This window comes from Pseudomonas sp. S34 (genome assembly GCF_009866745.1).
Taxonomy (GTDB): Bacteria; Pseudomonadota; Gammaproteobacteria; order Pseudomonadales; family Pseudomonadaceae; genus Aquipseudomonas; species Aquipseudomonas jessenii.
The window spans coordinates 343,961-459,303 of record NZ_CP019398.1 but is presented as its reverse complement, the minus strand read 5'-3'; the positions used below and the strand labels follow the sequence as shown (position 1 = coordinate 459,303).

Below are 115,343 nucleotides of genomic sequence, written 5' to 3'. Positions count from 1 at the left end.
GGCGGTGAGCAACTTCGGACTGTCGGTGAGCCTGGGCCTGATCTTCAGCTTCCTGCTCGCACCGTGGGCCGGTCGCCAGGTGCATGAGCCCACGGCCGTGGAGCGGGCAACATGATGGTCGTTCTGTTCTGGGCGATGGCACTGGTGTTGTTCGCCTTGGCGACCCGTGTCGGCCGGCATTTCGGCCTGATTCCCATAGTCAGCCAGTTGTTGCTGGCGACCCTCGGCTTGCCGCTGTTGATGTATTTCTGGATCGAGCCCCAATGGCAATTGAGCGGTGCGCAGCTGGTGTCGCCGGGCTGGCTGAAGAACCTCTACAGCCTTAGCTTTGCCCTGTTGCTGGGCTACATCCTCAGCGATGTGATCGACCTGCAACTGGATCGCCAAAGCCTGAAAATCGCCCTGCCCAGCTTTAGCATTCCGTTCGCCTGCGGCCTGGCCACGGCCGTCTGGTTGTTGCCGCCGCAACCGTGGATCAGTTCGCTGGCCGTCGGCCTGTTGTTCGCCATCACCGCGATTCCGGTGTTGTACCTGTATCTGCGGCACATCGATTACCCGCCCGCCGCCACCCGGCGACTGGTGCAAACCGCGATCCTCATCGACCTCGCCTGCTGGACCCTGTTCGGTATCGCCCAGGGCAGCCTGCACCTGAGCAGCCTGTTGCTGCCCCTGGCCGGCGCGTGCCTCCCGGTGCTGCTGCGGCTGCTGGGCCTGCGCCAGACGTGGCTTTACAGCCTGAGCTTTTTCGCCCTGCTGGTCGTCGCCGAACACTTCAAGCTCAATGCGCTGATTTTCGGCATCGGCTATGTGTTGATCATGGCCGCGCTGAAAGCCCCACTGGTCCTGCCGTTGCCGGCCATCTGGATGAGCCGCTTGCAGACGTACATCGCCATCCCGCTGATCCTCACGTTCGGCATCGTGCAGATCAACGTGCACAGCGCGATGGACAGCCTCGGCTGGATGCAACTGGTCGCCCTGCTGCTGTTGCCGATGCTGAGCAAACTGCTGGGCAACTGGCTCGGCCTCGGCTGGGCCGGGGCCTCGTTCCAGGGTGCCAGCCGCTGGCGGGAAAGTGTGCTGCTGAACATCCGTGGCTTGAGCGAGATCGTTTTTCTCAACCTGCTGCTGCAACAGCAACTCATCAGCCCGCCGCTGTACTTTGCCCTGATGCTGATGGGCCTGATCGCTACACTGCTGCCAGCCCTGACCGGCATGCATCGTATCCCCCTGAAAGCCGCTGTCCCCGCAAGGAGCCCCCATGCCAACCGTTGAGATGGAATGCCGCCAGGTCGTGATCATCGGCGCCGGACCTTCCGGCGCCATCGCCGCCGCGTTGCTCAAGCGCAAGGGACACGATGTGCTGGTGATCGAGCGGCAGCATTTTCCACGGTTTTCCATCGGTGAAAGCCTGTTGGCCCATTGCCTGGATTTCGTCGAAGAAGCGGGCATGCTCGACGCCGTCAACGCCGCCGGCTTCCAGCTGAAAACCGGTGCCGCGTTTGCCTGGGGCGAGCGCTACAGCGCCTTCGATTTCGGCGAAACGTTCAGCCACGGCAAATCGACGACGTTTCAGGTCCAGCGCGCCGATTTCGATAAGTTGCTGGCCGATCAGGCCGCGCTGCAAGGCGTGGAGATCCGCTATGGCGAAACCATCGTCAGTGTCGACATTGCCCCGGGAAAACCGCAGCTCGGCGTGCGCCGCGAAGACGGTAGCGAGTACCGCGTGGAGGCAGATTTCCTGCTCGATGCCAGTGGATACGGCCGCGTGCTGCCGCGCTTGCTCGACCTCGAGGCGCCGTCGAACTTCCCGGTGCGTCAGGCCGTGTTCACTCACGTCGAAGACCGTATCGACCTCCCGGCCTTCGACCGCGGCAAGATCCTGGTGACCACTCATCCGACCCAGCGCGACGTGTGGTTCTGGACCATCCCGTTCAGCAACGGGCGCTGTTCGGTCGGCGTGGTCGCCGCAGAGGAGCGTTTCGCCGGCCGCAGCGACAATCTGGACGAGTGCCTGCGCGGCTTTATCGCCGAGACGCCAAGCCTGGCCCGCGTGTTGCAAAATGCGCAGTGGGACACCGAGGCGCGAACCATCGGCGGTTACTCGGCCAACGTCAAAACCCTGCACGGCCCGGGCTTCGCGCTGCTGGGCAATGCCGCGGAATTCCTCGACCCGGTGTTTTCCTCCGGCGTGACCATCGCCATGCGTTCGGCGAGCATGGCCGCTGGGGTATTGCACCGTCAGCTGCAAGGCGAGGCCGTCGACTGGCAAACCGAGTTCGCCGAACCGCTCAAGCGCGGCGTCGACACGTTCCGCTGCTATGTCGAAGGCTGGTACGCGGGGACATTCCAGGACGTGATTTTCCATGAGAGCAGCTCACCGGAAATCCGCGGGATGATCAGCTCCATTCTTGCCGGATATGCCTGGGACCGACGCAATCCGTTCGTCAGCGAAGCCAGGCGCCGGTTGAAGGCGATTTCGGAGTTCTGTGCAAGGGATGCGTCATGAACTACTTGAGCGACAACTACGTCGAAGAAACCCGTTTCGGTTTGTGGTTCCTGCGCAGCCAGATCTGGCAACACTATGTGCTGCGGTTGGCGATCAACGACTTGCACAACCTGTTCAGCGAAGCGCTGCCTGTCAACCCGGTGCTGCTGGATGCCGGTTGCGGCCAGGGCAAGTCATTCCCGCTGCTGCGCCAGGCCTTTGCGCCCGGTCGTCTGATTGGCGTCGATGCTGATCCACAAAGCCTGATCCAGAGCCGCGAAGAAGCGGCCCGCCAGGGCATGGAAGTGGAGTTGATCGGCGGCGACTGCGCCAGCCTGAACCTGCCGGACGCCAGTATCGACCTGCTGTTCTGTCACCAGACCTTCCATCACCTGGTGGAGCAGGAACAGGCACTGGCCGAGTTCTACCGCGTACTCAAACCCGGCGGTTATCTGCTGTTCGCCGAATCCACCGAGGCTTACATTGATACCTGGGTGATCCGCTGGTTGTTTCGCCACCCCATGCACGTGCAGAAAAGCGCTGCGCAGTACCTGCAAATGATTCGCCGGCAAGGTTTCGAATTTACCGCGCAAAACGTGTCTTATCCGTATCTGTGGTGGAGTCGCGCCAAGGATTTCGGCCTGCTCGAATACTTGGGTGTGTGCAAGCCAAAACCTTTTGGCCAACGGGAAGAAACCCTGGTCAATGTGGTGGCGCGCAAACCTTTTGAAGGAACTGTGTGATGTTCATTGCCAACCGCTCGAAGCACAAAACCTGTGGGAGCGGGCTTGCTCGCGAAAGCGGTGGGTCAGCCGACATCAGTGTTGAAAGTACTGCCGTCTTCGCGAGCAAGTCGAATCGTCGCACCGCCGCTCCCACATGGATCGCAGGCATCTTACTGCTCACTGCAGCCCTGCTGTTGAGCGCCTGCGCCGGCCGCGCGCCGCTGCCCGAGCACAATCCGGATCTGCCGTTGCCGCTGCAACTGCACATCCAGCTCTTGCAGCCCGACGACCGCCAGGACTGGGTGCTGGTGATCCAGCGTGAAGAGACGGGTATTCGCTGGTCGATGATGGACCTGTTGGGCATTCCCCAGGCCCGCCAGAAATTGATCGATAAAACCTGGGAGTCCGATGGTTTCCTGCCGCCCAATCCGCAAGCCCGGGAACTGTTCGCGGCGCTGCTGTTTGCGCTGACGCCGCAAGAGGAACTGGCGGCCAACTATCCCGGCGCCTGGCAGTACGGCAGACAACGGTCCCTGCCCGAACGCTGGGACATTCGCTACGCACAACCGCAGAATTTTGAATTGAAGCTACCGCATGGTCCGAGCTATCAAGTCACGCCCCTGAGCGGTGAAACGCCATGACGGCTTACCTCAATGCCCTCGGACTGGTCTGCGCACTGGGCCGCGACAAACAGGAAGTCGCCCGCAACCTGTTTGCCGGCGACTGCGGCGGCATACGCGAACAAACCGGGTGGGTGCCGCAACGCACACTGCCGGTCGGTGCGGTCCTGGGCAAACTGGCAAGCATTCCGGCCGACATGACGCGCCATCACAGTCGCAACAATCAGTTGTTGCTGGAGGCCACGCTGCAAATCCGCGCGGACATCGACAGCGCGATCCAGACCTACGGCCGCGACCGCATCGGTGTCGTGCTGGGCACCAGCACCTCGGGCATCGACGAGGCCAGCCAGGGCCTGGCGCATTACCTGCGTGAAAAGCAGTTCCCTGCCGAGTACGACTATCAGCAACAGGAACTCGGGGCGCCGGCGAACTTCCTCGCCGAGTGGCTGCAATTGAGCGGGCCGACCTATGTCATTTCCACCGCCTGCACCTCCAGCGCCCGGGCCTTGATGAGCGCCCAGCGCCTGTTGGACCTGGGCATGTGCGACGCGGTGCTGTGTGGCGGTGTCGACACCTTGTGCAAGCTGACACTCAACGGTTTCTCGGCGCTCGAAGCGGTCTCGGAACAACGCTGCAATCCGTTTTCGGTGAACCGCAATGGCATCAACATTGGCGAAGCGGCGGTGCTGTTCCTGATGACCAGACGTGCAGCCGACAGCCAGGCGATTGCCTTGCTCGGCAGCGGCGCCAGTTCCGATGCGCATCACATCTCCGCCCCAGAGCCGACTGGTCGTGGCGCCCTGCAAGCGATGCGCAAAGCCCTGGGCCGCGCCAACCTGCAACCGGAACAGATCGCTTATCTGAACCTGCACGGCACCGCCACCCAGCACAACGACGCCATGGAAAGCCAGGCCGTGGCGACCCTGTTCCCGGCTGGCGTACCCTGTTCATCGAGCAAACCCATGACCGGTCACACCCTCGGTGCCGCCGGGGCGCTGGAAGCGGCGTTCTGCTGGTTGAGCCTGAGCCCGGACAATCACGAGCATGCCCTGCCGCCTCTCGTCTGGGACGGACAGCCCGATCCCGAATTGCCGCCGCTGCAATGGGTGACCCCGGCCACTCGCCTGACGTCCATTGCACCCCGCTATCTGATGAGCAACTCCTTTGCCTTCGGTGGCAACAACGTCAGCCTGATTATCGGAGACGCCCCATGATTGACTGGCCGATCGCCGAACTGCTACCCCACGCGGGTGACATGATTCTTATCGATCAGATCCTGGCGTTCGATGAAGAGCAGATTCACACGCGCCTGACCGTCAAACCCGATGGCCAGTTCAATCTCCCCGACGGCAGCCTGCCGGCCTGGGTCGGCATCGAACTGATGGCCCAGAGCGTGGCCGCCTTCGCCGGTTGCCATGCGCGCCAGCGCGGTGATGAGGTGGAATTGGGCTTCCTGCTCGGCAGCCGAAAATTCGAATGCAACGTCGAAAGTTTTCCGGCCGGCACCGAGTTGACCATCCACGGCATTCGCTCCCTGGAAGACGATAACGGCATGGGCGTGTTCGAATGCCACATCAACGCCCCCGGCATTCACGTTACCGCCCGTCTGAATGTGTTCCGCCCACCCCAGGCCGCTCAATATCTCCATGAACCCGAAGGAGTCCAGTGATGACTGAATCCGTACTGGTCACCGGTTCCAGCCGTGGTATCGGCCGCGCCATCGCCTTGCGCCTGGCCCGGGCCGGGCACGACATCGTGTTGCATTGCCGCAGCGGCCTGGCCGACGCCGAAGCCGTCAAGGCCGAAGTCGAGGCCTTGGGCCGTCGTGCGCGCATCCTGCAGTTCGACGTGGCCGACCGCGCCCGCTGCAAGGAAATTCTCGAAGCCGACGTGGAAACCCATGGCGCCTATTACGGTGTGGTACTCAATGCCGGCCTGACCCGCGACGGTGCCTTTCCCGCCCTTAGCGAGGAGGATTGGGATGTGGTGATGCGCACCAACCTCGACGGTTTCTACAACGTGCTGCACCCGGTGATGATGCCGATGATTCGTCGTCGCACCGCCGGGCGGATTGTCTGCATCACCTCGGTGTCGGGTTTGATCGGCAACCGTGGCCAGGTCAACTACAGCGCCTCCAAGGCCGGCTTGATCGGCGCGGCCAAGGCATTGGCGATCGAGCTGGGCAAGCGCAAAATCACCGTTAACTGTGTCGCACCCGGCCTGATCGACACAGCCATGCTCGACGAGAATGTGCCGGTGGAAGAACTGATGAAAATGATCCCCGCACAACGCATGGGCACCCCTGAAGAGGTGGCCGGCGCGGTGAATTTCCTGATGTCGGCGGAAGCCTCGTACATCACCCGGCAGGTTCTGGCCGTCAACGGAGGCCTGTGCTGATGAAGCGCGTCGTCGTCACCGGCATGGCCGGCATCACCTCACTGGGCAGCGACTGGGACACCATCGCCGGCAACTTCGCGGCCAACCGCAGCGGCATCCGCCGGATGGACGAGTGGGATCGTTTTACCGAGCTCAACACGCGTCTGGCTGGCCCCATCGATGACTTCAAGGTGCCGAGCCACTGGACCCGCAAGCAACTGCGCAGCATGGGCCGGGTCTCGCGGCTTGCCGTGGGTGCGGCGGAGATGGCGCTGGCCGACGCCGGCCTGCTGGGCGACGAATCGATCAAGGACGGGCGCATGGGCGTCGCCTGTGGCTCCTCCACCGGCAGCACCGACGAGATCAAGGCGTTCGGCAACATGCTGCTCAACTCAGTGGCCGAAGGCCTGAACGCCAACTCCTACGTGCGGATGATGCCGCACACCACCGCGGCCAACATCAGCATCTTCTTCGGCCTCACCGGTCGCCTGATTCCCACCTCCAGCGCCTGCACCAGCGGCAGCCAGGGCATCGGCTATGCCTACGAGGCGATCAAGTTCGGGCGCCTGCCGCTGATGCTCGCCGGCGGCGCCGAAGAACTGTGCCCGACCGAAGCCATGGTCTTCGACGCGCTCTACGCCACCAGCCTGAAGAACGACACCCCGCAACGCAGCCCGCGCCCCTACGACACTGCACGCGACGGCCTGGTGATCGGCGAAGGCGGCGGCATGCTGGTGCTCGAAGAACTGGAACACGCCCTGGCCCGTGGCGCTCGCATCCATGCCGAGATCGTCGGTTTCGGCAGCAACGCCGACGGCCAGCACACCACCCGTCCAGAACAAATCACCATGCGCCGGGCCATGGAATTGGCCCTGGAGGACGCCGGGCTGGAACCTTCGGACATCGGCTACGTCAACGGCCACGGCACCGCCACCGAACAGGGCGACATCGCCGAAACCCTGGCCACCAGCAGCCTGTTCGGCGAACACATGCCGATCAGCTCGCAGAAAAGCTTCCTCGGCCACACCCTCGGCGCCTGCGGTGCGCTGGAATCGTGGTTCAGCATCGAAATGATGAACCGCGACCTATACGCCCACACCTTCAACCTCGACGAAGTCGACCCGCACTGCGGCAAGCTCGATTACCTGCGCGGCGAGTTTCGGCAGATGAGCAACCAGTACGTGATGAACAACAATTTTGCGTTTGGCGGGGTGAATACGTCGCTGATCTTCAAGCGCTGGCCGTAACCTGAAATATTTCCCTTGTAGGAGCGAGCCTGCTCGCGAAAAACGTCCGGGCAACGCGTTCATTCAGGCTGCCCGCGTTATCGTTGACGTCCATCGCGAGCAGGCTCGCTCCTACAGAGGTTTACGGTGGGTCGAGGTTATCCAGCACCCGATTCACCGCCAGCTCCCCCAGCATGATCGACTGCTGAATTCCCAACAGTGTGTGCCCCTCCGGCCCCTTCAGGTTTCTGGCGAAGTCTCTGGCCATGACATTGGCTGATGCCAGCGACACGCAGGCGTATTCCAGCAGGGTGTGGTTGTCGATGTCGGGGGCAATGAGGAAGATCGTGCCGGGTTGGCGTGGCGCGTCTGGATCGGTATCCGGTGGCTTTGGCGTATGGGTCATGATTCAGCGTCCTGAAAAAGAAGGGTGGCAGCTGTACGCAGGTTAGTAGACCGGTCCACATCAATCCGGCGCACCCGAAGGCGCCCTGCGCACAGCTACCGTCAAGGGCAGGTATAGAGATACCTGCCTATCAGGAGCGCCAATGCGCTAGATATGGAAAGCGGGCTACTAAACCCGACCACTGACAATCAGTGACGCGAATCAAGTTAGCGATGCCCCTCAAAGCGCACAAGCCGGCGGATTCTGGAGTAGTTGTAGGTAACGCCGCAAGGCGCTGTAGCCTGTCGGAAGCACTTCAGAAAAGTCCCACAAACAGTGGTGAAGCTTCTGATCTTCTGTAGGAGCGAGCTCGCTCGCGATGGTCGTTAACGATGACACGTGTTTCCTGGATGCACGCGGCGCTCTTTAGTCCATCGCGAGCAGGCTCGCTCCTACAGTGACTCACCTTCCTCGGATTCAACGTTTTCAGAAACACCAGAAACGACAAAGGGCGCCTTTCGGCGCCCCTTCACAAACAGGTCGGCTTGTCATCGCCCTGTACCTGCCTGGCTCTGCGATGGCTGGTTGCCCAGGATCCTCAGAGTCTCACAAGCCCCTTTCGGGAACATTGGCAGTATTTCAGGTGCTGGCGTGTAATTTCAAGCCCAATGCCTTAACGACTTTCAGGATGGTGCCGAACTCCGGATTCCCCTCACCTGACAATGCACGATAAAGACTTTCCCGAGAAAGCCCCGCATCCCGTGCGACCTGAGTCATGCCGCGAGCACGTGCAATAGTCCCTAGTGCTTTGGCGATGAACGCAGGGTCATCTCCCGCCTCTTCCATGCAAGCATCCAGGTAATTAGCCATGTCCTCTTCGGTCTTGAGGTACTCGGCAGAGTCCCAGCGAGTGAATTGTTCGGTCATGGGTTTTGCTCCTGCCAGGATTTCGCAATGAGCCTGGCTTGTTTGATGTCACGGGGTTGGCTGCTTTTGTCTCCGCCACAAAGGAGGATGACCAACTGGCTGCCTTGCTGCATGAAATAGATCCGATAACCGGGACCATAGTCGATACGTGCTTCACTCAACCCTTCTCCGATGGCTTTGACATCACCGAAATTCCCATCGGCCATGCGGTCAATTCGCACCTGAATACGCATCCTGGCGCGACTATCGGCCAGCTTTAACAGCCAGCCAGAGAATGTTGAACTTCGAAGGATCTCCGTCATGCACCGAGTGTAGCCGTTGAGCTACACCCGCTCAACCACTCTTTCTGATGTGTCGACGCCCGGCAGACAAATCAATTCACTGCAAAGCAGTCACACTTCCAACGGCTCAACTTTCCGCGTCAACAACTCCACAAACGCCTTGGCCATCGGCGACTTCTGATCCTTGCGCTGCACCAGCCACACCGCCGACACCGCCGCCGGATCGAGCAAGGGCCGATAGACCACGCCATCAATGCGCATCCGCTGATAAGACGCCGGCAGCACCGACACACCAAGCCCCGCCGCCACCAGCCCGATGATGGTCATCGCCTCGCCGGCCTCCTGGGCGAAGTGCGGGCTGAAGCCGGAGTCCCGGGCCAGGCTGAGCAGTTGCGCATACAGGCCACTGCCGTAGCTGCGCGGAAAAAACACAAAGGGCTCAAGCGCCAGGGCTGACAGGAACAAGCCCTCCTCACTGCCCTCTACCAAGGGGTGCTTGGAACTGAGCACCGCGACCAGTGGCTCGCGCATCAGTTCGACCACGCTGAGGCAATCCGGCAGCCCGAGCGGGCGCATGATCCCGACTTCAATCGACTCGTCCACCAGCGCATCGGCCACCTGGGTGCTGCTCATTTCCCGCAGGTTCAGGAGCACCGCCGGGAAGCGCTGGCGGAAAGAGAAAATCGCCTGGGGAATGGTCGAGTTGAAGGGTGCCGACGAGGTGAAGCCGATTTTCAGCTCACCCAACTCGCCCAGTTGCGCCCGTCGCGCGACATCCGCCGCTTTGTCGACCTGCGCCAGCACCCGCCGCGCCTCTTCCAGAAACAGCCGACCGGCCTCGCTCAGCTCGACCCGACGATTGGTACGCTCGAACAACCGGGCGCCGACTTCCTGTTCCAGCGCCTGAATTTGCTGGCTCAGCGGTGGCTGGGAGATACCCAGCACTTGTGCGGCGCGGCCGAAATGCAGTTCTTCGGCGACGGCGATGAAGTAGCGCAGATGACGCAATTCCATGGAAACCCCATTAGGTCGTAAAAGCTATCAAACAGGTCGAACAATATATTGGATTGAATCATTAGCCAGCTATATGCTTTTTTCACTGCCTGACCGGCTGCGCCCTCCGAGGTCCCACGTGAAAACTGCTGTCGCCCCACTCGCCCATGAAGTTTCACCTTCAGCGCCGGACGCTATCGCCGCTGAGCTGGCGGAGATCTACATCGAAAAAGGCACCCCGGCGTTCATGCGCACGGTGCTGGCGTTGTTCTGCGGCGGCTTCGCGACTTTCGCCCTGCTCTACTGCGTGCAGCCGATGATGCCGCTGCTGTCCGACGAGTACTCCATCAACGCGGCGCAAAGCAGCCTGATCCTGTCTATCGCCACCGGCATGCTTGCCATCGGCCTGCTGATCACTGGCCCGATTTCCGACCGTATCGGACGTAAACCGGTGATGGTGGCAGCACTGTTCGCCGCTGCGCTGTGCACCATGGCCAGTGCGATGATGCCGAGCTGGCACGGTGTGCTGCTGATGCGTGCGCTGATCGGATTGTCGTTGAGCGGTCTGGCGGCTGTCGCCATGACCTACCTGAGCGAAGAGATCCACCCACAGCACATCGGCCTTGCCATGGGTTTGTACATCGGTGGCAACGCGATTGGCGGGATGAGCGGACGCTTGATCACCGGGGTATTGATCGACTTCGTCAGCTGGCACACGGCGATGCTGGTGATCGGTGGCCTGGCGCTGATTGCCGCGGCGGTGTTCTGGAAAATCCTCCCCGAATCGCGCAACTTCCGCGCCCGCTCGCTGCACCCGCGCAGCCTGCTCGACGGTTTCACCATGCACTTTCGCGACGCCGGTCTGCCGCTACTGTTTCTAGAAGCCTTTGTGCTGATGGGCGCGTTCGTCACGCTGTTCAACTACATCGGCTACCGCCTGCTGGCCGCGCCGTACCACATGGAACAGGCCTTCGTCGGGTTGCTGTCGGTGGTGTACCTGTCGGGCATCTACAGCTCGGCGAAAATCGGCTCGCTGGCCGACAGACTCGGCCGCCGCAAAGTGCTCTGGAGCACCATCGCGCTGATGATCGGTGGTCTCGCCCTGACGATGTTTACGCCATTGCCGCTGGTGATCATCGGCATGCTGATCTTTACCTTCGGCTTCTTCGGCGCCCACTCGGTGGCCAGCAGCTGGATCGGTCGCCGCGCCACCTGGGCCAAGGGGCAAGCATCGTCCTTGTACCTGTTCAGCTACTACGCCGGGGGAAGCATCGCCGGTACGGTGGGTGGCGTGTTCTGGCACCTGGGCGGCTGGAACGGGATCGGGTTGTTCATCGGCACGCTGCTGGTGATTGCGCTGCTGATCGCGTTGAAGCTGGCGAAGTTACCGTTGTTGCCGCAGAACACCTCGGCTACTTGAGCACCACCCGCGCCTCCAGGGCATCGTCACGCTTCTCCAGCGTCAGGGTTTGTAGCGCGACGCCATCGCGCTCGATCCCATCGAGCCACTGCATCAAGGGTTGCGCGTTGCCATTGAGGGTCACGCGAAGCAGATCGATTTCACTCTCCATCTGACGGATTTCCAACCCCGCCGCCGTAGCGCTTTCGCTGATGCGCAGCGATAGCGGTTTTTCGCTGTCGACGGGGACATGGCTGCGCGGTAACGCCCGCTGCAGTTGCGCGGCCAGCCCTGCCTGCTGTTGATACTGTCGCTCGACTGTTTCCAGCCGCTGCCGGGTCGGTTGCCAGATCAGGCTGAAAGCCACAACCGCCAACAAAAAAGCCCCCGATACCTGCAGCAGCCGCTGTTCGCGCACGGAAATGCGCCGCCATGCCTGCTTCATGCCTCGTCCTCCACGGTGAGGGTGGCGTGCACCCGGTCAGCGGCTTTGTTCGCGCTGTCGAGCCGGACGGGCGTGCCTTGTTGTCGCCCGCGTTCCCGCAACTGCTCCAGCTCGGTAAAGCCGCTGGAGGTCAGCTGGATTTTCCAGCCTTCGCCTGCTCGAAACTCGATGCGCTGGACCTCGACCGGGCTAGCGCCAATCACCTGCTCAATCAACCGGACCAGCCCGGCAATGCGGGTGTTTTGCGATTCGACAGGCTGGCTTTGCAGGGCCTTGAGTTGCGCGGCCATGTCGACGATGCGGCTCTGTTCAGGGTAGAGCGCCTTGAATCGCAGTTCATTCTGGATTGCGAGGCGGCTGGCTTCGCTGTCAAGTAAGCGGATCCGCGTTTCGCTGGCACCCCAGGTCAACAGCGCCAGCATCAACAACGCCCACCCGCCGGCACGCCAGGGCAGACGCTTGCCCTGTGGGGCGAATGCGCCTTGCAGCAGGTTGATGGCCCGGGTCGGGCGCTGAGTCAGGCATTGGTCGATGACGGCGGGGGACTCACGCTCATCCAGCCATTGCATGTCGTTGGGCAATGACGGAGTGAGCAGCGTCAGGTCGTCTTGCGACATCGCCAGGCGCGCCGACAGGCCTGCACCCAACAACCAGCGCCCGAACCACCAGGCGCCGCACGGCTGATCGCCGGACAACAGATCGGCATCGACGAACACCCCGCGCACCTCAATACCCGCTTCGCGCAGCAAGTCGAGCACGGTGGCCAACCGCTCGCGGCCAATGACCATGACCGGGTAGCAGCCTTCACGATCACGAGCGCCAACGCTCAGATGCACAACTTCCAGCGCTTCACTCAGTTGATCTTCCACGGCGTAGGCCATGGCCTGGGTTTCGGGCCTGCGTCGCGAAGGCCATGGCTCGCTGCGAACCCAACTGCACAGTTCCATGGGCAGCAGCACATCAACCGCCTGCCCCTGCAATGCCGAGGCCGCCTGATTCAGTGGCATCGGCTGACGTTGACAGGTTGGCGACCACAGGACGCAGGGCCAGAGGCCGGATGGCGCGTCCTGCCCCTCGGCGGTCAGGTAAAGCCAAGTGTTCATCGCGGTCTCTCGTGGCTACTCATGGGAAGAAAACGTCGTTGCAGCACCGTCAGCTGTCGAGCCTTGGGGTCGTGCCCGACATCCGTGGCCAGGCGCAGTTCGCGCCCGTCCCGGGTCACCTGCACCCTTATCCGATACCAGCGGCTTTGGGTACCAAGTCCGTGATTGCTCAGGCCCTGCCCGGAGAGCAACGGGTCCTGGGTAAACGCCTGGACGCTCGCCCAGGGCGTGGTTGCCGCCTGATGCGCCAGCGCATCGGCGGTCGCGGCGTCCACCTCGCCAAGTGTTCTCAACAGCAGCGCCGGCGCAGTGTTGATGTTCAAGGCGGTTTCGGTGGGCAGCAGTGCCACCCAGGGCTCCAGCCGCTGCAGCAGGCGAGCGTCAATGCCAGGCAGCAAGCGCAGCTGGCTCAGTTCCTCCAGCGGTCCCACCTGGCTCAGTTGCAGAGGAGGCAGTTCGAGCAGTTCGAGCAGGCGCGCCCAACGGTTGAGGGTGACCTGATCCACCTGCCCCTGGCGTAACAACGCATTGAGATTGAAGCGCCCGGCGAGGTCATCGATATCGATTCGGATCTGCGCATCTTCAACGTCGAAACCTGGCGCCATGGCCGTCCAGCCTTGAAACCGCTCGACGGGTTTTTCCGCGTCCTGTAACGCGTCGCGCAACAGCAACAACGCCCAGGTTTCCCCGTCCGATGCGAGCTGCCGCAGCTGCATCTGCAGCAACTGTTGCCCACTGCTTTGCAGCGAAAGGTGATGGCTGCGCAACAAGCCGCCGGTGATCAGCAGCGCCAGGCTCATGACCAGCAATACACTGATCAACGCAATGCCGCGTTGGCGCCCGTTCATGGCAATGCACCCGGCATCGGCAACACCCGACGAATCGATTTGAAGCGCCCGGCCGAGATTTGCACCTCCAGCGCCATGAGCGCCTTCGTATCCTGCCCGGCCGACCAATGAGCGACCCAGCCGGACTGGCTGTCGAACAAACGCCAGCGCAACTCACGAACGCCTTCGAGCAGTCTTTGCCGTTGCACGAACTCCGTACCTTCGCCCTGGCTTTCGCGCCACAGCACGCTGCCTTCGAGTCGATAGGTCAGTATCTGGCGCTCACTGCGCGGTTGGTCCAGAGGATTGCGCCAGTGACTGCGCTGGAACTGAAAAAGCGGCGGTGCAAGCACCATCGGCTGCGCAGCGACGTGCAGCAGATCCCGCTCGATCACCGCCATCGCTCGTTGCAGGTTCCTCAGCTCTCGCTCGTGGGCCGCCGTGCCCTGTTGCACTCGCAGCACGCTATCGAACAAGCCCCAACTGGCTAGCCCCAGCACGGCGAAGATGGCCATGGCGATGACCAGCTCCAGCAAGGTGAACCCACGCTGCCTACTCATGGCTCGCGGGTATCCAGCCGCTGGCACGATACAACGCGTGCGCACTGTTCGCCGGGCTGACCTGAATGTCGACCTCGAGTAAACGCAGATCGCGGGTGGCGCTGATGTGCTGTTGCAGCACCCAGTCGCGCTGATCCATGGACACGACCTGTTGTTGCTGGCCGGCCGTCAGGCCGGATTGCAGGCGTAGCTCGTTCAACCGGTTATCCGCCAGCCACGCCGCGAACAGCCGTGTCTCGACGGCGTTGCGCTGTTTCACCGCATATTGACTGGCCGACAGCACGGCTGCCGCCAGTGTCGCGAAGACCGCCAGGGCCACCATGATTTCCAGCAGCGTGAAGCCGCCCATGGACGACAAGGATGACCGGCTAGCCATCGATCGCCACCTCGCCGATGCCATCGCCGGACAGGCTCAACCAGGTCCTGTTGCCGGACTCGAATGTCAGCGTGAAGGCACTGGTTTCATCGTTGCTGAGCATCAGCAACTGCGGCGGGCCTTCTTCAGCGTCCAGCCCTACCGCATAGCCGTCCTGCTGCAAACGTACTCGCACGCTCAGGGGCCAGTCAGTCAGTTCCTTCACCGGCTCCCACCCACGAACTCCCAGATGCATCGACGTTCATCGGACGGTTCGAGGTCATGCTGAACTCGACCTTGGCCCGGCCTTTATCCAGAACGTATTCGGCTTGCTGCGAGGCCACCGACATGCGCGCAGCGGCGTCGTCCTTCATGTCCAGCTGCACTTCGTAGCGGACTACCCCGCTTTCTTTTTGTGCGTAAAGGCTGTTGGCGCCTTTGACCGGCTCGACATTACCGCTCTCGTCACGGATACCGGCGCGAACGAGGGTGTGGGTCTGGTTGATTTTTTCTGCCAGCTTGAACGACCAGTTTTGCGGCGACCCTTCTTCAGCGTTGTCGATGCTGATTTCGACGCTATAGTCCGGGCTCTCGCCATTGGCGGAGAACGCGCGGGCCTTGACCTTGTCGCCCACCAGCAACGCGGCTGATGGTGCAATGCTGCCCACTGAGGACCAGCCACCCGGCAGATCCGGTTCGGCCAGGATGTTCACGTCTGCCGCGTTGTAAAACGCTGCATCGGTGTCACCGACAGTCCAGATGGCCAGGACGACGTGATGGCCGGACTTGTCTGCCGGTAGGGTGCAGTTGTGCTTGTCACTGGACTCGGGACGCTGATTGCCGCCGTCGACGGTGCAGAACGGCGTGCTTTCAAAGGTGGCGCGCTTGAGCGACTCATTCGGGTTCCAGCCGTTGCGGGTAATGAAATACTCGTGCTTGGTGGCTGGGTGAACCGCGGTGTAACGCCATTGGAAATCGATGTTGCGGTCCTTGATTTCCGTCAGGTGCCAACGGGTGGCGGACTGCGCATCCATGGCAGAGAACAGCGAGTGACCACCGCTGGCGATCTTGCCATCGACCGGTCCCTGCAAGGGAGCACCGCCGACGCCGGCCGGAAAGCCTTTGAAGGTTTCACCAACACTCTGCGGCTCGTACTGGGCGCCACCGCAGTTGGTGTTCAAGCCTTTCTGGCAAGCCAGCGCGCGCGAAGGCGGCACTTCCAGATAGCCATGGGCGGAAACGGTTTGAGAGGCCAGCATTGCCGATAACAGGATCATCGATGAAGTGCAGGCGGTTAATGCACTTCTCTTTTCAAACTTGATTTTCATGATGTATTCCAGACTGCTTATCGAAAACAGGGCGCCTTGTGGGCGCCCCTGTTCACTTCGTGATTGTTCGGCGATACGCCGGACAAGGGCCTGGAACCTTACGGGGGTGGAAGAAAATTCTATGTAGGAGTAATCGCCGAACGAGGCAGGAACAGTCTCTCCATTCCTCGATCCGACAAAGAAAGAAAACATTCTTACAACAAGTGATGCTTTATCGATTGAGCTTTTGAACGGCACAAAAAAACCTGTCCGGCACGAGGCGGGACAGGCTTTGTCGAAACGGGCAATCGCTATTCGTGATACTGCGCCGACAACTCATGCACCGCGCGCAGGAAGGCGCCAGCGTGTTCCGGATCGACTTCCGGCGTGATGCCATGGCCGAGGTTGAACACATGGCCGCTGCCCTTGCCGTAGCTGGCCAGAATACGCCCGACTTCCGCGCGGATGGCTTCCGGCTTGGCGTAGAGCACGGTCGGGTCCATGTTGCCTTGCAGTGCGACCTTGTCGCCGACACGGGCGCGGGCGCTGCCGATGTCGCAGGTCCAGTCCAGGCCCAGTGCATCAGCCCCGGCGTCGGCGATGCTTTCCAGCCACAGACCGCCGCTCTTGGTGAACAGGATCACCGGCACCTTGCGGCCTTCGTGCTCGCGGATCAGGCCGCTGACGATTTTCTTCATGTAGGCCAGGGAGAACTCCTGGTACGCCGCCGCCGAGAGGGCGCCGCCCCAGCTGTCGAAGATCTGCACCGCTTGCGCACCGGCCATGATCTGGCCGTTGAGGTAGCTGGTGACCGTCTGCGCGAGCTTGTCCAGCAGCAGGTGCAGGGCTTGCGGATTGTCGTAGAGCATGGTTTTAGTCTTGCGGTAGTCTTTCGACGAACCGCCTTCGACCATGTAGGTGGCCAGTGTCCATGGGCTGCCGGAGAAGCCGATCAGCGGCACACGGCCGTTCAGTTCGCGGCGGATGGTGCTGACCGCGTCCATCACATAGCCCAGGTCTTTGTGCGGATCAGGAATCGGCAGGGCCTCGATGTCGGCCAGGGTGCTGACGACTTTCTTGAAGCGCGGACCTTCACCGGTTTCGAAGTACAGGCCTTGGCCCATGGCATCGGGGATGGTCAGGATGTCGGAGAAGAGAATCGCCGCGTCCAGTTGTGGATAGCGGTCGAGCGGCTGCATCGTGACTTCGCAAGCGAACGCCGGGTTCATGCACAGGCTCATGAAATCACCGGCCTTGGCACGGCTGGCGCGGTATTCAGGCAGGTAGCGACCGGCCTGACGCATCATCCACACGGGGGTGACGTCTACGGGTTGCTTGAGCAGGGCGCGCAGGAAACGGTCGTTCTTCAGGGCAGTCATGTCGGCATCCGGAAAAAAAGTGAGGGCATTTTCTCAGAGCGCGACGCAAAAGGCACGGTTGCAGGTCAGCCTTTTGTCTATCAGGTCAATTTGTCGCAATGTAAACGCGGTTTTCGCAATACCACGAAACAACTGTGGGAGCGGGCTTGCTCGCGAATGCGGTGTGTCAGGCAACAAAACTGTCGACTGACACTCCCTCTTCGCGAGCAAGCCCGCTCCCACATTTGGACTGCATTCCATTTCTGGAAAGTGGTTACACGCCCAGGTAATCCAGGATCCCTTCAGCCGCATTGCGGCCTTCGAAGATCGCCGTCACCACCAGGTCAGAACCGCGAACCATATCGCCACCGGCAAAGATCTTCGGATTGCTGGTCTGGTGCTTGTACTGACCTTGCTCAGGCGCCACCACGCGGCCCTGGCTGTCGGTCTGGATTTCGAACTGTTCGAACCACGGTGCCGGGCTCGGACGGAAACCGAAGGCGATGACCACGGCGTCGGCCGGGATGATCTCTTCGGAGCCCGGGATCGGCTCGGGGCTGCGACGGCCACGGGCATCCGGCTCGCCGAGACGGGTCTCGACCACCTTCACGCCTTCGACCTTGTCTTCACCGACAATGGCGATCGGCTGGCGGTTGTAGAGGAACTTCACGCCTTCTTCCTTGGCGTTCTTCACCTCTTTGCGCGAGCCCGGCATGTTCGCTTCGTCACGACGATAGGCGCAGGTCACCGACTTGGCGCCCTGGCGGATCGAAGTACGGTTGCAGTCCATCGCCGTGTCGCCGCCGCCGAGTACCACAACCTTCTTGCCTTTCATGTCGACGAAATCTTCCGGCGACTTTTCAAAGCCAAGGTTGCGGTTGACGTTGGCGATCAGGAAGTCCAGTGCGTCGTACACGCCCGGCAGGTCTTCACCGGCAAAACCGCCCTTCATGTAGGTGTAGGTGCCCATGCCCATGAATACGGCATCGTATTCTTCGAGCAGTTGCTCCATGGTCACGTCCTTGCCCACCTCGGTGTTGAGGCGGAACTCGATGCCCATGCCGCTGAAAACTTCGCGACGATTGCTCAGCACGGTCTTTTCCAGCTTGAACTCGGGGATACCGAAGGTCAGCAGACCGCCGATTTCCGGGTTCTTGTCGAACACCACCGGCGTCACGCCACCGCGCACCAGCACGTCGGCACAGCCCAGGCCCGCCGGGCCCGCACCGATGATCGCGACACGCTTGCCGGTCGGCTTGACCTTGGACATGTCCGGGCGCCAGCCCATGGCGAATGCGGTGTCGGTGATGTACTTCTCCACCGAACCGATGGTCACCGCGCCGAAGCCGTCGTTGAGGGTGCAGGCACCTTCGCACAGACGGTCCTGCGGGCACACCCGGCCGCAGACTTCCGGCAGGGTGTTGGTCTGGTGCGACAGCTCGGCGGCCTGGAGGATGTTGCCCTCGGCCACCAGTTTCAGCCAGTTGGGAATGAAGTTGTGCACCGGGCACTTCCATTCGCAATACGGGTTACCGCAACCCAGGCAGCGGTGGGCCTGGTCGGCCGACTGCTGGGGTTTGAAGGGTTCGTAGATTTCCACGAACTCTTTCTTGCGTTGACGCAACAGTTTCTTCTTCGGATCCTTGCGCCCGACCTCGATGAACTGGAAGTCATTATTCAGACGTTCAGCCATTTTAAAACCTCATCAAACTCTTCAGGCGCATATCACTGCGGGTTGGCACGGGTGCTGGAAAGCAACGTTTTCAAGCTGGCAGCCTTGGGCTTGACCAACCAGAAACGGCGCAGGTAGTCATCGAGGTTCTCGGCGAGTTCACGACCCCACTCGCTGTCGGTTTCCTCGACGTACTCGTTCAGCACGCGCTGCAGGTGGCTACGGTAGGCTTCCATCGCCTCGCCGCTGATCCGCTGGATTTCCACCAGTTCGTGGTTGACCCGGTCAACGAAGGTGTTGTCCTGGTCGAGCACGTAGGCGAAACCGCCGGTCATGCCAGAGCCGAAGTTGTAACCGGTCTTGCCCAATACGCAGACGAAACCACCGGTCATGTACTCGCAGCAGTGATCGCCAGTGCCTTCCACGACGGTGTGGGCACCGGAGTTACGCACGGCGAAACGCTCGCCCGCGGTGCCGGCGGCAAACAGCTTGCCGCCAGTGGCGCCGTACAGGCAGGTGTTGCCAATGATGGCACTGTCCTGAGTGCGGTAGACACTGCCCTTCGGCGGAACGATCACCAGCTTGCCGCCGGTCATGCCCTTGCCGACGTAGTCGTTGGCATCGCCTTCGAGGTACATGTGCAGGCCGCCGGCGTTCCACACGCCGAAGCTCTGCCCGGCCGTGCCTTTGAAGCGGAACGTGACCGGCGCGTTGGCCATGCCCTGGTTGCCGTGCTTGCGCGCGATTTCGCCGGAGATCCGTGCGCCGATGGAACGGTCGCAGTTGCAGATATCCAGGTCGAATTCAGCGCCGCTCAAGTCGTTGATCGCCGAGGTGGCCATGTCGACCATTTTCTCGGCCAGCAGGCCCTTGTCGAACGGCGGGTTGCGTTCAACGCCACAGAACTGCGGCTTGTCCGCCGGCACGTGGTCGCTGCCCAGCAATGGAGTCAGGTCCAGGTGATGCTGCTTGGCGGTCTGGCCTTCGAGGACTTCCAGCAGATCGGTACGGCCGATCAGTTCTTCGAGGGAACGCACGCCCAGCTTGGCCAGCCACTCACGGGTTTCTTCGGCGACGTAGGTGAAGAAATTCACCACCATGTCGACGGTACCGATGTAGTGATCCTTGCGCAGCTTCTCGTTCTGGGTCGCGACGCCGGTGGCGCAGTTGTTCAGGTGGCAGATGCGCAGGTATTTGCAGCCCAGGGCGATCATTGGCGCAGTGCCGAAGCCGAAGCTTTCAGCGCCGAGGATTGCCGCCTTGATCACGTCGAGGCCGGTTTTCAGGCCGCCGTCGGTTTGTACCCGGACTTTGCCGCGCAGGTCGTTGCCACGCAGGGTCTGGTGGGTTTCGGCCAGGCCGAGCTCCCACGGAGCGCCCGCGTATTTGATCGAGGTCAGCGGCGATGCACCGGTACCGCCATCGTAACCGGAGATGGTGATCAAGTCCGCGTAGGCCTTGGCCACGCCGGCGGCGATGGTGCCGACGCCCGCTTCCGCTACCAGCTTCACCGAGACCAGCGCCTGCGGGTTGACTTGTTTCAGGTCGAAAATCAGCTGCGACAAGTCTTCGATCGAGTAGATGTCGTGGTGCGGCGGCGGCGAAATCAGGGTCACGCCCGGCACTGCATAACGCAGCTTGGCGATCAGGCCGTTGACCTTGCCGCCTGGCAGTTGACCGCCCTCGCCTGGCTTGGCGCCTTGGGCAACCTTGATCTGCAGTACTTCAGCGTTGACCAGGTATTCCGGGGTTACACCGAAACGGCCGGTTGCAACCTGCTTGATTTTCGAGCTCTTGATGGTGCCGTAGCGCGCCGGGTCTTCGCCGCCTTCGCCGGAGTTGGAACGCGCACCGAGGCGGTTCATGGCTTCGGCCAGGGCTTCGTGAGCTTCCGGCGACAGGGCGCCCAGGGAGATACCGGCGGAGTCGAAGCGCTTGAGCACCGATTCCAGCGGTTCGATCTCGCTCATATCCAATGGAGTGTCGAGGGTTTTGACTTTCAGCAGGTCGCGGATCATCGACACCGGACGGTTGTCCACCAGCGACGTGTATTCCTTGAACTTGCTGTAGTCGCCCTGCTGCACAGCGGCTTGCAGGGTGTTGACCACGTCCGGGTTGTAGGCGTGGTACTCGCCACCGTGGACGAACTTCAGCAAACCACCCTGCTGGATCGGCTTGCGCGGGCTCCAGGCTTCGGTGGCCAGCGCTTTCTGCTCGGCTTCGATGTCGACGAAACGCGCACCCTTGATGCGGCTCGGCACACCACGGAAGCTCAGGTTGCAGACTTCCTCGGACAGGCCGATCGCTTCGAACAGTTGTGCTCCGCGATAGGAGGTGATGGTCGAGATGCCCATCTTCGACAGGATCTTGAGCAGGCCCTTGGTGATGCCTTTACGGTAGTTCTTGAACACCTCGTAGAGGTCGCCCAGCACTTCACCGGTACGGATCAGGTCGCCCAGCACTTCGTAGGCCAGGAACGGATAAACGGCAGAGGCGCCGAAACCGATCAACACGGCGAAGTGGTGTGGATCGCGAGCGGTCGCAGTTTCCACCAGGATGTTGGAATCGCAACGCAGGCCTTTTTCGGTCAGACGGTGGTGCACCGCACCGGTGGCCAGGGAAGCGTGGATCGGCAACTTGCCCGGGGCGATGTGACGGTCACTCAGCACGACCTGGGTACGACCGGCGCGCACGGCTTCTTCAGCCTGATCGGCCACGTTGCGGATCGCCGCTTCCAGACCGACGCTTTCGTCGTAGTTGAGGTCGATGATCGCACGCTCGAAGCCCGGACGATCGAGGTTCATCAGCGAGCGCCACTTGGCCGGAGAAATGACCGGCGAGCTGAGGATCACGCGCGAAGCGTGTTCCGGCGACTCCTGGAAGATGTTGCGCTCGGCACCGAGGCAGATTTCCAGCGACATGACGATGGCTTCGCGCAGCGGGTCGATCGGCGGGTTGGTGACCTGGGCGAACTGCTGGCGGAAATAGTCGTACGGCGTGCGCACGCGCTGGGACAGCACGGCCATCGGCGTATCGTCACCCATCGAGCCCACGGCTTCGTAGCCTTGCTCGCCGAGCGGACGCAGCACCTGGTCGCGCTCTTCGAACGTGACCTGGTACATCTTCATGTATTGCTTGAGCTGATCGACGTCGTAGAACGCCGAACCGTGGTCGTTGTCTTCCATGGTCGCCTGGATGCGCAGGGCATTCTTGCGCAGCCATTGCTTGTACGGGTGACGGGACTTCAGACGGTTGTCGATCGCATCGGTGTCGAGGATCTGACCGGTTTCGGTGTCCACGGCAAAGATCTGGCCCGGGCCAACGCGGCCCTTGGCGATCACGTCTTCAGGCTGGTAGTTCCAGACGCCGATTTCCGAAGCCAGGGTGATGAAACCGTTCTTGGTGGTGACCCAACGCGCCGGACGCAGACCGTTACGGTCGAGCAGGCACACCGCGTAGCGACCGTCGGTCATTACCACGCCGGCCGGGCCGTCCCACGGTTCCATGTGCATCGAGTTGTATTCGTAGAACGCACGCAGATCCGGGTCCATGGTCTCGACGTTCTGCCACGCAGGCGGAATGATCATCCGCACGCCACGGAACAGGTCGATGCCACCGGTGACCATCAGCTCCAGCATGTTGTCCATGCTCGAGGAGTCGGAACCGACGCGGTTGACCAGCGGGCCGAGTTCTTCCAGGTCCATCAAGTCGTTGGTGAACTTGGTGCGACGGGCCACGGCCCAGTTGCGGTTGCCGGTGATGGTATTGATCTCGCCGTTGTGCGCCAGGAAGCGGAACGGTTGAGCCAGTGGCCATTTCGGCAAGGTGTTGGTGGAGAAGCGCTGGTGGAACACGCAAATCGAGGTTTGCAGGCGCTCATCGCTCAGGTCCGGATAGAAGGCGGTCAAGTCCGCCGGCATCATCAGGCCTTTGTAAATGATGGTCTTGTGGGAAAAGCTGCACACGTAGTGGTCGGTGTCGGCGGCATTGGCCACGGACGAGCGACGACGGGAGGTGAACAGCTTGACGGCCATGTCCTGATCGCTCAGGCCTTCACCACCGATGAACACTTGCTCGATCTGCGGCAGGCGCTCAAGGGCGAGGCGACCGAGGACGCTGGTGTCGATCGGCACTTTGCGCCAGCCGACCAGTTGCAGACCGGCGGCCAGGATCTCGCGGTTCATGTTCTCGCGAGCGGCTTCGGCCTTGACCGGGTCCTGATTGAAGAAAACCATGCCCACAGCGTATTGCTTGGGCATTTCGACGCCGAAGGTTTCCTGGGCGATGGCTCGCAGGAACACGTCCGGCTTTTGAATCAGCAGACCGCAACCGTCACCGGTCTTGCCGTCGGCATTAATCCCACCGCGGTGGGTCATGCAGGTCAGGGCCTCGATGGCCGTTTGCAAAAGGGTATGACTGGGCTCGCCCTGCATATGGGCAATCAGGCCGAAACCGCAGTTATCCTTGAATTCATCTGGTTGGTACAGACCTGCTTTCATAGACACTTTCTCACCAGGCTGCTTCTCGCGAAGCAAATTTCTTTTCAATTCAACCACTTACCAACCGCGCCGAACGTACGCCGGCTTTGCGGGGGCAAAAGGGAGGTCATTGTACACACCGACACAGAGGCTCACAAATTTGACGACGAAATGTCGCAAATCTATGTCGCATTTGTGAAAGGTTTAAAGCGATCTGCTGTGCTAGTCAAAACTTTTTTTAATTCTGACCGCAACGACTCAAAGACTACTGTGACGCAGACACCACAAGGCACGCAGCCCGGAAGGTTGCGCGCACTTGTAGAAATTTTGAGGTGCTTGGAGAGGCGGCCTGGGTAAGGCCGCCGAATCTTCAGCGAGTTGTTGCCAGTTCCTGTTGGACGCTGGCGACAGTGCGAGGCCAAGGTTTACCAGCCTGAACCTTCGCTGGCAAGGCCTTGATGGCGGAAACGGCTGCATCACGATTGGCGAAGTTGCCGTAGGTGATCACGTAGAGCGGCTTGCCATTGAGGACTTTCTTGAAATAACGGTACTCGCCGCCCTGCTCCTTGACGAAGCTTTGTGCGGCAGTTTCGGAGCTGGTGCCGAGGATTTGCACTACATAGTTACCCGGTGCCTGTCCGGCGTACCAGGTGCCGCCAGCGGCCTTGGCCGCCGGAGCCGGTTTCTCGGCAGGCTTGGCCGCCGCAGCAACGGCTGGCTTGGCTGGCGCTGGTGCAGGCTTGGCCACTGGAGCAGGCGCTGGTACAGGCGCAGGCTTGGCGGTGGCGACCTGAGTCGGCGCAGGCGTCGGCTTGGCCGCTGGTGTCGGCGCAGGGCCGGCAGGAACGCCCACAGGCGGCGCAGTGGTGGTCACGGTCGGCGGAGTGGCGCTGGAGCCTTCAACCGGCACGCCGTCGTCACCTTCGGTAATGCCACCTGCCGCTTCAGCCAGCGGACCGCGCATAACCGGTTGCGAGTTACCGACCAACGGCAATGGCATCGGCTGCGTGTTGCCAGCGAATTCTACGGCCGGAGCGCCGCCATTCGCTGTTGGCTGACCCTGGCCAAGCGGCAGTTGCGCCTGTTCATTGGCCGGCGCACCGGTGGTCGGTGCCTTGTTGCGACCTGGAATCAACCAGGCGGCAGCTACCGCGACCACGACCACGGCGGAAATCGCCAACACGTGTTTCTTCGGCATATTGAACCCCATTTTTGGACGCTTGACCGCTGAGCGGCTGGCGATCATGGCTTCGATCATTGCATCGCGGGCGACCTGATTGATGCTGCCAGGCCAACCTTCGGAGCTTTCGTGAATATCAGAGATCTGATCCGCGGTGAAAAGTTCGATACCGCGACCAGCACCTTCAAGCCGCTGCTCCAGATATTCGCGGGTTTCCTCTTCGGTGTAGGGCTGCAGCTCGATGACGTGGAAACGCTCTTCCTCGAGATGCAAAGCCTCAAGCTGAGCAATCAGCGAGGTCTCACCGAACAGGAACACATGCGGGCGGCCTTCAGGCGCACCGGCAGCCAGGACCATCAGAGCCTCAAGGGCGGACTCGTCGAGTTGTTCGGCGTCATCGACCAGCAGATAGACTTCTTGCCCGGTCAGTGCAAGCTGCACCACCTGGGCCAGAATAGCGTCGGCACCAGCCTGGCCGACGTTCAACGCCTGGGCCACCTGACGCAATACCCCGGCCGCATCGCCGGCGCCGCGGGCAGAAACCACCACGCTTTGTACCGATTGCTTGTTGGTGCTGGCGACCAGAGCCTGACGCAACAGGGTCTTGCCACTGCCTTCTGGGCCAGTGACCACCAGCAGCAACTGACTGTAACGGGCCAGGTGATGCAGTTGTCCCAGCACGGGTTTGCGCTGGGCCGGGAAAAATTTGAAGCCAGGCACCCGTGGAGCAAAAGGGTCATGACTCAACTGGTAATGGCCGAGGAAGGCCTCGTCGGCATGCAAACTAGTCATTGTGTTCTTATTAACCTTTAAGCTGAGCCAGGGCGCGGTAGTCTGCCCCCAGCGTGGCCTGTAGAACCTCTTTCGGATAATCGTCGGTCACCACCGCTTCACCCATGTGGCGCAGCAGCACCAGGCGTAAACGACCGTCGATCACTTTTTTGTCAATGGACATATGTTCGAGGAAATCGGCTTCTGTCATTTCTTCCGGCGGAACGACCGGCAGCCCCGCACGCTGGAACAGACGAATGCCGCGATCGCGCTCCTGCTCGCTGATCCAGCCGAGGCGCGCGGACATTTCCAGCGCCATTACGGTGCCAGCAGCCACAGCCTCACCATGAAGCCACACACCATAGCCCATGTGGGTTTCAATGGCGTGGCCAAAAGTGTGGCCCAGGTTCAGGGTGGCACGTACGCCTGTCTCTTTCTCATCGGCACCGACCACTGCCGCCTTGGCCGCACAGGAACGCTCGATGGCATAGGTCAGGGCTTGCTGGTCCAGATTACGCAGGCGATCGACGTTGTCTTCGAGCCAGGTCAGGAACGGCTCATCACAGATCAGCCCGTACTTGATGACTTCGGCCAGCCCGGCGGACAGCTCGCGCGCCGGCAGGGTATTGAGGCTGGCGGTATCGATCAGCACCACGTTCGGCTGATAGAAGGCGCCGACCATGTTCTTGCCCAGCGGATGGTTGATCCCGGTCTTGCCGCCCACCGAGGAGTCGACCTGCGACAGCAACGTGGTCGGAACCTGGATGAAATCGACGCCGCGCTGGTAGCAGGCGGCGGCAAAGCCGGCCATGTCACCGATCACACCGCCGCCAAGGGCGATCACCGTGGTGCGGCGGTCATGCCGGGCGGTCAGCAGACCGTCGAAAATCAGTTGCAGGGTTTCCCAGGTCTTGAAGGCTTCGCCGTCGGGCAGTACCACGGATATCACCGAGAACTGGGCCAGGCTGCGGGTCAGACGCTCGAGATAGAGCGGCGCAACAGTCTCGTTGGAGATGATCGCTACTTGCCGTCCGCGAATGTGCGGGGCCAGCAGCTCGGGCTGATCCAACAAACCTTCGCCAATATGAATCGGGTAGCTGCGCTCGCCTAGATCGACCTTGAGTGTCTGCATGTGTCCCCACAGTGAAGATGGAATCAGGCGTACTGCCTTGAGTTAACGAATATCCACGGCCTCTGCTGGTGTGACGCCGTTCGGTAGCCATCCGCCACAACCTCGAACGGTCATGGCGGGACGCCGAGGATAGCGCATTTCGCACGGCGCTTTAACGGGGTGGCAACTGCTGCAGACGCTCTAGAATGTCGAGTACGACCATTCGTGGCGGCCGCTCATCGGTTTCGACCACCAGGTCGGCAATTTCCCGATAAAGCGGATCGCGGATCGCCAGCAGATCCCGCAGGGTCTTGGCCGGGTCGGCGGTGCGCAGCAATGGCCGATTGCGGTCGCGAGACGTGCGGCCGACCTGCTGCTCGACTGACGCATGCAGATAAACCACCCGCCCACCGGCATGCAGTGCCCGACGATTGGCTTCGCGCATGACCGCGCCCCCGCCTGTCGCCAGCACCACACCGTCGCAATCGCACAGCTCGGCAATCATTGCCTGCTCGCGATCACGAAAACCCGGTTCGCCTTCCTTATCGAAGATCCAAGGGATATTGGCGCCCGTGCGCAATTCAATTTCCTTATCGGAATCTTTGAATGGCAGGCGCAGCTCTTTGGCCAGCAACCGGCCGATGGTGCTTTTTCCAGCCCCCATCGGTCCAACAAGAATCAAATTTCGCACAGAATCAATGACTCACAGCAATCGCCCGATTATTCATGATACGCGGAGTGAGGAATACCAACAGCTCGGATTTTTTCTCCGAAACCACATCACGCCGGAAAAGGCGGCCAAGATACGGCACATCGCCAAGAAATGGCACCTTATCTACAACCTTGCTCTGAGTATTTGAGAAAACACCACCAATGACGATGGTCTCGCCATCGTTGACCAGGACCTTGGCGTTGACTTCGTTTTTCTTGATGGGGGGTACATCCTGAACCTTGTTCAGGTAGTCCGGTTCGTCCTTGGTCACCTTGACTTCCATGATGATCCGGTTGTCGGGCGTGATCTGCGGCGTCACCTCCAGCGACAGCGACGCCTCCTTGAACGACACCGAAGTCGCGCCACTGGAGCTGGCTTCCTGATAGGGAATTTCCGTGCCCTTGAGGATTTTGGCGGTTTCCTTGTCGGACGTGACCACCTTGGGCTGCGAGACGATTTCCCCGTTGCCGGTTTTCTCCATGGCCGTCAGCTCCAGGTCCAGCAAGACGTTATCGGTGATGAAGGCGATGCCGATTCCCGAGGTGTTGTTGGCTACGCCCATGTCGACGAACGGTGAGTTGGTGCTGGTACTGCCGGGCGTGCCAATGGTCGATGACCCATTGAGTCCATTGCTGACGCCGGAGGTGTTCCAGTTGCCCTTGTTCTGTATCGAACCACCCCAGCGCACCCCGAGGCTTTTGTCATAGTCGACGTTGGCTTCGACAATGCGCGCCTCGATCATCACCTGACGCACAGGGATATCCAGCTGCGTGACGATCCTGCGCAGCTCATCCAGCCGGTCCTGGGTCTGGTAGGCAATGATGTTGTTGGTGCGTTCATCGACGGTGATTGATCCCCGTTCGTCGGGTTTCGCTTCGGCACTGGTCACCGACTGGAAGAGCTTGGCGATATCCGCCGCCTTGGCGTAATTGACCTGCAACAGCTCCCGACGCAACGGCGCCAGATCGGCAATCTGCTTCTGCGATTCGAGCTCCTGACGCTCACGGGCAGCAATTTCATCGGCCGGCGCAACCAGCAGGACATTGCCGACCTTGCGCTTGTCCAGCCCCTTGGTTTTCAGCACCAGATCCAGCGCCTGATCCCACGGCACGTTCTGCAAGCGCAGGGTAATTCCCCCCTGGACCGTGTCGCTGGCCACCAGATTGAGGTTGGTGAAATCGGCGATCAGTTGCAGCACCGAGCGCACATCGATGTCCTGGAAGTTCAGCGATAGCTTCTCGCCACTGTAGGCCTGTTGCCCGGCATTGCGTTTTTGCAGTTCGTCGACCGTCGCCGGGCGAACGCTGACCGTGAGCTTATTGTCAGTCTGATAGGTCGAGTAATCGAACGTGCCGCCGGGCTCAATGCTGATGGTGGCTCGATCGCCGCTCGCGCTGGCATTGACGAACTGCACGGGCGTGGCGAAATCCTTCACGTCCAGGCGCACGCGCAATCGCTCGGGCAATAAGGTCTTGGCAAATCCGACGATGATCCTGCCTTCGCGCTCTTGTATGTCGGGCGCAATCGATGGATCCGACAAGTCGATCACCACGTTGCCTTCGCCCTGGGTCCCCCGCTGGAAATCCACACCCCGAATGGCCTTGCCCGCCGTCGCAACGGCTCGTGCCGGAACCGGCGTTGCTACCGCCGCCGGCCTGGATATCGACGGTTTGACTCCCTGCCCGACAACAACCAGCAGATTGTTACCTTCTATTCGCGAGTCGTACGGGGCCGGCTGGGTCAGGTTGATGATCAATCGCGTACGGTCCCGGGCTTCCACCACCGTCGCACTTCGGGCATTTCCACTGCCCAGATCGTGAGTCTTGCTCGCCAGCTGACTGGCGACACCCGGCAAATCCAGGGCAATCCGGGCTGGCGAATCCGTCGTGTAGCCGTGGGGCACCGGGGGCGGCGCATCGAACGACAACTTCAACTCGACACGGTCACCCGGCAGCGCTGCGACATCCAGCGCCTTGAGATTGGCCGCTTGTACCATCGGCGACAACAACGCTATCCATAGCGAAAGGCCGACGGTGGAAAGAATCCTGTTCATTATTGGAGTTCCACTATGAGTGCTCTTTCAAAGGGATGGTCCGGGGACGCTCCAGCCACGCACCCTGACCATCGGGGACAATTTCAACCATATCGACTTGAGAGCCACTGATCGCAACGATCCGTCCGTGGTTACGCCCCAGGTAATCGCCGACTTTCAGCCGGTGCACCCCACCCGCCCCGCGCAGCAGGGCATAGGAGCCCGTTGCATTGGAAAGGGTGCCGACCATTTCAAACTGCTCGATGTTGAAGCCTTCGAGGTATTGCTTGACCCGACCCGGGTCAGGTTTGACGTTACCCGAACCCCGCCGCCGGGCCGCCAGATCAGTGCTGATCTGCGGCGAAAACGGGCTGCGCAGATTCGCCGCGTTGTAAGTGAATGCAGGGTAAGACTGGAATACTGGCGTTGGTTCAATCTTCCCCGGCCCGTGCAGGCGCATTTCGTCCATGTACGCGTCCAGATCGGTGTAGTCATCGCCCCCGCCACAACCGGACAGGGCAGACAGCAACACCACCACCGAAAAACAACGTGCCGGGCTCATTGATGCTGTCCCTTGTCGTTGTAGCGGTAGGTCTTGGCGAGGATGGTCAAGCGCAGTTTCGGACCACCCTCAGGGCTGACAGGAGCCAGATCGAAATCGTGCAAGGTAACGATTCGCGGCAACCCGGCCACACCACTGACGAAGGTGGCCAGGTCGTGGTATTCCCCGGCGACCGTGATCTGGATCGGCAGTTCGATGTAGAACGGCTGGGCCACCTCCGGCAGCAACTTGATCTCTTCGAACTCCAGGCCACTGTCGAGGCCCGTACGCGTGATGTCTTCGAGCAGGCCGGGCACTTCGGTATCGCTGGGCAATTGCCGCAACAGCACGACGAAGGTGTTCTCCATCTCTTTCAACTGCCGGGAATAGAGATCCAGGTTCGCCGCCATGCGGGCCTTGCTGGCGAACTGCTCCTTGAGTGTCGACTCTTCCTCGCGCTTGAGATCGAGCTGGCTCACAAGGTCGCGGGTGGAAAAATTATAGCCAAAGGCCAGCACCAGAAACACGAGCAAAGCGACCACCAGACACTTGATCGCCGGCGGCCAGGAACCCATGTTGCTGGTATCCAGATCATTGATGTCGATCTTGCGCAGCCCTTCAAACCATTCGGACAGACTCATTTGCCCCCCTCCGGTGTTGCGGGTTGAGTCTGGCGGACGGTCAACTGGAAGACGTTTGCCTGCTCCAACTGGCCGGCAGCCGTGGCCTTGACTTCGGTCAGGCTCGGCGCATCGAACCAGTCTGACGCCTCGAGGTTGCGCATCAATTCTGAAACGCGGTTGTTGGATTGTGCGGCACCGGTGATGGACAAGGTCTTTGCGGTCATTTTCACTTCGGTGAAATACACGCCGTCGGGCAGGGCTCTCGCCAACTGGTCAAATATTCGCCCGCTGATTTGGCGATTGCCTTGCAGGTCCTGGATGACGCCCATGCGCTCGACCAATTGCTGACGGCGCGCCTTGAGATCATTGATCTGACTGATTCGCTCATCGACCACGGCGACTTGCTTGCCGATGTAATCGTTACGGGCGACTTGCTGGTCGATGGCACCGCCAATGACCTGGTTCGCGACCAGCACCGTACCCATCGCGCCCACCATTGCCGCCACCAGGACCAGCAGGAAGCGCTTGCGGCGGACTTCACGCCGCTCCTCGCGCCAGGGTAAAAGGTTGATCCGTGCCATCAGTCGAAGCTCCTGAGGGCCAGACCGCAGGCGATCATCAACGCGGGGGCATCACTCGCCAGGGCAGCGCCATTGACCTTGCTGCCCAGAGTCATTTCGCAAAACGGGTTCGCGACCTGGGTCGGGGTGCCCAATTGCTGCTCGATCAAACGGTCCAGCCCCGGGATCGACGCCGTACCGCCGGCCAGCAGGACATGGTCGACGGCGCTGTACTGGCCGGAAGCAAGGAAGAAGTGCAACGAGCGCGACACCTGCTGCACCAGCGCCTCTCGAAATGGCTGCAAGACCTCAGCGGCATAGTCATCCGGCAACCCGCCCTTCTTTTGCGCCAGCCCCGCCTGCTCCAGCGTCAGGCCGTAGCGACGCTGGATTTCCTCGGTCAGTTGCCGACCGCCGAACAGTTGTTCGCGGGTGTAGATAATCCGCCCGTTGTGCAGCACGCTCAGGGTGGTCATGGTGGCGCCGATGTCCACCACTGCGACCGTCAAAGGTTTCTCGGAAACCGCGAGTCGACTGGCCAGAAGTTCGAATGAACGCTCCAGCGCGTAGGCCTCGACATCGACCACGCGGGCGGTCAGCCCCGCCAGGGCCAGGGCGGCCTCGCGGACTTCGACGTTTTCCTTGCGACAAGCGGCGAGCAGCACGTTGACGCGCTCGGGATTACGCCCGGAGGTGCCCTGGACTTCAAAGTCGATCGCGACTTCGTCCAGGGGATAAGGAATGTACTGGTCAGCTTCGATTTTCAGCTGGCTTTCCATTTCGTCTTCGCAAAGACCGGCATCCATCTCGAGGGTCTTGGTGATCACCGCTGAGCCCGCCACGGCCACGGCCACGTTCTTGAGGGCGGTTCTGGCCTTGGCCAGCGCGCGAGTGAGGGCCAGCCCCACACCTTCGAGCTCGGCGATATTCTTTTCGATCACCGCGCCGACCGGCAATGGCTCGACCGCATAGGCCTCGACCCGGTAGCGCTCACCCTGACGGCTCAACTCAAGAAGTTTCACCGAGGTGGAACTGATGTCGATTCCCAGCAGCGTATTGGATTTTTTCTTGAAGAGTCCTGGCACTACCAATTCCCTATGACTTTCCGTGAGTTACGGACTCTGCAATGTCCATTGCGTTCAATCCACCCGTCTTGACAGCAGCGCCAGCCACGCTCCCGATCAGAAAAATGCTTATAATGCCCAGCGTTTTTTTCCGCTTTTGCTCAAGCGCGGGTCGTTCTCGATTAGCCTGAACCCTGTTGCCCAATTCATTTTTTACCCTGGATATCCAAAAGCCTTGATTCGTCTGCTGAAGTTTTTCGGTTGGTCCATCGTCGCGGTTTTCTGCGGACTCCTTCTGGGTCTGAGCGGGGCGTACCTTTACCTTAGTCCCGGACTACCGTCCGTGGAGGCGCTGAGAAGCATCCAGTTGCAGATCCCTTTGCGGGTCTACAGCAGCGATAACAAGTTGATCGCAGAATTTGGCGAAATGCGCCGTACACCGATCCGTTTCGCCGACATTCCCCCCAATTTCATCAATGCGTTACTAAGTGCTGAAGACGACAATTTCGCCAACCACTACGGCGTCGATCCGAGCAGCCTGATGCGTGCCGCGACCCAACTGGTCAAAAGCGGACACATCCAGTCCGGCGGCAGCACGATCACCATGCAGGTGGCGAAGAACTTCTTCCTGACCAGCGAACGCAGCTTTTCACGCAAGACCACCGAGATCCTGCTGGCCCTGCAGATCGAACAGCAGCTGACCAAGGACGAGATCCTCGAGCTGTACGTCAACAAGATCTATCTGGGTAACCGCGCCTACGGCATCGAGGCGGCGGCGCAGGTCTATTACGGCAAATCGATCCGCGATGTCAGCCTGGCGCAGATGGCGATGATCGCTGGCCTGCCCAAGGCGCCGTCGCGCTTCAACCCGCTGGCCAACCCGGCGCGCAGCAAGGAGCGTCGCGACTGGATCCTGGGGCGCATGTACAAGCTCGGAAAAATCAGCGAGGCCGACTACACCGCTGCAGTCAACGAGCCACTGAACGCCAGCTATCACGTGCCGACCCCGGAAGTGAACGCCCCGTACATCGCCGAAATGGCCCGTGCCGAAATGGTCGGGCGTTACGGTAGCGATGCGTATACCGAAGGCTTCCGCGTCACGACCACGGTACCGAGCGACCTCCAGGAGCTGGCCAACACCGCGGTCCACGAAGGCCTGATGACCTACGACCAGCGTCACGGCTATCGCGGGCCAGAGTCGCGGCTGCCGGGCAAGACCCGCGAGGCCTGGGCAACCGAGCTGACCAAACAACGCATCATCAGCGGCCTGGAACCGGCCATCGTGACCCAGATCGACAAGACCGGCCTGCAGGTACTGACCCGCACCGGTCAGGAACACGTGAACTGGGACACCATGAAGTGGGCCCGGCCGTTCCTGAACACCAACAGCATGGGCGCCAACCCGAAACAACCCTCGGACGTGGCCCAGGTCGGCGATCTGATTCGCGTGCAGCGTCAGCCGGACAATTCGCTGAAGTTCAGCCAGATCCCACAGGCCCAGGGCGCTCTGGTGTCCCTGGACCCACAGAACGGCGCCATTCGTTCGCTGGTGGGCGGCTTCGCCTTCGAACAGAGCAACTACAACCGCGCATTGCAGGCCAAGCGCCAGCCGGGCTCGAGCTTCAAACCGTTCGTCTACGCCGCCGCACTGGATAGCGGCTACACCGCCTCCAGCCTGGTGAACGACGCACCGATCGTGTTCGTCGACGAGTACCTGGACAAGGTCTGGCGCCCGAAGAACGACACCAACACCTTCCTCGGCCCGATTCGCCTGCGTGAAGCGCTGTACAAGTCGCGCAACCTGGTGTCGATCCGCTTGCTGCAAGCGATGGGCGTCGGCAAGACCATCGACTACATCACGCGCTTCGGTTTCAACAAACAGGACTTGCCACCCAACCTGTCCCTGGCGCTGGGCACCGCGACCCTGACGCCCATGGAAATCGCCACCGGCTGGAGCGCCTTCGCCAACGGCGGCTACAAGATCACCCCGTACATCATCGACAAGATCGAAAGCCGCAACGGCGACACGCTGTTCGTCGCCAACCCGCCGAGCGTGCCTCAGGGCGGCGCTGCCAGCGATGGCATTGCCGTGCCAACCGCCCAAGCCTTCACGGTCAACGCAACGCCGGGCGAGGCACCGGGCACTACGCCGACACCACAAGCACCCGCCGTGGCCGAACGCATCGTTGATGGGCGCACCACGTACATCCTCAACAGCATGCTTGAGGATGTGATCAAGCTCGGCACCGGTCGCCGCGCGCTCGCCCTGGGCCGCCCTGACATTGCCGGCAAGACCGGTACGACCAACGAATCCAAGGACGCCTGGTTCTCCGGCTACAACGCCGATTACGTGACGACCGTGTGGACCGGCTTCGATCAACCGGAAAGCCTGGGTCGCAAGGAATTCGGCGGCACCGTCGCGCTGCCGATCTGGATGAACTACATGGGCGCCGCGCTCAAAGGCAAACCACCGCATACTCAATCGGAGCCCGAAGGCATCCTCAGCCTGCGAGTCGATCCGATCAGCGGTCGCGCAGCCAGCCCGGGCACCCCGGGGGCCTACTTTGAACTGTTCAAGGTCGAAGATACGCCACCGTCCGGGAACGAGCTGGGTAACGGTCTGGCACCTGGCAGCCCACTGCCGGCGGATGAAGCGGCGCCGATCGATTTGTTCTGATCACGGCAATATTAAAACGCCCTGCCTTCGAGAGAAGAGCGGGGCTTTTTATTGCCTGCCGGTTTTGATGTTGGCCGACCCGGCCTCTTCGCGAGCAAGCCCGCTCCCACAGGATTGGAGGCGAACACAAACCTGTACTCACCCTCGTCCAATGTGGGAGCGGGCTTGCTCGCGAAGAGGCCATCAAAAACCCCACAAAACCTTCAGGCACAAAAAAGCCCCGACTCTCACAAGCCGGGGCTTTTCGTTGAAGCGCTACAACGGCTTAGCCGTTGAACACGTCATCCACGCTTTTGAGCGGGTAGTTCTTCGGATACGGCAGGGTCGCCACGCCGGTCTCGATGGCAGCTTTGGCCACAGCATCGGAGATCAGGGTGATCAGACGGGCATCCATTGGCTTCGGAATGATGTACTCACGACCGAATTCCAGCTTGATGCCGCCGTAGGCGTCGCACACTTCCTGAGGCACCGGCAGCTTGGCCAGTTCACGCAGGGCGTTGGCCGCAGCCACTTTCATTTCTTCGTTGATGCGCTTGGCGCGAACGTCCAGGGCACCGCGGAAGATGAACGGGAAGCCCAGTACGTTGTTGACCTGGTTCGGGTAGTCGGAACGACCGGTGGCCATGATCACGTCGCTACGGGTAGCGTGCGCCAGCTCCGGGGAGATTTCCGGATCAGGGTTCGAGCAGGCGAACACGATCGGGTTAGGCGCCATCGACAGCAGGCCTTCAGCACTCAGCAGGTTCGGGCCGGACAGACCAACGAACACATCAGCGCCTTGCAGGGCGTCAGCCAGGGTGCGCTTGTCGGTCGCGTGAGCGAACACAGCCTTGTACTGGTTCAGGTCGTCACGGCCGGAGTGGATCACGCCGGTGCGGTCGACCATGTAGATGTTTTCGATGTTGGCGCCCATGCTCACCAGCAACTTCATGCAGGAGATGGCGGCAGCGCCGGCACCCAGGCAGACGATCTTGGCTTCCGGCAGGGTTTTGCCAGCGATTTCCAGGGCGTTGATCATGCCGGCGGCGGTCACGATAGCGGTGCCGTGCTGGTCATCGTGGAATACCGGAATATCGCACTGCTCGATCAGAGCGCGCTCGATTTCAAAGCACTCTGGTGCCTTGATGTCTTCCAGGTTGATGCCACCGAAGGTGATGGAGATGCGCTTGACGGTGTCGATGAAGGCTTGCGGGCTTTCGGAGTCGACTTCGATGTCGAAAACGTCGATGCCGGCGAAGCGCTTGAACAGTACGCCTTTGCCTTCCATCACTGGCTTGGAAGCCAATGGGCCGAGGTTACCCAGACCGAGAATCGCGGTGCCATCGGAAATGACTGCAACCAGGTTGCCTTTGCCGGTGTACTTGTAGGCCAGTTCAGGATCGCGGGCGATCTCGCGTACTGGTTCGGCTACGCCCGGGCTGTAGGCCAGCGACAGGTCGCGAGCGGTAGCAGTGGCCTTGGTGAGCTCGACACTCAGCTTCCCTGGACGAGGATTGGCGTGATATTCGAGAGCGGCAGTTTTCAGATCAGACATTTTGGCATTCCGCTTTTTACTGTTGGACAGACTGGTCAGCGAGGATACGCGCCTCGCAAAGTCCCCACAAGACTGACTGGTCACCCCTGTCAAGCGCCCGGCCCTACGACTTTGGGCCAAGAGCCACGGCATACAAGGGTTAGACTGTTCACAATCAGCGCAAAAAATGTCTACAATTTTTTATCACTGCACGACTTGAAACATCGCCGGGTCGGTCAAGGGCAACATCCAGCGCGCCTGACCTTCTTTCAGTCCGCCACGTCGCGAACGATCCAGTACCCACCCGCGCGCCTCGATCTGCTTGCCTTCGAGCCTTTCCAGCAAGCCCGCATCAAACCGCCCCAGCAGATTGGGTGCAACGCGCAATACAACCGAATCCTGTAACTCGATCCAAACCCCGCCGCGATTGCGTTGAACCTTGCTCACACGACCGCTGAGCACGGCGAACCCGGAAGTGCTGATCTGCTCCGCCTTCAGTACAGGCGACTGGCGCCATACACCGAGCCCGGCCTGTCGAGCGCTGGTTTCTGCAGCTTGCTGACAGGTGACCAGATCGACATTCGGCGCCACGGCCACCTGAAAACCCAGGCCTTCGGCGAGCATTTGCGCTTCGAGGTTGGCGCCATCGGCACCGTAGACATGAGCCAGGGTGCGGCCGTAATGGTCCTTGCCTTCTTTGCCAGGCAGCAAACCAACCTGACCGTCGCTAGCCGCTACCAAGGCTTCGAGTCGCTTGCGCGCGACCACAGCGAACGGTTCGTCGGAACGGCCATTCTTGCCCAGTTCCGGCGTATTCAAGCCGATCATGCGCACACTGCGGCCATCGCTCAGGCGCAGGGTGTCGCCGTCCACCACCCGCTGCACCGCGACAGGCGCCAGGCCGCTGGGTGTCGGGCAAAATGCCTGGGCGCCGGATAGCCAAATCGCGGACATAAAAAAGGCGCCCGCGAGGGACGCCTTCTTCATCAGCATGGAAAAACCGCAACGGCTTCCCAAGTTGATTGGCCTTAGGCCTTTTTCGCGCCGAAAGCACCGAAACGGTCGGCGAAGCGCTGTACGCGGCCGCCAGTGTCCAGAGTCTTCTGCTTACCGGTGTAGAACGGGTGGCATTCGTTGCAAACGTCGATCGCCAGGGCTTTGCCGAAGGTCGAACGGGTTTCGAACTTGTTGCCGCAGCTGCAGGTAACAGCAACTGCTGGGTATTCTGGATGGATATCAGCTTTCATGGTGTCTTCCTCAGGCTAGCGTGCCGCCACCCAACACTATTGTTGAATACCGCACGTAATTAGGCCGCGGATTCTACCAGACAATGCCAATCACGCAAGCTGTCCCTGAGACCGACCGTCTGCTAGGCTCCCGGCCTCAAGCGCATTCCCATGTGGGAGCGGGCTTGCTCGCGAAAGCGGTGTGTCAGGCGATAAATGCGTTGACTGACACTCCTTCTTCGCGAGCAAGCCCGCTCCCACAATTGATCTGCGTCCACTCCTTCTTTTGTTGCCTGCTAATCGAGATCCCCCCGCGTGCCCGACGCCATTTTGCGCCTCGCCCTGCCTTCGCCGCTGCGCCGCCTGTTCGACTACCGCGCTCCGGCCGGCGTCCTGCGCGCCCAGTTGCACCCCGGCATGCGCCTGCGGGTACCGTTCGGCCGACGGGAGATGATCGGTATTCTGGTGGAAGTCACCGACACCAGCGAAGTGCCGGTCGAGAAACTCAAGCCGGCCCTGGCCCTGCTCGACGCTACGCCACCGCTGCCGCCCGCGCTGTTCAAGCTGTGCCTGTGGACGTCCCAGTATTACCAGCACAGCCTCGGCGACACTTTGAGCTGGGCGCTGCCGGTTTTGCTGCGCCAGGGTGAATTAGCCGAAGCACGCCAGGAGCGCTTCTGGTCCGCCGCGCCGGGGGCCAGCCTCGACGATCCGCGCATCGCCCGCGCCCCGCGCCAGCGTGAAGCCCTGGCCACGCTGGCCCAACATCCCCATGGCGTCGCCCATCAATTGCTGAGCAAACTGATGCTGAGCAAGGACAGCCTGGATTTGCTGCTGGCCAAGGACCTGGTGCAGGTCGAGATCCGCCGGCACGCCCCTGGCGCACGCCACGAACACTGGCTGGCGCAACCGGAACTCCCCCTAAACCCGGAGCAACGCGCCGCCTATGAGGCGATTCGCGCCGGCTTCGACAGTTATCACGCGTTCCTGCTGGCCGGCGTCACCGGCAGCGGCAAGACCGAAGTCTATCTGCAGTTGATCCGCGAAACCCTCGAGGCCGGCAAGCAGGCGCTGGTGCTGATCCCGGAAATCAACCTCGGCCCGCAGACCCTGGCGCGCTTCGAACAGCGTTTCAATGCCCGTATCGCGCTGATCCATTCGGCGGTCAATGACCGCGAACGCCTCGAGGCCTGGCTGGCCGCGCGGGACGGTGAGGCCGACATCATTATCGGCACCCGCTCGGCCCTGTTCACTCCGATGAAGAACCCCGGTCTGATCATCATCGACGAAGAGCACGACGGCTCCTATAAACAGCAGGAAGGTTTGCGCTACCACGCCCGCGATCTGGCATTGGTGCGGGCGCGACAGGAAAACATTCCGATTGTCCTCGGCTCCGCCACCCCTTCGCTGGAAAGCCTGCACAACGCCTACACCGGCCGCTACGGGCTGCTGCGCTTGAACGAGCGAGCCGGCGGCGCCAAACAGCCGCGCTTTCTGCGTCTGGACGTGAAAAGCCGCCCGCTGGACAGCGGCATTTCCGGGCCGATGCAACAAGCCATCGGCCAGACTCTGGCCGCCGGACAGCAAGTCCTGGTGTTCCTCAACCGCCGCGGCTTCGCCCCGACCCTGCTGTGCCATGACTGTGGCTGGATGTCCGAGTGCCAGCGCTGTGATGCGCGAATGACCGTGCACCAGCGTTACGGCGAGTTGCGCTGCCACCATTGCGGCTACGTCGAACGCGTGCCGCGCCAGTGCCCGAAGTGCAACAAGGTCGATCTGCGCCCCGTTGGCGCCGGCACCGAACGGGCCGAGGAGCGCCTGGCGATTCTGTTCCCGGACTATCCGGTGCTGCGGGTCGACCGCGACAGCACATCGCGCAAGGATGCGATGAACCAGTTGTTCGCGACCATTCAAAAAGGCCAGCCGTGCATCCTGATCGGCACGCAGATGCTTGCCAAAGGTCACCACTTTCCACGGGTGACGCTGGTGTCGATCCTCGACGCCGACGGCGGCCTGTTCTCCGGTGACTTCCGCGCCAGCGAGCGCATGGCTCAATTGATCGTGCAGGTCGCCGGCCGCGCTGGTCGCGCCGAGGAGCCGGGCAAGGTGATTATCCAGACGCACCTGGCCGACCATCCACTGCTGGTGCAATTGACCGAGCAAGGCTATTTCGCCTTTGCCGAACAGGCCTTGAGCGAACGCCGCGCGGCCGGTCTGCCGCCGTTTGCGCACCTGGCGCTGCTGCGGGCCGAGGCGCATAAACCGGGTCAGGCCGAAGGCTTCCTGGATGAGGCTTGCAGCGAGGCGGAGCGTTTGCTGGCCGAGCAGAATCTGACCGGGATCGAGTTATTGGGACCGGTCCCGGCACCGATGGAGCGCCGGGCCGGGCGTTATCGTGCACAGCTGTTGGTACAGGCCACGGCGCGAGCACCCTTGCATCGATTGCTGGCCAGTTGGTTGCTGGTGCTGGAGCAGATGCCGAGCGGGCGGGCGGTGCGTTGGTCCTTGGATGTCGACCCCGTAGATCTATATTGATTTTGAGATCGCTTTCGCGAGCAAGCCCGCTCCCACAATGGTTCTCGGGTGGAACTAAATTTTGTATCCACCTCAAAACCTGTGGGAGCGGCGGTGCGACGATTCGACTTGCTCGCGAAGAGGCCCTAATTGTCACCACACATCCACATCCTGCCTGCTAAGGTTGGCAAGCCCGTCTTCGCAACGGATAATGCCCAGTTTTTCCACCAGCGCATGATGCGCCGCCGCACCTGCGGTCGAAAGAGAAGACCATGAAAGACACCATTCGCCAGCTGATCCAACAAGCCATCACCCAACTCGTCAACGAAGGTGTGTTGCCTGAAGGCCTGTCGCCGGCGATCCAGGTGGAAAACTCCCGCGACAAGAAGAACGGCGATTTCGCCAGCAACATCGCCATGATGCTGGCCAAGCCCGCCGGCATGAAGCCCCGCGACCTGGCGGAAAAAATCATCGCCGCCCTGCCGGCTGACGAAAATGTCGCCAAGACCGAAATCGCCGGCCCGGGCTTCCTGAACTTCTTCCAGAACACCGACGCCCTGGCCGCACGCCTGGACGCGGCCCTGGCCGACACCCACATCGGCGTGCGCAAGGCCGGCCCGGTGCAGCGCACCGTGGTCGACCTGTCGGCGCCGAACCTGGCCAAGGAGATGCACGTCGGTCACCTGCGCTCGACCATCATCGGCGACGGCGTGGCCCGCGTGCTGGAGTTCCTCGGCGACACCGTGATCCGTCAGAACCACGTCGGCGACTGGGGCACCCAGTTCGGCATGCTGATGGCTTACCTGCAGGAAAACCCGATCACCAGCGACGAGCTGTCGGACCTGGAGAACTTCTACCGTGCCGCCAAGCAACGCTTCGACGAATCCGAAGAGTTCGCCGACCGTGCCCGTGGCCTGGTGGTCAAGTTGCAGGCCGGCGACGCCGATTGCCTGGCCCTGTGGACCAAGTTCAAGGACATCTCGCTGTCCCACTGCCAGAAGATCTACGAACTGCTCAACGTTAAACTGACCATGGCCGACGTGATGGGCGAAAGCGCCTACAACGACGACCTGATCAACGTGGTCAACGACTTGAAGGCCGCAGGCATGCTGGTCGAGAGCAACGGCGCCCAGTGCGTGTTCCTCGACGAGTTCAAGAACGCCGACGGCGACCCGCTGCCGGTGATCATCGTCAAGGCTGACGGCGGCTACCTCTACGCCACCACCGACCTGGCGGCCGTGCGCTACCGCAGCGGCAAGCTCAAGGCCGATCGTGCGCTGTACTTCGTCGACCAGCGTCAGGCCCTGCACTTCCAGCAAGTGTTCGCCGTGGCGCGCAAGGCCGGTTTCGTGACCCATCCGATGGAAATGGAACACATGGGCTTCGGCACCATGAACGGCGCGGACGGTCGTCCGTTCAAAACCCGTGATGGCGGCACCGTGAAGCTGATCGACCTGCTGACCGAAGCCCAGGAGCGCGCCTACACCCTGGTCAAGGACAAGAACCCGGAACTTGCCGAAGCCGAGTTGCGCAACATCGCCAAGGTGGTGGGCATCGGCGCAGTGAAGTACGCCGACCTGTCCAAGCACCGCACCAGCGACTACAGCTTCAACTTCGACCTGATGCTCAACTTCGAAGGCAACACCGCGCCGTACCTGCTGTACGCCTACACCCGCGTGGCCGGCGTGTTCCGCAAGCTCGGCAAGGACTTCAGCGAAGTCGAAGGCCAGATCGTCCTCGAAGCGGCGCACGAACATGAACTGGCGGCGAAGCTTGCGCAGTTCGGTGAAATCCTGAACAACGTGTCCGAAAAAGGCACCCCGCACATCCTTTGCACTTACCTGTACGACGTCGCCGGCCTGTTCTCCAGCTTCTACGAGAACTGCCCGATCCTCGCCGCCGATACCCCGGCACAAATGCAGAGCCGCCTGCGCCTCGCCGCGCTGACCGGACGCACCCTCAAGCAAGGCCTGGAACTCTTGGGCCTGGAAACTCTGGAGCGTATGTAAGTTGGCTGCCAAGAAAAAACCTGCACCCAAGCGTGGCGCCAGCCGTTACCAAGCTCCTGCAAAGCAACCGATTCCGGGTTGGTTGTGGATGGTCATCGGCCTCACGGTCGGTGCGTTCCTTGTGTTCTTGATGAAACTGGAGCCGGGCAAGGGCAGCGACACGGTCAAGCGTGAAAAGGTCGAGCAACAGCAACAGCAGAAAGCCAGCAAGATCGCCGAGGCCAACAAGACCCCGCCGAGCCCGACGCAACCGGTGAAGCCGAAGTACGACTTCTACACCTTGCTGCCGGAATCGGAAGTCATCGTGCCGCCGGATGCCGTGCCGGAAAAAACCCTGCCGACGCCGCAAGTGCCTGCCATCCCGACCACGCCGGTCACCCCGGCCGAAGCGGCGAAGATCGACACCGCACGGGCCCAGGCTGCCTTGGCCGGGATTACTCCGCCTCCTGCACCACCGGTCAAGGCTGCGCCTGTGACGAAGTTTTTCCTGCAGGCTGGCTCGTTCCGCAAAGAGACTGATGCGGACAAGGTGCGGGCGCAGATCATCCTGCTGGGCCAGGCCGTGGCGGTTGAGTCCGGCACGGTGAAAGACGAAACCTGGTATCGGGTTCTGGTCGGTCCGTTCAGCAACCGCGAGCAACTGACCACCGCGCAGAAACAATTGGCGGGCGCAGGCTTCAGCAATTTGTTGTTACAACAACGCCAGAGCCGCTGATCGATTGCCCCAGACACCGCGTCATCGTTCTTCGCGAGCAAGCCCGCTCCCACATTCGACCGCATTCCAATGTGGGAGCGGGCTTGCTCGCGAAGGCGCCCTGGTAAACACCACAGACTCCATCTGACTCACACCGCTCGTCCCCCGCCGCGTCCTACAGTTGAAATCCACTCCAGCACCCCCATATGAATGGGCATAAGGCATTTTCGCCCCGCTGCGTGGAGACTCTTCCCTTGACCACCATCGTTTCAGTTCGCCGCCACGGCAAAGTCGTCATGGGCGGCGACGGCCAGGTTTCCCTTGGTAATACCGTGATGAAAGGCAACGCGAAAAAAGTTCGCCGCCTGTACCACGGTCAGGTCATCGCCGGTTTTGCCGGTGCCACCGCCGACGCCTTTACCCTCTTCGAACGTTTCGAAGGCCAGCTTGAAAAACACCAGGGTCACCTGGTGCGCGCCGCCGTCGAGCTCGCCAAAGAATGGCGCACCGACCGCTCCCTGAGCCGCCTTGAAGCCATGCTCGCGGTTGCCAACAAGGACGCCTCCCTGATCATCACCGGCAACGGCGATGTGGTTGAGCCCGAAGACGGCCTGATTGCCATGGGTTCCGGTGGCGCCTACGCCCAGGCCGCGGCCAGCGCGCTGCTGAAAAAGACCGACCTGTCAGCCCGGGAAATCGTCGAAACCGCCCTCGGTATCGCCGGCGACATCTGTGTATTCACCAACCACACCCAGACCATTGAGGAGCAGGACTGCGCCGAGTAAGCCCGTGCAGCCATCGCACCACGGCTCATTCTTGCTTGAGGTCCACTGAATATTATGTCCATGACTCCCCGTGAAATCGTCCACGAACTCAACCGCCACATCATCGGCCAGGACGATGCCAAGCGCGCCGTCGCCATTGCCCTGCGCAACCGCTGGCGCCGCATGCAACTGCCCGAAGAGCTGCGCGTTGAAGTAACGCCAAAGAACATCCTGATGATTGGCCCGACCGGTGTCGGTAAAACCGAGATCGCCCGTCGCCTGGCCAAACTGGCCAATGCGCCGTTCATCAAGGTCGAAGCGACCAAGTTCACTGAAGTCGGCTATGTCGGCCGCGACGTCGAATCGATCATTCGTGACCTGGCCGATGCGGCGATCAAGCTGCTGCGCGAACAGGAAATCGTCAAGGTTCGCCACCGCGCCGAAGACGCCGCCGAAGAGCGCATCCTCGATGCATTGCTGCCACCGGCGCGCATGGGCTTCAGCAGCGACGACGCCCCGACTGCCGACTCCAACACCCGTCAACTGTTCCGCAAGCGCCTGCGTGAAGGTCAGCTGGATGACAAGGAGATCGAAATCGAGGTCGCCGAATTGACCGGCGTCGATATCTCCGCGCCACCGGGCATGGAAGAAATGACCAACCAGTTGCAAAGCCTGTTTGCCAACATGGGCAAGGGCAAGAAGAAAGCCCGCAAGCTCAAGGTCAAGGAAGCGCTCAAGCTGGTGCGCGACGAAGAAGCCGGTCGCCTGGTCAACGATGAAGAGTTGAAGGCCAAGGCCCTGGAAGCGGTCGAGCAGCACGGCATCGTGTTCATCGACGAAATCGACAAGGTCGCCAAGCGTGGCAATTCCGGTGGCGTCGATGTGTCCCGCGAAGGCGTGCAGCGCGACCTGCTGCCGCTGATCGAAGGCTGCACCGTCAACACCAAGCTGGGCATGGTCAAGACCGACCACATCCTGTTCATTGCTTCGGGTGCGTTCCACCTGAGCAAGCCGAGCGACCTGGTGCCCGAGCTGCAAGGCCGTCTGCCGATCCGTGTCGAACTCAAGGCCCTGACCCCTGAGGATTTCGAACGCATCCTCAGCGAGCCTCACGCCTCGCTCACCGAGCAATACTGCGCTCTGCTGAAAACCGAAGGCCTGGGCATCGAGTTCCAGCCGAGCGGCATCAAGCGCATCGCGGAGATCGCCTGGCAGGTCAACGAGAAAACCGAAAACATCGGCGCCCGTCGCCTGCACACCCTGCTCGAGCGCCTGCTCGAAGAGGTGTCGTTCAGCGCCGGCGACCTGGCCAGCGCCCATGACGACAAGGTGATCCAGATCGACGCCGACTACGTCAACAGCCACCTGGGCGAATTGGCGCAGAACGAAGACCTGTCCCGTTATATCCTGTAAGCCATACTTACGGTAATCGCGGACCCTGTGGAGCGGGCTTGCTCGCGAAAGCGGTCTGACATTCGACATTGATGTTGAATGTCATGGCCTCTTCGCGAGCAAGCCCGCTCCCACATTTAAATCGGGGTCTGCCACATAACGGACTTCAGGCCATGACCCAACTCCCCACCGACATCAAGCTGCACAAAGCCTCGAAAACCCTGACGCTCAAATACGCGTCCGGCGAGGAGTACACCCTGCCCGCCGAGTTCTTGCGCGTGCACTCTCCTTCCGCCGAGGTCCAAGGCCACGGCAAACCCATCCTGCAATTTGGCAAGATCAACGTAGGACTGACCAAGGTAGAACCCGCCGGTCAGTACGCACTGAAATTGACCTTCGACGACGGCCACGACAGCGGCTTGTTCACCTGGGAATATCTGTACGAGCTGGGGCGACGTTATGACGCACTCTGGGAAGATTATCTGGCCGAGCTAAAAGCCGCCGGAAAAACCCGCGACCCGAACGAATCCGTCGTCAGGCTGATGCTCTAATCCGAGCCTCTTGCTCATTAGAGGGCATTTTCTAATTTCATCTGTTTGAATGCTCCGCTCCAGGGCCGTCGATTGGCCTGCTTGCGAAAAAAATTAAACTCGGGTAACCAATGGAACTGGCAAGTTCCCTGCAGTGCTCTCTGCATTAAAAAAGCAGCGATGCAGTATTAACGGTCACCCCGAGCAGTAGTACCTGGCATTGGCTGTGTGACTACACAGCAGGACCCGGTACTCGTCTCAGGACAATGGAGCGTCGTAGATGAGTAACAAGAATAACGATGACTTGAAGAGTCAAGCCTCGGAAAACACCTTGGGGCTGAATCCTGTCGTTGGACTGCGTGGAAAGGATCTACTGGCTTCTGCTCGAATGGTGCTCAGGCAGGCCATCAAACAACCGATACACAGCGCCAGGCATGTCGCTCATTTCGGCCTTGAACTCAAGAACGTGCTGCTCGGCAAATCCGAGCTGCTGCCGACCAGCGATGACCGTCGCTTCGCGGATCCGGCCTGGAGCCAGAACCCGCTCTACAAACGTTATCTGCAAACCTACCTGGCGTGGCGCAAGGAACTCCACGACTGGATCGACGACAGCAACCTGCCGGCCAAGGACGTCAGCCGCGGGCACTTCGTGATCAACCTCATGACCGAGGCCTTCGCGCCGACCAACACGGCGGCCAACCCGGCGGCGGTCAAGCGCTTCTTCGAAACCGGTGGCAAGAGCCTGCTCGACGGCCTCTCGCACCTGGCCAAGGACCTGGTGCATAACGGCGGCATGCCGAGCCAGGTCAACATGGGTGCATTCGAGGTCGGCAAGACCCTTGGTGTGACCGAGGGCGCGGTGGTCTTTCGCAACGACGTGCTGGAGCTGATCCAGTACAAGCCGATCACCGAGCAGGTGCATGAACGCCCACTGCTGGTGGTACCGCCGCAGATCAACAAGTTCTACGTTTTCGACCTGAGCCCGGAAAAGAGCCTGGCGCGGTTCTGCCTGCGCAACAACATGCAGACCTTCATCGTCAGCTGGCGCAACCCGACCAAGGAGCAGCGCGAGTGGGGCCTGTCGACCTACATCGAAGCGCTCAAGGAAGCGGTTGATGTGGTCACCGCCATCACCGGCAGCAAAGACGTGAACATGCTCGGTGCCTGCTCCGGCGGCATCACCTGCACCGCGCTGCTGGGCCACTACGCGGCAATCGGCGAGAACAAGGTCAACGCCCTGACCCTGCTGGTCAGCGTGCTCGACACCACCCTGGACAGCGACGTAGCCCTGTTCGTCGACGAGCAAACCCTGGAAGCCGCCAAGCGCCAGTCGTACCAGGCCGGTGTACTCGAAGGTCGCGACATGGCGAAAGTCTTCGCCTGGATGCGCCCCAACGACCTGATCTGGAACTACTGGGTCAACAACTACCTGTTGGGCAACGAGCCGCCGGTATTCGACATTCTGTTCTGGAACAACGACACCACCCGGTTGCCCGCCGCGTTCCATGGCGACCTGATCGAGATGTTCAAAAGTAACCCGTTGACCCGTGCCGATGCACTGGAAGTGTGCGGTACGCCGATCGATCTGAAGAAGGTCACCGCCGACATCTTCTCGCTGGCCGGCACCAGCGACCACATTACCCCGTGGCGCTCCTGCTACAAGTCGGCGCAACTGTTCGGCGGCAACGTTGAATTCGTACTGTCCAGCAGCGGACACATCCAGAGCATTCTGAACCCGCCGGGCAATCCGAAATCGCGCTACATGACCAGCACTGAAATGCCCGTCAATGCCGATGACTGGCAGGAAGAGTCGACCAAGCACGCCGACTCCTGGTGGCTGCATTGGCAGGCGTGGCAGGCACAGCGTTCGGGCAACCTGAAAAAAGCACCGGCAAAACTGGGCAACAAGGCCTACCCGGAAGGGGAAGCCGCACCGGGCACTTACGTGCATGAGCGGTAACTGACACACCTCGCCCTACTGTGGGAGCGGGCTTGCTCGCGAAAGCGATAGATCATTCAACATTGATGTCGATTGACCTGACGCATTCGCGAGCAAGCCCGCTCCCACAAGGGGATCGAGGAAGAATTTGAGAAAGCGACCCACAGGGCCAGAAGCATGCCGCAACCCTTCATATTCCGTACCGTCGATCTGGATGGCCAGACGCTCCGCACGGCGGTACGCCCCGGCAAGCCTCACTTGACGCCCCTGCTGATTTTCAACGGCATCGGCGCCAACCTGGAGCTGGTGTTCCCGTTCATCGCGGCACTGGACCCGGACCTGGAAGTCATCGCCTTCGACGTACCCGGCGTCGGCGGTTCGTCGACACCAAACCGGCCGTATCGTTTTCCGAGCCTTGCGAAGCTCACAGCGCGGATGCTCGACTATCTCGACTACGGACAGGTCAACGTCATCGGCGTGTCCTGGGGGGGCGCCCTGGCTCAACAGTTCGCCTACGACTATCCGGAGCGCTGCAAGAAACTCGTGCTGGCGGCAACGGCGGCGGGTGCGGTGATGGTACCGGGCAAGCCGAAAGTGCTGTGGATGATGGCCAGCCCGCGACGCTACATCCAACCGTCCCACGTGATCCGCATTGCGCCGATGATCTACGGCGGCGCTTTCCGTCGCGACCCGACGCTGGCCGCGAGCCATGCGGCCAAGGTGCGTTCAGCGGGCAAGCTCGGATACTACTGGCAGCTGTTCGCCGGCCTCGGCTGGACCAGCATCCACTGGTTGCACAAGATCCGCCAGCCGACCCTGGTACTGGCCGGCGACGATGACCCGCTGATCCCGTTGGTCAACATGCGCTTGCTGGCCTGGCGGATCCCCAACGCCCAGTTGCACATCATCGATGACGGGCATTTGTTCCTGATTACCCGGGCCGAAGCGGTGGCCCCGATCATCATGAAATTCCTGGAAGAGGAGCGCCAGCGCGCGGTGATGCATCCGCGTCCGGCGCCATTGGGCAGCTAAACCGCTGCATCAGCGGCCGGCAGGACGCCACGCCGCGCAACAACCCGTTACAGCGTCTATGGTGTTCTGGTTCGGTGTGTTTGTTTTTAGCCTGAAGACGAAGGAGTGTTGACTCATGCGCGAGAAACCAGCGAGGGATTCCTTACCGACTCCCGCCGCGTTCATCAATGCACAGAGTGCGATTACCGGCCTGCGCGGTCGGGATCTGTTATCGACCCTGCGTAGTGTGGCCGCCCATGGCTTGCGCAATCCGGTGCACAGTGCCCGACATGCCCTCAAACTCGGCGGCCAGCTTGGTCGTGTGCTGCTGGGCGAAACCCTGCACCCGACCAACCCGCAGGACGCTCGCTTCACCGATCCGGCATGGAGCCTCAACCCGTTTTATCGGCGCAGCCTGCAGGCTTATCTTAGCTGGCAGAAACAGGTCAAGAGCTGGATCGACGAGAGCGACATGAGCCCGGACGACCGCGCCCGTGCCCACTTTGCGTTCACCTTGCTCAACGACGCCGTATCACCCTCCAACACCCTGCTCAATCCACTGGCGGTCAAGGAGCTCTTCAATTCCGGCGGTAACAGCCTGGTGCGTGGCATCAGCCATTTGGTGGACGATCTGCTGCACAACGACGGCCTGCCCCGGCAAGTCACCAAACAAGCATTCGAGGTTGGCAAGACGGTCGCCACCTCCACCGGAGCCGTGGTGTTTCGCAACGAACTGCTGGAGTTGATCCAGTACAAACCGATGAGCGAAAAGCAGTATTCCAAGCCCCTGCTGGTGGTGCCGCCGCAAATCAACAAGTACTACATTTTCGACCTGAGCCCCCACAACAGCTTCGTCCAGTACGCGCTGAAAAACGGCCTTCAAACCTTCATGATCAGCTGGCGCAACCCGGATGTGCGTCACCGCGAATGGGGGCTCTCGACCTACGTAGAAGCCGTAGAAGAGGCCATGAATGTCTGCCGGGCGATCACCGGCGCACGGGAGGTCAACCTGATGGGCGCTTGCGCCGGCGGTCTGACCATCGCCGCGCTGCAAGGACACCTGCAGGCCAAACGGCAGCTGCGCAGGGTGTCCAGCGCAACTTACCTGGTGAGCCTGCTCGACAGCCAGATGGACAGCCCCGCAACGCTGTTCGCCGACGAACAGACTCTGGAAGCCGCCAAACGCCGCTCCTATCAGAAAGGTGTATTGGACGGCCGCGACATGGCCAAGGTCTTCGCCTGGATGCGCCCCAACGATTTGATCTGGAGCTACTTCGTCAACAACTACCTGTTGGGCAAGGAGCCACCGGCGTTCGACATTCTCTACTGGAACAACGACAACACGCGCCTGCCGGCCGCCCTGCATGGTGACCTGCTGGACTTTTTCAAGCACAACCCGCTGACTCATCCGGGCGGCCTGGAAGTGTGTGGCACGCCGATCGACTTGCAGAAGGTCACCGTCGACAGCTTCAGCGTCGCCGGCATCAACGATCACATCACGCCGTGGGACGCGGTGTATCGCTCGACGCTGTTGCTCGGTGGCGAGCGGCGCTTCGTGCTGTCCAACAGCGGCCATGTGCAGAGCATCCTCAACCCGCCGAGCAACCCGAAAGCCAACTACGTCGAGAACGACAAATTCAGCAGCGACCCACGGGCCTGGTACTACGACGCCAAGCGTGTCGATGGCAGTTGGTGGACCCAATGGCTTGGCTGGATTCAGGAACGCTCCGGTGCGCAGAAGGAAACCCACATGGCGCTCGGCAACCAGAACTATCCACCGATGGAGGCAGCACCCGGTACTTACGTGCGCGTGCGCTGACGTTCAACGAGCCACGGCCACTGTCGGCCGTGGCAAGACCCGATCATTAAGAAGACTGGATGAAAACCCGCGACCGGATCCTCGAATGTGCCCTGCAGTTGTTCAATCAGAAGGGCGAACCGAATGTCTCCACCATGGAAGTTGCCAATGAGATGGGCATCAGCCCAGGCAACCTCTACTACCACTTCCACGGAAAGGAGCCTCTGATTCTCGGGCTGTTCGAGCGTTTCCAGGGCGAACTGGCACCCTTGCTCGATCCACCGGCCGATGCCGAGCTGGCACCCGAAGAATACTGGCTGTTCCTGCACCTGATCGTCGAACGCCTGTCCCACTACCGGTTCCTGTTCCAGGATCTGTCAAACCTCGCCGGGCGCCTGCCGAAACTGGCCAAGGGCATTCGCAACCTGCTCAATGCACTCAAGCGCACACTGGCGTCACTGCTGGCACGATTGAAGGCGCAAGGGCTGCTGGTCAGCGATACCCAGGCACTGGGGCAACTGGTGGAGCAGATCACCATGACGTTGCTTTTCTCACTGGACTATCAGCGGATTCTTGATCGTCAGGGCGAGGTGCGATTGGTGGTTTACCAGATCATGATGCTGGTGGCGCCGCACCTGCTGCCATCGATGAAGGCTGCGACCGAACAGATGGCGATGGAGTACCTGGAAGACCACGAATAACCCTGACACCCACCACCCCTGTGGGAGCGAGCTTGCTCGCGATGGCGGCGGATCAGCCATCATCAATGTTGAATGTGATGGCCCCATCGCGAGCAAGCTCGCTCCCACATTGGGCTTGTGTCGGTCAGAGATTCGCACACAAACAAAAACGCCCGACCTTCACAGGCCGGGCGTTTTCTTGAGCCCTGAAAATCAGGACTGACTGGTTGGCGTCGATGGAGCTGGCGCGACAGTCGGGGTGACCGCAGGGGTCGGTGCGGTAGCGGAGTTCGAAGCGCTGACCGGAGCTGCCGGCGTTGCCGGTTTGGCAGCTGCCACTGCTGGTTTTGGCGCGGCGGCCTTTGGAGCTGCCGGCTTTTTCACCGCTGGTTTTTTCGCCGCAGCGGGTTTGGCCGCTGCAGTTTTCGCAGCTGGCTTGGCGGCCGGTTTAGCCGCTGGTTTGGCGGCGGCTTTTGCAGCCACCGGCTTGGCTGCAGGTTTGGCTGCGGCCGGTTTGGCGGCTGCAGTTTTAGCCGCAGGCTTGGCAGCAGGTTTAGCCGCTGCTTTTGCCAGTGGCTTGGCTGCGGTTTTGGCAGCAGGTTTGGCTGCCGCGGTTTTCGCCGCAACAGGCGCAACCTTGGCACCGGTCAGTTTTTCGATTTGCTTGGTCAGGGTTTCGACCTTGCTGTGCAGTGCCTTGACCTCGTTGCGGCTCGGTACGCCCAGACGCGAAATGGCGCTGTTCAGACGCTTGTCGAAAGCACCTTCCAGCTCATCCCACTTGCCCAGTGCGCGATCTTTCACGCCGCTGATGCGCGACTTGGCCGAAGAAGCGGAGTCCTTGGCGGCGTCGACAGTCTTGCCAACAGCGCTCTTGGTGAGCTTCTCGGCTTTCTCGCCGTCCTTAACCAATGCATCGAAGAGTTTGCTGCCGTCAGTGTCGATCTTCGAGTACACGCCTAAACCAGCCAGCCAGATTTTTCGGGAGTAATCTTCAACCTTCCCGATCCACGAGCTGCCTTCTTTTTCGGTTTTCTTTTTAACAGCCATCCCGTTCTCCTTAAGATTTACGCGCGACACGTTCGAGCAATGCCGTCAGCTCATCGAGCTTAGCAGAGAGTGTCTCAACGTCATGTTTAGACGGAATACCGATACGATTCAAGGTACTTGCGACACGCGTGTCGAACGCCTTCTCGACCTTGTCGAGTTGAACCTCGACCTTGCCTTTGAAAGTGCTGACTTCACTCTTGGCTTCATCGATCTCGGCATTGGCCGCTTCAAGCTTCTCAGCGACTACCTTTTTGCCTTTCTTTTCAACAACCTGACCAGCCTTGATCAGCTCCTGAAAGTACTCGCTGCCCTCTTGGCCGACCTTGGCGTAGGCACCCAGGCCTGCCAGCCAGATCTTGCGGGCATAGGATTTGACGTCGCCCAGCGTGCCGGTCGACGGGTCGATTTTTTTCTTCAAAATAACTTTGGCCATGGTGCACCTCACGCGCAGAAGGTTTGAGGAACTGCCCGGGAAAGTGTCGGGCTCTGGCACAAAGTAGGGAGAAAAATTAGAAACGGCACCCTAACAACTGACATAAACAGCAGAGGCACCACAAAACAAATGTGGGAGCGGGCTTGCTCGCGAAGGCAGTGTGTCAGTCGACATGAATGCTCAATGACATACCGCTTTCGCGAGCAAGCCCGCTCCCACAGGAGATGTGATTTCATTCGGAAATCAGGCCAGGGCCTTGTCGAGTGCCTTTTCGATTTCCGCTTTGATCATGCCGCTCATGGCCGACATCATCAGGCCCAGCTCCACGTCGACCTTGATCGAATCTTCACTGACATGCACCGCACCCTTCACGCCCGAGCGCTTGAGGTTCAGGGTGTCGCCGGACCACTGCGGCTCCAGGCCATACTGATCGGAAAGTTTCTGCGCCAGCTTGTCGGCCTTCTCGCGAGCCGCTTCCTTACCCAGGCCATGGGCACGTTCAACACTAATACGGGCCATCAAATGACTCCTGCTTTATGGATGCTTTCCCGAGGCATCTTGACCTCTGCTGCGTCAAAACGTCCCGATGGTTGCCCATCTTACCTTCAGCCTTGCCAAGACAAAGCATGCCTTGGGGATTAGAATGTCGCGCATTCTCTTTTGGTGACAGCGATATGACTGATCAGCGCAAAGGCAGCGATGCCGAACCCACCACTCACTTCGGCTTCAAAAACGTTCCGGAAAGCCAGAAAGCGGAAAAAGTCGCTGAGGTTTTCCACTCGGTAGCCGCCAAGTACGACCTGATGAACGACCTTCTGTCGGGCGGCATGCACCGTCTGTGGAAGCGTTTCGCGATCGAACTGTCGGGCGTTCGTGCCGGTAACCGCGTGCTCGACATCGCCGGCGGCACTGGCGACCTGACCAGAAAGTTCTCGCACCTGGTAGGCCCGACCGGCCAGGTCGTGTTGGCCGACATCAACGAATCCATGCTCAAGGTCGGTCGTGACCGCCTCCTGGACCTCGGTGTGGCCGGCAACGTCGAATTCGTCCAGGCCGACGCGGAAAAACTGCCGTTCCCGGACAACCATTTCGACTGCGTGACCATCGCCTTCGGCCTGCGCAACGTGACCCACAAGGAAGATGCCCTGCGCTCGATGCTACGCGTGCTCAAGCCGGGCGGCCGCTTGTTGGTACTGGAGTTCTCCAAGCCGACCAACGCACTGATGTCCAAGGCCTACGATGCTTACTCGTTCGCCTTCATGCCGCTGATGGGCAAGCTGATCACCAACGACTCGGAAAGCTATCGCTACCTGGCCGAATCGATCCGCATGCACCCGAACCAGGAAACCCTGAAGTCGATGATGGTCGAGGCCGGTTTCGACCGCGTGACCTATCACAACATGACCGCCGGCATCGTTGCCCTGCACCGTGGCATCAAGCCCTGATGTTGCTCGCCGGCCTGCTCGCCAGCGTTGAACTCGGCCTGAACCGGGTGCTGCGTCTCGACAGCACGGCGCTGCCGCGGCTGGCGCATTTGACCGGCAAAGTGATTGCCGTCGATTGCCGCAGCCCGGTGCTGCAACTGTTCATCCTGCCCAGCGACGAAGGCCTGATGCTCGCCTCCCAGTGGGAAACCGGCGCCGACTGCACCTTGCGTGCACCGGCCTCGAGCCTGTTGAAACTGGCGATGAGCAAGGACAAGACCTCGGTCCTGCACGCCCCTGAAGTCGAACTCGACGGCGACAGCGGCGTGCTGCTGGAACTGGCGGCGATCCTCCAGGACCTGGAGCTGGATTGGGAGTACGAACTCTCGCGCTGGCTGGGACCTGTGGCCACGCAACTGGTCGGCGGTCACCTGCGCAGCCGCGCCCGCTGGTATCAGCAAGGGTTCGCCAGCCTCAACCAGAACCTGGGCGAATACCTGGCCGAAGAATCGCGCACCCTCGTCGGTCAGCGCGAAGCCGAAGCGCGATTCAGTGAACTGGACCAGATCAAGCTTGATCTTGAACGTCTCGAGGCGCGTTTCGAGCGCCTTTCCCGATCCCTCGACCCAAGCGATAACGCATGAAGCTGCTTGCCGTCCGCCGTCTGTTGCGCATCCAGCGCGTCGTGATCCGCTACCGCCTCGATGACCTGCTGTTCGCCCTGCCGCTGCCCTGGTTCTTGCGGGCGCTGCGTTACGCCTTGCCGTGGCGCTGGTTTCCGCGCAAGACCCTGGACCTGAGCCGTGGCGCGCGTTTGCGCCTGGCGTTGCAGGACCTGGGGCCGATCTTCATCAAGTTCGGGCAGATCCTGTCTACTCGCCGCGACCTGTTGCCCGAGGACATCGCCGACGAACTGATGAAGCTGCAGGACCGCGTACCACCATTCGACTCGCAAGTGTCGGTCAAGCTGATCGAAGAACAGCTGGGCAAGAAAATCAGCGAAGTCTTCAGCCGTTTCGACGTCGAACCGCTGGCCTCGGCCTCGGTGGCGCAGGTGCACGCCGCGCAACTGAAAACCGGTGAAGAAGTGGTGGTCAAGGTGATCCGCCCGGGCCTCAAACCGGTGATTGCCCAGGACCTGGCGTGGCTGTTCATCCTCGCCCGCGCCGCCGAAAAACTCTCGGCCGATGCCCGCCTGCTGCACCCGGTGGACGTGGTCAGCGATTATGAAAAAACCATCTACGACGAACTCGACCTGCTGCGCGAGGCGGCCAACGCCAGCCAGTTGAAGCGCAACTTCGACGGCTCGCCGCTGCTGTACGTACCGCAAGTCTATTGGGACTGGTGCCGACCGAAAGTGCTGGTGATGGAACGTATCTACGGTATTCAGGTTACCGATCTGGCGACTCTGGCCGACCAGCGCACGGACATGAAAATGCTCGCCGAGCGTGGCGTGGAGATTTTCTTCACCCAGGTGTTCCGCGACAGTTTCTTCCACGCCGACATGCACCCCGGCAACATTTTCGTCAGCACCGTGAATCCGTGGAGCCCGCAGTACATTGCGATCGACTGCGGCATCGTCGGCAGCCTGACCCCGGAAGACCAGGATTACCTGGCGCGCAACCTGTTCGCTTTCTTCAAGCGCGATTACCGTCGCGTGGCGCAGTTGCACATCGATTCGGGCTGGGTGCCGGCGGAAACCAAGCTCAACGAATTCGAAGCGGCGATCCGTACCGTGTGCGAGCCGATCTTCGAAAAACCGTTAAAAGATATTTCCTTCGGTCAGGTGCTGATGCGCCTGTTCCAGACTGCGCGCCGCTTCAACATGGAAGTGCAGCCACAGTTGGTCCTGCTGCAAAAAACCCTGTTGAACATCGAAGGCCTGGGCCGCCAGCTGTACCCGGACCTCGATCTGTGGAACACCGCTCAGCCATTCCTCGAACGCTGGATGCGCGAGCGGGTCAGCCCCAAAGCCCTGCTCGGCAACGTGCACAGCCAGTTCGAACAGATCCCGCACCTGGCCAACATGGCCCGCGACCTGCTCGAACGCATGTCCCAACCCCACGCCTACGACCCGCCGCCACCGTGGCGTCGACGCCGTGACGACTGGTTCCTGCGCCTGCTCGGTACGGCCCATCTGGCCGGTGGCGCCGTCCTTGCCGCTGGCGGACCGCTGAACCAGTTGGCCTATTGGCCGGCGGGAATCATGATGGCGGTCGGTTTGTATCTGGTCGTGCGCCGATAGCCAGTTGTGTGAACGACTGGCACACTGTTTGAACGCCTGAGCTCGGCTATTGAAGTGTCGAGCCCGCTGTCGGAGTCGAAGATGAAAAACTGGCTGGACGAGATCAAGTGGGACGCTGACGGCCTGGTGCCGGCCATTGCCCAGGATCACAAGACCGGGCGCGTCCTGATGATGGCCTGGATGAACCGCGAAGCACTGGAACTGACCGCTGCCGAGAACCGTGCCATTTACTGGTCACGTTCCCGTGGCAAGCTGTGGCGCAAGGGCGAAGAGTCCGGCCACGTGCAAACCCTGCACGAGATGCGCCTGGACTGCGACGCCGACGTCATCATCCTGATGGTCGAACAGATCGGCGACATCGCCTGTCATACCGGCCGCCAGAGCTGCTTCTACCGCGTCTATGAGAACGGCGACTGGACAACCGTCGACCCGGTCCTGAAAGATCCGCACGCCATCTATTCCGCAGGGCACAAACATGAGTGACACTCTCACCCGCCTCGCCGAGGTACTGGAGGAGCGCAAAGGCGCCGCCGCCGACAGCTCGTATGTCGCCAGCCTGTACCACAAGGGCTTGAACAAGATTCTGGAAAAAGTCGGCGAAGAGTCGGTCGAAACCATCATCGCCGCCAAGGACGCCGCCGTCAGCGGCGACTGCAGCGATGTGATCTACGAGACCGCCGACCTGTGGTTCCACAGCATGGTCATGCTCGCCCAATTGGGGCAGCATCCACAGGCTGTACTCGATGAACTGGACCGTCGTTTCGGTCTCTCCGGACACGCCGAGAAAGCCTCGCGCCCGTCCGCCTGAATAACTATTAGAGAGGAGCAGCAGCATGGGCATTTTTGACTGGAAACACTGGGTCGTCATCCTGGTTGTCGTGGTACTGGTGTTCGGCACCAAGAAACTGAAAAACCTCGGCACTGACGTCGGCGAGTCGATCAAGGGCTTCCGCAAAGCCATGAACGACGATGAAAAACCGGCCGACCCGAACGCGACCCCGGCCCAACCGGTTCCTCCGGTTCAGCCACAGGCATCCGTGAACCAGCCGCACACCATCGACGTGCAGGCACAGAAAGTCGAAGAGCCGATCCGCAAAGACGTGTGAGCACTGACTAATGTTTGGTATCAGCTTCTCTGAACTGCTGCTCGTCGGCCTCGTCGCCCTGCTGGTGCTGGGTCCCGAGCGCTTGCCGGGCGCTGCGCGCACCGCCGGCCTGTGGGTCGGGCGCCTGAAGCGCAGCTTCAACGCAATCAAACAGGAAGTTGAACGTGAAATCGGTGCCGACGAGATTCGTCGGCAACTGCACAACGAGCACATCCTGTCGCTTGAGCAGGAGGCGCGGAAAATCTTCACGCCGACCCAGCAGGAGCCGACGCCGGTGGAACATGTGGGTACGCAGACGATTCTTGCGCCTGCCGCGGCTGTCGACCCGACACCTGCTCCGACGGCGGAACCTGCGCCTGTTGTGGCAGCGATGCCGGTTGAACCCGTTGCTCCAGCCGCCGCGCCGACAACGCCAGCGCCCAATGACACCACTTTGCCGCCGCGAGCCCCATGAGCGATCTCCCTGAAAACGACCAGCACATGCCGCTGGTTTCGCACCTCACCGAGTTGCGTACCCGTCTGCTGCGCTGCGTAGCGGCGATCTTCATCATCTTTGCCGGGCTGTTCGCCTTCACCCAGCAGATCTACACCTTCGTCTCCACGCCGCTGCGCGCGTACCTGCCCGCTGGCGCGACGATGATTGCCACTGACGTGTCGTCGCCGTTCCTGACGCCACTGAAGCTGACGATGATGGTCTCGCTGTTCCTGGCCATTCCGGTGATCCTGCACCAGATCTGGGGTTTCATCGCCCCCGGCCTGTACAAGCATGAAAAGCGCATCGCCGTGCCCTTGCTGGTCTCCAGCATCTTTCTGTTCTACGCCGGCATGGCCTTCGCCTATTTCCTGGTGTTCCCGCTGATCTTCAAGTTCTTCGCTGCCGCCACCCCGGCCGGCGTGGAAATGATGACCGACATCACCAGCTACCTCGATTTCGTCATGACGCTGTTCTTCGCCTTTGGCGTAGCGTTCGAGATTCCGGTGGCCGTGGTGCTGCTGGTGTGGATCGGCGTGGTCGATGTCAAATACCTGAAGAAAATCCGTCCGTACGTGATCATCGGCTGCTTCGTGGTCGGCATGATCCTGACACCACCGGACATCTTCTCGCAGACCCTGCTGGCCGTTCCGATGTGGCTGTTGTTCGAGATCGGCATCCTGTTCGGCAGCCTGATCAGCAAGCGCGGCGACCATCCGGAAGACCAACCGGCTGACGATCACAACGACCAGCCGCCAGCGACCCAAGCGTGAACCTGCTGCTCCTCGAAGAGGCCGATTTCATTGCGGCCGACCGCGCGATCCTGCGTGATCGCCGGTTGACCCACATGCAGGAGGTCCACCGCTGCGAAGTCGGTGACAGCATGCGCGTCGGGCGAATCGGTGGCATGATGGGTTCTGCCGAAGTGCTGCGCCTGGACGCCGACGAAGCGGAATTGCGCGTCACCCTCGACCAGCCACCACCGGCCAAGCTGCCATTGACCCTGGTATTGGCCCTGCCACGGCCCAAGATGCTGCGCAGGGTGTTCCAGACCGTGGCGGCGATGGGTGTGCCACGGGTCGTGCTGGTCAACAGCTACCGCGTCGAGAAGAGCTTCTGGCAGACCCCGTTCCTGGAGCCAGAGGCGATTCGCGAGCAGTTAATCCTCGGCCTGGAACAGGCGCGGGACAGCGTGTTGCCGGAAGTCGTGATCGAGAAGCGCTTCAAGCCCTTCGTCGAAGACCGTCTGCCCGCGATCACCGAAGGCACCCTCGGCCTGGTGGGGCATCCGGGCAATTACCCGCCCTGCCCTCGCGCACTCAGCGAACCGGTGACCCTGGCCATCGGCCCAGAGGGTGGCTGGATTCCCTACGAGATCGACCTGCTGGGCAAATCCGGCCTGCAACCGGTGCAACTGGGCGAGCGCATCCTGCGGGTCGAAACCGCCGTGACCGCGCTGCTGGCACGCCTCTTCTAAATCCCGACACAATTCCTGTGAGAGCGGGCTTGCTCGCGAATGCGGTGTATCAGTCGGCATTGAAGTGACTGGCACACCGTTTTCGCGAGCAAGCCCGCTCCCACAGGTCATCATTCGCCCGTATATCGGGCAGCGCCTACAGATTCAGGCTCCCCTGCCGATACACCCCCCATAAAACCAAATTGTGGTCCGGGGAGTTTCAGCATGTACCAATGGCTAGCCGAGAATCTGGGAAACGTCAGCGTCAAACGCAAGCTGGGGATCGGCTTCGGTCTGGTGCTACTGTTGACCCTGCTGATCACCTTCACCGGCTGGAGCGGCCTGAGCGGCGTGACCAGCCGCGGCGATAAGCTGGGGTTCATCGCCAGCCTCAACGACCTGACCAAGGACCTGCGCATTGCACGCCAGGATTACGAAATGCGTCGCGGCGAACAAGGTCCCGGCGCCGTCAACGATCTGTTGGGCAAACTCGAAAGCGGCCTGCAGACCGCCCGCGGCCTGATCGAGCAACCGGCCGATACGGCCATGGTCGAGCAACAACTGGCCGCTGTCGCCGAATACCGCCGCGCCTTCAACGACATGACCCAGGCCGGCGCCCAGCGTGAAGACGCCCGCAGCAAACTGGGCGCCACTGCCGACAATGCCGTGGCCCGCGTCGCCGAAGTGGAAAAATCCATGCTGCAAGGTGACAGCGTAGCGGCGTTCAACAGCGTGATCGACCTGAGCAAACTGATCCAGCAGGCGCGCTTCCAGGTTCGCGGCTACACCTACAGCGGCAAGAGCGAAGCCGAACAGCCAGCCCTCGACGCGATCGAAAACGCCCTGAAGAACCTCGAGAGCCTGCCGACCAAACTGCCTGAAGAACACATCGCCAACCTGCAACAGGCAACTGACTCGCTGAAGGCCTATCGCACCGCCGTCAGCCAGTTCCGCGACTCCCAGGTGGCCAGCGCCAAGGCCCTGGCACGCATGTCCACCCAAGGCGACATCCTGTTGGACATGAGCCAGAAACTCACCGTCTCGCAAACCGTCGTGCGTGACACCGACGCCGCCCATGCCAAGAACATGCTGACCCTCGCCACCGTGCTGGCCATCGCCTTCGGCCTGCTGGCCGCCTGGGCGATCACCCGACAGATCATCATTCCATTGAACCAGACCCTGATCGTGGCCCAGCGCGTCGCCAGTGGTGACCTGACCCACAACCTGACGTCGCAGCGCCGCGACGAACTCGGCCAGTTGCAGCGGGCCATGCAAAGCATGACCCAAGGGCTGCGCGAACTGATCGGCGGCATCAGCGATGGCGTCACCCAGATTGCCAGCGCCGCCGAAGAGCTGTCGGCGGTGACCGAGCAGACCAGTGCCGGGGTCAACAGCCAGAAGGTCGAGACCGATCAGGTCGCCACCGCCATGAACGAAATGGCCGCCACCGTGCAGGAAGTCGCGCGCAACGCCGAAGAGGCGTCCGAAGCCGCCGTCGCCGCCGACCAGCAAGCCCGGGAGGGCGACAAAGTCGTCGGCGAAGCCATCGCCCAGATCGAACGCCTGGCCGCGGAAGTCGGTCACTCCACCGAGGCCATGGGCGAACTCAAGCGCGAAAGCGACAAGATCGGCAGCGTGCTCGACGTGATCAAGTCCGTGGCCCAGCAAACCAACCTGCTGGCCCTCAACGCCGCGATTGAAGCCGCCCGCGCCGGTGAAGCCGGCCGTGGTTTTGCCGTGGTGGCAGACGAAGTCCGCAGCCTGGCCCAGCGCACCCAGAAGTCCACCGAAGAGATCGAAGAACTGATCGTCGGCCTGCAAAACGGCACCCAGCAAGTGGCGACCATCATGGACAACAGCCGCACCCTGACCGACAGCAGTGTCGAACTGACCCGCCGTGCCGGCGGTTCACTGGAAAGCATCACCCGCACGGTGTCGGCGATCCAGGCGATGAACCAGCAGATCGCCGCGGCTGCCGAACAGCAAAGCGCCGTGGCGGAGGAGATCAACCGCAGCGTGCTCAATGTGCGTGACGTCTCGGAGCAGACCGCCGCCGCCAGCGAAGAAACCGCGTCCTCCAGTGTCGAACTGGCGCGGCTCGGCACTCACCTGCAAATGCTGGTGGGCAAGTTTCGGGTTTGATGGAGAACGGGAGGCTGCCAGCAGCCTCCCGCTTCAGTCCGTCGCGCCATCCACCTGACGAACATGCCGCGCCATTACCGCCAGGTCGTGATTGAGCTCGCCCTTGAAGTCATGGGACGAGATGTAGCCTTCGTAGCGCTCGAAGAACTTGTCGACGTTGGACGCCAACGGCTTGAACGCGCTGGAGTCGCCCGTGCCGTGCATGGGGAAGAGTTTCGCGTGCAAATGATCGATGCCATAGCCTTCAAGCATCAGACCCGTACGGCCAACACCCGGCAGCGCGTGATCGATCAGCAAGGCGACCTTTTTCGCCGCAATCACCAACCCCGCCAGCACTTCGTCCGACTGGGCAAACGCGTAGCTGCCATGGTGCTGCCTGGGCACCACCACGGAAAAACCCGGGGTATAGGGGCGAATGGAGAGAAAGGCGACGTGGCCTTCATCCTGCCAAATCAGGTGCATCGGCGCCTGGCCGGCGAGCATTGCGCAAAAAACAATCCATGCGCTGTAAACCTTCCGGGTGATGGTTGATAGACATTTTAGGCGTCTGTCGATTTAACAACTTCACTGCCGCTTCATCGACACTAACAGTTCTGATAGTTACGCGAAATTCAGGTCGGGTTCAAGATTGTATTCCTCGTCAGATTCTCGGAGCACAATCATGAACGATGACTCAGTCGATAACTCTGCCCAACCCCAACTGCCCGTAATCGAACCCGTTGAGCCTCATACCAACTACAGCCGCTGGATGACCGATATGGCGGCGGAAATCGCCGGGCTGACCCTTCATCAGCTGGCGATTCCTGGGGCGCATAATTCTGGCGTGGACATGGCGGGCACATGGGGCGTGGAAGAGCTGCTCGCCGCCTGCCAGAACAAATCGTTTCCTTTCCAGTTCGCCGCCGGGGCCCGATATCTTGATTTGCGACTTGAGGATAAAAGTTACTGGAAGATGGTTGGCAATTTCGCACCACAGCGGGTGTTCGTAGAGGCATTCGAGTTTACGCATGGTAACGATTCATATTGGATTTCAAATGTCAGCGCCGGACGGACTTTGCAGTACCTCATAGCAGAGGCGAAAAAGTTCGCAGAGAACAACCCTGGAGAAATCATAATCCTTGACATTCGACACTTCAAAAATAGGCTGTCAGAAGGTCTCGAGCGCGCCTTTGCGCACCTAACACCCATAAAATACATGTTGATTCCAACGTCAGCTGCCAATCTGACTTTAGATACAATCCGCAAAACCCATCCGGGAAGAAATATCATCCTTTGCTTCGATCATGGCGAACCAGAAGACTGGAAACGGGAATGGGTACAAAAACCTTACCTATGGTCCTCGTTTAAACATGTGTGGAACACCATCGACGACGAACAGTCGGTGACAGAGACCGTCATCAGCACAATGCTTTCACCACCCAGTGAAAAACATTGGGTATTGAGCGCAGCGGCTCGCAACAAAAATGGCCCCATGTACTTGAGAGCCAACCATCCGATACGAACTGAAACATTCAGGAATGGCAGGCAAACTGCCAACGTTGTCATGGTGGACTTCATCGAAAGAGCAGAAACCATCACCAGCGTTACGGAGCAGTGTATTGCACTGAATCGACTGCGCTCACATGATGTAAAGCCACCGACCACCCCCCAAAACCTGAAAGCCAGAAAGGTCCCTGGAGATAACCTGCAAAATACGGTGGAAGTGAGTTTGGATCGTTCAGACGATGGTATTGGGATCCGTACATACGAAATATATGAAGGCGATAATCTGCTGTTCACTACCAGCAATATCCCTCACCAAGAAAAAAACCTGCCGCTGAGAAATTACATCCTGAGAGCCAGAGCAGTTAACGTTAACGGCAAAAAATCAGAATTCTCGGCGCCCTACACATTCATTCAGGATGAAGTGCCCCCCAGCGTTCCAACAGGGTTCACAGCTTGGAAGTACGGATTTACTGCGATAGAGCTCCATTGGAACGCCTCGTATGATCAAGCAGGGATACAACATTACGAAGTGAGCCGTGAAAACCAAGCCCCCATAATCACATCAGAATTGACAGCAGGATTTACACAGCTAAACCCGAATCAACCATATACATTCAAGCTGAGAGCAAAGGACGTCAATGGCTTATTCTCTGAATACACAGAACTGATTTATAAGCCGATCAACCCAACGTTTGAAAATCCAAAACTGCACATACTTAAAAGCCCCGACGCGTCTGGATATTATGAAGGCATGATTACCTGGGACCTCATCGACGCGCCATCATTGACCTTCCACTACGAATACAACAACAGCGGAATCCCAACCGTTGGTTTTCACCTCAATGGCAAACCACCATTCCAATTTTTTCGAGGCCGCTTAAACGTAGAAAAAACAATAACAGCACGCGCATTCTTTTACTATACAGAGGAAAGAGGCGAGCTTAGCACCACAACTTTTTCGTACGCTGGCGGAAATGTACTTCCACCTTTGCTTCTAAGAATCCAGTCACGCACACCAGACAGCACCGTTGTTACCTGGGTAGGTTCCTTTGGTTACAACATCGAAAACTATGCACTCTCTCTAAACGAAAGATCCCCTGTAATCCTACCAAAAGAAGCGCGCTCTTATGAATTTGAAGGATTGCCTGGCCATGAAAGATTTTCGCTAGAACTCTGGGCAATCAACAATTTTGACGAACAATCCGAAACTCGATCACTCATCATCGAGCCTATTCCTGGGTATGTTGCTCCTCCGAAAAACTTTCATTATTCACAACCGGTATTGCCCACGCTGGACTGGGATGCGCCGGACCAGCCTGTCTCTGGCTATAACGTCACCCTGACCGGCTCTGGCGGAATGCCATGGACTCAATGGGTGAACGGGCCAAGGTTTCAAACTTTCTTGCTGCCTAGAACGCGATACGACGTCAGCATCACCGCCAAAACCGAAGAAGGAGAGTCGTTACCATTGATCGGCGAGTTCACCACGCTCTGAAATCAACTCCCCGAGCAATCCAGCGCCTGCTCAGGGATAGCCGAGACTGGTTCGTTTATAAAACCTGGCGCAAAAATGCCTGCGCCCGCGGATCCTTCGGTGCATCGAAGAACTCCGCTGGCGAGGCGTCTTCCAGCAGTTTGCCGTGATCGAAGAACAGCACCCGGTCCGCCACTTCCCGGGCAAAGCCCATTTCGTGGGTCACGCAGACCATGGTCATGCCTTCCACCGCGAGGGTCTTCATCACGTCCAGCACTTCGCCGACCATTTCCGGGTCGAGGGCCGAGGTCGGTTCGTCGAACAGCATGACCTTGGGTTCCATCGCCAGCGCCCGGGCGATCGCCACCCGCTGTTGCTGGCCGCCGGAGAGGCGCGAAGGGAATTCATGGGCCTTCTGCGCGATGCCGACCTTTTCCAGCAGCGCCATGGCCTTGGCCTCGCGCTCCTTCTTGCCGCGCTTGCGCACGACCTTCTGCGCCAGGCACAGGTTGTCGAGCACGGTCATGTGCGGGAACAGGTTGAAATGCTGGAACACCATGCCGACTTCACGGCGGTAGGCATTGATGTCGGTTTTCGGGTCAGCCAGTTGCAGGCCGTCGATGCTCACCGAGCCGGAATCGAACTCTTCCAGGCCATTGAGGCAGCGCAGGAAGGTCGATTTGCCGGAACCGGACGGACCGATGACCACCAGCACCTCGCCCTTGGCCACCTGGGTGGTGACGTTGTCTACCGCGCGAACCACCTGGCCACGGGTGTCGAAGACTTTTATCAGATCGCGGACTTCAATCACTTTGCGCGAGCCTCCGCTCAAGCCGGCTGGCCATTTTCGACAGCGGCAGGTTGATCAACAGGTACAGCCCGGCCACGCAGAACAGGATTTCGAACGGCGAGAACGAGGTGGTGATGACTTCCCGGCCACTCTTGAGCAGCTCGGTGATGGCGATGACCGACACCAGCGAGGTGTCCTTGACCAGACTGATGAACTGCCCCGCCAGGGGCGGCAGCACCCGTTTGAATGCTTGCGGCAGGACCACATGACGCATCGACTGGCTGGCATTCAGGCCCAGGGAGCGCGCGGCTTCGTTCTGTCCACGGGCAATCGACTGCACCCCGGAGCGAATGATCTCGGCCACGTAGGCCCCGGTGAACAGCGACAGCGCGGCGATCCCGGCGAACTCGCGGGACAGGTTGAGCACCGTGCCAATGAAGAAGTAGAAAATGAAGATCTGCACCAGCAGCGGCGTACCGCGCACCAGCTCGATGTAGACGATCGACAGGTCGCGCAAAGTCGGGTTGTTCGACAGCCGGCACAGGCCGGTAGCCAGGCCGATCAACAGCCCGAGCACACCCGAGACCAGCGACAGCCACAGGGTAGTCCACAGGCCCCACAACAGCGGTCCTGCGGCCCAATGCCGGGTAACACCGATCACATCGCCCTCGGCCACTTCGTCGCCACGGGCCACTTGCAGGCTGTTGTCGTCGACTGTCAGCACTTGCTCGGTGCCGGCGTCGTTGCGCAGGGTCACCTGGGCCTTGTCGCCCTGGCGCACCAACTCGGTGACCGTGGAGAGGTCGGCGGCGCGCTGGCTGTCTTCGGCCTGGTAGGCGAAGTACTGCGGTACGCGGTTCCAGCGCCATTCGTAGGACATCAGCGAGGTGGCGTAGTACAACGCGCCGGCCAGGCCGATCAGCACCAGCACGGTCAATACGTGCCAGGGCCATTGGGCATTTTTATGTTTCATTGCAAATTCCGGGATTTGTGCTGCCTGTCAGGCCGTCATCGCGGGCAAGCCCGCTCCCACAGGTATCTGGGCTGTGCACAAGATTTGTGCTCACCGCAAAACACTGTGGGAGCGGGCTTGCCCGCGATCGAAGGCGACTCGGTCTAACTGACCGGGTTACTCCATGTCCTTGAGCCACTCGGTGCTCTTGAACCACTTGTCATGGATGCGATCGTAGGTGCCGTCTTCGTTGATCTGGTGCAGGAAGTTGTTGATGAAGTTGAGGCTGTCGTAATCCCCCTTCTTCAGACCGAAGGCCAGAGGCTCGTAGGTGAACGGCTTGTCGAGGAACACCAGTTTGCCGTTACTCACCTTGTTCAGCGCCACGACGTTGTAAGGCGCGTCGTAGATAAAGGCATCGGCCTTGCCGTTGACCACGTCGAGCACGGCTTCCTGCTCATTGTCGTAGCCGTGGTACTTGGCTTTGGAGATCAGCTTTTTGGCGACCATTTCGCCGGTGGTGCCGAGCTTGGAGGTGATGCGGTAATCGGCGGTGTTCAGGTCTTTATAGGACTTGATGGTGCCTTCCAGCTCCTTGCGGATCAGCAGCGTCTGGCCGACCAGCAGCATCGACAGATACTTCTTCATCTTCAAGCCCGCAAAACCATTGCGTTTGCGGCGCGAAATCGACAGTTTTCCGGTGAAAACCGATAGATACGGACACAAAACGGTCCGGGCGCACCAATTCGGGGACGGATGCTAACGCACTCGCTCGATTGCACAAGGGTTTGGCGGGCATAAAAGCAAAAGATCGCAGCCTTCGGCAGCTCCTACAGGGTTCACGACTGTAGGAGCTGCCGAAGGCTGCGATCTTCTGGGAGTATCCCCGCCTCCTTTCGGAAGCGGGGCTTTTTCATCATGCCAACTGAGGCTGAACGCTCAGCGGCTTGAGCGGCAGCAGCGGTGCATGGGGATCGGCCTTGACCGACTTGCGCCATGCGCCCAGCCACTCGGCGTGACCTTCATTCCAGACCTGATCATGCAGGCGAGCCAATGCCACCGGGTCGCTCAGCAACTGCACACGCTCGTTGTTGGTCAGGCCTTCCGGTCCGACCTTCATAGCGTGGCGTACCCGCTCCACCCGCAGCCATTCAATTGGCTCGGCCTCGCGGTGACGGGAAGTCGCCAACGAGCACGCCAAGGCGTTCTGCTGCGGATCGACCACCGAACGGACGAAGCCATCGTTCAGCGCATGCCAGCGGTTTTCGTGGGTGTACTGGTCGGTCGCCAGCAGTGCCTGCGGCGGATTGTATTCCTCAGGGATCAGGAACAGGTTCTCGTCACGGGACTTCAGGCCCAGGCCGACACGGCTGGAGATCACCGACACCGGGATCGACAGCATCAACGAACCGACGATCGGCACCAGCCACCACAGGAAGCTCGGGTTCAGCCAGATCACCAGCAAGGCCCAGAAGAAGCCCAGCAAGGTTTGCGGGCCGTGACGCTTGACCGCCTCGCTCCATGGCGTGGAGTCGTCGTCACGTTGTGGCGAGTTCCAGGTCGCGGCCCAGCCGAGGAACGCGGCGAGGACGAAACGGGTGTGGAAGATCATCCGTACCGGCGCCAGCAGCATGGAGAACAGCATCTCCAGGAGCATCGACAGGGTCACCTTGAACTTGCCGCCGAACTCTTTCGCGCCCTTGGCCCAGATCAGGATGATGCTCAACAGCTTCGGCAGGAACAGCAGCACGATGGTGGTCGAGAACAGCGCGATCGCCTTGTCCGGATGCCATTGTGGCCACAGCGGATAGAGCTGACGCGGTTCGAGGAAGTATTGCGGCTCCATCAGCGTGTTGACCGCCAGCAGCGCGGTCGACAGCACCAGGAAGAAGAACCACAACGGCGCCGACAGGTAGGACATCACGCCGGTCAGGAACACCGCGCGGTGCACCGGGTGCATGCCCTTGACCAGGAAAAGGCGGAAGTTCATCAGGTTGCCGTGGCACCAGCGACGGTCGCGCTTGAGTTCGTCCAGCAGGTTCGGCGGCAGTTCTTCATAGCTGCCCGGCAAATCATAGGCAATCCACACGCCCCAACCGGCACGACGCATGAGCGCGGCTTCGACGAAGTCGTGGGACAGGATCGCACCGGCGAATGCGCCTTTACCGGGCAATGGCGCCAGGGCGCAGTGCTCGATGAACGGCTTCATGCGGATGATCGCGTTGTGGCCCCAGTAGTGCGACTCGCCCAACTGCCAGAAGTGCAGGCCGGCGGTGAACAGCGGCCCGTACACGCGGGTGGCGAACTGCTGCATGCGCGCATAAAGGGTGTCCATGCCCGACGCACGCGGCGCGGTCTGGATGATGCCGGCGTCCGGCGTGGCTTCCATCAGGCGTACCAGACTGGTCAGGCACTCACCGCTCATCACGGAGTCGGCGTCGAGTACGACCATGTACTTGTAGTCACCGCCCCAACGACGGCAGAAGTCGTCGAGGTTGCCGCTTTTACGTTTTACGCGACGACGACGGCGGCGATAGAAAATCTTGCCGAAGCCCCCGGCTTCGCGGCAGACATCCAGCCAGGCCTGTTGCTCGGCGACGCAGATATCGGCGTCGTTACTGTCGCTGAGGACGAAGAAGTCGAAGCGGTCCAGGTCACCCGTGGCCGCGACCGATTCGAACGTTGCACGCAGACCGGCGAATACCCGAGGCACGTCTTCGTTGCAGATCGGCATCACCAGCGCGGTGCGCGCATCCTTTGGAATCGGCTCGTTACCAGCACTTTTACCGGAGATGCGGTATTTATCGTGCCCGGTTAGCAACTCGAGAAAGCCCATCAGCGCGGTCCAGAAACCCGCCGAAACCCAGCAGAACAGGATCCCGAACAGGATCAGGATGCTGGTCTGCAATGCATATGGCAGCACTTGGGTGGCGGTTTGCAGTAACGGTTGGTGCAAGACTTCGTCGAGGTCGACGAATGACCAGCCCTGGTAAGGCATGAGGCCTTTCATGAACCAGCCGGCGACGATGGTCTGACCGAGCATCAGTACCAGCAGAATGTAGCGGCGGATCGAACCGACGGTGCGCCAGCGCGCGGCCGGCAGCACGTTCTCGTCTTTCGGCGGCTTCGGCGGATTGGTGCGACCGGTCAGACGCCGCCAGCCGCGCACCAGAATATTGGTGCGCCACGGCTCCGGCACGACCTTGGTCCGACGAATCGGTGGGGTCGCCTTAAGGCAGACGCGACCGCTGGCGTCGAGCACCAGCATTTCGGCGTCCTGCAATTCTTCGGCAGTGCTCAGGGTCAAGCGCTTGCCGACCGAAGCCTGGGCGGCCTCGGCTGGCGCGTCGAAAGTCGAGGACGACAGACGCTCATGCAGTTCACTGAAAGACCTGCAGCCCGCGAGTTCCGCGCGCTGCTGGTCGGTCATCGGCAGATGCGCCAGATACTCGGAAAGAGTTTCTGGCCGTACTTGAGAGTTACTCATCGGCAGGCAACTGATAGCTCCAGGTCTCGGTCAGGACTTCTTCAGTCGGGGCCGATTCCGGTGTGGCTGGGGCCGCGTCGGCAGCGACAGGCTGCTTGGCGTCTTTATTGGCCTTGTCCTTGGCATCTGCAACAGGCTTGGCTTCGGCCTGCTTGGCCTCCGCTTGCCTGGCTTCCTTGTCCGCTTTCTCTTGTTGCTTGGCGGCAACCTTGTCGGCCTTGGCAACCGACGAGTTCGACGACGGAATCGAAGTCTTGGCCAGGTCCGCCGGCACGATGTTCTGCACCAGCGCGGCACGCATCTCGGTGGACTTGCTCGGATCCTTGATCTTCATCCGCAAGGTCAGGCGCCAGCCTTTGGTTTCAGGATTATAGCGAACGCTGTTTTCCACCAGCTCGGCATTGTCGCCGACGCTGACCTGGCTGCGAACGTCCGCTTCGGCCGGCAAAGCCGCCAGGGACGGGCCTTCAAAGTCCACCAGGTAGGCAACGCTGCCGTCCGGCTGACGAATCAGGTTGGACTGTTTGACGTCACCAGTGGAGCGCAGGGTCTGTTTGACCCAGGCGCTGTCCGGCGCGTGAATCGAGGCTTCATCCATGGTCCAGTGCATACGATAAGCGACATCGAGCGGTTGGCCAGGTTCCGGCAATTTTTCCGGGTTCCAGAAGGCAACGATGTTGTCGTTGGTTTCGTCGGCGGTCGGAATCTCGACCAGGTCGACCGTGCCCTTGCCCCAGTCACCCTTCGGCTCGATCCAGGCGCTTGGGCGCTTGTCGTAGCGGTCGTCGAGGTCTTCGTAGTGGCTGAAGTCGCGGCCACGTTGCAGCAGACCGAAGCCGCGCGGGTTTTCAACGCTGAAGTTGCTCACGGCCAGGTGCTTCGGATTGTTCAGTGGACGCCAGATCCACTCGCCGTTGCCGGCATGGATCGCCAGACCGCTGGAATCGTGCAGCTCGCGACGGTAGTTCAGTACTTTCGACGGTTGGTTGGCGCCGAACAGGAACATGCTGGTCAACGGGGCGATGCCCAGTTTGCCGACCTTGTCACGCAGGAACATCTGCGCCTTGACGTCGACGATGGTGTCGCTGCCCGGACGCAGGGTCAGGCGGTAGGCACCGGTGGCACGAGGGGAATCCAGCAGGGCGAAGATCACCAGGTGCTTGTCGCCCGGCTTGGGCTGCTGAATCCAGAACTCGCGGAAACGCGGGAATTCTTCGCCGGACGGCAATGCGGTATCAAGCGCCATGCCGCGAGCGGACAAACCATAGACATGACCCTTGCCGACGACGCGGAAATAGCTCGCGCCGAGCATGGTCATGATTTCGTCTTGCTTGTCGGCCTTGTTGATCGGGTACAGCACACGGAAACCGGCATAACCCAGTTGTTCGGTGGCCTTTGGATCGAACTTCATATCGCCGAAGTCGAAACGACTCGGATCGTATTTGATCTCTTCGACGGTGTTCGCGGTGATTTCGTTGATTTTCACCGGCGTATCGAAATGCATGCCCTGGTGATAGAAGGACAGCTTGAACGGCGTCTTCTGGTCAGCCCACTCGGCTTTTTCCGTCAGAAAACGAATTTTCTGATAGTCCGCGAATTTCATGTCGCGGAACTCGTTCGGCAGGTTACTGCGCGGCGCTTCGAATTTCTGCGCGGCCAGTTCTTTTGCCTTGACCGATACATCATCCAGACTGAATGCCCAAAGCTGACCGGCGCTGAGCAGGCAGAGCAGTGCAGAGCCCGCTACCAGGGCGCTGCGTAACCGTTTGGCAGACAATTTTGGTGCGTTACAGGGACTAACAATCACGAGCAACCCTCGCCGAAAACAGATCAAAAAACCAACGGCCAGTTAAAGGGCCTGCACGGTGTACGGTATGAAAAAACCGCCCTTGCAAACCACTCTTGCCAAGTTGGCGAGCATTGTTCCGACTCCGCTGTGGCGAAATGATTCCCCAATCGGATCCGGACAAGTCTCTACCTAAGTCAAAATGGACCAACGAACGCTGATCCCCGTAGCGCGGGATTATCTAGTAGGCCGCGTTACAACGCATCAGGGGTAACAAAGTATTTATCGCGAAAAAGCCCTGTTTTCAGCCGAAATGAACGCAAAAACTTGTTTCAAGCGCTTTCAGGTCTGTAACAGGAAGGTTACCGGGCCATCATTGACCAGGTGCACCTGCATATCCGCGCCGAATCTACCTGATGCCACAGTGCCATGCACCTGTTTCGCTTTGCTTAATAGATAGTCGAACAGTTCCTCGCCCAACGCCGGAGGGGCCGCGGTCGAGAAACTCGGACGCAGCCCGTTTTTTGTATCGGCAGCCAGGGTGAACTGGGAGACCAGCAGCAGCCCGCCGCCCACATCCGCCAAGGACAGATTCATCTTGCCCTCAGCGTCACTGAATACCCGATAGTTAAGCAGCTTATTAAGGAGTTTGTCAGCGCTGGCCCGCGTATCGTCGGGCTCGACGGCTACCAGGACCAGCAATCCCTGATCGACGGCACCCACGATCTCGCCCGCGACCTCGACCCGCGCGCCGCGCACCCGCTGCAACAGGCCCTTCATGCTTCTTCAGGCGGCAGGTCGAGCAGACGCCGGGCCATCTGATTGGCGGCGCGTACCAGCGCGTCGGTGATGCCCGGCTCGGAAGCGGCATGACCGGCATCGCGGATGACCTGCAATTCGCTGTTCGGCCAGGCTTGATGCAATTCCCAGGCGTTATCCAGCGGGCAGATCACGTCGTAGCGACCATGAATGATCACGCCGGGCAAATGGGCGATCTTGCCCATGTCGCGGATCAGCTGATTCTGCTCCAGGAAGGCGTTGTTACTGAAGTAGTGGCATTCGATGCGGGCAATCGACAAGGCACGTTGTGGCTCGGAGAAGCGATCGACCACCATCGGGTTCGGACGCAGGGTCGCGGTGCGGCCCTCCCAGGTGGACCAGGCCTTGGCTGCGTGCATCTGGGCGATCTGGTCATTGCCGACCAGGCGCTTGTGGAACGCGGTGAGCAAGTCGTCGCGCTCGTCCAGCGGGATCGGCGCGATGTAGTCCTGCCAGTAATCGGGGAACAGGCGGCTGGCGCCGGCCTGGTAGAACCATTCGATTTCTTGCGGACGGCAGAGAAAGATCCCGCGCAGGATCAGGCCGTGCACACGCTCAGGATGGGTTTGCGCGTAGGCCAGCGCCAGGGTCGAACCCCAGGAGCCACCAAACAGCACCCATTTGTCGATGCCCAGATGCTGGCGAATCCGCTCGAGGTCGGCGACCAGATCCCAGGTGGTGTTGTTTTCCAGGCTGGCGTGGGGGGTCGAGCGACCACAACCGCGCTGGTCGAAGGTGACGATGCGATAAAGATTTGGATCGAAGTAGCACCGACTCTGGGCATCACAACCGGCCCCGGGGCCGCCGTGGATGAACACCACCGGCAAACCTTCCGGTGAACCGCTTTCGTCGACATACAGCGTGTGGGTCTCGTCGACGGCCAGATCGTGCCGGGCGTGGGGTTTGATCTGCGGGTACAAAGTCTGCATTGCGCACTCCGTAAGGGGTCGAGGTCATCCCTGGGGGGACTTCTATTATTCTGCCGTTGGGCATCATAAACCCGAATGGAGCGATGAGCATGTCCTTGGAGAGATTGAGGGCTCTGGATACCTGTCGCACTCAGGCTCGCGCCCGAAAATGAAGCCTGTGAAGGCATTCGTATGCAATAAAGAAAACCGCTATTTCAGCGCACGACTGAAACAGCGGTTTTTTGGAGCGTTGAGCCGCAATCCTGGTTCAGGCGCTATCGAATGATGAACTCAAGTACATCACCCATTCTACGGCGTCACAGTGAACTCAACGAGTACACTTGGCTCGGAAACAATGTCGCCTTTCTTCTGCCACGCTTTGATGCGATGAACTCCTGGGCCCCAAGTAAACGATGTGTACCACTTGTTATCCACCACTAATGCATCGTTCAACTTGACACCTCTTTCATCCAAAAGCTCGACAGTCGCTCCCACTTCGCAAATACCGTCGATAGCCATGCCGCCGATGGGATATGTGCCTCCTGATACAGGCACCCTGATCGATGGCGGAGGGGGCTTGACGCCGACCGGCTCAGTGGTGACAAAGAAGGGGACACGACGAGACGGAATCCTCTTTTCGGCTCCATCTTGCACATAAACCATCAGGCGTTCGAATTCAGGAGGACGAGAAGTAAATGGTCCGACGCGGCGGACCACCCAACGATTGCCCACTACATAACCTGTATATAATCCAATTCGAACAATCTCCACCTGGATAACACTCCCCGCATTCGAACAGGGCGTGCAGGTACCCTCCAAATCAAGATAACCTCCAAAGGGAACATTGACATTTTCGGCCTCAGGCTCCGTCACGGTCACTTCGATCCTGTCGTTCCCCAGTCCTACGCCAATCCAGCGCTCCGTCGGGTCAGACAACACGTTACTTACTGACTGTACGATTTTGATATAGACAACTTCACTACTAGTCCAGATGTGTTCAAAGGACCATGTGGTGCCGGTGACGCTGGCTTCCCCGATCAAGGTTTCGTCGACATCGCGGATGTACACACTCGCGCCTGGTTCGCAGGTTCCCTCGAACCGCACTTCCTGGTTGATTGGCATAAGGCTGTTGACGAGCGGAAGGGTTACCACCGGCGGGGGTACATTGGAGGACGGCTCGCGCACAATGATCTCGCGCACTGGAGTTGGATCTGAAATAGCAGCGTCGAGGATTTGCCGTACGTGGAGGCGCTGGACTCCAGGCACCATCTTTTCTAGCGTAAGACTCCAATTAGTCCCGATCGCCGGCACATCTTTCCATGTGGTATCAGGGAGGATCAACATCTGGACAACGGCACCTTCCAGGCAGGTGCCTGCGCAACGAACAAAACCTCCGTCGTGCTCGATACCTTCTTTTGGCCAGAGCATTTCGGGGGCAGGCGGTTTTGTAGCCACCGCACGTTCGCGAGAGTCCGCCGCACTATCCTTCGTATCCATGTTTGTACGTGCCATGATTTTCTTGCTCCTGTGGGCAGGCACGATCGCCTGCGTTCCAGAAGTGTTTTAACGTGAAGCAAAAAATTAATGACCTGTCAGAAATAACAGTCTCGACAAACGGTTGCTGTAGATCAGAGCTTTACAGCCAGGTATCCGAGCAACCTTTCATACAACACATCCACCTCGGCTACCTGCCCCCGCGCCCGCAAACAACCGTGTACCAGCCCTTCGCCGTAATACAGCGTCGCCGTCACACCGGCAGCGTTCAGTCGCTCGGCATACAGCACGCCGTCATCGCGCAACGGATCGAATTGCGCCACGGCGATCCATGCCGGTGGCAGTCTGCTGAAATCCGTGGCAAGCAATGGCATGGCGTAGGCGTTCGGATGGCGGGTGCCCTGCAGGTAAAGCGCGTGATAGCAATCGACGTCACTGGTGCTGAGTAACGGCGCGTCGATGCACTCACTGCGCGACGGCAGCCGTTGATCGCCGCCCAACCCCGGATAGATCAGGACCTGCGCGCACGGCACCGGCTCGCCGGCATCGCGCAGCGCCAGGCACAACGCTGCCGCGAGGTTGCCACCGGCACTGTCGCCGACCACCAGCGTACGCGCAGGGTCAAGTTTAAACGGCCCGGTGCGCAGTGCTCGCCAGACTTTGAGGCAATCGTCGAAGGCCGCCGGAAACGGATGTTCCGGCGCCAGACGGTAATCGACGGCAATCACCAACACGCCGAGGGTCGAGGCCAGTTCCGCGCAAATGAAGTCGTGGGAATCCAGATTCCCCACCACCCAGCCACCGCCATGTAGATAAACGATGCACGACGCACCGCTGGTCGCTGGTTGATAGGAACGAACAGCAACACCGGCCAACTCGAAATCGACCACATACAACCCGGCAGGGCGTGCAGGGGTAAATGCCCGGCACATCTCGCTGTAGGCCTGGCGCAGACCGTCGGGGCTGCCGTCAGTGCTGTTGAAACTGACGGTTTTCTCGACGAAAGCCGTCATCTGCTCGGAAAGTGGATAAGGTGCCATAAGACTGGTGCAAGCCTGTTCAGGTTTTTAAGACGTACTTATGACCTGTGGGAGCGAGCTTGCTCGCGATTGCGACCTGACAGGCAACATAGATGTTGAATGTCAGGGCGCCATCGCGAGCAAGCTCGCTCCCACAGGTTTTGCAAACATCTGGAAAGGTGTCAGTTTTTCAGACTGGCCTGAACCGTGGTCACGCCATCCTTGCCATCAAAACTGCTGACACCCGCCAGCCAGCGCTGGAGATCTTCCGGATGCTCGCGCAGCCATTTTTTCGCGACATCCTGAGCCGTTTGGCGCTCCATGATCGGCACCATCAACTGGCTTTCCTGGGCGGCGGTGAAGGTCAGGTTTTCCAGCAGTCGATTGACGTTCGGGCAGCGCTGGGCGTAATCCGGCGCGGTTACGGTGGAAACGGTCGCTGCACCTTCGTTCGGGCCGTACACGTCTTCGCTGCCGGTCAGGTAGGCGATCTGCATGTTGATGTTCATCGGGTGTGGAGTCCAACCGACGAACACCACGAACTCCTTGCGATTCACGGCGCGCTGTACGGCGGCGAGCATGCCGGCTTCACCGGACTCGATCAGTTTGAAATCCTTCAGGCCGAAGTGATTGGTTTCGATCATGGTCTTGATCGTGGTGTTGGCGCCGCTGCCCGGCTCGATGCCGTAGATCTTGCCGCCAAGCTGATCCTTGAATCTGGCGATGTCGGAGAAGGTCTTCAGGCCCGCCGCTGCTACATAGTCAGGGACTGCAAGGGTGGCCTGGGCATCAGCCAGGCTCGGCTTGTCCATGACTTTGACCTGATTGGCGGCCAGGAACGGCGCGATGTTTTTGTCCATCGCCGGTTTCCAGTAACCAAGGAAAATGTCCAGGCGCTTGTCGCGGATCCCGGCGAAGATGATTTGCTGAACGGCACTGGTCTGTTTGCTTTCGTAGCCGAGGCCATTGAGCAACACGTCGGCCATGCCGCTGGTGGCGATCACATCGGTCCAGTTGACCACGCCCATGCGCACTGTTTTGCAGGAGGCGTCGTCAGCGGCCAGGGCGCTGGTGCTCAGGAGAGCCGTGCCGCAGAGGATTGAGAGACAGCGGGCGAACAAACCTTTGGTGCTTGTCATAGAGAGCATCTCGTGCGGCAGCGATTATTGTGAGGTCGGTGTCTTTGTGCACCGTGGCCAGAACATTACGCAGCAGACGAGCGGTAAAAGCGACCTGTGGCGACCGTGTTTTGCACGGTGGCGACTGTTACGTCGCGCTTTCAAAATGAACACTTACCTGTGGGAGCGAGCTTGCTCGCGATGGCGGTGGATCAGTCGACATAGATGCAACAGACAGACCGCTATCGCGAGCAAGCTCGCTCCCACAGGGTTACGCGTCAGGCTTTAGCGCTTGTAGTGTTTTTCACCCCAGGCCAGCAAGCCTTGCAGCAACTCCTTGAGCACCAACCGCGTCGGTTCCGCCAGATCCGGGCGATAGCGGAACGGCTCGAACTCTTCCATGTAGGTGCACTGCCCCAACTCCAGTTGCACCGCGTGGATGTTCTCGGCCGGATTACCGTAATGGCGGGTGATGTGCCCGCCCTTGAAGCGCCCGTTGAGTACGTGGGTGTAGTTGTCGTGAAGCGCGCAGATCGCTTCCAGTCGGGTCGCAAGCTGTGGATCGCAACTGGCGCCGTTGAAGGTGCCGAGGTTGAAGTCCGGCAACTTGCCGTCGAACAGGTGCGGGATGATCGAGCGGATCGAGTGCGCATCGAACAGCAGCGCATAGCCGAACTCGGCCTTCAGTCGCGCCAGTTCCTGCTGCAAGGTGCTGTGGTACGGCGTCCAGATCTGCTCCAGATAAGTCGCGCGCTCATCGGCAGAAGGCTCCAGCCCTTCGCGGAACAACGGAATGCCGTCGAACAGCGTCGCCGGGTACAGGCCGGTGGTCGCGCCCACGTACAAAGGCTTGTCGTCGGACGGTCGGTTAAGGTCGATGACGAACCGCGAGTACTCGGCCGCCAGGGTGCTTGCACCCAGTTCCGCGGCGAAGTCGTATAGCTGCGGGATGTGCCAGTCGGTGTCCGGCAGGCTTTTCGCGTCAGGGATCAATCCGGCTTCGACCGCAGGCGTCAGGCGCACACCGGCGTGGGGCATGCTGATCAGCAGCGGTACGTGGCCTTGTTTGAAGTTCAGAACCTTATCCACAACAGATCTCCTACAGACTTGATTCGACGCCGTGGCGCACGACGCGTTTTTCCAGGTCGCCGCCCAGCCAGTAACACAGGTCGGCCGGACGATCGATTTGCCAGGCGACAAAATCCGCGACCTTGCCGACCTCCAGCGAACCATGAGTATCGGCCATGCCCAGCGCGGTGGCGGCATGAATCGTCGCGCCGGCCAGGGCTTCTTCCGGGGTCATGCGGAAGCAGGTGCAAGCCATGTTCAGCATCAGGCGTAACGACAGCGCCGGCGAGGTGCCCGGGTTGAGGTCGCTGGCGATGGCGATTTTCACGCCGTGCTTGCGCAGGGCTTCCATCGGCGGCAATTGGGTTTCACGCAGGAAGTAAAAGGCGCCGGGCAACAGCACCGCGACCGTACCGGACTTGGCCATGGCGATGGCGTCGTCCTCGGTCATGAACTCCAGGTGATCGGCGGACAACGCGTGATAGCGCGCCGCCAGGCTCGAGCCATGCAGCGACGACAACTGCTCGGCGTGCAGCTTCACTGGCAGGCCCAGTGCCTGGGCGGTAATGAACACCCGCTCGACCTGCGCCGGGGAGAACGCCAGGTACTCGCAAAACGCATCCACGGCGTCGACCAGCCCTTCGGCAGCCAGGGCCGGGAGCATGTCGGCGCAGATGTGATCGATATAGTCGTCAGCGCGATCCTTGTACTCCGGCGGCAAGGCGTGAGCCGCCAGGCAGGTGCTGCGCACGCTGACCGGCAGTTCGGCGCCGAGGCGACGGGCCACACGCAGCATCTTGCGCTCGCTGGCCAGGTCCAGGCCGTAGCCGGACTTGATTTCGATACTGGTAACGCCATCACGCATCAGGCTTTTCAGGCGCTTGGCGGCACTGGCGAACAGTTCATCTTCGCTGGCTGCGCGGGTGGCGCGTACGGTGCTGGCGATACCGCCGCCACTGGCGGCGATTTCCGCGTAGCTGACGCCTTGCAGGCGCTGTTCGAATTCACCGCTGCGGTTACCGCCGAACACCGTGTGAGTGTGGCAGTCGATCAGGCCCGGCGTGACCCAAGCCCCGTTCAAATCATTGACGGCCGGGTACTCGCCCGCCGGCAACTCACCGCGCGGGCCGATCCACTCAATGTGCGCTCCTGACGTCACGATGGCCGCATCCTCGATGATCGAGTAGACGCCTTGTGCCATGGTTGCGACGTGACAGTGTTGCCAGAGAGTTTTCATCCTTGGCCTCCATTAGGTTATCGATGAGAAAAAGTAGGATCCTGCGTCACCAGGGCTGCCTGGCCCGCCGCCGGTTTCACCCACGTCAGGTAAGCCAGCACCAGCAACACGATCCAGACCACGCCGACGATCAGCGCTGCCTGGGTGTCCGGGAAATAGCCCAGCACGCCGAAAATGAACAGCATGAAGGCAATCGCCGCCGCCGGCGCATAGGGCCAGAGCGGTACCGGAAACTTCAGTTGTGCAACCTGCTCGGCGCTCATGGACCGGCGCATGGCCACTTGGGTCACCAGAATCATCAGCCAGACCCACACGGTGGCAAAGGTCGCGATGGAAGCGATCAGCAGGAACACGTTTTCCGGGATCAGGTAGTTCAGCAGCACGCCCAGCAACAACGCGGCACTCATCACCACGACCGTCATCCATGGCACGCCATTGCGCGACAGGCGCGCGAAGCCTTTGGGTGCATGCCCTTGCTGGGCCAGACCGAACATCATGCGGCCAGCGCCGAAGATGTCACTGTTGATCGCCGAAATCGCCGCCGTGATCACCACGATGTTGAGGATGGTGGCCGCCGAGCTGATCCCCAGCTTGTCGAAAATCTGCACGAACGGGCTGCCCTGGCTGCCGATCTGCTGCCATGGAAAGATCGACATCAGCACCAGCATCGTCAGCACATAGAACAGCAGGATCCGCAACGGTACAGCATTGATCGCCCGGGGCAGCACGTGCTGCGGGTCTTTGGCTTCACCTGCCGTTACGCCGATGATCTCAATACCGCCAAACGCAAACATCACCACCGCGAACGAAGCGATCAGACCGCCCATGCCATTGGGCATGAAACCGCCGTGGCTCCAGAGGTTGCTGATGTCGGTCGCTTGGCCGGGGGCCGAGCTGATGCCGAACCACATGATGCCGAAACCACCCAGGATCATCGCGACGATGGCGGCGACCTTGAGCAGCGACAACCAGAACTCCATTTCACCGAAGACTTTGACGTTGCACAGGTTCAGGCCGCCAACGATGGAAACGACACCCAGCACCCAGATCCAGCGGGAAACCTCCGGAAACCAGAAGCCCATGTAGATACCGAATGCAGTGACATCGGCCATGCCGACGATGACCATTTCGAATGCGTAGGTCCAACCGAGGATGAAGCCCGCCATCGGCCCCAGGTAGGTGCTGGCGTACTGGCCGAAAGAGCCGGCCACCGGGTTGTGCACCGCCATCTCACCGAGGGCGCGCATGACCATGAACACCGCCGCGCCACCGATCAGGTAAGCGAGCAGTACCGCAGGACCGGCCATTTGAATGGCCGAGGCAGATCCATAAAACAGCCCGGTGCCGATTGCCGACCCCAGCGCCATGAAGCGAATATGTCGGGCAGAGAGCCCGCGTTTCAAACCTTTTTCTGGCTGTTGCATTTCTCGTCCCTAATTATTGTTATCCGACGCAAAATCGAATCGCTGGCAAGCCAGCTCCTACAGGTTCAACGCAATCCATGTGGGAGCGGGCTTGCTCGCGAAGGGGCAATTACAGGCTAGGCAGCAACTTCGCCGAAACCAGCTCGTTCAGGCAACGGGAAGCCAGCAACTCGCTCGCAGCGTTGATATCCGGTGCAAAGAAGCGGTCCTTCTCATAGAACGGCACTTCGTTACGCAGAATGGCACGGGCTTTTTCCAGTTTTGGCGAAGTCTTCAGACCATTGCGCAGGTCCAGGCCCTGGGCTGCCGCCAGCCATTCCACCGCGAGAATCCCACGGGTGTTCTCGGCCATTTCCCACAGGCGCTTGCCAGCCGCCGGAGCCATCGATACGTGGTCTTCCTGGTTGGCAGAAGTCGGCAGGCTGTCCACCGAATGCGGATGGGACAACGCCTTGTTCTCGCTGGCCAATGCCGCTGCAGTCACCTGGGCGATCATGAAGCCGGAGTTCACACCGCCGTTGGCCACCAGGAACGGCGGCAGTTGCGACATGTGCTTGTCCATCATCAGCGAGATACGGCGCTCGCTCAGGGAACCGATTTCAGCGATGGCCAATGCCATGTTGTCAGCGGCCATGGCCACCGGCTCGGCGTGGAAGTTGCCACCGGAGATCACGTCACCTTCAGCGGCGAAAACCAACGGGTTGTCGGAAACGGCGTTGGATTCGATCGCCAGTACTTCGGCCGCTTGACGGAACTGGGTCAGGCAGGCACCCATGACTTGTGGCTGGCAACGCAGGGAGTACGGGTCTTGTACCTTCTCGCAGTTTTCATGGGAGTCGGAAACTTCGCTGCGCTCGCCCAGCAGGTCGCGATAAGCGGCGGCGGCGTCGATCTGGCCTTTCTGGCCACGGGCAGCATGGATACGGGCGTCGAACGGCGAACGCGAGCCCAGGACCGCTTCAACGGTCAGGCCGCCCAGTGCCAGGGCACCAGCAAACAGGTCTTCACCTTCGAACAGGCCACGCAGGGCAAATGCGGTGGACACCTGAGTGCCGTTGAGCAGCGCCAGACCTTCTTTCGCAGCCAGAGTCAGCGGGGTCAGACCAGCAACTTTCAGCGCTTCAGTGGCTTCCATCCACTCGCCCTTGTAGCGAGCCTTACCTTCACCCAGCAGCACCAGCGACATATGGGCCAGAGGCGCCAGGTCACCGGAAGCACCGACCGAGCCTTTCAATGGAATGTGCGGGTAAACCTCGGCATTGATCAGGGCGATCAGCGCGTCGATCACCACACGGCGGATGCCAGAGAAACCACGGCTCAGGCTGTTGACCTTGAGCACCATGATCAGACGCACCAGCTCATCGCTGATCGGCTGGCCGACACCGGCGGCGTGGGACAGCACCAGCGAGCGCTGCAGGTTTTCCAGGTCTTCGCTGGCAATGCGGGTCGAGGCCAGCAGACCGAAACCGGTGTTGATTCCGTAGGCGGTGCGGTTCTCGGCGAGGATCTGTTCCACGCAGGCAACGCTGGCTTCGATCTGGGCCGAGGCGCTGTTGTCGAGGGTCAGTTTCACCGGCTGCTGATAGACGTCACGCAGTTGGGCGAGGGTCAGTTGGCCGGGAATCAGGTTTAGCGCAGTCATTTTTTTGCTCCTTTTGAGAGTTGTTATTAACTCACCAGACGCTCCGGAGATGTCCGTTGTCCGTCGCGTCTACCTTTTAGGGAGCCGCGCCTTGGCACGCTGGTGTTGTTGAAATCAGTTCAGGTCTGGAAAAGCGTTGTGCAGCAAAATCGGGTCTTTCAATACCGCGGCAGCGGCGGCAATGTCTGGTGCCAGCCAGCGGTCCTGGTCGTAGGCAGGCACTCGCTCACGCAGCAGACGCCAAGCGGTATCGGTGCCCGCACCAAAGCGTTGTTCCTTCAAGAATTCAAACGCCTGGGCCGCCAGCAAATACTCGATGGCGAGGATCTGCGTGCAGTTTTCCAAGGCGCGATGCAGCTTCAGCGCAGCGTTGGTGCCCAGGCTCAGGTGATCTTCCTGAAGTCCGGAAGTGACGTAATTGTCGAGGACTGCCGGTTGCGCCAATTGACGGTTCTCCGCGCACAGCGAAGCGGCCACGTATTGCACGATCATCATCCCGGAGTTCACACCCGGGTTGGCCACCAGGAAAGCCGGCAGGCCGCTGACGTGCGGGTTGATCAAACGGTCCAGACGACGCTCGGCGATGGAGCCGATTTCCGCCATGGCGATCGCCAGCAGGTCCGCCGCCATTGCCACGGACTGGCCATGAGGGTTGGCCTGGGACACCACGCGGTAATTGTCCGCGGTACCCAGCACCAGCGGGTTGTCGGTGGCGCCATTGAGCTCGGTTTCGATCTGTTTGATCGCGTGCACCAGTTGATCGCGCGCAGCACCGTGCACCTGCGGGATCGAGCGAATGCTCAGGGCATCCTGGGTGCGAATGCCTTTGCTCTGGGCGATCACTTCGCTGCCGTCGAGCAAGGCCCGAAGGTTGATCCCGACCTGTTGCATGCCTGGGTGCGGCTTGAGCGCGATGATCTCCGCGTCGAACGCATCGATCTGCCCGCGCTGTGCTTCGAAGCTCATGGCGCCGATCACGTCGGCCCATTCCAGCAGGCGCGTGGCATCGGCAATCGCCAGGCAGCTCAGGCCACTCATGCACGGCGTACCGTTGACCAGGCACAAACCGTCCTTGGCGCCTAGCTTGACTGTTTGCAGACCTTCTTCGGCCAGCGCTTGCTGCGCGGAAACGATCTGCCCGCGATAGCTGACATTGCCCACGCCCAGCAGCGCGATGCCGATGTGCGCCATGTGAGTCAGGTAACCCACGGACCCCTGGGACGGCACCTGCGGGGTGATGCCCCGGTTGAGCAGCGCCAGCAGCGCTTCGACGACCTGACGGTGCAGACCGGATTTGCCGTGGCTGTAGTTGACGATGGCCGCGCACATGATCGAGCGGGTCTGCTCGTCGGTCAGCGGTGCACCCACGCCGCAAGCGTGGCTGAGCAAGGTGTTGCGCGACAACTGGCTGAGTTGTTCGTCCTGCAGCGAGACGTTGCACAGCGCGCCCAGGCCGGTGTTGATGCCGTAGGCACGTTCGCCGCTGGTGACAATGCGCTGGACGATGGCCTGTGCGTTTTCGATGCGCGCCCAGATCGGTGCCGACAGTTCAAGCTGTGCGCCATGACGAGCAACGGCGACCACATCCTGCCAACTGACCTGCGACTCGGTGATAACGATTTTTTCAGCCTGGGACATCATTAACCTCATGCGTACAACCTGAATGTTGATGCAGCTCTACCGCCGCCTTCGCGAGCAAGCCCGCTCCCACATTGGAACGCGATCAACTGTGGGAGCGGGCTTGCTCGCGAAGAGGCCCGCCAATTCACTGCAAATCTCGTTAAACCACCGCCGCCCGACGCTGCACAAAGCGGTCGACATACTCATCCGCCGGCGAATGCAGGATCTCCCTTGGCGTGCCGACCTGGATCAGGCGACCGTCCTTGAGAATCGCGATGCGGTTGCCGATGCGCACGGCCTCGTCGAGGTCGTGGGTGATGAAAACGATGGTCTTGTGCAGGGTCTTTTGCAGTTCCAGCAACTGGTCCTGCATCTCCGCGCGGATCAGCGGGTCGAGGGCGCTGAACGCTTCGTCCATCAGGATGATGTCAGTGTCCGCCGCCAGGGCGCGGGCCAGGCCCACACGCTGACGCATGCCGCCGGATAGCTGGTGCGGGTATTTGTTTTCGTAGCCCTTGAGGCCCACGGTGTTGATCCAGTGCAGCGCACGCTCAGCGCACATGGCTTTGCTTTCGCCACGGATTTTCAAGCCGTAGGCGACGTTGTCCAGCACGCTCTTGTGCGGCAACAGGCCAAAGCTCTGGAACACCATGCTGATCTTGCGCCGACGAAATTCGCGCAGGGCTTCCATGTCGTATTGCAGGATGTCCACGCCGTCCACCAGGATCGCGCCGCTGGTCGGGTCGATCAGGCGGTTGAAGTGGCGCACCAGGGTCGACTTGCCTGAGCCCGACAGGCCCATGATCACGAAGATCTCGCCGCTGCCGATGCTCAGCGACAGGTCGTTCACGCCGACCACGCAGCCGGTTTCGGCCAGAACCTGGTCCTTGGTCTTGCCCTGGCCGATCATGGCCAGCGCATCCTTGGAACGGTTGCCGAAAATCTTGAAGACGTTCTTGACTTCGATCTTGCTCACGGTTGCGTTGTTCATTTGCTCACCTCATGCCGTGCGCGACCATACGCCTGTGTAATGCGGTCGATCACCACAGCCAGAATCACGATCGCCAGACCGGCTTCAAGGCCACGCCCGACGTTGAGGGTCTGAATCCCCACCAGCACGTCTTCACCCAGGCCACGGGCACCGATCATCGAGGCGATCACCACCATCGAGAGGGCCATCATGGTGGTCTGGTTGATCCCGGCCATGATGCTCGGCAGGGCCAGTGGCAGTTGCACGCCGAACAGTTGCTGCCAGCGGTTGGCACCGAAGGCGTTGATCGCTTCCATCACTTCGCCGTCGACTTGGCGAATGCCCAGATCGGTCAGACGGATCAGTGGTGGTGCGGCGTAGATCACCGTGGCGAAAATCGCCGGGACCTTGCCCAGGCCGAACAGCATCAGAACCGGGATCAGGTACACGAAGCTCGGCATGGTCTGCATGATGTCCAGCAACGGCATCAGCACCGAACGCAGTCGATTGCTGCGCGCCGAGAGGATGCCCAACGGGATGCCGATCAGCACCGAAATGACCGTGGCCACCATCATCAGCGCCAGGGTCTGCATCAGCTTGTCCCAGAGGCCGACCGCGCCCACCAGGAACAGCAAACCAACGATGACGGCGGTGGTCACAACCTTGCGGGTCGCGTGCCAGGCCACACCGGCCACGATCGCCAGCATCAGCCACCAGGGTGCAGCACGCAGCAGGCCTTCAAGATTGACGATGGCCCACAGCAAGGTGTCGGAGATGCTGCGGAAAACGTCGCCGTAGTTGGTAACCAGCGAATCGACCCAACCGTTGACCCAGTCGGCGATGGAAAAGGTAAAGCTTTCGGGAAACATAAGAGACTCTCAATCAAGGGGTTGCGATCAAGCGTCCGACTGCCGTTGCCGACAGCCGGAGAAGCCCAACCTACAAGGCCGCGTCGATTTTCTTGGCTGCGTCTTCGCTCACCCATGCGTGCCAGACTTCAGGATGTTCCTTCAGGAAGATCTTGGCCAGTTTTGGTGATTCGATCCGCTCTTTGGTCATGCGCCCAAGGTTCTGGTTCAGCAGGTCGATTGGCACGTTGACCTTTTCCAGCACGGCCACCAGTTCAGGCGCTTCGTCGTGGAACGTCTTGGACAAGCCGACCTTGATGGTCACTGTCTTGTTCACGCCTGGTTTCTCTTCGAGTTTCACCGCGTCGATCTGGCCCATCAAAGGCGTTGGCGACCAGTAGTAGAACAGGATCGGCTCGCCACGCTTGTAGCTCGACAGCACAGCGGCATCCAGCGCCGGGCCGGTACCTGGGCGGAAGTTGGTGTAGGTGCTTTCCAGGCCGTAGCTTTTCAGCATTTCGCTGTTGTCCAGCTCACAGGTCCAGCCGGCCGGGCAGTTGTAGAAACGGCCCTTGGAAGGCTCTTCGGCGTCCTTGAACACCGCCGAGTATTTGCCCAGGTCAGCAATGTTTTTCAGGTCCGGAGCCTTGGCTTCCAGCTTACGCTTGGCGTCGCCTTCGATCACGTAGCGCGGCACGTACCAGCCTTCGATTGCGCCAACAACCGGGGCGCCGACACCGACGACTTTGCCGGCCTTCTCGGCCTTGTTCCAGACTTCGCTGCGGCCGACCCACTCTTCGGCAAACACTTGAATGTCGTTGCTGCTCAGGGCGTTTTCCATGGTGATGGAGTTGCCCGGCAGGCTGTCGGTCTTGCAGTCGTAGCCTTTCTCCAGCACGACTTGCATCACGTCGGTCAGCAGCATGGCGCTTTCCCAGTTCAAACCGGCGAACTTCACCGGTTTGCCCGACTCGCACCAACCCGCCGCCTGAGTGGCGCCAGCGCTGGCCAGCAGGCCCATGGAAAGCAATGCGGTCAGCAGGGTCTTGTTCGATTTCATTGTTATGACGCTCCTAATCATGAATTGGCTTACGGCAGTCAAGAGGCATCCAGCCCTGTCCACGTCCAATCAGGCCTGCGCCGCAGCGCGACCGACATTCAGCTTTTGTTCGGTGATCGCGCCCTGCTCGACCGGCAGGATCAAACGATCAGGCACTGTGCCGTGCCATTTTTTTGCACACAGGTAATACAGGGCGGCGGGAAGCACCAGGCCGATGACCCAGGAAATATCCACATCACCCAGGGCCGCCACCAGCGGACCGGTATAGAACTTAGTGGAGATGAACGGCAGCTGCACCAGCACACCGAACACATAGACGCTGATACCGAGGAGGTTCCAACGACCGTAGCGACCATTCGGATCGGCCAGAGCCGGTACGTCATAGCGCTCGCGAGTGATGCAGTAGTAGTCCACCAGATTGATCGCGCTCCAGGGGGTAAAGAACGCTAGCAAGAACAGGATGAAAGACTTGAACGCGCCGAGGAACGAGTGCTGACCGAGCAACGCCATCAGGGTCGCAGCACCGACGATGACCAGCACGAAGACCAGACGCTGCAAGTGCGTCACCTTCAGGTCGCCACGGAAACCGCTGATGATGGTCGCAATGCACATGAAGCTACCGTAGGAGTTCAGCGTGGAGATGGTGACCTTGCCGAACGCGATGCTGAAGTACAGCAGCGCAGCAGTGGCACCGGTACCGCCCAGACCAACGATGTAGGCCACTTCGTGACCGGCGAATTGCCCGTTGGCCGAAGCGGCAGCGAACACGCCGAGGACCATCGCCACCTGTGCGCCAATGACCGAACCCGCACCTGCGGCGAAAAAGGTCTTCACCGAGGAAATATTGCTCGGCAGGTAGCGTGAGTAGTCAGCCACGTAAGGGCCGAACGCGATCTGCCAGGACGCCGCGAGCGACACCGCCAGCAGGAAGCTGCTCCAGCTGAAGTGACGGATTTGCAGGAGAGCGCCGACGTCGGTCTGGCTCATCAGGCGCCAGAACAGATAAACGAAGGCAATCACACCGATGACGCTGGCAACACGGCCGATCCAATGGATCACCCGATAACCGAGCACCGTGACCAGCACGATGACACTGGCAAAAATGAGGATACCGACGCTGTCGCTGACGCCAAACAACTGGCCCAGCGCCTGGCCGGATAACACGGTTCCCGTTGCGGTGAAGCCCAGGTACATCAAGCAGACCAGCACGATCGGGATGGCCGCGCCGTACACGCCGAACTGTACCCGGCTGGAAATCATCTGCGGCAGGCCAAGCTTGGGGCCTTGCGCCGCATGCAGCGCCATCACGCCACCACCCAGTAATTGACCGATCAACAGACCGATCAACGACCAGAACACATCACCGCCAAGGACCACGGCCAATGCGCCGGTGACAATCGCGGTGATTTGCAGGTTGGCACCCATCCACAGGGTGAACTGGCTAAACAGACGACCGTGTCTTTCCGCTTCCGGGATGTAGTCGATCGAACGCTTCTCGATCAACGGTTTGTTGCCTGCACGTTCGCTGTTAACAGCCATGGTTCAACCTCTGTGGATTGTTCTAATAGTTCACTGAGCGTCGTTGTGATCTGCTTTTCTGTGGGAGCGAGCTTGCTCGCGATAGCAATCTGTCAGCCAGCACAAGTGTTGAATGTGCCGGCCTCATCGCGAGCAAGCTCGCTCCCACATAAAGCCGTACAGCGTTACTTGCCGGTAATCATCGGCAGGTTCAGCCCTTGTTCCTTGGCGCAGTCGATGGCGATCTGGTAACCGGCATCGGCGTGACGCATGACACCGGTGGCCGGGTCGTTGTGCAGAACGCGAGCAATACGCTCGGCTGCTTCATCGGTACCGTCGCAGACAATCACCATGCCCGAGTGCTGGGAGAAGCCCATACCGACGCCGCCGCCGTGGTGCAGGGACACCCAGGTCGCGCCGCTCGCGGTGTTGAGCAGAGCGTTGAGCAGTGGCCAGTCGGACACGGCGTCGGAACCGTCCTGCATCGATTCGGTTTCACGGTTCGGGCTCGATACCGAACCGGAGTCCAGGTGGTCGCGACCGATCACGATTGGTGCGGACAACTCGCCGCTGCGCACCATTTCGTTGAACGCCAGACCCAGCTTGGCACGCAGGCCCAGGCCAACCCAGCAGATACGTGCCGGCAGACCCTGGAAGCTGATGCGCTCGCGGGCCATGTCCAGCCAGTTGTGCAGGTGGGCGTCGTCCGGGATCAGTTCCTTGACCTTGGCGTCGGTCTTGTAGATGTCTTCAGCGTTGCCCGACAGTGCCGCCCAACGGAACGGGCCGATACCACGGCAGAACAGCGGACGGATGTAGGCCGGTACGAAGCCCGGGAAGTCGAATGCGTTTTCCACGCCTTCTTCTTGCGCCATCTGACGGATGTTGTTGCCGTAGTCGAAGGTCGGGATGCCTTGCTTCTGGAAGTCGAGCATCGCTTTAACGTGCACGGCCATCGATTGCTTGGCGGCTTTGATCACGGCGGCAGGTTCGGTCTTGGCGCGAGCGCGGTATTCGTCCCAGGTCCAGCCGGCTGGCAGGTAGCCATTGAGCGGGTCGTGGGCGCTGGTCTGGTCGGTGACCATGTCCGGACGCACACCGCGCTTGACCAGTTCAGGCAGGATTTCAGCGGCGTTGCCCAGCAGAGCGATGGAAATCGCCTTGCCTTCTTTGGTGTATTTGGCGATGCGGGCCAGTGCGTCGTCGAGGTCTTTGGCTTGCTCGTCGACGTAGCGGCTTTTCAGGCGGAAATCGATGCTGACTTGCTGGCATTCGATGTTCAGCGAGCAAGCGCCGGCCAGGGTTGCAGCCAGAGGCTGGGCGCCACCCATGCCGCCCAGACCTGCGGTCAGGACCCAACGACCTTTGAGGTCATCGTTGTAGTGTTGGCGACCGGCTTCGACGAAAGTTTCGTAGGTGCCCTGGACGATGCCCTGGCTGCCGATGTAGATCCAGCTGCCGGCGGTCATCTGGCCGTACATGGCCAGGCCTTTGGCGTCCAGTTCGTTGAAGTGTTCCCAGCTCGCCCAGTGAGGAACCAGGTTGGAGTTGGCGATCAGTACGCGCGGGGCGTTGCTGTGGGTCTTGAACACGCCGACCGGCTTGCCGGATTGCACCAGCAGGGTCTCGTCGTCGTTCAAGTTGGTCAGGCTTTCGACGATCTTGTCGTAGCATTCCCAGTTACGTGCAGCGCGACCGATACCACCGTAAACCACCAGTTCTTTAGGGTTCTCGGCGACTTCCGGGTCGAGGTTGTTCATCAGCATGCGCAGCGGCGCTTCAGTCAGCCAGCTCTTGGCGGTCAGCTTGTTACCGCGTGCGGCACGGATTTCGACGTCGCGAAACTTGGTACGTTTATTCTCGGTCACGAAAAGAACTCCTCAGCAATCAATCCAAACCAACCCAGGCAGTGGGCGAGCAAGCCAATGGGCATCAGTGCACACCGGCGAATCAGTGGACGATGGTTGAGTCTTCGCGACTCATACACATACGTCTTTACTTGTACATACAAGCATATGCAATCAAGCGGCCAACTTGCTGGATGAGCATTCAAGAAAAATTCGGAAACAGCTGGAGAGCCCTTGGAACAAGGGTTTTGGCGTAGATGAAATTTTTCGAGAGGATTTTTTGGAGGATAGGCGGGTTGTTACTTGAGCGTGGTCTTGCGCCACACTGGGGCGTTCGGTAACAAGTTGGTGCGCGGACGGAAACGGTCTGAGGGGTAGCACAACATCGCGGGCAAACATGGCCCCCTGTAGGAGCCGAGCTTGCTCGCGATGGTCGTGAAGGATAACGCGTAGAACCAGATGCCCAGCGGCGAATTCGGGTTATTCGCGAGCGAGCTCGCTCCTACAGGGATGGTGTATCAGCGTGCGATGAGTTCGATCACGCAGCAAGCGCCATTGCTGGAGACTTCCAGCAATCCGGTGTTACCGACCAGTTGCAGGCAATCGTGGCGACCCAGTTGCGAAGCGCTGGTACCGACCTTTACTTCAAGCGCATCGCTGATGCTGAAGACCAGCACAGTCCCCGCCTCACTGAAAAACCGCTGCTCGCCCGACAACCACTGCAACCGCGCGGCGTAACGCTGCGGTGCGTAAATGAGGTTGAAATCGCGAATCGCACCGCCGAGCAATGTGCAGGAAACCTTGCTTTCACCGCTGAAGGCATACGGGTCCAGCGGTAACAGTGGCCGAGTATCCTGGCCATCCACCGTCAGGCTCATGCCGTCGCCCTGCAAAACAGTGATCACTCGCTCGTAACCGGCGAAGGTGGAAAACCCGCCCGATTCGCCAATGTCGGCAATCGACAGGCGCCAGCCAAAGCCATCCAGACCGGTGCCGGCATCGCGGGTGATTTCTTCGGTACTGCCGCCGCCGTTCTTCCACGGCATGCGCGGGTAATCCTTGGCGCGTAAAACTTTCAGCTCATTCATTTATGGAACCGACCTTCCAGACGATGACGGGAACCGGGGTGGATCAAGCGGGCGGCGGTCACCGGCTGACGGCCGGACCAGGTGCGGCGACGGATCAGCAGGCACGGCTCGCCTTTTTCAATCTGCAGCAATTTGCATTCGGACGACTCGGCCAGGATCGCCTCGACCACGTGCTCGCCTTCGGTCAGCGGCGCGACCTGGTTCAGGTAGGCGTAGGGCGTTTGCAGGGTGAAGTCCTGCTTGAGGTAGTCCGGCGCCACCAGCGCATTGACGAAACGGTCTTCGATTTGCACCGGAATATCGTTTTCGAAATGCACGATCAGCGAGTGGAACACCTTCTGCCCTTCGCGCATGTCCAGGGCCAGGGCGCGCTCGGAGCCGGCGGCCTCTTCTTCAAGGGTGATGACCTTGCAGGTGTGGCGATGACCGCGAGAGGCGATTTCATCGGCGATGTTGTGCACTTCGAACAAGGCAGACTGGCTTTTCGGCTCGGCGACGAACGTGCCGACGCCTTGCATGCGCACCAGCAGGCCATCGGCGGTCATCTCGCGCAGGGCGCGGTTGATGGTCATGCGGCTGAAGCCCAACTGGCTGACCAGCTCGCTTTCCGACGGAACGCGGTAGTGCGGCGGCCAGTTTCCACTGTCGATTTGCTGGGTGATCATTTGTTTGACGCGGGCGTACAAGGGCGCCGGACTGTCGCCCATGTTCGCGGCCAACGGAGAGACTGGAGGCGGAGTCGGCACGGTTAATCCTTGTTCGTTGAAAAGAGATTGCTAGCTTGCCGGAGTTTACCGGGCAGGCAAACGTCTGTATATGTATATACAAATAACACACGATGGGGTGCTGAACCATGTCCGCCTTCTTTGCCGAACGCGCGCTGCTGCCTAGTGGATGGGCCAACAATGTACGTCTTGAGGTCAGCGCCGACGGCGTTTTGACCCATATCCAGGCCGATTCCCATGCAGATGGCGCCGAGCGGTTGAGCGGTCCGCTGCTGCCTGGCATGCCGAACCTGCACTCCCACGCCTTCCAGCGGGCCATGGCCGGGCTGGCGGAAGTGGCGGGAAATCCGAACGACAGTTTCTGGACCTGGCGCGACCTGATGTATCGCCTCGTCGGAAAAATCAGCCCGGAACAACTCGGCGTCATCGCCCGTCAGCTGTACATCGAAATGCTCAAGGCCGGTTACACATCGGTGGCGGAATTTCATTACGTACACCATGACATCAGTGGCCAGCCTTACGCGGACCCGGCCGAACTGGCCCTGCGTATCAGCCAGGCTGCAGGTTCCGCGGGTATCGGTCTGACCCTGCTGCCGGTGCTCTACAGCCACTCCGGTTTCGGCGGCCAGACTCCGAACGAAGGTCAGCGTCGCTTCATCAACAGCACCGAAAATTACCTCAAGCTGCAATCGCGACTGCAACCGCTCCTGGCGCAGCAGCCGGCGCAGGCCCTGGGCCTGTGTTTCCACTCGCTGCGCGCGGTCGCGCCGCAACAGATCAGCGAAGTGCTGGCCGCCAGCGACAAACAATGCCCGGTGCACATCCACATCGCCGAGCAGCAGAAAGAAGTCGACGACTGCCTGACCTGGAGCGGTCGTCGTCCGCTGCAATGGCTGTACGAAAACGTCGAAGTCGACCAGCGCTGGTGCCTGGTCCACGCGACCCACGCCAACCCGGAAGAAGTCACGTCGATGGCCAGGAGCCGCGCCATCGCCGGCCTGTGCCTGACCACCGAAGCCAACCTGGGCGACGGGATTTTCCCGGCGGTGGATTTCCTCGCCCAGGGCGGCCGCATGGGCATCGGTTCCGACAGTCACGTGTCATTGAGCGTGGTGGAAGAATTGCGCTGGCTGGAATACGGCCAGCGTCTGCGTGACCAGCGGCGTAATCGTTTGTACGGCGCGGATCAGCCAATGGTCGGCCGCACGCTGTTTGATGCCGCGCTGGATGGTGGTGCCCAGGCGCTGGGGCAGCCGATTGGCGCTCTGGAAGTCGGTAAGCGCGCCGACTGGCTAGTGCTCGATGGCAACGACCCGTATCTGGCAACGGCCAGCGGCGACGGAATTCTCAACCGCTGGTTGTTTGCCGGCGGCGATCGCCAGGTGCGGGATGTGTTGGTCAATGGCCAGTGGGTAGTGCGTGACGGGCAGCATGCCGACGAGGAAGAAAGCAGCCGCGCCTTCACCCAGGTACTGCGCGAACTCCTGGGCTGACACAAAACAAAAATGTGGGAGCGGGCTTGCTCGCGAAGGCGGACTGTCAATCAACATCTCTGTTGAATGTGACACCCTCTTCGCGAGCAAGCCCGCTCCCACATTTGGATATGTGTCGACAGTTAGTTCGAGGTCTCGGCCATCTGCTTTTCCGAGGCCCGCCAGATCAGCCGCGTGGTGTCGTACCCCTGCTGACGTGCCTTGCTCAGCAACTCCTCACGCACCACACCGTTCACGGTCGGCGTGCGCGACAACAGCCACAGATACTTGCGACTCGGGTCGCCGACGATGGCGGTCTTGTAGTCATCGCTGACGTACAGCACCCAGTATTCGCCCTTCGCCGAACCCGGGATCAGCCTGGAAAACCAGGTATCGAACTCGACCCACAGCTTGTCGCTCTTGCCGGGCACCTGTGGATAAGCCGTGCCCTTGACCTCTTCCCATTGCCACTGTGCCGTCAGGCAGCGGTTCAGCACTGCGAGGTTGCCGTCGGGCTTGAGCGTGTAATGGGCTTCGGACTGCGCGCAGTCGCGCTGGAAGTACATCGGCATACGAGCCAGCTCGTACCAGGTGCCCTGGTAGCGCTTGAGGTTGACGCTATTGACCGTCTTGGGGGCCAATGGGTCCTGGCCAGACGTGGCACAGCCGGCCAACACCAGGCCGGCAAAAAGGATGATCAATAACCGCTTCATTATTTTTCTCCCGTGGGCGATCGCCCCGGTTTACTTCAGGCCTTGGCCGGAAAACATCAGCACTTTGTCACCGGCGAACTGCACGCTGATAAAGCTGTTCTTGTCGCCCCAGGTGCAGCTGGACATGCCGAGCGCGCCTGAACAATCGGCGGGTTTGCCCAACAGGGTCTCCACATCGGCCTTGGCCATGCCGGCGGAGAGCTTCGAGTAGTTTTCCTGATTGACCTTGCTGCAGGCAGCGAGCAATACGCAGAATGAAAGCAGGGCGATGGAACGCAACGACATGGTGAAACTCCGGGGGCGTAGGGGATTGGCATGGCTGCCAAGCTGAAGCTTAGAAGAGAAAACCCCTGTCAGGTTCCCTGCCCGACAGGCTATTTATCGGGCCACTCGTCTGCCTTTTGCCGAAAATCAGCCACTTTGCCTGTTTACCGGGTATTTCGTCGTTTTTCAGAGAATTCGCCTAATCTTTGGCGCCGTTCAGTCGACATAAATGCAACGCAAAGCCACGTCAGTGGCATTTGCTCCCTCATTTTGTAGAACAGCCCCTCTGCGGTAGCTCATCCATGACCAGAAACATGAAGTTCAGCCACAAGATTTTGCTGGCTGCCGCCCTCGTGGTGGCCGTCGCATTCGCTTGTTTCATCCTGTTCAACGACTATCGCCAACGCGAAACCTTGCGCAACAGTACCGAAGCCTCGATGCAGGAGCTCGGCAGCCTGACCACCAGCAACATCCAGACCTGGCTGGAAAGCCGCATGCAATTGCTGCAGTCGATGGCCCAACAGATCAACGCCGACGGCAATGCTCCCGCTGGCCTGAAACGAATCATCGACCTGCCCGCCTACACCGGTAACTTCCAGCTGAGTTACTTCGGTGGCGCCGACGGCGTGATGTTCTCGGTCCCGGCGGGCAACCGCGCGGCGGACTACGATCCGCGCGCCCGTGGCTGGTACAAGGCGGCCAATAGTGCGCAACAGACCATCGTCACCGAACCCTACATCGCCGCCTCCTCTGGCAAGCTGGTGATCACAGTCGCCACCCCGGTGCAGCACCTGGGCCAGATGATCGGTGTCGCCGGCGCCGACATCGACCTGTCCAGCGTCAGCGCGATCATCAACTCGCTGAACTTCGGCGGTCACGGCCATGCGTTCATCGTCGGTGCCGACGGCAAGATCCTGATTCACCCGGACAGCAAGCTGGTACTCAAGAACCTGACCGAGGCCTACCCCAACGGCGCGCCGAAAGTCAGCCCGGGCATGAAGGAAATCGAGATCGACGGCAAGCGCCAGTTCATCTCATTCACCCACGTCAACGGCGTGCCATCGGCGGACTGGTACGTAGCGCTGGTACTCGACCAGGAAACCGCGTTCTCGATGCTCAGCGAATTCCGCACCTCGGCGATCATCGCCATGGTCATTGCGGTGGTGATCATCTTCGCCCTGCTGGGCATGCTGATCAGCCTGTTGATGCAACCGTTGCTGACCATGGGTCGCGCCATGCATGACATCGCCGAAGGCGAAGGTGACTTGACCAAGCGCCTGACCATTCACGGCCACGACGAATTCGGCGCGCTGGGGCTGTCGTTCAACCGTTTCGTCGAGCGCATCCATACCTCGATCATCGAAGTATCCTCGGCCACCGGCCAAGTCAACGAAGTGGCGCTGCGGGTAGTCGCCGCCTCGAACTCGTCGATGTTCAACTCCGACCAGCAAGCCTCGCGCACCAGCAGCGTGGCCGCGGCGATCAACCAGCTCGGTGCCGCCGCCCAGGAAATCGCCCAGAACGCCGCCCTCGCCTCGCAACATTCCAGCGATGCCCGCAGCCTGGCCGAAGACGGTCAACAGGTGGTGGATAAAACCATCGCGGCGATGCAGCAACTGTCGGCCAAGATCAGCGACTCGTGCGGCAACATCGAGACCCTCAACAGCAACACGGTCAACATCGGGCAGATCCTGGAAGTGATCACCAGCATCTCCCAGCAGACCAACTTGCTGGCACTCAACGCCGCCATTGAAGCGGCCCGTGCCGGCGAGGCCGGTCGTGGTTTTGCCGTGGTGGCCGATGAGGTGCGCAACCTCGCTCACCGCACCCAGGACTCGGCGCAGCAAGTGCAGACGATGATCGAAGAGCTGCAAGTCGGTGCCCGGGCAGCGGTGGGCATCATGACCGACAGCCAGCGCCAGAGCGAAAGCAGCGTCGGCATCGCCAACCAGGCGGGCGAACGCTTGGGCAGCGTGACCCAGCGCATCGGGGAGATCGATGGCATGAACCAGTCGGTGGCCACCGCGACCGAGGAACAGACCGCCGTGGTGGAGTCGATCAACGTCGACATCACCGAAATCAACACGCTGAATCAGGAAGGTGTGGAGAACCTGCAGTCGACCTTGCGTGCGTGTGCCGATCTAGAGCAGCAGGCGGCGCGGTTGAAGCAATTGGTTGGTAGCTTCAGGATTTGAGGTGATGTAGCGGGCCTCTTCGCGAGCAAGCCCGCTCCCACAGTGGATCTGTGTCGTTCACGAATCCCTTGTGGGAGCGGGCTTGCTCGCGAAGACGGAATCAGCCGCAAAGAAGAGCTAGAAGCTTGATCCAGGCTTCGACAGAAACGCCAACTCCTCAGCCGTAGACTCCCGCCCCAACACCGCATTGCGATGGGGAAACCGCCCAAACTGCGCAATTACCCTCTGATGCCGTTCGGCGTAATCCAGGTAATCGGCAAACAGCGTTCGGTCACCTTCAGGCTGCTGCGCCACCAGTTCGATATAGCGCGAGACACCTTCGTTTTGCACCGCGAGGTTTTCGCTGTGCTCGAACACCAGATAGATGAACACCCGCTGAATCGGCTGCAACTGGCGATCGAAATCCGCCGCAATACCTTGGGCTACCAATTTCTGTGCGCGGGAATCGCCGGAGAATGCTTTGGGAGTATCGCGAAAGATCATTCGCGGGATTTGATCGAGCAACAGCACCAGGGCCAGCCAACCTTCTGGACATTGCATCCACTCGGTCAATCCGCCGGCCAGTGCCTGCTCGGCCTGGCCCCCGAAACGCTCACGCGCTTCGAGGTCCTGGCTGTCGCGCTTGCCAAACCACAACTTGCCCTTCTGCGCCGCCACTTCCTTCGCTGACCCGAAACTTCCGAACCACCAATCAAGCAACGGCTGCCAGGGCGCGGTCATGGTTTATTCCTTGTGGTAAGCCGTGACGCGGGCAACTTCTTCTTTCGAACCGAGGAACACCGCAACACGCTGGTGCAGGCCTTCCGGCTGGATGTCGAGGATGCGCTGGTGGCCGTCGGTGGACGCGCCGCCTGCCTGTTCCACCAGGAACGACATCGGGTTGGCTTCGTACATCAGGCGCAGTTTGCCCGGCTTCGACGGCTCGCGGCTGTCGCGTGGGTACATGAACAGACCGCCACGGGTCAGGATGCGGTGCACGTCAGCCACCATCGCGGCAACCCAGCGCATGTTGTAGTTCTTTTTCAGCGGGCCTTCATCGCCGGCCAGCAATTCGCTGACGTAGCGCTGTACCGGTGCTTCCCAGTGACGCTGGTTGGAAGCGTTGATGGCGAATTCCTGGGTGGTTTCAGGAATGGTGATGTTTTCGTGGGTCAGTACGAAACTGCCCATCTCACGGTCCAGGGTGAAACCTTTCACGCCGTCGCCCAGGGTCAGGATCAGCATGGTCTGCGGGCCGTAGATCGCGTAACCGGCGGCCACTTGCTGGGTGCCTGGCTGCAGGAAAGCCTTCTCATTCAAGGGCTCGTTCTGGCTCAGGTATTCGTTCGGGCAACGCAGTACCGAGAAAATGGTGCCGACCGGGGCGTTGATGTCGATGTTCGACGAACCGTCCAGCGGGTCGAATACCAGCAGGTACGCGCCTTTCGGGTATTTGCCCGGGATCTGGTAGGCATTGTCCATTTCTTCGGACGCCATGCCGGCCAGGTGACCGCCCCATTCGTTGGCTTCGAGCAGGATCTCGTTGGAGATCACGTCGAGCTTTTTCTGCACTTCGCCCTGGACGTTTTCAGTGCCCATGCTGCCCAGAACGCCACCCAGGGCGCCTTTGGACACGGCGTGGTTGATCTCCTTGCAGGCACGCGCCACCACTTCGATCAGGAAGCGCAGATCGGCAGGAGTGTTGTTGCTGCGGGTCTGCTCAATCAAATAGCGACTCAAGGTAACGCGGGACATGGAAGGCTCCGGTGGAATGGGGGGGCTAAAAACCCGCGCAGTTTAACGCGAGTCGGGGCGCATTTCCTCCTATCAGACGTGATCGGCCAAAGAGAGTTCATGTGCGGGGATGAGCGTAGTAGGAAATGGGCCGCGCGTGGAGCTCCAATGGATAGCAGATTTCGATATCTTTGGTGATCGGTAGTCCGTATTCGCGAGCAAGCCCGCTCCCACATTGGACCAGCTGTGCACACACCATTTGTGCCACAAAGCAGATCCAGTGTGGGAGCGGGCTTGCTCGCGAATGGCGCGAAGCGCCAGCCTTCTTCAGGATTTGACAGAGGGCTTGCGCAGCAAGCTGAACGCCATCGCCGCCAGGAACAGGACACTGAGCAACAACACCGCCCACAAGCCGAACTTCTTCCAGGAGATGTCCGTCGTCGCCAGCGTTTTCTCTGTCGATGCATTCGAAACCACCGCCCCGACATCCACAATGGCCCTGCCCAAGGTCGCGAGCTTCGCCGGGCTGTAATCCGGAATCAGCGTCGACAGCGGCAAGTTCGCCGCCTTCGCCGTCGAATTCCCCACGACCAGCGTGTAAGGCCCAGGCCCGCGCGCCAGGAACACCAGTTGTGTGGCACGCACGGCATACTTCAGCGTCGGCGCCCGATCACCCAGGCCGCCACCGCGTTCGTCCACGGTCAGCTTCAATTGCTGGACGATTTGCCCGGACAACTGCAATTCGTTTTGCACCACATCCTGACCGTTCTGGGCCAGGCGATAGAGCAAACCGCTGCCCAACGACTGCCATGGCAGACTGCTGTCGCGACGGCCGGCCAGGCGCACTGGCGCCAGACTGTTGGGCTGGCTCAACTCGACCTGCACCCGCTCGACATTCAGCCCCATCGGCAACTGCCAGGTGTATTCACCCGCCTTCACACTGCTGCCGGTCAACCCTTGGGACCAGACCAACGGCAGCGGCAGGCTGCGGGTACTGGCGCTCTGTAGTTGCGCCGAAGTCAGTGTCGGTGCCGAATGCGGCGTGATCCACAGTAACCGCAGGTAGCGTGCCGACTGGCCCGGCAGGTTGACTTCATGCTGTTCGACCCGCTCGTCGGAAAAAGTCAGGCGCGCCACCTGCCCTTCGCCCCAGGACTGCCAATGCTGCAAATCGTCGCTAGCTTCGATGGTGAAACGCTGGAAGCCGTCGCGCTCGCTGCTCCAGTCCAGAACCAACTGCTGCAACGGCGCCTTGATAGCCGAAGCGTCGAGCAACCAGCCGCGCAGCTCTTCCTCACCCGCCTCCAGCTGACTGGAGGGCTGCACCTCGACCAATGTGCCGTTGGTGCTCGATTGCACCCGCACGCTCGGCGCGGTTTCAGTGGCGTCCACCGAGTTGTACAACGGAAACCATTTCACCTCGGTCAAGGTGCGCGCTTCATTGCTCCGCGCCGTTTCCCGGGCCAGGGCATACGCCTGAACTTCGCCCGCCGCATTGAACACACGCACATCGCTCAGGTCGGCCTGCCGTGCATTCAGTTGTACGTTCAGGGGCAGCTCAAGGCGATACCAGGGCCCTTCGCCCGTCACCGACAAAGGCACTTGGGTGGTGAAGTCCGCCGGTTTTTCCTGGGCAACCGCCGACAACACTACGCCCATGGCAACAGCGCCCAACCAACCCAGGTTCAGCTTCTGACTCAAGACGACACTCCTTCGGATTCCGGGACCGGTTTCTCGACATCCGGCACAGCTTCGGCACGCTTGGGCGGCAGCGGGGCGAAATAGCCCACCACCAGCAGCAACACGCCGACACCGATAAACGACACGATCCGCGCCAGCCCGCCGCGATTACTCAATTCGACAAAGAACAGCTTAGCCACGACCACACCTATCAAGGCGGCGCCGATCAACCAGACTTCGCGGTGGCGACGCAAATGGCCACCGATCATCAGGCTCAGGGCCATCAAGGTCCAGACGATGGACAACCCGGCTTGCACCCGCATCGACGCCAACAACAGGTCCAGCTCGAACGGCACCCCGCTCCAATGGTGCGCCGTACGCATTACCAATGCCGTAAAGAACACGAACAGCGAGGCACCTGCGACCCCTTGCGTGGCGATGGCGGCGTAATCCTTGTGCAGCGACAGTTGTGTCATGGCGCTGCGGGACCAGACATAGATGCCGAACAGCGCGAACAACACGCCCAGCTCCAGCGGGTTGATCAATGGCACGTAGGGCAGTGGCTCGGCGTTGCCGTCACTGGCGACATTCGCCAGCCAGAACCAGCCGAGCATCAGCAACGCCAGCGGCGCGGCGGCGTATACACGGTATTCCCTCGAGTACGCCGCCACCGGCCACGGCCACGCGCGAGGCGCCGCCATCAGAACCAGATACAGACTTGGCAGAATCGCCCAACCCAACCAGCGCCAAGCGTTGTATTGCTCGGACAACACCAGCAAGCCATAACGCAGCTCCAGCGCCAGCACCCCCATCAACAGCCAACAGCCGAGCACATGGGCGACACTCGTCACGCGTGCTGGCAGCATGGGCGCCAGGCGTCGCAGGGACATGAAATGCACTACGAACACGGCGGCCCACGCCAGCCAGCCGACGTCGGCCGCCGGGTGGTAACGCGAGTGCCAGGCCGCCAGCAGCACCAGCGCCGCCGCGGGAATCAACACCGTACCGAGCACCCCCAGTGACGGCCATTTCAGGCGCAGCGCCAACACCGTCCATAGCGCAACACTCAGAGCTGCGATGCTTAACAACAAAGTCGCCTGCATCGGCAGCGACGCAAAATGCAGCACTTCGATGACCCAGGCCAACGCCCACCAGCCCGCGCCCCACACCAGCAACGCCTGGGACAATCGCAACAGGCTCAGCCCTTCGAATGCTTCGGGCGAAGGACCTATCTGCAGACGCCAGGCCCCGACCATCGCTGCCAGCCCCAACACCAGCGGCGCCCAGAATCCAGCATGAGCCAGGGGACTCAGCCCTTCACTGAACAGCGGCCCCGTCGCCAGGAACAGTGCACCACCCAACAGTTGCACAGCGAGCGCGGTGAACACGAATGTGCGCGATGGCAGGCGCAAGCCAACCAACAACGTCAACGCCCCGGCCAAGGCCCAACCGATCACCGTGCCGTGGCTGAAGAAAAACAACGGCGCCAGCAAATAGAGAAACGCCAGCCCGAGGCACGCCAGGACTGGCAGACCTTTTAGCTCCCAAGGCCTGATCTGCTCCGGCAAGGCTTTACGCAACTGGTAGAAGCTGAACAACAACGCAATGCCCAGTAACAGCGCGCCTAGCGGTACACCACCGAGCAGGCTGCTCTCGCTGTTGTGCAGCTCGCTGAGAAACACCAGCGCCGAGCCCAGTTGCAGGAGCAAGGCAAACGCCCGGGCCAGGGGCCTTTGCTGGCGAAGGCCGAGCCAGAAGATCCCCGCGCCCTCCACCGCCCACGCCGCGGTCGTCCAGCGTGCATCGAGCCCCAGCGGAATCGCCAGGCTGGTGAAGATCACGCCCAAGGCCAGGCAGGTTTCCCCCAGCAACAGCGTGCGCCCGGCCATCAGCCAACGGGCAAGTCCCATGTAAATCATGCCCAGCGCCAAGGCACTGAACGCCGCAGCGAACTCCAGATGCTGCACCAGCGCGAACTGCAAGCCGAAACCCACCAGCGGCGGACCGAACAGCAGCGTGCCGTCGACGTAGTCGCCCTTGCGCGCCGACCATTGCAGCAGCGATTCGCGACTGCTCTCTGCCGGTGCATCGCTCATTTCCAGCAGCCTGCGCCGGGCGAACAGCAGACCAATGGCCAGGTACATCAGGAAAAACAAAATCAGAAACGGCTCGGTGCTCCACAACTGCTCCGGCGAGTAGGAACGCAGGCCCCAGGCGAAACCGATGCCGAAGGTGCCGCTGAACCCGATGACATTCAACAGCCGCCAGGCCTTGAACCAGGCGATGGCGAAGATGCCGGCGTTGAGCAGGGCAAAATAGCTGAACAGCGCGACGTGGCTGCCGGCGCCGGTGGAGGCCAGCAGCGGCGCGGCGAATCCGCCCAGTGCGGCCGCGGCGGCCAACCCCAGGGAGTCCTGGGTAATGGCGAGAATCGCCGAACAGACTGTCACCGCCACCAGCAGGCCAAACCCCGCCGTGGGATCGAGCAGCGGATGCAGGCGCATCGCGGCAAACACCGTCAGGTACAACACGGCGATCCCGGCCCCTTGCAGGATCAACGCATAACTGCTGTTGCGCGCCCGTAACCACCAGCCTAGCCCGAGCAACCCCAAGGCTGCCGCCGCAACGCCTGCGTACCGCAACTCAACCGGCACCACCACGCCTTCGGTGGCATAGCGCAGCAAAAAGGCCAGGCCGAGGAACAACAGCACCACGCCGACCCGCAACACGGTATTGCCACCGAACAACCAGGCTCGGGCACGGCTGATGGCGCGATCGATAAGGTTCGGGCCACGCGGAGGGACAGGTGGTTGTGCCTGGTGAGCGATCGGCTCGGGCTTCCAGGCATCGGCGGGCTGCGAACGGTTGGTTTCGGTGGCCGCTGCGGCGATCGGCTCGAGTTCGGGCGGCAGCTCCCAGACCAACTCCGGGGCTGCGGCAGGCGCTTCATCGAGGATGGTTTCAGGTGAGACAAGTGGCTCGCGGGTTTCCGGCGCCTTGACGCCCGATGCTTCGAGCAGCGCCAGCCGTTGCTCGACCGCCTGCAGCGCTACCTGCGCCTGTTCCAGCAAACGCTGCTGCTCGACTGCCTGCGAGTCCATGCGAGCCATGCGAAGGGCCTGGCCGATACCCAATCCGAATAACGCGCCCAGCAGCGCATCGCTGAATGACTCGTCGAGTATCCAGCCGAGCACCAGCCCTATCAGCATGAACATCCATTGCATGGTCGATATCCCTAAGCGGCCCCATCATGAGGCAAGTCCAAGCGGTACAGTGTCTGATCAGTCTAGTGCGAAAACACCACAACCCTCTGTAGGAGCGAGCTTGCTCGCGATGAGGCCATAACATTCAGCATTAATGTTGAATGTCAGTGCGCTATCGCGAGCAAGCTCGCTCCCACAAGGGATTGTGGTGTGTTCAGAATCTGATCAACCCTGCCGCCCGGTAATCCAGCGCCTAGTATATCGACCCAGCCCATCAACAACCGGGTCTTGCTCGCAGTTCTGGCTTAAAACTACTCCAGTGCCTTCCAGATTTCCGTGGCGTACTCGCGAATGGTCCGGTCCGACGAGAACCAGCCCATCCGCGCCGTGTTCAACACCGCCGAGCGCCACCACTCCTTCGAATCGTGCCAATGGGCTTCGACGCGCATCTGGGCGTGCCAGTAGGAATCGAAGTCGGCGCAGACCAGGAAGCGATCGTAGTCCACCAGCGAATCGATCAATCCGGTGTAACGGGACGGATCGTCCGGCGAGAACACCCCACCACGAATCGCTTGCAGCACATCGTTCAGACGATGGGACGCGGCGATATCCGGCACCGCGCTGAACTCATGATTCTGTTTGCGTGCCTCCACCTGCTGCGCGCTGAGACCAAAGATAAACATGTGCTCGGTGCCGATGCGCTCGCTCATTTCCACGTTGGCCCCATCCAGGGTGCCGATAGTCAGCGCGCCGTTCAGGCCGAATTTCATGTTGCTGGTGCCTGACGCTTCGAACCCGGCGGTGGAGATCTGCTCGGACAAATCCGCCGCCGGAATGATGCTCTCCGCCAGGCTGACGTTGTAGTTGGGCAGGAACACCACTTTGAGCAAGCCGCGCACGGTCGGGTCGTTGTTCACCACCCGGGCGATGTCGTTGGTCAGCTTGATGATCAGTTTGGCCTGGTGATAGCTCGCGGCTGCCTTGCCGGCGAAGATTTTCACCCGTGGCACCCAGTCGATTTCAGGCTCCGCTCGAATCGCCTGGTACAACGCCACGGTGTGCATCAGGTTGAGCAACTGGCGTTTGTACTCGTGGATTCGCTTGACCTGCACGTCGAACATCGCCGCCGGGTTGACCGCCACGCCCAGTCGCTCATGAATCAGGTACGCCAGGGCTTTCTTGCTGTGCAGGCGTTGCTCGGCAAACGCCTTGCGGAATGCACTTTTCTCGGCGAACGATTCAAGGGCGAGCAAACGCTCTTCCGGGTTGTCCAGCACCTCGGGGCCAAGGGCATCGACCAGCATCGAGGTCAGCTCGGGGTTGGCCTGATACAACCAGCGGCGGAAGGTGATGCCGTTGGTTTTGTTGTTGATCCGCTCCGGGTAGAGCTTGTGCAGTTCGGAGAACACCGTTTGACGCATCAGCTGCGTATGCAGCCCGGACACACCGTTGATGCTGTGGGACCCGAGAAACGCCAGGTTGCCCATGCGCACCCGGCGACCGTTGTCTTCCTCGATCAGCGACACCGCGCGCAGTACGTCGAAGTCGTGAATGCCCTTGGCCCGCAGGGAGTCGATGTGGTGGGCGTTGATCAGGTAAATGATCTGCATGTGCCGCGGCAACATGCGTTCCATCAAGCCGACCGGCCAGGTTTCCAGCGCTTCGGGCAGCAATGTGTGGTTGGTGTAGGACAGCGTATCGACGGTGACCTGCCACGCGGCATCCCACGCCACGTCATAAACGTCGACCAGTTGCCGCATCAGTTCAGCCACGGCAATCGAGGGGTGAGTGTCGTTGAGCTGGATAGAGGCGTGATCACCCAGGGTCAGCACCGAGGTGTGCATGTTGCGATGGCGGCGCAGCAGATCCTGCAACGAGGCGGCGACGAAGAAGTACTCCTGGCGCAGGCGCAACTCCTGGCCGGCCTCGGTGCTGTCCGCCGGGTACAGCACCCGGGAGATGCTTTCGGCCCTGGCCACTTCGGCCACGGCGCCCAGGTGGTCGCCGGCGTTGAAACGCTCCAGATGCAGATCTTCCATGGCGCGGGCACGCCACAGGCGCAGCGTGTTGACGCTCGCCCCGCGCCAGCCGACCACCGGCGTGTCGTAGGCAATCGCCCGCACGGTTTCCGCCGGGGACCAGACTTGTCGGGATTTGCCGGTGTCGTCGGTCAGGGTCTCGACACTGCCGCCGAAACCGATGGTGTAAGCCACTTCCGGCCGCTCGAACTCCCACGGGTTGCCGAAATCCAGCCAGTGTTCGGTCTGCTCCTGCTGCCAGCCATCGACAATCGCCTGACGGAACAACCCGTGCTCATAGCGGATGCCGTAGCCATGACCGGCGATGCCGAGGGTCGACATGCTTTCCAGGAAACACGCCGCCAGACGCCCGAGGCCGCCGTTGCCCAGGGCCGCATCGGGCTCCAGCATGCGGATGCGCTCAAGGTCGACGCCGAGTTCGGTCAGGGCTTCGCGGGCCACGTCGAGCAGGCCGAGATTGCTCAGGCTGTCGAACAACAGCCGACCGATGAGAAATTCCAGGGAGAGGTAATAGACGCGCTTCTGACCTTTGCGGTAGATCTGCCGCGTGTGATCCATCCAGTGCTCGACCATGTGATCCCGCGCGGCCAGGGCAATGGCTTCGAACCAGTCGTGGTCGAAGGCGTGATCCGGGTCTTTACCCACTGCATAAGTGAGTTTGGTCAAGACGGCGTCGCGGAATGCGGCCACCTCTGCTTCGCGAACAAGTGGTTCTTGAGTCATCGATAGGACCTCGAGCGAGCTTGGAGTTGTCTGAGCCTAGACGGTCTGACAGGCGGTAGAGGCTCTGGTTCGGCAGTTTTTCCTGTAAGGGCGAATCGGGTCGGCAATACATTGTCGTGTACCTGATTCAATGCAGGGGCCGTGCCGGATTAGCGGATTATTGGCCGGCCGTGAAAAAATCTGGCGAAAGGTTGTTCAAAAATCCACCAGTCCCGGTATGATCGCGCGCCCTGATGCACACGCTGGTAACAAACGATGATGAAGCCGAACCTGATCGCTGCCGCAGAGATCGACCGCCTCGATACCTGGGCCAAGTACTCTGCCCCGATGTGCGGCTCGTGTATGTCCAGCTGCTGCACCCTGCCCGTCGAGGTCAAGATCAAGGATCTGATCCGCATCGGCGTGGTCGATGAGTTCGAGCTGGGTGATCCGCCGAAGAACATCGCCAAGCGCCTGCAAAAGGAAGGTTTGGTCGAACGCTTCAATCAGAAGTCAGGAATCTTTACCCTCCAGCGCATGAGCAACAACGATTGCCTGTACCTGGATCGTAAGAGCCGTCTGTGCACTATTTATGATAAGCGCCCGGATACTTGCCGCAATCACCCGAAAATCGGCCCGCGGCCGGGGTATTGCGCGTACAAGCCCAAGGAAGTGGAGCGCGTGCAGAATTCTCGGTCGATTGAGCGGTTCTGATATTTCCTGATTTCTGCGGCGGTTGATCCGCCGCCTTCGCGAGCAAGCCCGCTCCCACAGGGGATCTCTGATGTACACAAATCAAGTGTTCACTGAAGATCCAATGTGGGAGCGGGCTTGCTCGCGAAGAGGCCAGCACAAACACCGCATAAACCGCAGACAAACAAAAACGCCCCCGGTCTCTCGACCGGGGGCGTTTTCGTTCAGCCAGGGCTAAATCTTATGCCTTGGCTTTCTTGGCAGCGCGGGTACGCTCGCTTTCGTCCAGGATCTTCTTGCGAAGACGGATGGACTTAGGAGTTACTTCACACAGCTCGTCGTCCTGGATGAATTCCAGAGCCTGTTCCAGGGTGAAGCGAACAGGTGGAACCAGAGCGATGGTTTCGTCTTTACCCGAAGCACGCATGTTGTCGAGCTTCTTGCCCTTGGTAGGGTTAACGCCCAGGTCGTTGTCACGGCTGTTCAGACCAACGATCTGACCGTTGTAGATTTCCTGACCGTGTTCTACGAACAGCTTGCCACGCGCCTGCAGGGTTTCCAGGGAGTAGGTCAGTGCCTTGCCGGTTTCAACCGAAACCAGAACGCCGTTCTGACGGCCGGACATGTCGCCGGACTTCATCACGTCGTAACGGTCGAAGATCGAGGTCAGGATGCCAGCACCGTTGGTCAGGGTCAGGAACTGGTTACGGAAACCGATCAGACCGCGAGCAGGGATGTTGTATTCCAGACGTACACGGCCCTTGCCATCCGGCACCATGTTGGTCAGGTCGCCCTTACGCAGGCCCATCTCTTCCATCACCTTGCCCTGGGATTCTTCCGGCAGGTCGATGGTGACGTTTTCGAACGGTTCGTGCTTCACGCCGTCAACCAGACGGATGATCACTTCCGGACGGCCTACAGCCATTTCGAAGCCTTCGCGACGCATGGTTTCGATCAGTACCGAGAGGTGCAGTTCGCCACGGCCGGAAACCTTGAACTTGTCAGCCGAGTCGCCTTCTTCAACGCGCAGTGCAACGTTGTACAGCAGCTCTTTGTCCAGACGTTCCTTGATGTTACGGGAAGTCACGAACTTGCCTTCTTTACCGCAGAATGGCGAGTCGTTTACCTGGAAGGTCATGGAAACGGTTGGCTCGTCGACGGTCAGCGGCTTCATCGCTTCGACCGTGTCCGGGTGGCACAGGGTGTCGGAGATGAACAGCGAGTCCATACCGCTGATGCACACGATATCGCCTGCTGCAGCTTCTTCAACGTCGATGCGGTGCAGACCGTGGTGACCCATCAGCTTCAGGATACGACCGTTACGCTTCTTGCCGTCGGCACCGATAGCCACAACCGGGGTGTTCGGCTTGACGCGACCACGAGCGATACGGCCAACACCGATAACACCCAGGAAGCTGTTGTAGTCCAGTGCGGAGATCTGCATCTGGAACGGACCTTCACGGTCAACAGCCGGCGCCGGTACGTTGTCGACGATCGACTGGTACAGCGGGGTCATGTCTTCAGCCATTTCGGTGTGGTCCAGACCGGCAATACCGTTCAGGGCCGAGGCGTAGACGACTTTGAAGTCCAGCTGTTCTTCGGTGGCACCCAGGTTGTCGAACAGGTCGAAGATCTGGTCCAGAACCCAGTCCGGACGCGCGCCTGGACGGTCAACCTTGTTGATGCACACGATCGGACGCAGGCCGGCTTCGAAAGCCTTCTTGGTCACGAAACGGGTTTGCGGCATAGGGCCGTCTTGAGCGTCAACCAGCAGCAGAACGGAGTCGACCATCGACATTACGCGTTCAACTTCGCCGCCGAAGTCGGCGTGGCCCGGGGTGTCCACGATGTTGATGTGGTAGCCGTTCCAGTTGATGGCGGTGTTTTTCGCCAGAATGGTAATACCGCGCTCTTTCTCCTGGTCGTTGGAGTCCATCACGCGCTCGTCGTTGAGCTCGTTGCGCTCCAGGGTGCCGGATTGACGCAGGAGTTTGTCTACCAGGGTGGTCTTACCATGGTCAACGTGGGCAATGATGGCGATGTTGCGTAGATTTTCGATCACTTGTGTATCTCGATCAGAGGATTCGGTGTGCTGACAAGTCTTGGCAGCGATTAACAGTAGCGTCCGTGAAAGCCGTTACAGCTTGACGGTGGCATCGGGGGGCCGGTGACGCAGGCCACAGGCAAACAGCCCCGGGCACTTAGCTCGGTCGATAAACGCGCACATTGGCATGCCCCTCACTGAGCAAATGGTGGGCATGCAGGCGACTCATCACGCCTTTGTCGCAATACAGCAGGTACTGGCGAGTAGGGTCCAGTTCCTTGAAACGAGCGTTCACTGCATAAAACGGCATCGTTTGTACCTCGATGCCAGCGAGGTCCAGCGGGTCGTCTTCAGCGGCATCCGGGTGACGGATGTCGATGACGATCTGACCGGCCAGCGCTTCGCTGACTTCTTCAATCTGCAAGTCCTGGCCCAATTCATCGATCACGCGATCGATCGGCACCAGCTTGGCGTTTTCGAGCGCACGCTCGAGTACCGCCATATCGAATTCTTTCTCTTCATGCTCGACGCGATAGCGCTTGGCCGCGGTCTTCGGATTGACCGAGATGACGCCGCAGTATTCCGGCATGTGCCGGGCGAAATCGGCGGTGCCGATTTCGATTGCCGTGTCGATAATGTCCTGCTTGTGACTGGCGATCAGCGGGCGCAGTACCAGCTTTTCGGTCACGCAGTCGATCACTGACAGGTTCGGCAGCGTCTGGCTCGACACCTGGGAGATCGCCTCACCGGTGACCAGTGCGTCGATGTGCAGTCGATCGGCAATTTGGGAGGAAGCGCGCAACATCATACGCTTCAATACTACGCCCATATGACTGTTATCGACTTTGCCGAGAATTTCGCCCAGCACTTCTTCGAACGGCACACTGACAAATAGCACGCGTTGGGAGCTGCCGTACTTCTTCCAGATGAAATGCGCGACTTCCATGACGCCCAGTTCGTGGGCACGTCCGCCCAGATTGAAGAAGCAGAAATGCGCCATCAGGCCGCGGCGCATGATCTGGTAGGCCGCCACGGTGGAGTCGAAGCCACCGGACATCAGCACCAGGGTCTGCTCCAGCGCGCCCAGCGGATATCCGCCGATGCCGTTGTGCTGGCTGTGGATCACGAACAACCGTTGGTCGCGAACTTCGATCCGGACTTCGATTTCCGGCGCTTTCAGGTCGATCCCGGCGGCGCCGCACTCGCGACGCAGTTTGCTGCCGACGTATTTTTCGACGTCCATCGAGCTGAACGTGTGCTTGCCCGCACGCTTGCAGCGCACCGAGAAAATTTTCCCGGCCAGCGCATCGCCGTAGTGCTGCCTGCACTTTTCGGTGATGTCGTCGAAGTCGCCCAGCGGGTACTCGTCGATCTGCAGAAAGTGCGCGATGCCCGGCATGCAGGTCAGGCGTTCACCCATCTCTTTCAAGGCTTTCGGGTCGGTAACACGGGTTTCCAGCTCGAGATTGTCCCACACGCCGTTCACCACCACGGCCGGATCCAGATCACGGAGCACGGCGCGGATGTTTTTGGCCAACTGGCGGATAAATTTCGTCCGGACAGGTCGACTCTTGATGGTGATCTCGGGGAAGACTTTTACGATTAATTTCATGGAAACAGCGCGCGCATGGCCTGCCGAAAAAGGGGGGCGCGGATTATAGCGGAAATTGCTCAAGGTTTAACCAGTTAATGTGCAGAAGGTTTTGCATGCACCAAAACAGGTCATTTATTAGATATGGCGCCACATTACAGGGCGAGCTTTTCTGCTTTAAAGGGCAAAACGCCCTCTCAAGCGTGATTTTGGGGCAAAAAATCCATGCTGGGGCACTGGCATGCAATTTGCTCCCTTGTGAGGCAGGTTGCCTTGGCAGAGTATTCGCGCCGGCATCACAAACATTTAAGGGCATCCACTACCAGCCCTAATACACCCGGAGGACACTATGTCGAAGTCGGTTCAACTCATCAAAGATCATGACGTCAAGTGGATTGATCTGCGCTTCACGGACACCAAAGGCACTCAGCACCACGTGACCATGCCGGCTCGCGATGCGCTGGATGACGACTTCTTCGAAGTCGGCAAAATGTTCGACGGCTCCTCCATCGCCGGCTGGAAAGGCATCGAAGCCTCCGACATGATCCTGATGCCGGACGACTCCACCGCTGTTCTGGATCCGTTCACCGAAGAGCCGACCCTGATCCTGGTCTGCGACATCATCGAGCCTTCGAGCATGCAAGGCTACGACCGCGACCCACGTGCGATCGCCAAGCGCGCCGAAGAGCACCTGAAAGCCACCGCTATCGGTGACACCGTATACGCAGGTCCGGAGCCAGAGTTCTTCATCTTTGACCAGGTGAAGTTCAAGTCCGACATTTCCGGCTCCATGTTCAAGATCTACTCCGAACAAGGTTCGTGGATGTCCGACCAGGACATCGAAGGCGGCAACAAAGGCCACCGTCCAGGCGTCAAAGGCGGCTACTTCCCGGTTCCGCCGTTCGACCACGACCACGAAATCCGTACCTCCATGTGCAACGCACTGGAAGAAATGGGCCTGACCGTCGAAGTTCACCACCACGAAGTGGCGACTGCCGGCCAGAACGAAATCGGCGTCAAGTTCAACACCCTGGTGAAGAAAGCCGACGAAACCCAAACCCTGAAGTACGTCGTGCACAACGTTGCCGATGCCTACGGCCGCACCGCGACCTTCATGCCTAAGCCTCTGTACGGCGACAACGGCTCGGGTATGCACGTACACATGTCCATCTGGAAAGATGGCAAGAACACCTTCGCTGGCGAAGGCTATGCCGGCCTGTCCGACACCGCCCTGTACTTCATCGGCGGCATCATCAAGCACGGTAAGGCCCTGAACGGCTTCACCAACCCGGCGACCAACTCCTACAAGCGTCTGGTTCCAGGCTTCGAAGCTCCAGTGATGCTGGCCTACTCGGCTCGCAACCGTTCCGCTTCGATCCGTATTCCTTACGTGTCGAGCCCGAAAGCCCGTCGTATCGAAGCACGCTTCCCGGATCCGGCTGCCAACCCGTACCTGTGCTTCGCCGCACTGTTGATGGCTGGCCTGGACGGCATCCAGAACAAGATCCACCCTGGCGACGCCGCTGACAAAAACCTGTACGACCTGCCGCCTGAAGAGGCCAAAGAGATCCCACAAGTTTGCGGCAGCCTGAAAGAAGCCCTGGAAGAGCTGGACAAAGGTCGTGCGTTCCTGACCAAAGGCGGCGTTTTCAGCGACGACTTCATCGACGCTTACATCGCCCTGAAAAGCGAAGAAGAAATCAAGGTACGTACCTTCGTACACCCACTGGAATACGAGCTGTACTACAGCTGCTGATCCGGTAGCGTCGCGGCACGCGGCGTGACAAAAAGAGGCCTCCTTCGGGAGGCCTTTTTTATTGCCTGCGATTCAATGGCCGACAAAGTACCCTGTGGGAGCGGGCTTGCTCGCGAAAGCAATCTGTCTGACACATTGATCTTGAATGTACTGGCGCCTTCGCGAGCAAGCCCGCTCCCACAGGGGATCTGGGTTGCCGGACTTCCTTCGCAAACCATGCCCGAATGTGTCGTAGCTTGGGATAACCACCCAGCCTGGCCTATGCTGCAACCCAACGCTTTCGTTTCCGGTCGATTCCATGGGTCGTGGTTTTCTCTTCATCCTGCTGCTGGTTGTTCTGCCCGCCACGGCGCAGATCTACAAGTACACGGACGCCAACGGCGCCACCGCGTACAGCAATCAACCGCCTGATGGCATCAGCGCCCAACCGGTCGACTTGCCGCCCCTCAACAGCGTCGAACGCCAGCCTTCCGGCGAAGCCGCACCTGCTGCTGAAGCCGCTCACAACGAATTACCCCGCACAACCTATGAAGTGCTGGAGCTGACAGGCCTGCCCAGCACCGAAGCCCTGCGCGCCAACAACGGCACGTTCACCGTAACAGTACTGATCACCCCCCGCCTGCAAGGCCCCCACCTGTTACGCCTGCTGCTGGACAGCCAGCCTTACGGCCAGCCAGGCAACGTGCCGACCCTGCAACTGGTGAACATCGATCGCGGCGAACACCGCCTCGCCGTGCAAGTGATCGATGGCGAAAACGTTGTGCAGCAGAGCCCTGCGGTGACATTCACCGTACAGCGGGTGCACAAACCTTGAAGGCCTGGCTACTGATCGCCTGCCTGTTCGCCCAGCCCGCCTCGGCAGAGGTCTTCATGTATGTCGATGCTCAGGGCAACCGGGTTTTCACCGACCAGCCCAAACCCGGCGACGCCCGGCGTGTACCGCTGACAAGGAGCAATCGAATAGCGGCCAACCCCACCAGCGCAGCACCGTTGATCGCCGAGAGCAGTCCTGAAGTACAGGCGCTGTTCCACTATGAGGTGCTGCGTATCCTGATCCCGGAACCCGACGCAACCATCCGCAGCAACACTGGTGAAGTCATTGTCAGCGCCACCAACGAACCGGCCCTGCAACCCGGTCACCACTACCGGTTGCTGCTCGACGGCCAGCCCACCGCCGAACCCGGCCTGAGCCCGGTGTTCCCGCTGAGCAACATCGATCGCGGCAGCCATACCCTGTCCGTGGAAATCCTCGACGAACAGGGGCGCATCGTCGAACGCACCGCCAACCAACCTTTCCACATGCAGCGCACGTCTCTCGCCCAGAAGCGCAGGATCAAACCCTGCACTCTCGAAGACTACGGCCAGCGGCCGGAATGCCCGCTCAGCGACAGACCAGACGAAGAAAAAAATCCTTTCTTGAGACTTTTTTAACCTCGCCCAGGCTTACGCACTATATTGGTGCAATTGTTTGCGCCGTACTCACGCTCCAACCCATTTTGGTTCGAAAGTACCCGCAATAGCTGGCAGAACGCCACGTAAACGAGCGTCAAACGCCTGTTTCAGGCGCTGAACGCTTCTTTTCGGAGCCTTGGTTTGGTTTTTGCATTTTGCCCGTATCTGCATTTTTTTACGCACGCTCTGCCCTAAAAGAGGTCCCGATGACCATTAGCGACGCACTCCACCGTTTGCTACTCGACAACCTCACCACTGCCACCATCCTGCTCGACGCCGAACTGCGCCTCGAGTACATGAACCCGGCGGCGGAGATGCTGCTGGCCATCAGCGGTCAGCGCAGCCATGGGCAGTTCATCAGTGAGTTGTTTACCGAATCGACCGAAGCGCTGAACTCGTTGCGCCAGGCCGTCGAACAGGCGCACCCGTTCACCAAGCGCGAAGCCATGCTCACCGCCCTCACCGGCCAGACCCTGACCGTCGACTACGCGGTAACACCGATTCTGAGCAACGGCGACACGATGCTGCTGCTCGAAGTCCACCCCCGTGACCGCCTGCTGCGGATCACCAAGGAAGAAGCACAGCTGTCGAAACAGGAAACCAGCAAGATGCTGGTGCGCGGCCTTGCCCATGAAATCAAGAACCCCTTGGGCGGGATTCGCGGCGCGGCACAATTGCTGGCCCGGGAACTGCCGGAAGAGAGCCTGCGCGACTACACCAACGTCATCATCGAAGAAGCCGACCGCCTGCGTAATCTGGTGGATCGCATGCTCGGCTCCAACAAACTGCCGTCGCTGGCCATGTGCAATGTCCATGAAGTGCTTGAGCGTGTCTGCCATCTGGTGGAGGCTGAAAGCCAGGGCTGCATCACCTTGGTGCGCGACTACGATCCAAGCATCCCCGACGTCCTGATCGATCGCGAACAAATGATTCAGGCCGTGCTGAACATCGTGCGCAATGCGATGCAGGCCATCAGCAGCCAGAACGAACTGCGCCTGGGGCGTATCAGCCTGCGCACCCGCGCCATGCGCCAGTTCACCATCGGCCACGTGCGCCATCGCCTGGTGACCAAGATCGAAATCATCGACAACGGTCCGGGCATCCCGGCAGAACTTCAGGAAACCATTTTCTTCCCCATGGTCAGCGGTCGTCCGGACGGTACCGGGCTGGGCCTGGCCATTACCCAGAACATCATCAGCCAGCACCAGGGCCTGATCGAATGTGACAGCCACCCCGGCCACACCACCTTCTCGATCTTTCTGCCACTGGAACAAGGAGCCACATCGACATGAGCCGTAGTGAAACCGTGTGGATCGTCGATGACGACCGTTCTATCCGTTGGGTCCTGGAAAAAGCCTTGCAACAGGAAGGCATGACCACGCAAAGCTTCGACAGCGCCGATGGCGTGATGAGCCGTCTGGCGCGCCAGCAGCCGGACGTGATCATTTCCGACATCCGCATGCCCGGCGCCAGCGGTCTGGAGCTTCTGGCGCGGATTCGCGAACAGCACCCACGGCTGCCAGTGATCATCATGACCGCGCACTCCGATCTGGACAGCGCTGTCGCGTCCTATCAGGGCGGCGCCTTCGAGTACCTGCCCAAGCCGTTCGATGTCGACGAGGCGGTTTCCCTGGTCAAGCGCGCCAACCAGCACGCTCAGGAACAACAAGGCCTGGAAGTTGCCCCGACCCTGACCCGCACCCCGGAAATCATCGGCGAAGCGCCGGCGATGCAGGAAGTGTTTCGCGCCATCGGACGCTTGAGCCACTCCAACATCACCGTGCTGATCAATGGTGAATCGGGTACCGGTAAAGAACTGGTGGCCCACGCGCTGCATCGCCACAGCCCGCGCGCCGCTTCGCCGTTCATTGCGCTGAACATGGCGGCGATCCCCAAAGACCTGATGGAATCCGAACTGTTCGGCCACGAGAAAGGCGCGTTCACGGGCGCGGCCAACCTGCGTCGCGGGCGTTTCGAGCAAGCCGACGGCGGTACGCTGTTCCTCGACGAAATCGGTGACATGCCCGCTGACACCCAGACCCGCTTGCTACGGGTACTGGCCGACGGCGAGTTCTACCGCGTCGGCGGTCACGTGCCGGTGAAGGTCGATGTGCGCATCATCGCCGCGACTCACCAGAATCTGGAAACCCTGGTGCATGCCGGGAAATTCCGTGAGGACTTGTTCCATCGCCTCAACGTGATCCGCATCCATATCCCGCGCCTGTCGGATCGCCGCGAAGATATCCCGACCCTGGC

The 115,343-nt window shown here is 60.4% G+C and carries 98 protein-coding genes and 2 pseudogenes (2 of these 100 running past the window's edge); 40 read left to right on the top strand and 60 right to left on the bottom strand.

Annotation, left to right across the window (positions count from 1 at the left end; genetic code table 11):
• The 9 genes in view from PspS34_RS02025 to PspS34_RS01985 are tightly spaced (each overlapping or abutting the next) and all read left to right on the top strand, a layout consistent with a single transcriptional unit that may run on beyond the window.
• Positions 1-115: the end of an MMPL family transporter gene (locus tag PspS34_RS02025; protein ID WP_154861165.1), read on the top strand. It extends 2,225 nt beyond the left edge of the window; 115 of the gene's 2,340 nt are visible here — the last part of the coding sequence; its start codon lies beyond the left edge, outside the window; the stop codon is at positions 113-115.
• The gene (locus PspS34_RS02020; RefSeq protein ID WP_150811938.1) at positions 112-1,272 is read left to right on the top strand and encodes a sodium:proton antiporter; all 1,161 of its coding nucleotides are present in this window, start codon (positions 112-114) and stop codon (positions 1,270-1,272) included. The genes PspS34_RS02025 and PspS34_RS02020 overlap by 4 nt, the downstream gene beginning before the upstream one ends.
• Positions 1,259-2,506 (top strand): NAD(P)/FAD-dependent oxidoreductase, encoded by a 1,248-nt coding sequence (locus PspS34_RS02015; RefSeq protein ID WP_154861166.1) that lies wholly within the window; start codon positions 1,259-1,261, stop codon positions 2,504-2,506. The genes PspS34_RS02020 and PspS34_RS02015 overlap by 14 nt, the downstream gene beginning before the upstream one ends.
• Positions 2,503-3,228 carry a class I SAM-dependent methyltransferase gene (locus tag PspS34_RS02010; RefSeq protein WP_154861167.1) on the top strand — a complete coding sequence of 242 codons (726 nt, stop codon included), beginning with the start codon at positions 2,503-2,505 and terminating at the stop codon, positions 3,226-3,228. Before PspS34_RS02015 ends, PspS34_RS02010 begins: the two co-directional genes overlap by 4 nt.
• The gene (locus PspS34_RS02005) at positions 3,228-3,851 is read left to right on the top strand and encodes a DUF3261 domain-containing protein (protein ID WP_150811941.1); all 624 of its coding nucleotides are present in this window, start codon (positions 3,228-3,230) and stop codon (positions 3,849-3,851) included. Before PspS34_RS02010 ends, PspS34_RS02005 begins: the two co-directional genes overlap by 1 nt.
• The gene (locus PspS34_RS02000) at positions 3,848-5,044 is read left to right on the top strand and encodes a beta-ketoacyl-[acyl-carrier-protein] synthase family protein (RefSeq protein ID WP_154861168.1); all 1,197 of its coding nucleotides are present in this window, start codon (positions 3,848-3,850) and stop codon (positions 5,042-5,044) included. The genes PspS34_RS02005 and PspS34_RS02000 overlap by 4 nt, the downstream gene beginning before the upstream one ends.
• Positions 5,041-5,499, top strand: coding sequence for a hotdog family protein (locus PspS34_RS01995; protein WP_154861169.1), 459 nt, complete (start codon positions 5,041-5,043; stop codon positions 5,497-5,499). The genes PspS34_RS02000 and PspS34_RS01995 overlap by 4 nt, the downstream gene beginning before the upstream one ends.
• Complete coding sequence (fabG, locus tag PspS34_RS01990) at positions 5,499-6,227, top strand: 3-oxoacyl-ACP reductase FabG (protein WP_154861170.1); 729 nt, start codon at positions 5,499-5,501, stop codon at positions 6,225-6,227. The genes PspS34_RS01995 and fabG overlap by 1 nt, the downstream gene beginning before the upstream one ends.
• Positions 6,227-7,453 carry a beta-ketoacyl-ACP synthase gene (locus PspS34_RS01985; protein ID WP_154861171.1) on the top strand — a complete coding sequence of 409 codons (1,227 nt, stop codon included), beginning with the start codon at positions 6,227-6,229 and terminating at the stop codon, positions 7,451-7,453. Before fabG ends, PspS34_RS01985 begins: the two co-directional genes overlap by 1 nt.
• A gap of 121 nt (positions 7,454-7,574) precedes the next feature.
• Here PspS34_RS01985 and PspS34_RS01980 read toward each other — a convergent pair whose 3' ends face one another.
• The 4 genes from PspS34_RS01980 to PspS34_RS01965 all read right to left on the bottom strand — a co-directional run bounded on the left by PspS34_RS01980 (position 7,575) and on the right by PspS34_RS01965 (position 10,039).
• Positions 7,575-7,838 carry a hypothetical protein gene (locus tag PspS34_RS01980; RefSeq protein WP_154861172.1) on the bottom strand — a complete coding sequence of 88 codons (264 nt, stop codon included), beginning with the start codon at positions 7,836-7,838 and terminating at the stop codon, positions 7,575-7,577.
• A 618-nt stretch (positions 7,839-8,456) separates the two neighbouring features.
• Positions 8,457-8,744, bottom strand: coding sequence for an addiction module antidote protein (locus tag PspS34_RS01975; protein WP_007943750.1), 288 nt, complete (start codon positions 8,742-8,744; stop codon positions 8,457-8,459).
• Positions 8,741-9,046 carry a type II toxin-antitoxin system RelE/ParE family toxin gene (locus tag PspS34_RS01970; protein ID WP_090452714.1) on the bottom strand — a complete coding sequence of 102 codons (306 nt, stop codon included), beginning with the start codon at positions 9,044-9,046 and terminating at the stop codon, positions 8,741-8,743. Before PspS34_RS01970 ends, PspS34_RS01975 begins: the two co-directional genes overlap by 4 nt.
• A gap of 90 nt (positions 9,047-9,136) precedes the next feature.
• The gene (locus PspS34_RS01965) at positions 9,137-10,039 is read right to left on the bottom strand and encodes a LysR family transcriptional regulator (RefSeq protein ID WP_154861173.1); all 903 of its coding nucleotides are present in this window, start codon (positions 10,037-10,039) and stop codon (positions 9,137-9,139) included.
• Between the two features lie 118 nt (positions 10,040-10,157).
• Here PspS34_RS01965 and PspS34_RS01960 point away from each other — a divergent pair, with 118 nt between their 5' ends.
• Positions 10,158-11,438 carry an MFS transporter gene (locus tag PspS34_RS01960; RefSeq protein ID WP_154861174.1) on the top strand — a complete coding sequence of 427 codons (1,281 nt, stop codon included), beginning with the start codon at positions 10,158-10,160 and terminating at the stop codon, positions 11,436-11,438.
• Here the strand turns inward: PspS34_RS01960 and gspM are convergent.
• The 18 genes and pseudogenes from gspM to PspS34_RS01870 all read right to left on the bottom strand — a co-directional run bounded on the left by gspM (position 11,431) and on the right by PspS34_RS01870 (position 32,137).
• On the bottom strand, positions 11,431-11,862 hold the full coding sequence (gspM, locus tag PspS34_RS01955) for a type II secretion system protein GspM (RefSeq protein ID WP_154861175.1): 432 nt from the start codon (positions 11,860-11,862) through the stop codon (positions 11,431-11,433). The genes PspS34_RS01960 and gspM overlap by 8 nt on opposite strands.
• Entirely contained in the window at positions 11,859-12,965 is a 1,107-nt protein-coding gene (gspL, locus tag PspS34_RS01950; RefSeq protein WP_154861176.1) for a type II secretion system protein GspL, read from the bottom strand. The genes gspM and gspL overlap by 4 nt, the downstream gene beginning before the upstream one ends.
• Positions 12,962-13,813, bottom strand: a complete 852-nt coding sequence (locus PspS34_RS01945; protein WP_150811949.1) for a type II secretion system protein GspK — start codon at positions 13,811-13,813, stop codon at positions 12,962-12,964. Before PspS34_RS01945 ends, gspL begins: the two co-directional genes overlap by 4 nt.
• Positions 13,810-14,352 (bottom strand): type II secretion system protein GspJ, encoded by a 543-nt coding sequence (locus PspS34_RS01940; protein ID WP_150811950.1) that lies wholly within the window; start codon positions 14,350-14,352, stop codon positions 13,810-13,812. The genes PspS34_RS01945 and PspS34_RS01940 overlap by 4 nt, the downstream gene beginning before the upstream one ends.
• Positions 14,345-14,728: a type II secretion system minor pseudopilin GspI gene (gene gspI, locus PspS34_RS01935; protein WP_154861177.1), complete on the bottom strand. Its 384-nt coding sequence runs from the start codon at positions 14,726-14,728 to the stop codon at positions 14,345-14,347. The genes PspS34_RS01940 and gspI overlap by 8 nt, the downstream gene beginning before the upstream one ends.
• On the bottom strand, positions 14,721-14,933 hold the full coding sequence (locus tag PspS34_RS01930; protein WP_223509070.1) for a hypothetical protein: 213 nt from the start codon (positions 14,931-14,933) through the stop codon (positions 14,721-14,723). The genes gspI and PspS34_RS01930 overlap by 8 nt, the downstream gene beginning before the upstream one ends.
• Positions 14,934-14,955: 22 nt before the next feature.
• Positions 14,956-16,035: pseudogene (locus PspS34_RS01925) on the bottom strand (lytic polysaccharide monooxygenase); the annotation flags it as partial.
• 290 nt (positions 16,036-16,325) lie between these two features.
• Complete coding sequence (gene hemE / locus PspS34_RS01920; RefSeq protein ID WP_057712346.1) at positions 16,326-17,393, bottom strand: uroporphyrinogen decarboxylase; 1,068 nt, start codon at positions 17,391-17,393, stop codon at positions 16,326-16,328.
• A 253-nt stretch (positions 17,394-17,646) separates the two neighbouring features.
• The gene (locus tag PspS34_RS01915) at positions 17,647-19,065 is read right to left on the bottom strand and encodes an FAD-dependent oxidoreductase (protein WP_007997363.1); all 1,419 of its coding nucleotides are present in this window, start codon (positions 19,063-19,065) and stop codon (positions 17,647-17,649) included.
• A 32-nt stretch (positions 19,066-19,097) separates the two neighbouring features.
• Positions 19,098-23,543, bottom strand: coding sequence for a glutamate synthase large subunit (gene gltB / locus PspS34_RS01910; protein WP_154861179.1), 4,446 nt, complete (start codon positions 23,541-23,543; stop codon positions 19,098-19,100).
• Between the two features lie 349 nt (positions 23,544-23,892).
• Positions 23,893-25,494 (bottom strand): AAA family ATPase, encoded by a 1,602-nt coding sequence (locus tag PspS34_RS01905; RefSeq protein WP_150811959.1) that lies wholly within the window; start codon positions 25,492-25,494, stop codon positions 23,893-23,895.
• Between the two features lie 10 nt (positions 25,495-25,504).
• A complete protein-coding gene (aroB, locus tag PspS34_RS01900) occupies positions 25,505-26,605 on the bottom strand; it encodes a 3-dehydroquinate synthase (protein ID WP_057712349.1) in 1,101 nt (366 codons plus the stop codon).
• A 151-nt stretch (positions 26,606-26,756) separates the two neighbouring features.
• Positions 26,757-27,275, bottom strand: coding sequence for a shikimate kinase AroK (gene aroK, locus PspS34_RS01895; RefSeq protein ID WP_057712350.1), 519 nt, complete (start codon positions 27,273-27,275; stop codon positions 26,757-26,759).
• Between the two features lie 4 nt (positions 27,276-27,279).
• Complete coding sequence (pilQ, locus tag PspS34_RS01890; protein WP_154861180.1) at positions 27,280-29,349, bottom strand: type IV pilus secretin PilQ; 2,070 nt, start codon at positions 29,347-29,349, stop codon at positions 27,280-27,282.
• A 13-nt stretch (positions 29,350-29,362) separates the two neighbouring features.
• Positions 29,363-29,890 carry a pilus assembly protein PilP gene (locus tag PspS34_RS01885; protein ID WP_154861181.1) on the bottom strand — a complete coding sequence of 176 codons (528 nt, stop codon included), beginning with the start codon at positions 29,888-29,890 and terminating at the stop codon, positions 29,363-29,365.
• A complete protein-coding gene (pilO, locus tag PspS34_RS01880) occupies positions 29,887-30,510 on the bottom strand; it encodes a type 4a pilus biogenesis protein PilO (protein WP_154861182.1) in 624 nt (207 codons plus the stop codon). Before pilO ends, PspS34_RS01885 begins: the two co-directional genes overlap by 4 nt.
• Positions 30,507-31,073 (bottom strand): PilN domain-containing protein, encoded by a 567-nt coding sequence (locus tag PspS34_RS01875; RefSeq protein WP_154861183.1) that lies wholly within the window; start codon positions 31,071-31,073, stop codon positions 30,507-30,509. Before PspS34_RS01875 ends, pilO begins: the two co-directional genes overlap by 4 nt.
• Complete coding sequence (locus PspS34_RS01870) at positions 31,073-32,137, bottom strand: pilus assembly protein PilM (RefSeq protein ID WP_154861184.1); 1,065 nt, start codon at positions 32,135-32,137, stop codon at positions 31,073-31,075. The genes PspS34_RS01875 and PspS34_RS01870 overlap by 1 nt, the downstream gene beginning before the upstream one ends.
• Before the next feature lie 214 nt (positions 32,138-32,351).
• Between PspS34_RS01870 and PspS34_RS01865 the strand changes: the two genes are divergently transcribed.
• On the top strand, positions 32,352-34,793 hold the full coding sequence (locus PspS34_RS01865; RefSeq protein WP_154861185.1) for a penicillin-binding protein 1A: 2,442 nt from the start codon (positions 32,352-32,354) through the stop codon (positions 34,791-34,793).
• A gap of 265 nt (positions 34,794-35,058) precedes the next feature.
• On the opposite strand, the gene PspS34_RS01860 is transcribed toward PspS34_RS01865, so the two are convergent.
• The 3 genes from PspS34_RS01860 to rpmE form a co-directional block, all read right to left on the bottom strand.
• Positions 35,059-36,327 (bottom strand): malic enzyme-like NAD(P)-binding protein, encoded by a 1,269-nt coding sequence (locus PspS34_RS01860; protein WP_008047852.1) that lies wholly within the window; start codon positions 36,325-36,327, stop codon positions 35,059-35,061.
• A 183-nt stretch (positions 36,328-36,510) separates the two neighbouring features.
• Positions 36,511-37,299, bottom strand: coding sequence for a thermonuclease family protein (locus PspS34_RS01855; RefSeq protein ID WP_154861186.1), 789 nt, complete (start codon positions 37,297-37,299; stop codon positions 36,511-36,513).
• Positions 37,300-37,334: 35 nt separating this feature from the next.
• The gene (rpmE, locus tag PspS34_RS01850; RefSeq protein WP_008047849.1) at positions 37,335-37,553 is read right to left on the bottom strand and encodes a 50S ribosomal protein L31; all 219 of its coding nucleotides are present in this window, start codon (positions 37,551-37,553) and stop codon (positions 37,335-37,337) included.
• 294 nt (positions 37,554-37,847) lie between these two features.
• On the opposite strand from rpmE, the gene PspS34_RS01845 reads away from it, so the two are divergent.
• From PspS34_RS01845 to PspS34_RS01800, 10 genes are all read left to right on the top strand, one after another.
• The gene (locus tag PspS34_RS01845) at positions 37,848-40,067 is read left to right on the top strand and encodes a primosomal protein N' (RefSeq protein ID WP_090452665.1); all 2,220 of its coding nucleotides are present in this window, start codon (positions 37,848-37,850) and stop codon (positions 40,065-40,067) included.
• Positions 40,068-40,318: 251 nt separating this feature from the next.
• Positions 40,319-42,055 (top strand): arginine--tRNA ligase, encoded by a 1,737-nt coding sequence (argS, locus tag PspS34_RS01840; RefSeq protein WP_102672218.1) that lies wholly within the window; start codon positions 40,319-40,321, stop codon positions 42,053-42,055.
• Position 42,056: 1 nt separating this feature from the next.
• The gene (locus PspS34_RS01835) at positions 42,057-42,770 is read left to right on the top strand and encodes an SPOR domain-containing protein (protein ID WP_057712359.1); all 714 of its coding nucleotides are present in this window, start codon (positions 42,057-42,059) and stop codon (positions 42,768-42,770) included.
• Positions 42,771-43,003: 233 nt separating this feature from the next.
• Positions 43,004-43,534, top strand: a complete 531-nt coding sequence (gene hslV, locus PspS34_RS01830) for an ATP-dependent protease subunit HslV (RefSeq protein ID WP_007975582.1) — start codon at positions 43,004-43,006, stop codon at positions 43,532-43,534.
• 54 nt (positions 43,535-43,588) lie between these two features.
• A complete protein-coding gene (hslU, locus tag PspS34_RS01825; protein WP_154861188.1) occupies positions 43,589-44,926 on the top strand; it encodes an HslU--HslV peptidase ATPase subunit in 1,338 nt (445 codons plus the stop codon).
• 152 nt (positions 44,927-45,078) lie between these two features.
• Positions 45,079-45,456, top strand: a complete 378-nt coding sequence (locus PspS34_RS01820; RefSeq protein ID WP_150811969.1) for a DUF971 domain-containing protein — start codon at positions 45,079-45,081, stop codon at positions 45,454-45,456.
• A gap of 259 nt (positions 45,457-45,715) precedes the next feature.
• Complete coding sequence (phaC, locus tag PspS34_RS01815) at positions 45,716-47,395, top strand: class II poly(R)-hydroxyalkanoic acid synthase (protein WP_150811970.1); 1,680 nt, start codon at positions 45,716-45,718, stop codon at positions 47,393-47,395.
• Positions 47,396-47,551: 156 nt separating this feature from the next.
• Entirely contained in the window at positions 47,552-48,406 is an 855-nt protein-coding gene (gene phaZ / locus PspS34_RS01810; RefSeq protein WP_057712363.1) for a poly(3-hydroxyalkanoate) depolymerase, read from the top strand.
• A 115-nt stretch (positions 48,407-48,521) separates the two neighbouring features.
• A complete protein-coding gene (phaC, locus tag PspS34_RS01805) occupies positions 48,522-50,204 on the top strand; it encodes a class II poly(R)-hydroxyalkanoic acid synthase (protein WP_154861189.1) in 1,683 nt (560 codons plus the stop codon).
• A gap of 59 nt (positions 50,205-50,263) precedes the next feature.
• On the top strand, positions 50,264-50,884 hold the full coding sequence (locus PspS34_RS01800; protein WP_057712365.1) for a TetR/AcrR family transcriptional regulator: 621 nt from the start codon (positions 50,264-50,266) through the stop codon (positions 50,882-50,884).
• A gap of 192 nt (positions 50,885-51,076) precedes the next feature.
• Here PspS34_RS01800 and PspS34_RS01795 read toward each other — a convergent pair whose 3' ends face one another.
• The 3 genes from PspS34_RS01795 to PspS34_RS01785 all read right to left on the bottom strand — a co-directional run bounded on the left by PspS34_RS01795 (position 51,077) and on the right by PspS34_RS01785 (position 52,865).
• Complete coding sequence (locus PspS34_RS01795; RefSeq protein ID WP_154861190.1) at positions 51,077-51,913, bottom strand: phasin family protein; 837 nt, start codon at positions 51,911-51,913, stop codon at positions 51,077-51,079.
• A gap of 10 nt (positions 51,914-51,923) precedes the next feature.
• Positions 51,924-52,346 (bottom strand): phasin family protein, encoded by a 423-nt coding sequence (locus tag PspS34_RS01790; RefSeq protein ID WP_057712367.1) that lies wholly within the window; start codon positions 52,344-52,346, stop codon positions 51,924-51,926.
• A 243-nt stretch (positions 52,347-52,589) separates the two neighbouring features.
• Positions 52,590-52,865, bottom strand: a complete 276-nt coding sequence (locus PspS34_RS01785) for a polyhydroxyalkanoic acid system family protein (protein ID WP_150811973.1) — start codon at positions 52,863-52,865, stop codon at positions 52,590-52,592.
• 155 nt (positions 52,866-53,020) lie between these two features.
• On the opposite strand from PspS34_RS01785, the gene ubiE reads away from it, so the two are divergent.
• From ubiE to PspS34_RS01735, 10 genes are all read left to right on the top strand, one after another.
• Complete coding sequence (gene ubiE, locus PspS34_RS01780; RefSeq protein WP_007975568.1) at positions 53,021-53,791, top strand: bifunctional demethylmenaquinone methyltransferase/2-methoxy-6-polyprenyl-1,4-benzoquinol methylase UbiE; 771 nt, start codon at positions 53,021-53,023, stop codon at positions 53,789-53,791.
• Positions 53,791-54,414, top strand: a complete 624-nt coding sequence (locus tag PspS34_RS01775) for an SCP2 domain-containing protein (RefSeq protein WP_057712368.1) — start codon at positions 53,791-53,793, stop codon at positions 54,412-54,414. The genes ubiE and PspS34_RS01775 overlap by 1 nt, the downstream gene beginning before the upstream one ends.
• Positions 54,411-56,015 (top strand): ubiquinone biosynthesis regulatory protein kinase UbiB, encoded by a 1,605-nt coding sequence (gene ubiB, locus PspS34_RS01770; RefSeq protein ID WP_057712369.1) that lies wholly within the window; start codon positions 54,411-54,413, stop codon positions 56,013-56,015. Before PspS34_RS01775 ends, ubiB begins: the two co-directional genes overlap by 4 nt.
• Positions 56,016-56,096: 81 nt before the next feature.
• Positions 56,097-56,498, top strand: a complete 402-nt coding sequence (gene hisI, locus PspS34_RS01765; protein ID WP_007989281.1) for a phosphoribosyl-AMP cyclohydrolase — start codon at positions 56,097-56,099, stop codon at positions 56,496-56,498.
• Complete coding sequence (locus PspS34_RS01760) at positions 56,491-56,823, top strand: phosphoribosyl-ATP diphosphatase (protein ID WP_007975564.1); 333 nt, start codon at positions 56,491-56,493, stop codon at positions 56,821-56,823. Before hisI ends, PspS34_RS01760 begins: the two co-directional genes overlap by 8 nt.
• A gap of 25 nt (positions 56,824-56,848) precedes the next feature.
• Positions 56,849-57,121, top strand: a complete 273-nt coding sequence (locus tag PspS34_RS01755; protein ID WP_057712370.1) for a twin-arginine translocase TatA/TatE family subunit — start codon at positions 56,849-56,851, stop codon at positions 57,119-57,121.
• A 10-nt stretch (positions 57,122-57,131) separates the two neighbouring features.
• The gene (gene tatB / locus PspS34_RS01750; RefSeq protein WP_150811974.1) at positions 57,132-57,575 is read left to right on the top strand and encodes a Sec-independent protein translocase protein TatB; all 444 of its coding nucleotides are present in this window, start codon (positions 57,132-57,134) and stop codon (positions 57,573-57,575) included.
• The gene (tatC, locus tag PspS34_RS01745) at positions 57,572-58,366 is read left to right on the top strand and encodes a twin-arginine translocase subunit TatC (protein ID WP_057712372.1); all 795 of its coding nucleotides are present in this window, start codon (positions 57,572-57,574) and stop codon (positions 58,364-58,366) included. The genes tatB and tatC overlap by 4 nt, the downstream gene beginning before the upstream one ends.
• Complete coding sequence (locus PspS34_RS01740) at positions 58,363-59,070, top strand: 16S rRNA (uracil(1498)-N(3))-methyltransferase (protein WP_154861192.1); 708 nt, start codon at positions 58,363-58,365, stop codon at positions 59,068-59,070. The genes tatC and PspS34_RS01740 overlap by 4 nt, the downstream gene beginning before the upstream one ends.
• Positions 59,071-59,274: 204 nt before the next feature.
• On the top strand, positions 59,275-61,191 hold the full coding sequence (locus PspS34_RS01735) for a methyl-accepting chemotaxis protein (protein WP_154861193.1): 1,917 nt from the start codon (positions 59,275-59,277) through the stop codon (positions 61,189-61,191).
• Positions 61,192-61,224: 33 nt separating this feature from the next.
• On the opposite strand, the gene PspS34_RS01730 is transcribed toward PspS34_RS01735, so the two are convergent.
• Positions 61,225-61,674: an HIT family protein gene (locus PspS34_RS01730; protein ID WP_154861194.1), complete on the bottom strand. Its 450-nt coding sequence runs from the start codon at positions 61,672-61,674 to the stop codon at positions 61,225-61,227.
• A gap of 178 nt (positions 61,675-61,852) precedes the next feature.
• Here PspS34_RS01730 and PspS34_RS01725 point away from each other — a divergent pair, with 178 nt between their 5' ends.
• Positions 61,853-64,171, top strand: a complete 2,319-nt coding sequence (locus PspS34_RS01725; RefSeq protein WP_159389502.1) for a hypothetical protein — start codon at positions 61,853-61,855, stop codon at positions 64,169-64,171.
• A 55-nt stretch (positions 64,172-64,226) separates the two neighbouring features.
• Here the strand turns inward: PspS34_RS01725 and PspS34_RS01720 are convergent, their stop codons facing one another.
• The 22 genes and pseudogenes from PspS34_RS01720 to hutC form a co-directional block, all read right to left on the bottom strand.
• Complete coding sequence (locus tag PspS34_RS01720; protein WP_154861196.1) at positions 64,227-64,961, bottom strand: amino acid ABC transporter ATP-binding protein; 735 nt, start codon at positions 64,959-64,961, stop codon at positions 64,227-64,229.
• Positions 64,954-65,913, bottom strand: a complete 960-nt coding sequence (locus tag PspS34_RS01715; RefSeq protein ID WP_154861197.1) for an amino acid ABC transporter permease — start codon at positions 65,911-65,913, stop codon at positions 64,954-64,956. The genes PspS34_RS01720 and PspS34_RS01715 overlap by 8 nt, the downstream gene beginning before the upstream one ends.
• A gap of 156 nt (positions 65,914-66,069) precedes the next feature.
• Positions 66,070-66,519: pseudogene (locus PspS34_RS01710) on the bottom strand (transporter substrate-binding domain-containing protein); the annotation flags it as partial.
• Between the two features lie 289 nt (positions 66,520-66,808).
• Positions 66,809-69,379: a glucans biosynthesis glucosyltransferase MdoH gene (gene mdoH / locus PspS34_RS01705; RefSeq protein ID WP_154861199.1), complete on the bottom strand. Its 2,571-nt coding sequence runs from the start codon at positions 69,377-69,379 to the stop codon at positions 66,809-66,811.
• Positions 69,372-71,186: a glucan biosynthesis protein G gene (locus PspS34_RS01700; RefSeq protein ID WP_090452641.1), complete on the bottom strand. Its 1,815-nt coding sequence runs from the start codon at positions 71,184-71,186 to the stop codon at positions 69,372-69,374. Before PspS34_RS01700 ends, mdoH begins: the two co-directional genes overlap by 8 nt.
• A 321-nt stretch (positions 71,187-71,507) precedes the next feature.
• Entirely contained in the window at positions 71,508-71,945 is a 438-nt protein-coding gene (gene dtd, locus PspS34_RS01695; RefSeq protein WP_057712378.1) for a D-aminoacyl-tRNA deacylase, read from the bottom strand.
• Complete coding sequence (gene pip / locus PspS34_RS01690; protein WP_150811979.1) at positions 71,942-72,913, bottom strand: prolyl aminopeptidase; 972 nt, start codon at positions 72,911-72,913, stop codon at positions 71,942-71,944. Before pip ends, dtd begins: the two co-directional genes overlap by 4 nt.
• Before the next feature lie 288 nt (positions 72,914-73,201).
• On the bottom strand, positions 73,202-74,404 hold the full coding sequence (locus PspS34_RS01685) for a hypothetical protein (RefSeq protein ID WP_154861200.1): 1,203 nt from the start codon (positions 74,402-74,404) through the stop codon (positions 73,202-73,204).
• Positions 74,405-74,520: 116 nt separating this feature from the next.
• Complete coding sequence (locus PspS34_RS01680) at positions 74,521-75,426, bottom strand: alpha/beta hydrolase (RefSeq protein WP_154861201.1); 906 nt, start codon at positions 75,424-75,426, stop codon at positions 74,521-74,523.
• A 161-nt stretch (positions 75,427-75,587) separates the two neighbouring features.
• Entirely contained in the window at positions 75,588-76,544 is a 957-nt protein-coding gene (locus PspS34_RS01675; RefSeq protein WP_154861202.1) for a choline ABC transporter substrate-binding protein, read from the bottom strand.
• A 264-nt stretch (positions 76,545-76,808) separates the two neighbouring features.
• The gene (hutG, locus tag PspS34_RS01670; protein WP_154861203.1) at positions 76,809-77,612 is read right to left on the bottom strand and encodes an N-formylglutamate deformylase; all 804 of its coding nucleotides are present in this window, start codon (positions 77,610-77,612) and stop codon (positions 76,809-76,811) included.
• Positions 77,613-77,622: 10 nt separating this feature from the next.
• Positions 77,623-78,828: an imidazolonepropionase gene (gene hutI, locus PspS34_RS01665; protein WP_154861204.1), complete on the bottom strand. Its 1,206-nt coding sequence runs from the start codon at positions 78,826-78,828 to the stop codon at positions 77,623-77,625.
• Between the two features lie 17 nt (positions 78,829-78,845).
• Entirely contained in the window at positions 78,846-80,252 is a 1,407-nt protein-coding gene (locus tag PspS34_RS01660; RefSeq protein ID WP_008002958.1) for an amino acid permease, read from the bottom strand.
• Positions 80,253-80,361: 109 nt separating this feature from the next.
• Positions 80,362-81,894 carry a histidine ammonia-lyase gene (gene hutH / locus PspS34_RS01655; protein ID WP_090452629.1) on the bottom strand — a complete coding sequence of 511 codons (1,533 nt, stop codon included), beginning with the start codon at positions 81,892-81,894 and terminating at the stop codon, positions 80,362-80,364.
• A 114-nt stretch (positions 81,895-82,008) separates the two neighbouring features.
• The gene (gene hutH / locus PspS34_RS01650; RefSeq protein ID WP_154861205.1) at positions 82,009-83,532 is read right to left on the bottom strand and encodes a histidine ammonia-lyase; all 1,524 of its coding nucleotides are present in this window, start codon (positions 83,530-83,532) and stop codon (positions 82,009-82,011) included.
• Positions 83,533-83,674: 142 nt separating this feature from the next.
• A complete protein-coding gene (locus tag PspS34_RS01645; protein ID WP_052961897.1) occupies positions 83,675-84,505 on the bottom strand; it encodes a glycine betaine/L-proline ABC transporter ATP-binding protein in 831 nt (276 codons plus the stop codon).
• The gene (locus PspS34_RS01640) at positions 84,502-85,353 is read right to left on the bottom strand and encodes a proline/glycine betaine ABC transporter permease (RefSeq protein ID WP_008058061.1); all 852 of its coding nucleotides are present in this window, start codon (positions 85,351-85,353) and stop codon (positions 84,502-84,504) included. The genes PspS34_RS01645 and PspS34_RS01640 overlap by 4 nt, the downstream gene beginning before the upstream one ends.
• 70 nt (positions 85,354-85,423) lie before the next feature.
• Positions 85,424-86,392, bottom strand: coding sequence for an ABC transporter substrate-binding protein (locus tag PspS34_RS01635; RefSeq protein WP_057712388.1), 969 nt, complete (start codon positions 86,390-86,392; stop codon positions 85,424-85,426).
• A 69-nt stretch (positions 86,393-86,461) separates the two neighbouring features.
• Positions 86,462-87,931 carry a cytosine permease gene (locus PspS34_RS01630; RefSeq protein WP_057712389.1) on the bottom strand — a complete coding sequence of 490 codons (1,470 nt, stop codon included), beginning with the start codon at positions 87,929-87,931 and terminating at the stop codon, positions 86,462-86,464.
• Between the two features lie 164 nt (positions 87,932-88,095).
• Positions 88,096-89,778 carry a urocanate hydratase gene (gene hutU, locus PspS34_RS01625; RefSeq protein WP_102672710.1) on the bottom strand — a complete coding sequence of 561 codons (1,683 nt, stop codon included), beginning with the start codon at positions 89,776-89,778 and terminating at the stop codon, positions 88,096-88,098.
• 497 nt (positions 89,779-90,275) lie between these two features.
• On the bottom strand, positions 90,276-90,845 hold the full coding sequence (locus PspS34_RS01620; RefSeq protein ID WP_154861206.1) for a HutD family protein: 570 nt from the start codon (positions 90,843-90,845) through the stop codon (positions 90,276-90,278).
• Entirely contained in the window at positions 90,842-91,552 is a 711-nt protein-coding gene (hutC, locus tag PspS34_RS01615; protein ID WP_173677901.1) for a histidine utilization repressor, read from the bottom strand. The genes PspS34_RS01620 and hutC overlap by 4 nt, the downstream gene beginning before the upstream one ends.
• A gap of 146 nt (positions 91,553-91,698) precedes the next feature.
• Here hutC and PspS34_RS01610 point away from each other — a divergent pair, with 146 nt between their 5' ends.
• Positions 91,699-93,063 carry a formimidoylglutamate deiminase gene (locus PspS34_RS01610; RefSeq protein ID WP_159389501.1) on the top strand — a complete coding sequence of 455 codons (1,365 nt, stop codon included), beginning with the start codon at positions 91,699-91,701 and terminating at the stop codon, positions 93,061-93,063.
• 122 nt (positions 93,064-93,185) lie between these two features.
• Here PspS34_RS01610 and PspS34_RS01605 read toward each other — a convergent pair whose 3' ends face one another.
• Both PspS34_RS01605 and PspS34_RS01600 read right to left on the bottom strand, forming a co-directional pair.
• Entirely contained in the window at positions 93,186-93,755 is a 570-nt protein-coding gene (locus PspS34_RS01605) for a lipocalin family protein (protein ID WP_057712393.1), read from the bottom strand.
• Positions 93,756-93,785: 30 nt separating this feature from the next.
• Positions 93,786-94,040, bottom strand: coding sequence for a hypothetical protein (locus tag PspS34_RS01600; protein WP_007975531.1), 255 nt, complete (start codon positions 94,038-94,040; stop codon positions 93,786-93,788).
• 281 nt (positions 94,041-94,321) lie between these two features.
• Between PspS34_RS01600 and PspS34_RS01595 the strand changes: the two genes are divergently transcribed.
• The gene (locus tag PspS34_RS01595; protein WP_202982166.1) at positions 94,322-96,214 is read left to right on the top strand and encodes a methyl-accepting chemotaxis protein; all 1,893 of its coding nucleotides are present in this window, start codon (positions 94,322-94,324) and stop codon (positions 96,212-96,214) included.
• Positions 96,215-96,331: 117 nt separating this feature from the next.
• Here PspS34_RS01595 and PspS34_RS01590 read toward each other — a convergent pair whose 3' ends face one another.
• The 5 genes from PspS34_RS01590 to PspS34_RS01570 all read right to left on the bottom strand — a co-directional run bounded on the left by PspS34_RS01590 (position 96,332) and on the right by PspS34_RS01570 (position 105,572).
• The gene (locus PspS34_RS01590; RefSeq protein WP_154861209.1) at positions 96,332-96,934 is read right to left on the bottom strand and encodes a DUF924 family protein; all 603 of its coding nucleotides are present in this window, start codon (positions 96,932-96,934) and stop codon (positions 96,332-96,334) included.
• A 3-nt stretch (positions 96,935-96,937) separates the two neighbouring features.
• Positions 96,938-97,948 carry a class 1 fructose-bisphosphatase gene (locus PspS34_RS01585; protein WP_150811990.1) on the bottom strand — a complete coding sequence of 337 codons (1,011 nt, stop codon included), beginning with the start codon at positions 97,946-97,948 and terminating at the stop codon, positions 96,938-96,940.
• 306 nt (positions 97,949-98,254) lie between these two features.
• A complete protein-coding gene (locus PspS34_RS01580) occupies positions 98,255-99,628 on the bottom strand; it encodes a DUF3999 domain-containing protein (protein ID WP_154861210.1) in 1,374 nt (457 codons plus the stop codon).
• Positions 99,625-102,831 (bottom strand): DUF2339 domain-containing protein, encoded by a 3,207-nt coding sequence (locus tag PspS34_RS01575; protein ID WP_154861211.1) that lies wholly within the window; start codon positions 102,829-102,831, stop codon positions 99,625-99,627. The genes PspS34_RS01580 and PspS34_RS01575 overlap by 4 nt, the downstream gene beginning before the upstream one ends.
• 290 nt (positions 102,832-103,121) lie before the next feature.
• Positions 103,122-105,572 carry a glycogen/starch/alpha-glucan phosphorylase gene (locus PspS34_RS01570; protein ID WP_154861212.1) on the bottom strand — a complete coding sequence of 817 codons (2,451 nt, stop codon included), beginning with the start codon at positions 105,570-105,572 and terminating at the stop codon, positions 103,122-103,124.
• 255 nt (positions 105,573-105,827) lie between these two features.
• On the opposite strand from PspS34_RS01570, the gene PspS34_RS01565 reads away from it, so the two are divergent.
• A complete protein-coding gene (locus PspS34_RS01565; RefSeq protein WP_150811994.1) occupies positions 105,828-106,265 on the top strand; it encodes a YkgJ family cysteine cluster protein in 438 nt (145 codons plus the stop codon).
• Between the two features lie 220 nt (positions 106,266-106,485).
• Here the strand turns inward: PspS34_RS01565 and typA are convergent, their stop codons facing one another.
• A complete protein-coding gene (gene typA, locus PspS34_RS01560; protein ID WP_057712399.1) occupies positions 106,486-108,306 on the bottom strand; it encodes a translational GTPase TypA in 1,821 nt (606 codons plus the stop codon).
• A 139-nt stretch (positions 108,307-108,445) separates the two neighbouring features.
• Complete coding sequence (gene thiI, locus PspS34_RS01555; protein ID WP_057712400.1) at positions 108,446-109,900, bottom strand: tRNA uracil 4-sulfurtransferase ThiI; 1,455 nt, start codon at positions 109,898-109,900, stop codon at positions 108,446-108,448.
• Between the two features lie 328 nt (positions 109,901-110,228).
• Between thiI and glnA the strand changes: the two genes are divergently transcribed.
• The 5 genes from glnA to ntrC all read left to right on the top strand — a co-directional run.
• Entirely contained in the window at positions 110,229-111,635 is a 1,407-nt protein-coding gene (gene glnA / locus PspS34_RS01550; protein WP_008002929.1) for a type I glutamate--ammonia ligase, read from the top strand.
• 298 nt (positions 111,636-111,933) lie between these two features.
• Complete coding sequence (locus tag PspS34_RS01545) at positions 111,934-112,449, top strand: DUF4124 domain-containing protein (protein ID WP_150811996.1); 516 nt, start codon at positions 111,934-111,936, stop codon at positions 112,447-112,449.
• Positions 112,446-113,066, top strand: coding sequence for a DUF4124 domain-containing protein (locus PspS34_RS01540; RefSeq protein WP_154861214.1), 621 nt, complete (start codon positions 112,446-112,448; stop codon positions 113,064-113,066). The genes PspS34_RS01545 and PspS34_RS01540 overlap by 4 nt, the downstream gene beginning before the upstream one ends.
• 227 nt (positions 113,067-113,293) lie before the next feature.
• The gene (gene glnL / locus PspS34_RS01535) at positions 113,294-114,379 is read left to right on the top strand and encodes a nitrogen regulation protein NR(II) (protein WP_057712404.1); all 1,086 of its coding nucleotides are present in this window, start codon (positions 113,294-113,296) and stop codon (positions 114,377-114,379) included.
• On the top strand, positions 114,376-115,343 hold the 5' portion of the coding sequence (ntrC, locus tag PspS34_RS01530) for a nitrogen regulation protein NR(I) (RefSeq protein WP_154861215.1). 469 nt of this gene lie beyond the right edge of the window; only the first 968 of its 1,437 coding nucleotides appear in the window; its start codon is at positions 114,376-114,378; its stop codon lies off the right edge, out of view. Before glnL ends, ntrC begins: the two co-directional genes overlap by 4 nt.

Coding starts and splice junctions, on each gene's coding strand:
- PspS34_RS02020 (WP_150811938.1), top strand. CDS start 112: ATGATGGTCGTTCTGTTCTGGGCGATGGCACTGGTGTTGTTCGCCTTG.
- PspS34_RS02015 (WP_154861166.1), top strand. CDS start 1,259: ATGCCAACCGTTGAGATGGAATGCCGCCAGGTCGTGATCATCGGCGCC.
- PspS34_RS02010 (WP_154861167.1), top strand. CDS start 2,503: ATGAACTACTTGAGCGACAACTACGTCGAAGAAACCCGTTTCGGTTTG.
- PspS34_RS02005 (WP_150811941.1), top strand. CDS start 3,228: ATGTTCATTGCCAACCGCTCGAAGCACAAAACCTGTGGGAGCGGGCTT.
- PspS34_RS02000 (WP_154861168.1), top strand. CDS start 3,848: ATGACGGCTTACCTCAATGCCCTCGGACTGGTCTGCGCACTGGGCCGC.
- PspS34_RS01995 (WP_154861169.1), top strand. CDS start 5,041: ATGATTGACTGGCCGATCGCCGAACTGCTACCCCACGCGGGTGACATG.
- fabG (WP_154861170.1), top strand. CDS start 5,499: ATGACTGAATCCGTACTGGTCACCGGTTCCAGCCGTGGTATCGGCCGC.
- PspS34_RS01985 (WP_154861171.1), top strand. CDS start 6,227: ATGAAGCGCGTCGTCGTCACCGGCATGGCCGGCATCACCTCACTGGGC.
- PspS34_RS01980 (WP_154861172.1), bottom strand. CDS start 7,838: ATGACCCATACGCCAAAGCCACCGGATACCGATCCAGACGCGCCACGC.
- PspS34_RS01975 (WP_007943750.1), bottom strand. CDS start 8,744: ATGACCGAACAATTCACTCGCTGGGACTCTGCCGAGTACCTCAAGACC.
- PspS34_RS01970 (WP_090452714.1), bottom strand. CDS start 9,046: ATGACGGAGATCCTTCGAAGTTCAACATTCTCTGGCTGGCTGTTAAAG.
- PspS34_RS01965 (WP_154861173.1), bottom strand. CDS start 10,039: ATGGAATTGCGTCATCTGCGCTACTTCATCGCCGTCGCCGAAGAACTG.
- gspM (WP_154861175.1), bottom strand. CDS start 11,862: ATGAAGCAGGCATGGCGGCGCATTTCCGTGCGCGAACAGCGGCTGCTG.
- gspL (WP_154861176.1), bottom strand. CDS start 12,965: ATGAACACTTGGCTTTACCTGACCGCCGAGGGGCAGGACGCGCCATCC.
- PspS34_RS01945 (WP_150811949.1), bottom strand. CDS start 13,813: ATGAACGGGCGCCAACGCGGCATTGCGTTGATCAGTGTATTGCTGGTC.
- PspS34_RS01940 (WP_150811950.1), bottom strand. CDS start 14,352: ATGAGTAGGCAGCGTGGGTTCACCTTGCTGGAGCTGGTCATCGCCATG.
- gspI (WP_154861177.1), bottom strand. CDS start 14,728: ATGGCTAGCCGGTCATCCTTGTCGTCCATGGGCGGCTTCACGCTGCTG.
- hemE (WP_057712346.1), bottom strand. CDS start 17,393: ATGACTGCCCTGAAGAACGACCGTTTCCTGCGCGCCCTGCTCAAGCAA.
- PspS34_RS01915 (WP_007997363.1), bottom strand. CDS start 19,065: ATGGCTGAACGTCTGAATAATGACTTCCAGTTCATCGAGGTCGGGCGC.
- gltB (WP_154861179.1), bottom strand. CDS start 23,543: ATGAAAGCAGGTCTGTACCAACCAGATGAATTCAAGGATAACTGCGGT.
- PspS34_RS01905 (WP_150811959.1), bottom strand. CDS start 25,494: ATGACTAGTTTGCATGCCGACGAGGCCTTCCTCGGCCATTACCAGTTG.
- aroB (WP_057712349.1), bottom strand. CDS start 26,605: ATGCAGACACTCAAGGTCGATCTAGGCGAGCGCAGCTACCCGATTCAT.
- pilQ (WP_154861180.1), bottom strand. CDS start 29,349: ATGAACAGGATTCTTTCCACCGTCGGCCTTTCGCTATGGATAGCGTTG.
- PspS34_RS01885 (WP_154861181.1), bottom strand. CDS start 29,890: ATGAGCCCGGCACGTTGTTTTTCGGTGGTGGTGTTGCTGTCTGCCCTG.
- pilO (WP_154861182.1), bottom strand. CDS start 30,510: ATGAGTCTGTCCGAATGGTTTGAAGGGCTGCGCAAGATCGACATCAAT.
- PspS34_RS01875 (WP_154861183.1), bottom strand. CDS start 31,073: ATGGCACGGATCAACCTTTTACCCTGGCGCGAGGAGCGGCGTGAAGTC.
- PspS34_RS01860 (WP_008047852.1), bottom strand. CDS start 36,327: ATGTCTGATCTGAAAACTGCCGCTCTCGAATATCACGCCAATCCTCGT.
- PspS34_RS01855 (WP_154861186.1), bottom strand. CDS start 37,299: ATGCTGATGAAGAAGGCGTCCCTCGCGGGCGCCTTTTTTATGTCCGCG.
- rpmE (WP_008047849.1), bottom strand. CDS start 37,553: ATGAAAGCTGATATCCATCCAGAATACCCAGCAGTTGCTGTTACCTGC.
- argS (WP_102672218.1), top strand. CDS start 40,319: ATGAAAGACACCATTCGCCAGCTGATCCAACAAGCCATCACCCAACTC.
- hslU (WP_154861188.1), top strand. CDS start 43,589: ATGTCCATGACTCCCCGTGAAATCGTCCACGAACTCAACCGCCACATC.
- PspS34_RS01820 (WP_150811969.1), top strand. CDS start 45,079: ATGACCCAACTCCCCACCGACATCAAGCTGCACAAAGCCTCGAAAACC.
- phaC (WP_150811970.1), top strand. CDS start 45,716: ATGAGTAACAAGAATAACGATGACTTGAAGAGTCAAGCCTCGGAAAAC.
- phaZ (WP_057712363.1), top strand. CDS start 47,552: ATGCCGCAACCCTTCATATTCCGTACCGTCGATCTGGATGGCCAGACG.
- phaC (WP_154861189.1), top strand. CDS start 48,522: ATGCGCGAGAAACCAGCGAGGGATTCCTTACCGACTCCCGCCGCGTTC.
- PspS34_RS01800 (WP_057712365.1), top strand. CDS start 50,264: ATGAAAACCCGCGACCGGATCCTCGAATGTGCCCTGCAGTTGTTCAAT.
- PspS34_RS01795 (WP_154861190.1), bottom strand. CDS start 51,913: ATGGCTGTTAAAAAGAAAACCGAAAAAGAAGGCAGCTCGTGGATCGGG.
- PspS34_RS01790 (WP_057712367.1), bottom strand. CDS start 52,346: ATGGCCAAAGTTATTTTGAAGAAAAAAATCGACCCGTCGACCGGCACG.
- PspS34_RS01785 (WP_150811973.1), bottom strand. CDS start 52,865: ATGGCCCGTATTAGTGTTGAACGTGCCCATGGCCTGGGTAAGGAAGCG.
- ubiE (WP_007975568.1), top strand. CDS start 53,021: ATGACTGATCAGCGCAAAGGCAGCGATGCCGAACCCACCACTCACTTC.
- PspS34_RS01775 (WP_057712368.1), top strand. CDS start 53,791: ATGTTGCTCGCCGGCCTGCTCGCCAGCGTTGAACTCGGCCTGAACCGG.
- ubiB (WP_057712369.1), top strand. CDS start 54,411: ATGAAGCTGCTTGCCGTCCGCCGTCTGTTGCGCATCCAGCGCGTCGTG.
- hisI (WP_007989281.1), top strand. CDS start 56,097: ATGAAAAACTGGCTGGACGAGATCAAGTGGGACGCTGACGGCCTGGTG.
- PspS34_RS01760 (WP_007975564.1), top strand. CDS start 56,491: ATGAGTGACACTCTCACCCGCCTCGCCGAGGTACTGGAGGAGCGCAAA.
- PspS34_RS01755 (WP_057712370.1), top strand. CDS start 56,849: ATGGGCATTTTTGACTGGAAACACTGGGTCGTCATCCTGGTTGTCGTG.
- tatB (WP_150811974.1), top strand. CDS start 57,132: ATGTTTGGTATCAGCTTCTCTGAACTGCTGCTCGTCGGCCTCGTCGCC.
- tatC (WP_057712372.1), top strand. CDS start 57,572: ATGAGCGATCTCCCTGAAAACGACCAGCACATGCCGCTGGTTTCGCAC.
- PspS34_RS01735 (WP_154861193.1), top strand. CDS start 59,275: ATGTACCAATGGCTAGCCGAGAATCTGGGAAACGTCAGCGTCAAACGC.
- PspS34_RS01730 (WP_154861194.1), bottom strand. CDS start 61,674: ATGCTCGCCGGCCAGGCGCCGATGCACCTGATTTGGCAGGATGAAGGC.
- PspS34_RS01725 (WP_159389502.1), top strand. CDS start 61,853: ATGAACGATGACTCAGTCGATAACTCTGCCCAACCCCAACTGCCCGTA.
- PspS34_RS01715 (WP_154861197.1), bottom strand. CDS start 65,913: ATGAAACATAAAAATGCCCAATGGCCCTGGCACGTATTGACCGTGCTG.
- mdoH (WP_154861199.1), bottom strand. CDS start 69,379: ATGAGTAACTCTCAAGTACGGCCAGAAACTCTTTCCGAGTATCTGGCG.
- dtd (WP_057712378.1), bottom strand. CDS start 71,945: ATGAAGGGCCTGTTGCAGCGGGTGCGCGGCGCGCGGGTCGAGGTCGCG.
- pip (WP_150811979.1), bottom strand. CDS start 72,913: ATGCAGACTTTGTACCCGCAGATCAAACCCCACGCCCGGCACGATCTG.
- PspS34_RS01685 (WP_154861200.1), bottom strand. CDS start 74,404: ATGGCACGTACAAACATGGATACGAAGGATAGTGCGGCGGACTCTCGC.
- PspS34_RS01680 (WP_154861201.1), bottom strand. CDS start 75,426: ATGGCACCTTATCCACTTTCCGAGCAGATGACGGCTTTCGTCGAGAAA.
- PspS34_RS01675 (WP_154861202.1), bottom strand. CDS start 76,544: ATGACAAGCACCAAAGGTTTGTTCGCCCGCTGTCTCTCAATCCTCTGC.
- hutI (WP_154861204.1), bottom strand. CDS start 78,828: ATGAAAACTCTCTGGCAACACTGTCACGTCGCAACCATGGCACAAGGC.
- PspS34_RS01660 (WP_008002958.1), bottom strand. CDS start 80,252: ATGCAACAGCCAGAAAAAGGTTTGAAACGCGGGCTCTCTGCCCGACAT.
- hutH (WP_090452629.1), bottom strand. CDS start 81,894: ATGACTGCGCTAAACCTGATTCCCGGCCAACTGACCCTCGCCCAACTG.
- hutH (WP_154861205.1), bottom strand. CDS start 83,532: ATGTCCCAGGCTGAAAAAATCGTTATCACCGAGTCGCAGGTCAGTTGG.
- PspS34_RS01645 (WP_052961897.1), bottom strand. CDS start 84,505: ATGAACAACGCAACCGTGAGCAAGATCGAAGTCAAGAACGTCTTCAAG.
- PspS34_RS01640 (WP_008058061.1), bottom strand. CDS start 85,353: ATGTTTCCCGAAAGCTTTACCTTTTCCATCGCCGACTGGGTCAACGGT.
- PspS34_RS01635 (WP_057712388.1), bottom strand. CDS start 86,392: ATGAAATCGAACAAGACCCTGCTGACCGCATTGCTTTCCATGGGCCTG.
- PspS34_RS01630 (WP_057712389.1), bottom strand. CDS start 87,931: ATGGCTGTTAACAGCGAACGTGCAGGCAACAAACCGTTGATCGAGAAG.
- PspS34_RS01620 (WP_154861206.1), bottom strand. CDS start 90,845: ATGAATGAGCTGAAAGTTTTACGCGCCAAGGATTACCCGCGCATGCCG.
- hutC (WP_173677901.1), bottom strand. CDS start 91,552: ATGGGCGACAGTCCGGCGCCCTTGTACGCCCGCGTCAAACAAATGATC.
- PspS34_RS01610 (WP_159389501.1), top strand. CDS start 91,699: ATGTCCGCCTTCTTTGCCGAACGCGCGCTGCTGCCTAGTGGATGGGCC.
- PspS34_RS01605 (WP_057712393.1), bottom strand. CDS start 93,755: ATGAAGCGGTTATTGATCATCCTTTTTGCCGGCCTGGTGTTGGCCGGC.
- PspS34_RS01600 (WP_007975531.1), bottom strand. CDS start 94,040: ATGTCGTTGCGTTCCATCGCCCTGCTTTCATTCTGCGTATTGCTCGCT.
- PspS34_RS01595 (WP_202982166.1), top strand. CDS start 94,322: ATGACCAGAAACATGAAGTTCAGCCACAAGATTTTGCTGGCTGCCGCC.
- PspS34_RS01590 (WP_154861209.1), bottom strand. CDS start 96,934: ATGACCGCGCCCTGGCAGCCGTTGCTTGATTGGTGGTTCGGAAGTTTC.
- PspS34_RS01585 (WP_150811990.1), bottom strand. CDS start 97,948: ATGTCCCGCGTTACCTTGAGTCGCTATTTGATTGAGCAGACCCGCAGC.
- PspS34_RS01575 (WP_154861211.1), bottom strand. CDS start 102,831: ATGCAATGGATGTTCATGCTGATAGGGCTGGTGCTCGGCTGGATACTC.
- PspS34_RS01570 (WP_154861212.1), bottom strand. CDS start 105,572: ATGACTCAAGAACCACTTGTTCGCGAAGCAGAGGTGGCCGCATTCCGC.
- PspS34_RS01565 (WP_150811994.1), top strand. CDS start 105,828: ATGATGAAGCCGAACCTGATCGCTGCCGCAGAGATCGACCGCCTCGAT.
- thiI (WP_057712400.1), bottom strand. CDS start 109,900: ATGAAATTAATCGTAAAAGTCTTCCCCGAGATCACCATCAAGAGTCGA.
- glnA (WP_008002929.1), top strand. CDS start 110,229: ATGTCGAAGTCGGTTCAACTCATCAAAGATCATGACGTCAAGTGGATT.
- PspS34_RS01545 (WP_150811996.1), top strand. CDS start 111,934: ATGGGTCGTGGTTTTCTCTTCATCCTGCTGCTGGTTGTTCTGCCCGCC.
- glnL (WP_057712404.1), top strand. CDS start 113,294: ATGACCATTAGCGACGCACTCCACCGTTTGCTACTCGACAACCTCACC.